This is a genomic window from Rhizobium sp. BK060 (genome assembly GCF_014193145.1).
Taxonomy (GTDB): domain Bacteria; phylum Pseudomonadota; class Alphaproteobacteria; order Rhizobiales; family Rhizobiaceae; genus Rhizobium.
The window spans coordinates 57,672-167,343 of the sequence record NZ_JACHYW010000015.1; the positions used below are offsets into that span (position 1 = coordinate 57,672).

Annotated in this window: 102 protein-coding genes and 5 pseudogenes (1 of these 107 running past the window's edge); 59 read left to right on the top strand and 48 right to left on the bottom strand. The window is 60.1% G+C overall.

Features of this window, described 5'->3' with window-relative positions:
- The 9 genes from FHT71_RS17640 to FHT71_RS31715 all read left to right on the top strand — a co-directional run.
- A protein-coding gene (locus FHT71_RS17640) for a DUF4331 family protein (RefSeq protein ID WP_132590458.1) crosses the window boundary here: on the top strand, positions 1-928 show its 3' portion. The gene continues 191 nt to the left of window position 1, outside the view; 928 of the gene's 1,119 nt are visible here — the last part of the coding sequence; its start codon lies beyond the left edge, outside the window; its stop codon occupies positions 926-928.
- A 2-nt stretch (positions 929-930) separates the two neighbouring features.
- Positions 931-1,713 carry an acetoacetate decarboxylase gene (locus FHT71_RS17645; protein ID WP_246718024.1) on the top strand — a complete coding sequence of 261 codons (783 nt, stop codon included), beginning with the start codon at positions 931-933 and terminating at the stop codon, positions 1,711-1,713.
- Positions 1,714-1,776: 63 nt separating this feature from the next.
- The gene (locus tag FHT71_RS17650; RefSeq protein ID WP_132590462.1) at positions 1,777-2,565 is read left to right on the top strand and encodes an SDR family NAD(P)-dependent oxidoreductase; all 789 of its coding nucleotides are present in this window, start codon (positions 1,777-1,779) and stop codon (positions 2,563-2,565) included.
- A complete protein-coding gene (locus FHT71_RS17655; RefSeq protein WP_132590464.1) occupies positions 2,562-3,593 on the top strand; it encodes a tetratricopeptide repeat protein in 1,032 nt (343 codons plus the stop codon). Before FHT71_RS17650 ends, FHT71_RS17655 begins: the two co-directional genes overlap by 4 nt.
- On the top strand, positions 3,590-4,951 hold the full coding sequence (locus FHT71_RS17660) for an NAD(P)/FAD-dependent oxidoreductase (RefSeq protein WP_183721208.1): 1,362 nt from the start codon (positions 3,590-3,592) through the stop codon (positions 4,949-4,951). The genes FHT71_RS17655 and FHT71_RS17660 overlap by 4 nt, the downstream gene beginning before the upstream one ends.
- Complete coding sequence (locus tag FHT71_RS17665) at positions 4,952-6,304, top strand: NAD(P)/FAD-dependent oxidoreductase (RefSeq protein ID WP_183721211.1); 1,353 nt, start codon at positions 4,952-4,954, stop codon at positions 6,302-6,304.
- Between the two features lie 9 nt (positions 6,305-6,313).
- Positions 6,314-7,039 carry a sulfite exporter TauE/SafE family protein gene (locus FHT71_RS17670; protein WP_348649311.1) on the top strand — a complete coding sequence of 242 codons (726 nt, stop codon included), beginning with the start codon at positions 6,314-6,316 and terminating at the stop codon, positions 7,037-7,039.
- A 114-nt stretch (positions 7,040-7,153) separates the two neighbouring features.
- Positions 7,154-8,047, top strand: a complete 894-nt coding sequence (locus tag FHT71_RS17675; protein ID WP_132590470.1) for a DUF2092 domain-containing protein — start codon at positions 7,154-7,156, stop codon at positions 8,045-8,047.
- Positions 8,047-9,102, top strand: a complete 1,056-nt coding sequence (locus FHT71_RS31715) for a hypothetical protein (protein WP_246718025.1) — start codon at positions 8,047-8,049, stop codon at positions 9,100-9,102. Before FHT71_RS17675 ends, FHT71_RS31715 begins: the two co-directional genes overlap by 1 nt.
- Positions 9,103-9,549: 447 nt before the next feature.
- Here the strand turns inward: FHT71_RS31715 and FHT71_RS31720 are convergent, their stop codons facing one another.
- Positions 9,550-9,849 (bottom strand): TetR family transcriptional regulator, encoded by a 300-nt coding sequence (locus tag FHT71_RS31720; RefSeq protein WP_348632823.1) that lies wholly within the window; start codon positions 9,847-9,849, stop codon positions 9,550-9,552.
- Positions 9,850-10,006: 157 nt separating this feature from the next.
- Between FHT71_RS31720 and FHT71_RS17690 the strand changes: the two genes are divergently transcribed.
- The 5 genes from FHT71_RS17690 (at position 10,007) to FHT71_RS17710 (ending at position 17,302) form a co-directional block, all read left to right on the top strand.
- Positions 10,007-11,071, top strand: a complete 1,065-nt coding sequence (locus tag FHT71_RS17690; RefSeq protein ID WP_132590472.1) for an efflux RND transporter periplasmic adaptor subunit — start codon at positions 10,007-10,009, stop codon at positions 11,069-11,071.
- A gap of 1 nt (position 11,072) precedes the next feature.
- A complete protein-coding gene (locus FHT71_RS17695) occupies positions 11,073-12,170 on the top strand; it encodes an efflux RND transporter periplasmic adaptor subunit (protein WP_165933110.1) in 1,098 nt (365 codons plus the stop codon).
- Entirely contained in the window at positions 12,167-15,220 is a 3,054-nt protein-coding gene (locus FHT71_RS17700) for an efflux RND transporter permease subunit (protein ID WP_132590474.1), read from the top strand. Before FHT71_RS17695 ends, FHT71_RS17700 begins: the two co-directional genes overlap by 4 nt.
- A 1-nt stretch (position 15,221) precedes the next feature.
- A complete protein-coding gene (locus tag FHT71_RS17705; protein ID WP_183721214.1) occupies positions 15,222-16,511 on the top strand; it encodes an alpha/beta hydrolase in 1,290 nt (429 codons plus the stop codon).
- 128 nt (positions 16,512-16,639) lie between these two features.
- Positions 16,640-17,302: a TetR family transcriptional regulator gene (locus tag FHT71_RS17710; protein WP_183721217.1), complete on the top strand. Its 663-nt coding sequence runs from the start codon at positions 16,640-16,642 to the stop codon at positions 17,300-17,302.
- 243 nt (positions 17,303-17,545) lie between these two features.
- Here FHT71_RS17710 and FHT71_RS17715 read toward each other — a convergent pair whose 3' ends face one another.
- Positions 17,546-19,612 (bottom strand): FUSC family protein, encoded by a 2,067-nt coding sequence (locus FHT71_RS17715; protein WP_132590480.1) that lies wholly within the window; start codon positions 19,610-19,612, stop codon positions 17,546-17,548.
- A 485-nt stretch (positions 19,613-20,097) separates the two neighbouring features.
- On the opposite strand from FHT71_RS17715, the gene FHT71_RS17720 reads away from it, so the two are divergent.
- From FHT71_RS17720 to FHT71_RS17730, 3 genes are all read left to right on the top strand, one after another.
- Positions 20,098-20,982 (top strand): LysR family transcriptional regulator, encoded by an 885-nt coding sequence (locus tag FHT71_RS17720; RefSeq protein WP_132590482.1) that lies wholly within the window; start codon positions 20,098-20,100, stop codon positions 20,980-20,982.
- 161 nt (positions 20,983-21,143) lie between these two features.
- A complete protein-coding gene (lldD, locus tag FHT71_RS17725) occupies positions 21,144-22,349 on the top strand; it encodes an FMN-dependent L-lactate dehydrogenase LldD (RefSeq protein ID WP_132590484.1) in 1,206 nt (401 codons plus the stop codon).
- Between the two features lie 148 nt (positions 22,350-22,497).
- Positions 22,498-22,983, top strand: coding sequence for an acetolactate decarboxylase (locus tag FHT71_RS17730; protein WP_132590486.1), 486 nt, complete (start codon positions 22,498-22,500; stop codon positions 22,981-22,983).
- A gap of 166 nt (positions 22,984-23,149) precedes the next feature.
- On the opposite strand, the gene FHT71_RS17735 is transcribed toward FHT71_RS17730, so the two are convergent.
- Positions 23,150-24,118 (bottom strand): GlxA family transcriptional regulator, encoded by a 969-nt coding sequence (locus FHT71_RS17735; protein ID WP_132590636.1) that lies wholly within the window; start codon positions 24,116-24,118, stop codon positions 23,150-23,152.
- Positions 24,119-24,252: 134 nt separating this feature from the next.
- On the opposite strand from FHT71_RS17735, the gene FHT71_RS17740 reads away from it, so the two are divergent.
- From FHT71_RS17740 to FHT71_RS17750, 3 genes are all read left to right on the top strand, one after another.
- Positions 24,253-24,666, top strand: coding sequence for an organic hydroperoxide resistance protein (locus tag FHT71_RS17740; protein ID WP_132590488.1), 414 nt, complete (start codon positions 24,253-24,255; stop codon positions 24,664-24,666).
- Between the two features lie 13 nt (positions 24,667-24,679).
- A complete protein-coding gene (locus FHT71_RS17745) occupies positions 24,680-25,963 on the top strand; it encodes an epoxide hydrolase family protein (protein WP_132590490.1) in 1,284 nt (427 codons plus the stop codon).
- Positions 25,964-26,440: 477 nt separating this feature from the next.
- Positions 26,441-26,743 carry a hypothetical protein gene (locus FHT71_RS17750; RefSeq protein WP_132590491.1) on the top strand — a complete coding sequence of 101 codons (303 nt, stop codon included), beginning with the start codon at positions 26,441-26,443 and terminating at the stop codon, positions 26,741-26,743.
- Positions 26,744-26,809: 66 nt separating this feature from the next.
- Here the strand turns inward: FHT71_RS17750 and FHT71_RS17755 are convergent, their stop codons facing one another.
- The 9 genes and pseudogenes from FHT71_RS17755 to iolG all read right to left on the bottom strand — a co-directional run bounded on the left by FHT71_RS17755 (position 26,810) and on the right by iolG (position 38,657).
- Positions 26,810-29,143, bottom strand: a complete 2,334-nt coding sequence (locus FHT71_RS17755; RefSeq protein ID WP_348649312.1) for a S8 family peptidase — start codon at positions 29,141-29,143, stop codon at positions 26,810-26,812.
- A gap of 7 nt (positions 29,144-29,150) precedes the next feature.
- Positions 29,151-30,125, bottom strand: coding sequence for an ATP-binding protein (locus FHT71_RS17760; protein WP_245505477.1), 975 nt, complete (start codon positions 30,123-30,125; stop codon positions 29,151-29,153).
- Positions 30,126-30,925: 800 nt separating this feature from the next.
- Positions 30,926-31,848 (bottom strand): annotated as a pseudogene (locus tag FHT71_RS17765) (IS256 family transposase); the annotation flags it as partial.
- A gap of 420 nt (positions 31,849-32,268) precedes the next feature.
- The gene (locus tag FHT71_RS17770) at positions 32,269-33,153 is read right to left on the bottom strand and encodes a MurR/RpiR family transcriptional regulator (RefSeq protein WP_132590496.1); all 885 of its coding nucleotides are present in this window, start codon (positions 33,151-33,153) and stop codon (positions 32,269-32,271) included.
- A gap of 161 nt (positions 33,154-33,314) precedes the next feature.
- Positions 33,315-34,439 (bottom strand): Gfo/Idh/MocA family oxidoreductase, encoded by a 1,125-nt coding sequence (locus tag FHT71_RS17775; protein WP_132590498.1) that lies wholly within the window; start codon positions 34,437-34,439, stop codon positions 33,315-33,317.
- Positions 34,432-35,400 carry a hydroxyacid dehydrogenase gene (locus FHT71_RS17780; protein ID WP_132590500.1) on the bottom strand — a complete coding sequence of 323 codons (969 nt, stop codon included), beginning with the start codon at positions 35,398-35,400 and terminating at the stop codon, positions 34,432-34,434. The genes FHT71_RS17775 and FHT71_RS17780 overlap by 8 nt, the downstream gene beginning before the upstream one ends.
- A complete protein-coding gene (locus FHT71_RS17785; protein WP_132590502.1) occupies positions 35,400-36,206 on the bottom strand; it encodes an aldolase/citrate lyase family protein in 807 nt (268 codons plus the stop codon). Before FHT71_RS17785 ends, FHT71_RS17780 begins: the two co-directional genes overlap by 1 nt.
- A gap of 9 nt (positions 36,207-36,215) precedes the next feature.
- The gene (locus FHT71_RS17790; RefSeq protein ID WP_132590504.1) at positions 36,216-37,646 is read right to left on the bottom strand and encodes an NAD-dependent succinate-semialdehyde dehydrogenase; all 1,431 of its coding nucleotides are present in this window, start codon (positions 37,644-37,646) and stop codon (positions 36,216-36,218) included.
- A gap of 3 nt (positions 37,647-37,649) precedes the next feature.
- The gene (gene iolG, locus FHT71_RS17795) at positions 37,650-38,657 is read right to left on the bottom strand and encodes an inositol 2-dehydrogenase (protein ID WP_183721220.1); all 1,008 of its coding nucleotides are present in this window, start codon (positions 38,655-38,657) and stop codon (positions 37,650-37,652) included.
- Between the two features lie 103 nt (positions 38,658-38,760).
- Between iolG and iolD the strand changes: the two genes are divergently transcribed.
- From iolD to FHT71_RS17820, 5 genes are read left to right on the top strand one after another with little or no spacing between them, the layout of a single operon-like run.
- Entirely contained in the window at positions 38,761-40,632 is a 1,872-nt protein-coding gene (gene iolD, locus FHT71_RS17800; RefSeq protein WP_183721223.1) for a 3D-(3,5/4)-trihydroxycyclohexane-1,2-dione acylhydrolase (decyclizing), read from the top strand.
- A 1-nt stretch (position 40,633) separates the two neighbouring features.
- Positions 40,634-41,527 carry a myo-inosose-2 dehydratase gene (gene iolE, locus FHT71_RS17805; protein ID WP_183721226.1) on the top strand — a complete coding sequence of 298 codons (894 nt, stop codon included), beginning with the start codon at positions 40,634-40,636 and terminating at the stop codon, positions 41,525-41,527.
- Complete coding sequence (locus FHT71_RS17810; protein WP_132590512.1) at positions 41,524-42,339, top strand: SDR family oxidoreductase; 816 nt, start codon at positions 41,524-41,526, stop codon at positions 42,337-42,339. The genes iolE and FHT71_RS17810 overlap by 4 nt, the downstream gene beginning before the upstream one ends.
- A 3-nt stretch (positions 42,340-42,342) precedes the next feature.
- Complete coding sequence (locus FHT71_RS17815) at positions 42,343-43,404, top strand: sugar phosphate isomerase/epimerase (protein WP_132590514.1); 1,062 nt, start codon at positions 42,343-42,345, stop codon at positions 43,402-43,404.
- A gap of 26 nt (positions 43,405-43,430) precedes the next feature.
- Positions 43,431-44,564, top strand: a complete 1,134-nt coding sequence (locus FHT71_RS17820; protein ID WP_183721280.1) for a Gfo/Idh/MocA family oxidoreductase — start codon at positions 43,431-43,433, stop codon at positions 44,562-44,564.
- Between the two features lie 61 nt (positions 44,565-44,625).
- Here FHT71_RS17820 and FHT71_RS17825 read toward each other — a convergent pair whose 3' ends face one another.
- On the bottom strand, positions 44,626-45,651 hold the full coding sequence (locus FHT71_RS17825) for a LacI family DNA-binding transcriptional regulator (RefSeq protein WP_183721229.1): 1,026 nt from the start codon (positions 45,649-45,651) through the stop codon (positions 44,626-44,628).
- 201 nt (positions 45,652-45,852) lie between these two features.
- Here FHT71_RS17825 and FHT71_RS17830 point away from each other — a divergent pair, with 201 nt between their 5' ends.
- From FHT71_RS17830 to FHT71_RS17855, 6 genes are all read left to right on the top strand, one after another.
- The gene (locus FHT71_RS17830; RefSeq protein ID WP_132590518.1) at positions 45,853-46,884 is read left to right on the top strand and encodes a sugar ABC transporter substrate-binding protein; all 1,032 of its coding nucleotides are present in this window, start codon (positions 45,853-45,855) and stop codon (positions 46,882-46,884) included.
- A 99-nt stretch (positions 46,885-46,983) separates the two neighbouring features.
- On the top strand, positions 46,984-47,940 hold the full coding sequence (locus FHT71_RS17835; protein ID WP_132590520.1) for an ABC transporter permease: 957 nt from the start codon (positions 46,984-46,986) through the stop codon (positions 47,938-47,940).
- Positions 47,941-47,957: 17 nt separating this feature from the next.
- On the top strand, positions 47,958-48,734 hold the full coding sequence (locus FHT71_RS17840) for an ATP-binding cassette domain-containing protein (RefSeq protein WP_183721231.1): 777 nt from the start codon (positions 47,958-47,960) through the stop codon (positions 48,732-48,734).
- Positions 48,734-49,708 (top strand): ABC transporter permease, encoded by a 975-nt coding sequence (locus FHT71_RS17845; protein WP_183721234.1) that lies wholly within the window; start codon positions 48,734-48,736, stop codon positions 49,706-49,708. Before FHT71_RS17840 ends, FHT71_RS17845 begins: the two co-directional genes overlap by 1 nt.
- Positions 49,709-49,718: 10 nt before the next feature.
- Positions 49,719-50,729, top strand: a complete 1,011-nt coding sequence (locus FHT71_RS17850; protein WP_183721236.1) for a Gfo/Idh/MocA family oxidoreductase — start codon at positions 49,719-49,721, stop codon at positions 50,727-50,729.
- Positions 50,730-50,742: 13 nt separating this feature from the next.
- Positions 50,743-51,702: a sugar phosphate isomerase/epimerase gene (locus tag FHT71_RS17855; protein WP_183721239.1), complete on the top strand. Its 960-nt coding sequence runs from the start codon at positions 50,743-50,745 to the stop codon at positions 51,700-51,702.
- Between the two features lie 525 nt (positions 51,703-52,227).
- Here the strand turns inward: FHT71_RS17855 and FHT71_RS31725 are convergent.
- The 4 genes from FHT71_RS31725 to FHT71_RS17875 all read right to left on the bottom strand — a co-directional run bounded on the left by FHT71_RS31725 (position 52,228) and on the right by FHT71_RS17875 (position 54,872).
- The gene (locus FHT71_RS31725) at positions 52,228-52,482 is read right to left on the bottom strand and encodes a nuclear transport factor 2 family protein (protein ID WP_245505479.1); all 255 of its coding nucleotides are present in this window, start codon (positions 52,480-52,482) and stop codon (positions 52,228-52,230) included.
- Positions 52,483-52,588: 106 nt separating this feature from the next.
- Entirely contained in the window at positions 52,589-53,365 is a 777-nt protein-coding gene (locus tag FHT71_RS17865) for an SDR family oxidoreductase (RefSeq protein WP_132590530.1), read from the bottom strand.
- A gap of 120 nt (positions 53,366-53,485) precedes the next feature.
- On the bottom strand, positions 53,486-54,379 hold the full coding sequence (locus FHT71_RS17870) for an NmrA family NAD(P)-binding protein (protein WP_132590532.1): 894 nt from the start codon (positions 54,377-54,379) through the stop codon (positions 53,486-53,488).
- Positions 54,380-54,446: 67 nt separating this feature from the next.
- Complete coding sequence (locus FHT71_RS17875) at positions 54,447-54,872, bottom strand: MarR family winged helix-turn-helix transcriptional regulator (RefSeq protein ID WP_132590534.1); 426 nt, start codon at positions 54,870-54,872, stop codon at positions 54,447-54,449.
- Positions 54,873-55,072: 200 nt separating this feature from the next.
- Between FHT71_RS17875 and FHT71_RS17880 the strand changes: the two genes are divergently transcribed.
- Positions 55,073-55,477: a hypothetical protein gene (locus tag FHT71_RS17880; protein ID WP_132590536.1), complete on the top strand. Its 405-nt coding sequence runs from the start codon at positions 55,073-55,075 to the stop codon at positions 55,475-55,477.
- Positions 55,478-55,553: 76 nt separating this feature from the next.
- On the opposite strand, the gene FHT71_RS17885 is transcribed toward FHT71_RS17880, so the two are convergent.
- Complete coding sequence (locus FHT71_RS17885; protein WP_132590538.1) at positions 55,554-56,519, bottom strand: alpha/beta hydrolase; 966 nt, start codon at positions 56,517-56,519, stop codon at positions 55,554-55,556.
- A 96-nt stretch (positions 56,520-56,615) separates the two neighbouring features.
- Positions 56,616-57,302, bottom strand: a complete 687-nt coding sequence (locus FHT71_RS17890; RefSeq protein ID WP_132590540.1) for a glutathione S-transferase — start codon at positions 57,300-57,302, stop codon at positions 56,616-56,618.
- Between the two features lie 104 nt (positions 57,303-57,406).
- Here FHT71_RS17890 and FHT71_RS17895 point away from each other — a divergent pair, with 104 nt between their 5' ends.
- Complete coding sequence (locus FHT71_RS17895) at positions 57,407-57,982, top strand: TetR/AcrR family transcriptional regulator (RefSeq protein ID WP_132590542.1); 576 nt, start codon at positions 57,407-57,409, stop codon at positions 57,980-57,982.
- A 149-nt stretch (positions 57,983-58,131) separates the two neighbouring features.
- Here FHT71_RS17895 and FHT71_RS31730 read toward each other — a convergent pair.
- The 7 genes and pseudogenes from FHT71_RS31730 to FHT71_RS17925 all read right to left on the bottom strand — a co-directional run.
- Positions 58,132-58,255 (bottom strand): annotated as a pseudogene (locus tag FHT71_RS31730) (ATP-dependent DNA ligase); the annotation flags it as partial.
- A 190-nt stretch (positions 58,256-58,445) separates the two neighbouring features.
- Positions 58,446-60,128, bottom strand: a complete 1,683-nt coding sequence (locus FHT71_RS17900; protein WP_132590544.1) for a glycoside hydrolase family 32 protein — start codon at positions 60,126-60,128, stop codon at positions 58,446-58,448.
- A 653-nt stretch (positions 60,129-60,781) separates the two neighbouring features.
- Complete coding sequence (locus FHT71_RS17905) at positions 60,782-62,137, bottom strand: NosD domain-containing protein (RefSeq protein WP_132590546.1); 1,356 nt, start codon at positions 62,135-62,137, stop codon at positions 60,782-60,784.
- Between the two features lie 51 nt (positions 62,138-62,188).
- Entirely contained in the window at positions 62,189-63,331 is a 1,143-nt protein-coding gene (ugpC, locus tag FHT71_RS17910; protein ID WP_132590548.1) for a sn-glycerol-3-phosphate ABC transporter ATP-binding protein UgpC, read from the bottom strand.
- Positions 63,332-63,344: 13 nt separating this feature from the next.
- Positions 63,345-64,181: a carbohydrate ABC transporter permease gene (locus tag FHT71_RS17915; protein WP_132590550.1), complete on the bottom strand. Its 837-nt coding sequence runs from the start codon at positions 64,179-64,181 to the stop codon at positions 63,345-63,347.
- Positions 64,174-65,055: a sugar ABC transporter permease gene (locus FHT71_RS17920; protein WP_132590552.1), complete on the bottom strand. Its 882-nt coding sequence runs from the start codon at positions 65,053-65,055 to the stop codon at positions 64,174-64,176. The genes FHT71_RS17915 and FHT71_RS17920 overlap by 8 nt, the downstream gene beginning before the upstream one ends.
- Before the next feature lie 68 nt (positions 65,056-65,123).
- Positions 65,124-66,383, bottom strand: coding sequence for a sugar ABC transporter substrate-binding protein (locus tag FHT71_RS17925; protein ID WP_132590554.1), 1,260 nt, complete (start codon positions 66,381-66,383; stop codon positions 65,124-65,126).
- Positions 66,384-66,553: 170 nt separating this feature from the next.
- Between FHT71_RS17925 and FHT71_RS17930 the strand changes: the two genes are divergently transcribed.
- Entirely contained in the window at positions 66,554-67,573 is a 1,020-nt protein-coding gene (locus FHT71_RS17930; protein WP_132590556.1) for a LacI family DNA-binding transcriptional regulator, read from the top strand.
- Positions 67,574-67,645: 72 nt separating this feature from the next.
- Positions 67,646-67,792, top strand: coding sequence for a hypothetical protein (locus FHT71_RS17935; RefSeq protein WP_165933111.1), 147 nt, complete (start codon positions 67,646-67,648; stop codon positions 67,790-67,792).
- Between the two features lie 343 nt (positions 67,793-68,135).
- On the opposite strand, the gene FHT71_RS17940 is transcribed toward FHT71_RS17935, so the two are convergent.
- Positions 68,136-68,750: a hypothetical protein gene (locus FHT71_RS17940; RefSeq protein ID WP_132590558.1), complete on the bottom strand. Its 615-nt coding sequence runs from the start codon at positions 68,748-68,750 to the stop codon at positions 68,136-68,138.
- On the opposite strand from FHT71_RS17940, the gene FHT71_RS17945 reads away from it, so the two are divergent.
- Entirely contained in the window at positions 68,740-68,946 is a 207-nt protein-coding gene (locus FHT71_RS17945) for a hypothetical protein (protein WP_132590560.1), read from the top strand. The genes FHT71_RS17940 and FHT71_RS17945 overlap by 11 nt on opposite strands.
- A 42-nt stretch (positions 68,947-68,988) precedes the next feature.
- Here FHT71_RS17945 and FHT71_RS31735 read toward each other — a convergent pair whose 3' ends face one another.
- Positions 68,989-69,216: a DUF736 family protein gene (locus FHT71_RS31735; RefSeq protein ID WP_245505480.1), complete on the bottom strand. Its 228-nt coding sequence runs from the start codon at positions 69,214-69,216 to the stop codon at positions 68,989-68,991.
- Between the two features lie 220 nt (positions 69,217-69,436).
- Between FHT71_RS31735 and FHT71_RS17955 the strand changes: the two genes are divergently transcribed.
- Together FHT71_RS17955 and FHT71_RS17960 are read left to right on the top strand one after the other, a co-directional pair.
- On the top strand, positions 69,437-69,709 hold the full coding sequence (locus FHT71_RS17955) for a CopG family ribbon-helix-helix protein (RefSeq protein WP_132590562.1): 273 nt from the start codon (positions 69,437-69,439) through the stop codon (positions 69,707-69,709).
- Entirely contained in the window at positions 69,697-69,990 is a 294-nt protein-coding gene (locus FHT71_RS17960) for a type II toxin-antitoxin system RelE/ParE family toxin (protein ID WP_132590564.1), read from the top strand. The genes FHT71_RS17955 and FHT71_RS17960 overlap by 13 nt, the downstream gene beginning before the upstream one ends.
- 507 nt (positions 69,991-70,497) lie before the next feature.
- Here the strand turns inward: FHT71_RS17960 and FHT71_RS17965 are convergent.
- Entirely contained in the window at positions 70,498-71,046 is a 549-nt protein-coding gene (locus FHT71_RS17965) for a sugar O-acetyltransferase (RefSeq protein WP_132590566.1), read from the bottom strand.
- 123 nt (positions 71,047-71,169) lie between these two features.
- On the opposite strand from FHT71_RS17965, the pseudogene FHT71_RS31740 reads away from it, so the two are divergent.
- Positions 71,170-71,277 (top strand): annotated as a pseudogene (locus tag FHT71_RS31740) (DNA mismatch repair protein MutT); the annotation flags it as partial.
- Positions 71,278-71,546: 269 nt separating this feature from the next.
- Here the strand turns inward: FHT71_RS31740 and FHT71_RS17970 are convergent.
- The 9 genes from FHT71_RS17970 to FHT71_RS18010 form a co-directional block, all read right to left on the bottom strand.
- Positions 71,547-72,728, bottom strand: coding sequence for an amino acid aminotransferase (locus FHT71_RS17970; RefSeq protein ID WP_183721242.1), 1,182 nt, complete (start codon positions 72,726-72,728; stop codon positions 71,547-71,549).
- A gap of 60 nt (positions 72,729-72,788) precedes the next feature.
- Entirely contained in the window at positions 72,789-73,571 is a 783-nt protein-coding gene (locus FHT71_RS17975) for an ABC transporter ATP-binding protein (RefSeq protein ID WP_007800684.1), read from the bottom strand.
- Complete coding sequence (locus FHT71_RS17980) at positions 73,568-74,434, bottom strand: ABC transporter permease (RefSeq protein ID WP_132590570.1); 867 nt, start codon at positions 74,432-74,434, stop codon at positions 73,568-73,570. Before FHT71_RS17980 ends, FHT71_RS17975 begins: the two co-directional genes overlap by 4 nt.
- A 24-nt stretch (positions 74,435-74,458) precedes the next feature.
- Complete coding sequence (locus FHT71_RS17985; protein ID WP_007800679.1) at positions 74,459-75,475, bottom strand: ABC transporter substrate-binding protein; 1,017 nt, start codon at positions 75,473-75,475, stop codon at positions 74,459-74,461.
- 132 nt (positions 75,476-75,607) lie between these two features.
- Complete coding sequence (locus tag FHT71_RS17990; RefSeq protein ID WP_245505481.1) at positions 75,608-76,141, bottom strand: alpha-hydroxy-acid oxidizing protein; 534 nt, start codon at positions 76,139-76,141, stop codon at positions 75,608-75,610.
- Entirely contained in the window at positions 76,089-76,820 is a 732-nt protein-coding gene (gene hutC / locus FHT71_RS17995; RefSeq protein ID WP_132590572.1) for a histidine utilization repressor, read from the bottom strand. The genes FHT71_RS17990 and hutC overlap by 53 nt, the downstream gene beginning before the upstream one ends.
- 36 nt (positions 76,821-76,856) lie before the next feature.
- On the bottom strand, positions 76,857-77,870 hold the full coding sequence (locus tag FHT71_RS18000; protein ID WP_132590574.1) for an alcohol dehydrogenase catalytic domain-containing protein: 1,014 nt from the start codon (positions 77,868-77,870) through the stop codon (positions 76,857-76,859).
- A gap of 4 nt (positions 77,871-77,874) precedes the next feature.
- Complete coding sequence (gene hisD / locus FHT71_RS18005; RefSeq protein WP_132590576.1) at positions 77,875-79,203, bottom strand: histidinol dehydrogenase; 1,329 nt, start codon at positions 79,201-79,203, stop codon at positions 77,875-77,877.
- A gap of 282 nt (positions 79,204-79,485) precedes the next feature.
- A complete protein-coding gene (locus FHT71_RS18010; protein WP_132590578.1) occupies positions 79,486-80,256 on the bottom strand; it encodes a glucose 1-dehydrogenase in 771 nt (256 codons plus the stop codon).
- 328 nt (positions 80,257-80,584) lie between these two features.
- Between FHT71_RS18010 and FHT71_RS18015 the strand changes: the two genes are divergently transcribed.
- The 3 genes from FHT71_RS18015 (at position 80,585) to FHT71_RS18025 (ending at position 82,471) form a co-directional block, all read left to right on the top strand.
- On the top strand, positions 80,585-81,763 hold the full coding sequence (locus tag FHT71_RS18015) for a Fic family protein (RefSeq protein WP_132590580.1): 1,179 nt from the start codon (positions 80,585-80,587) through the stop codon (positions 81,761-81,763).
- Positions 81,764-81,864: 101 nt separating this feature from the next.
- Positions 81,865-82,140, top strand: a complete 276-nt coding sequence (locus FHT71_RS18020) for a type II toxin-antitoxin system ParD family antitoxin (RefSeq protein WP_132590582.1) — start codon at positions 81,865-81,867, stop codon at positions 82,138-82,140.
- The gene (locus FHT71_RS18025; RefSeq protein WP_183721283.1) at positions 82,121-82,471 is read left to right on the top strand and encodes a type II toxin-antitoxin system RelE/ParE family toxin; all 351 of its coding nucleotides are present in this window, start codon (positions 82,121-82,123) and stop codon (positions 82,469-82,471) included. Before FHT71_RS18020 ends, FHT71_RS18025 begins: the two co-directional genes overlap by 20 nt.
- A 19-nt stretch (positions 82,472-82,490) precedes the next feature.
- Here FHT71_RS18025 and FHT71_RS31745 read toward each other — a convergent pair.
- Positions 82,491-83,399: pseudogene (locus FHT71_RS31745) on the bottom strand (tyrosine-type recombinase/integrase); the annotation flags it as partial.
- Positions 83,400-83,419: 20 nt separating this feature from the next.
- Entirely contained in the window at positions 83,420-84,319 is a 900-nt protein-coding gene (locus FHT71_RS18035) for a helix-turn-helix domain-containing protein (RefSeq protein ID WP_132590586.1), read from the bottom strand.
- Positions 84,320-84,505: 186 nt separating this feature from the next.
- Here FHT71_RS18035 and FHT71_RS18040 point away from each other — a divergent pair, with 186 nt between their 5' ends.
- From FHT71_RS18040 to FHT71_RS18080, 9 genes are all read left to right on the top strand, one after another.
- A complete protein-coding gene (locus FHT71_RS18040; RefSeq protein WP_132590588.1) occupies positions 84,506-85,735 on the top strand; it encodes an amino acid ABC transporter substrate-binding protein in 1,230 nt (409 codons plus the stop codon).
- Between the two features lie 67 nt (positions 85,736-85,802).
- Positions 85,803-86,675, top strand: coding sequence for a branched-chain amino acid ABC transporter permease (locus tag FHT71_RS18045; RefSeq protein ID WP_132590590.1), 873 nt, complete (start codon positions 85,803-85,805; stop codon positions 86,673-86,675).
- On the top strand, positions 86,672-87,625 hold the full coding sequence (locus FHT71_RS18050; protein WP_132590592.1) for a branched-chain amino acid ABC transporter permease: 954 nt from the start codon (positions 86,672-86,674) through the stop codon (positions 87,623-87,625). The genes FHT71_RS18045 and FHT71_RS18050 overlap by 4 nt, the downstream gene beginning before the upstream one ends.
- A complete protein-coding gene (locus FHT71_RS18055) occupies positions 87,622-88,350 on the top strand; it encodes an ATP-binding cassette domain-containing protein (RefSeq protein ID WP_132590594.1) in 729 nt (242 codons plus the stop codon). The genes FHT71_RS18050 and FHT71_RS18055 overlap by 4 nt, the downstream gene beginning before the upstream one ends.
- Positions 88,343-89,056 (top strand): ABC transporter ATP-binding protein, encoded by a 714-nt coding sequence (locus tag FHT71_RS18060; RefSeq protein ID WP_132590596.1) that lies wholly within the window; start codon positions 88,343-88,345, stop codon positions 89,054-89,056. The genes FHT71_RS18055 and FHT71_RS18060 overlap by 8 nt, the downstream gene beginning before the upstream one ends.
- Before the next feature lie 21 nt (positions 89,057-89,077).
- Complete coding sequence (locus tag FHT71_RS18065) at positions 89,078-90,529, top strand: aldehyde dehydrogenase (RefSeq protein WP_132590598.1); 1,452 nt, start codon at positions 89,078-89,080, stop codon at positions 90,527-90,529.
- 17 nt (positions 90,530-90,546) lie between these two features.
- Positions 90,547-91,299: an SDR family NAD(P)-dependent oxidoreductase gene (locus FHT71_RS18070; RefSeq protein WP_132590642.1), complete on the top strand. Its 753-nt coding sequence runs from the start codon at positions 90,547-90,549 to the stop codon at positions 91,297-91,299.
- Between the two features lie 17 nt (positions 91,300-91,316).
- On the top strand, positions 91,317-93,038 hold the full coding sequence (locus FHT71_RS18075) for a thiamine pyrophosphate-requiring protein (protein ID WP_132590600.1): 1,722 nt from the start codon (positions 91,317-91,319) through the stop codon (positions 93,036-93,038).
- 23 nt (positions 93,039-93,061) lie between these two features.
- On the top strand, positions 93,062-93,595 hold the full coding sequence (locus FHT71_RS18080; protein WP_132590602.1) for a 2,4'-dihydroxyacetophenone dioxygenase family protein: 534 nt from the start codon (positions 93,062-93,064) through the stop codon (positions 93,593-93,595).
- Positions 93,596-93,796: 201 nt separating this feature from the next.
- Here FHT71_RS18080 and FHT71_RS18085 read toward each other — a convergent pair whose 3' ends face one another.
- Complete coding sequence (locus tag FHT71_RS18085; protein ID WP_007800588.1) at positions 93,797-94,276, bottom strand: Lrp/AsnC family transcriptional regulator; 480 nt, start codon at positions 94,274-94,276, stop codon at positions 93,797-93,799.
- Between the two features lie 165 nt (positions 94,277-94,441).
- On the opposite strand from FHT71_RS18085, the gene FHT71_RS18090 reads away from it, so the two are divergent.
- From FHT71_RS18090 to FHT71_RS18110, 5 genes are all read left to right on the top strand, one after another.
- Positions 94,442-95,221, top strand: a complete 780-nt coding sequence (locus FHT71_RS18090) for an ATP-binding cassette domain-containing protein (protein ID WP_183721248.1) — start codon at positions 94,442-94,444, stop codon at positions 95,219-95,221.
- 45 nt (positions 95,222-95,266) lie between these two features.
- Entirely contained in the window at positions 95,267-96,040 is a 774-nt protein-coding gene (locus tag FHT71_RS18095) for a transporter substrate-binding domain-containing protein (protein WP_132590606.1), read from the top strand.
- A 12-nt stretch (positions 96,041-96,052) separates the two neighbouring features.
- Positions 96,053-96,775, top strand: coding sequence for an ABC transporter permease subunit (locus FHT71_RS18100; protein WP_007800583.1), 723 nt, complete (start codon positions 96,053-96,055; stop codon positions 96,773-96,775).
- Between the two features lie 12 nt (positions 96,776-96,787).
- Positions 96,788-97,477, top strand: a complete 690-nt coding sequence (locus tag FHT71_RS18105; RefSeq protein ID WP_007800581.1) for an ABC transporter permease — start codon at positions 96,788-96,790, stop codon at positions 97,475-97,477.
- 100 nt (positions 97,478-97,577) lie between these two features.
- Positions 97,578-98,486, top strand: coding sequence for a homocysteine S-methyltransferase family protein (locus FHT71_RS18110; RefSeq protein WP_183721257.1), 909 nt, complete (start codon positions 97,578-97,580; stop codon positions 98,484-98,486).
- Positions 98,487-98,760: 274 nt separating this feature from the next.
- Here the strand turns inward: FHT71_RS18110 and FHT71_RS18115 are convergent, their stop codons facing one another.
- The 7 genes from FHT71_RS18115 to FHT71_RS18145 form a co-directional block, all read right to left on the bottom strand.
- A complete protein-coding gene (locus FHT71_RS18115) occupies positions 98,761-99,759 on the bottom strand; it encodes an Ldh family oxidoreductase (RefSeq protein WP_183721260.1) in 999 nt (332 codons plus the stop codon).
- A gap of 1 nt (position 99,760) precedes the next feature.
- Positions 99,761-101,746: an FAD-dependent oxidoreductase gene (locus FHT71_RS18120; RefSeq protein ID WP_183721263.1), complete on the bottom strand. Its 1,986-nt coding sequence runs from the start codon at positions 101,744-101,746 to the stop codon at positions 99,761-99,763.
- 279 nt (positions 101,747-102,025) lie between these two features.
- Complete coding sequence (locus tag FHT71_RS18125; protein ID WP_132590614.1) at positions 102,026-103,102, bottom strand: glycine betaine/L-proline ABC transporter ATP-binding protein; 1,077 nt, start codon at positions 103,100-103,102, stop codon at positions 102,026-102,028.
- Positions 103,095-103,982 carry a proline/glycine betaine ABC transporter permease gene (locus FHT71_RS18130; protein ID WP_132590616.1) on the bottom strand — a complete coding sequence of 296 codons (888 nt, stop codon included), beginning with the start codon at positions 103,980-103,982 and terminating at the stop codon, positions 103,095-103,097. Before FHT71_RS18130 ends, FHT71_RS18125 begins: the two co-directional genes overlap by 8 nt.
- A gap of 96 nt (positions 103,983-104,078) precedes the next feature.
- Positions 104,079-105,080, bottom strand: a complete 1,002-nt coding sequence (locus FHT71_RS18135) for an ABC transporter substrate-binding protein (protein WP_132590618.1) — start codon at positions 105,078-105,080, stop codon at positions 104,079-104,081.
- A 69-nt stretch (positions 105,081-105,149) separates the two neighbouring features.
- Entirely contained in the window at positions 105,150-105,944 is a 795-nt protein-coding gene (locus FHT71_RS18140) for a pyrroline-5-carboxylate reductase dimerization domain-containing protein (RefSeq protein WP_183721266.1), read from the bottom strand.
- A gap of 12 nt (positions 105,945-105,956) precedes the next feature.
- A complete protein-coding gene (locus tag FHT71_RS18145; RefSeq protein WP_132590622.1) occupies positions 105,957-106,586 on the bottom strand; it encodes a TetR/AcrR family transcriptional regulator in 630 nt (209 codons plus the stop codon).
- Positions 106,587-106,730: 144 nt separating this feature from the next.
- On the opposite strand from FHT71_RS18145, the gene FHT71_RS18150 reads away from it, so the two are divergent.
- From FHT71_RS18150 to FHT71_RS18160, 3 genes and pseudogenes are all read left to right on the top strand, one after another.
- The gene (locus tag FHT71_RS18150; RefSeq protein WP_007800560.1) at positions 106,731-108,767 is read left to right on the top strand and encodes an NADH:flavin oxidoreductase; all 2,037 of its coding nucleotides are present in this window, start codon (positions 106,731-106,733) and stop codon (positions 108,765-108,767) included.
- Positions 108,768-108,807: 40 nt separating this feature from the next.
- Positions 108,808-109,443: a dimethylsulfonioproprionate lyase family protein gene (locus tag FHT71_RS18155; protein WP_132590624.1), complete on the top strand. Its 636-nt coding sequence runs from the start codon at positions 108,808-108,810 to the stop codon at positions 109,441-109,443.
- A pseudogene (locus tag FHT71_RS18160) lies at positions 109,440-109,672 on the top strand (electron transfer flavoprotein subunit beta/FixA family protein); the annotation flags it as partial. The gene FHT71_RS18155 and the pseudogene FHT71_RS18160, both read left to right, overlap by 4 nt.

Below are 109,672 nucleotides of genomic sequence, written 5' to 3' on the forward strand. Positions count from 1 at the left end.
CTCGGGCGGCAGCTTCATGCACGGCATGGCGCAACATACGATCGATGTCCGTTTCAATGACGTGGCGGACGGGATGTCGGTTCAGAAGGGCACCGTCGTCACATCGGACGGGTGCGAGACAGCCTTCGTTACCGGCGCGCCGTTGGAACTCGATGGCATGCGAGTCTATGCCGGACTGGTCAGCGACCCGTTCTTCATGGATGTCGAGGCAACTATCCGCACCGACATCTCCGGCAAGCTGTCCTTCGGAGCGACGGGCACGAATACCGTCCAGTTTCGCGACGTCTTGACGATCGTCGTCGAGGTGCCGTTCGCCCCAATCCTCGAACGCCTGGACGGTGTCACGCTGATCGCCGCCGTGGCGGAGACGCTGGTCGCGCGCCGCGGCAAGCCGATCCGGCTCGAACGCGTCGGCCGGCCGGAGATCAAGAACGTCATTCTGTCGAACGCGACACGCGATCCAAAGGGCGTCGAGCTGCGGGATCTTTACAACAGGGAGGACGCCTTCGCCCTCTCCAGGGAATATCGGCCGCTCTACGAGGCACGTGTCGACGCAACGCTTGCGTTCTTCGACGGTCTCGATGGCGAGATTGCCTGGCCGCCGGAAGCGGATGGACGGCATCCCATGCGCGATATGCTCATGGGCGACTACCTGGTCCTGGACCTCGCTCATCCCTTCGGAATAGGCAATTTCCTGGAGATCGAACGGGCAGTGCTCGAGGACCGTCCGCACACGAACGCGGGCGGTCGCTGGCTGGACGACGACATCCTGGACGAGATGCTCACGTTGCTGGTGAACGGCGGGCGTGGCGAGCGGCTGGGCGATGCGGTCGACGGTCCGACCCAGCCGGCCGCTCCTGTCTTTCCCTACGTGCGTCAAGCCAACCAGCGGACGGACCTTCCCGTGCCCGCATTTGTGGAGAAATGAACATGGACAACATGAAAGACAATGGAAGCGTCACTGACTGGTTCCTGGAATATCCGGTAATGTCGACGCTGAGGCCCAGCTACCCGCGCGGGCCGTGGCACTACAAGGACATGCACCAGCTCATCGTCACCTACGAGAGCACGGCAGAGGCCGTACGCGCGGTCGTCCCGCGACCTCTTCAACCCGCCGAGGGCAACCGCGTCACCATAGAGTGGCGGAACATGACAGAGGTCAGCGGATTCGGGCCGTACGTCGAGATCGGCCATTCGGTGGCCTGCACCTTCGAGGGCAAGCCAGTCATCTACGTGTTCCAGGCCTTCCTCAACAGCGAGTCGCCGACGCTCGCCGGGCGGGAGATCCTCGGCTTCCCGAAGCGACACGCCGAGCCCGAGCTTAAGGCCGTCCGGGAGGTGCTGACCGGCACGCTCTCCCATGGCGGCACCCAAGTCGCACTGGCGACCATGCCGTACCGCATGATCGACCTGTCTGATCGCCTGGCCGAGATCGAGCAGGAGCTGCAGACAACCCACCTCGTGCTGAAGCTGCTTCCCGATGTCGACGGTCGCACGCCGAAGGTCGCCCAGCTCGTGAAGGTCAATCTCTACAATGTCCGGCTGAAGGGCGCATGGGGCGGACCCGCGGAGCTGTTCATGGTCCCGCATGCCGGCTGCCCGGTCGCAGCACTTCCGGTCGTGCGGGTGCTCGAAGGCCGCCAGCACCTATGGGACATGACGCTGAGCGACGGAGAGGTTGTCTACGACTACCTGGAAGCCCAGCGGCGCTAGGATTGATCAGCCAAGCTTATGCGGCGGCCAAACCATCCCACCACCATCAAAGGAGAAGAGAGCATGAATGAACTGAAGGGCAAGGGCGCCGTCGTGACCGGTGCCGCATCCGGCATAGGCAGGGCGATCGCGACGGCGTTCATCGAAGCGGGCGCGAGCGTGCTGTTCTGCGATCTCAATGCGAAAGCGCTTGACGATGTCACCCGCGAACTGGGTGATCGCGCCATCGGCCGGATCACCGACGTTTCCGATGAGGCACAGGTCGAGGGCGCACTGCACGCCGCACGCGATGCTTTCGGATCGCTGGACATAGTGGTCAACTGTGCCGGGTTCGGTGCGATCACGCCAATCACCGAACTGACTGCCGAAAAATGGCATTCCGTCCAGGCCGTGACGCTCGGCGGGGTCTTTTTTGGCGTCAAGCATGGCGCCCGGATCATGATCGAGCAAGGCCGTCCGGGTGTGATCATCAACATCTCCTCGGTGAACGCACGGCAGGCCGGCGAAGGCCAGGCCGCCTACTGCGCGGCGAAGGCCGGAGTGGACATGATCACACGCTGCGGTGCCCTGGAGCTGGGCAGTCGCGGCATTCGGGTCGTCGGCATCGCTCCGGGTCTGGTGGAGACGCCATTGACCCGGAAGGAGCTGGAAAATCCTGCGATGCGCGATCTCTTCCTGGGCGTCATCCCGATGAAGCGCGCCGTTGCAGCGGAAGAGATCGGCGCGGCCGCCGTGTTTCTCGCGTCCGACAAGGCAAGATCGATCAATGGCGACACGATTGCGATCGACGGTGGTTCGCTGACGCGCGGCTATCCGGCACTGCTGACGGGCATCAAGGACGCCGCCGCATGATGATCGATCCCCGGCGCTATACGAGCGGGCGGATCGCCGTCGCCAACCTGTCGGCGTCAATCGACAGCCTTGAGCGCGACCGCCGCGACGGTGCAAATCCGGACAGCCTGCTGTCGCTCTCGAAGCTCCTGTTCCTTCGCGGCGACTTGTTGGGCCGCATCGCCGACCACGACCGCGCCGAGACAATCGCCGGCGAGGCCGTCACTGCGCCGGGGTCCGCAAGAGCACTCTATGTTCGCGCCCAGATCGCCGGTCGTTTCCACCTGTTCGAGAAAGCAAAAGGGCTTCTCGCTCAGGCGTTCCTGGCTGGATATTCAAAACAGGAAATCGACGCGGAACGGGTGGCGCTGCTGCAGGCGACGGGGCACTACAACGAAGCGCTGGTCCTGCGTGAAAGGCTGGCCAAGCGCGATCCGGGTATTAACACGTTGGGAAGCCTCGCGACGCTCTTGGCGGAAATGAATGAATGGAGCGCGGCGGAAACCTCCTATGCCGCCGCGCTTGATGCCGACGAAGGTGTCTCGCCTTTTCCGTGCGGCCAACTCCTCTTCGAATGGGGCGTGAGCGCGATGCGTCGCGGCGACCTGGATCGTGCGGAGGGGATCTTGGCAGAACTCGAGGCGATCCTGCCGGCACATGTTCCAGGACGCGGACATCGTGCCGAAGTAGCGTTGGCGCGCGGAGAGCCGGATCTTGCGGAAGCTCTCGTCGCACCGCTGGTCGAAACCTCCGACGATCCCGAGTATCGCGCGGTTCATGCGGAGATCCTCGCCGCCCGCGGCGACGGCGATGCCGTAAGGGAAGCGGTACTTGCAGGCGAGGCATATGAGCGGCTCCTGGCGCGTCGGCCGGAAGCCTATGCGGACCATGCTTCTGCTTTCTTCATGGGAATCGGCAATCGACCGAAAAGGGCCCTCGAACTTGCCTTGGCCAATTTCAAAATCCGCGACACGCCGAGGTCGCGTAAGCTCCTTGCCAAGGCGAGCGCTGCCAAACAAGCCAATCTGGCCCGAGAGGTCGCCGTATGAACGCTCGCCTCACCGTCGCGACAAACCAGACATCGGGGTGCAAGATCGTTGTCATCGGCGCAGGTTTCGCCGGCCTGGCAGCCGTCCGCGCCCTGCGCGACAGCAACGCCGACATCACGCTCGTCGACCGCAACAATCATCACCTGTTTCAACCGTTCCTCTTCCAGGTCGCCACCTCGATCCTGGAGCCGGCGGAAATTGCGACGCCAATCCGATCACTTCTGCAGGAGATGCCGAACGTCCGGGTGGAAATGCGCGAGGCGACGCGTATCGACCTGTCCAGCCGGGTTGTCGTCATGAACGAAGGCGACGATCTGGCCTATGACATCCTGGTGGTCGCGACGGGAGCGCAGACGAGCTATTTTGGTCACGAGGCGGAATGGGCGCCGCACGCGCTTGGATTGAAATCGCTTGGCGACGCCGTCACCGCCCGCAATCGACTTTTGAAGGCGTTTGAGCGAGCCGAATTGGAGCCCGACCCTCGGAAACAGGCGCGCGATATGACAGTGGTCGTCGTCGGCGGTGGGCCGACGGGCGTCGCGATCACAGGCACGATCAGCGAGTTTACCCGAAGGACGCTCGCATCCGACTTTCGAAATATAGACCTCGGCAAGGCGCGCGTCGTACTCGTCCAGTCGGGACCAAGATTGCTGCCGGCATTCAGCGAACGACATTCAGCCTACGCGGCCCGCGCGCTGGAAGGCCAAGGGGTCGAGGTAAGGCTGGGCGTTCCCGTAACTCACGTGGACGCGGCGGGCGTCGCCATCGGTGGCGAGCGCATCGCGGCTGCGACCGTATTGTGGTGCACCGGCGTCCAGGGTGTGCCGCTGGCGCGCACGCTCGGCGCGCATGTCAAACCAGACGGAACGGTAGCGGTCCTGAAGGATTTATCAGTGCCGGGACATCCCGAGTGTTTTGTTGTCGGCGATGCGGCCCATGTCATCGGGCCCGACGGCCGGGCGATGCCGGGATTGGCGTCGGTTGCACAGGATCAAGGCAGATACGTCGGCAGGCTTATCGCCGCCCGGCTTGCAAACACCATTCATCCCAAGCCTTACGTGTCCTTCACGCCGAGCAAGCTGGCAACCATTTCTCGGAATGTCGGCGTCGCGGAATTTCGCGGGCGTTCGATTATCGGCTTTCCCGCCTGGTTGTTGTGGGGGCTGCTGCATCTTCGAACCTTGTCCGGCGGCGGTCATGCAAGGCTGTCGATCCTGGCGAACTGGGTGCGCCTTCTAACCACCTACCGCCGCAGCGGACGGCTGATCGTCGAGCCGTGCGAGCTGGCAGCCGGTCGGGGCGGGCACGCTCCGCCAATCAGCCAAATTCCCGAAGACACTGCGATCTGGAGAAGATAGATGTCGAAACCATCCACACCGTCCGACAAGCCCCAGAGATACGATCGCGACCACGCAGGCACGCCTTCAAGGCCCCACCGGATCGTGGTCGTCGGTGGCGGAATCGCCGGGCTTGAAATTGCCTCCAAATTGCCGGGAAGCATACGCAGAACCTCCATCGCCGTGACGCTGGTCGACCGGGAGCCTGCCTATGTATGGAAGCCGATGCTGCATACGATCGCTGCCGGAACCACGGACGTCTCCCAGCAGGAAACCTCCTACATCTCCCAAGCCCGCAACCGACGTTTCGTGTTCGAGACGGGAGAACTCAAGGGCATCGACCGGAAAGAGCGGAAGGTCCATCTGAAGCCCTTGGAAATCGAGGGTCGCTCCATCTTGCCGGAGCGCGCGATCTCCTATGATACGCTAATCCTGGCGACGGGCAGCGAGGCGAACGACTTCGGAACGCCAGGCGTGCGCGATCACTGCCTGACGATCGACAGCCGTTCCCAGGCGATGAAATTCAATCGCGAGGTAATGGCGCACATGCTCGAAGCGCTCGCGGCCAACAGCACCTTGCACATCGCGGTGGTCGGAGGTGGTGCTACAGGAGTCGAACTCGCCGCAGAGCTTGTCCAGCTCGCCGATACCTCCGCCTGTTACGGCGCAGCAGGACTACGCGACCAGGTCAAGGTGACGCTGATCGAGAGCGGGCAAAATCTGTTGGGTGCGTTTCCCGACCGTGTGGCGATCGCCGCTCGCGAGCGTCTCGAGAGGCTTGGCGTCGCCGTCCTGACGGGCGCGCGGGTCGTCGCCGCCGAGGCAGATTGCCTTCGACTGGCGGACGGAAGACAGATCAACGCCAAGCTGAAGGTATGGGCGGCCGGTGTGAAGGCTTCGGACGCCTGTGCCTCGTTCGATGGCCTTGAGGTGACACGCAACAATCAGATCGTGGTGAGGCCCACTCTGCAGACGACGCTTGATCCCCGGATCTTTGCCGTCGGGGATTGTTCCAGTCTTTCTGTGGGAGACTCCGGCAAGCCGCTACCGCCGGCAGCACAGGTTGCTCATCAGCAGGCTTCGCATTTGATCCGCCATCTTCCTGGCTGGCTGGAAGGGAGAGCGCTGCCCTCGTTCTCCTACAGGGACTTCGGTTCGATCGTATCGCTAGGCGGCTATGGCGCCTATGGCTCGCTCGGACAATTCGGACTGTTCACGGGCGGCTTCATACGCGGACGCGTGGCTCAGCTCGGGCACGTTCTCCTCTACCGCAGCCATCAACAGCGGTTGCACGGGTTCTGGCGCGGCGGGTTGATATGGCTTGCGGACATGATCAATTCCCACGTCCGAGCCCGCATTCGATTGCCCGACTGATGATGCGCCGTGGCCGAACAAACGCTTCGTGCCACGCTGGATCGCGCTGCCCGACCGCTAGGCGAATTCCACCGCCCCAAAGGCTACGACATGACCCCCTCCTTTCTGATGACCCTTCTGGCCTCCGGGCTCCTCGCAGGCATTGTGCACGTGGTTTCGGGCCCGGATCACCTTGCCGCCATCGCACCATATGCCGTCGACGCCAAAGCTCGGGCCTGGCGGACAGGGATTCGATGGGGGGTCGGACACAGCGCCGGCGTCGTTGGCGTGGGGTTGCTCGCGCTATTGCTGCGGGGCGCTCTGTCCATCGACATCGTATCCGCCTGGGGCGAGCGTTTCGTGGGCGTCATGCTCTGCGGCATCGGCATCTGGGGACTACGGGCAGCAGTTGCCGACAGGGCCGAAACTCATTCCGACGGGTATCGTGGGCATTTGCATGGGCACCGGCACAAGCATCCGGCCTTTGCTGTTGGCACGGTGCACGGACTCGCCGGGAGTTCGCACTTGCTCGGCATCGTGCCGGCGCTGGCATTGCCCACCAATACCGAAGCGGCATCCTATCTCCTCGTGTTCGGTCTCGGCACCATCGCCGCGATGGCAACGTTTTCAACCTTCATCGGCTGGCTTGCGGGTCGGCCGGGCGCCCAAAGCGTCAAAGTGCAAAATGTCCTCATGGCCTCGTTTTCGATCCTCGCCATTGTCGTCGGAGGCGTGTGGTTCTGCCAGGGCATCTGAACATTCCAATCCTGGACGGCCGCAACGCTCCAGCACGCGAACGACATCTACTTGGCGGGAAGCCGCATTGGGCTGCCTGCCATCCATGAATCTATAATTGCAAAGGAAATGAAAATGGAAATGTGCACTGGCCCGAACCGGGGCCTATTGAAGGCCCTGCGCCGTTCGGTCGCCGGGAATCCCATTGTCGACGGCGCGAGCGGGGGAGGTTTGAATGCGATACTTCGGAATGCCGTCCATGCCGTCGCGCTTGTCGTGTGCGTAGGATTCGTCGCGCTGCCGACAGCGCGCGCGGATGAGCCGACCCCGCCGATCAAACCGGCGATTAGCGACGAGGCCGCCATCGCCGTTTCGCAGATGGGCAAGACGCTCATGGCCAGGGACCTATCGATTACGGCGAGAACGACCAGCGTTTACCTGGACCAGTCCGGACAACCGCTTCACATCTTCCATACGATGAAAATTGCCGTGCGCCGTCCCGATCGGATCGCCGTCGAGTTTATCGGCGATGACGGCAGGCACGATCTGTTCTATGACGGCAAGGCGGCCTCGGTCTTCTTTCCCGACAGCAAGAAATACGTGACGATCCCGGCATCGGGCGACATACCATCTGCTCTCAGCGAGGTCGCAACCAAGCTGGACGTCGATTTTCCGCTCGGCGCCCTTTTTGCAGACTTTCCGGACAAAGTGCTGCTAGGGGACGCCTTGGCCGCCTCGCAGGTAGGGACTGCCAATGTCGACGGTGTCGAGTGCCGGCATCTGCTTTTCTCTCAGAAGTCCGGCATCGATCTGGAATTGTGGGTCGAGAAGAATGATGAGGCGACGCCACATCGCCTGATCGTGACCTACCCGTTGCTGCAGGGCCAACCAAGTTTCGTTGCCGAATTCACGAGCTGGAAGACCCAGCCCCCTCTGTCGGATTCCGAATTCACCTTTGAACCTCCCGCCGGTGTGAAAAAGATCGTCCTGACACCCGCCGTCGCGCCGACAATGGAAGGGAGCAAGTGATGAACCGTCTGAAGCGCACCTGTCTTGCTTTTCTCGCGATAACGACCATTACATCGGACGCTGCCTTCGGTCAGTTTGCGCCGCCACCCGGCGGTCCACCGCCGCTGCCATCCGGAGGGCCGCCGCATCTCCCGTCGGGAGGGCCGGGAGGGCCGCCACGTCCGCAGATGGGCAGCATACGGCATCCGCCGACGGCCAGCCATGGCCGTCCGCCGATGAGCGTGCAGAACCGTCCGCCGGTGAACCCCCGTATGCCAAATGTCGGTGGCGCAAAGGGACGGTTGGCAGAAGGACCCGGCCGCGAAGGCAGCAACGTGTCCGGAAACATCCGCAACACGCTGAATTCGGGCGGTAACATCAACGGGAACCGCGCTTTCATGAACTCCGGAGGCAATATCGTCGCAAAGGACTCGGGCAACCTCACCGTCAACAACTCCGGTGATCTCAAGGTCTCGGGCAACGGTAACGGATACTTTGGCCGTGGATACTATCGTCGTGGAGACCACGGCGTCGGCGACTACGGTGACGGAGAGTATGGCGGTGGAGACTATGGGCGTGGATACTATCGCCGCGGAGCCTACGTTCTGGGCGGGTATGCGGCAGGCGTCGTCGTCGGTGCGGCAGCCGCCTCGAGCACCGGCGGAACAACATATTCTTCCTATGGAGATCAGTCTGGATCCGCTGCGGGCTCCTCTGGCGCAGCGTCCTCGGGTTCGTCCCACGGGGGCTCTTCAGGTTTGTCCCACGCCAGTTCTTCAGGCTCTTCTGGCGAGGTATATGCAAGCTCTTCCGATCAGAGCCGCTCCGGCCCGGCCGTTGCAGGCGGGATGAACCGGAGCGGCGGCAACAGCAGCTCCCAGTCTGTGAATCCTCTGATCGCCGGCCTGTTTGAGAGCCTTCCACCGGAAGGCACGGCATGGACGTCGGAAGAGGCGGTCGGCTGGCTTCAGGCCGCGGCCGCCAATTTACGGATCGTCTACAGGATCCAGGGAAACATCGTGGTCTCGGGCGAAACGCCGCCGTCGGATTACAATCGCGCACCTGGTGGGAACTAGATTGAGCTCAGCATGAGGAAAAGGTTCAGGCCGGACGTCGCACGACCCATCCGGCCTTTGCCATGCGCAGAAAACCACACGGCTCTGTCGGCTCTGACCTACCTGCTCAAATCGCGCGGCTCGTCCCGAATGCTGCAGACCGACCCATAACGAGGTCGATGTGCCCTCCATAAGCGCCTTGCCGTCGATCGGCTTTCGATCCGCAAACATCAGACGCCAGACGCCAGACGGCAACGTGAAAAATCGAAGTCGCGAGCACGTCCGGCGTGTCGGCCGCCGCATCCTGTATAAACTCTCGCGATGCCTTGCTCGACCAAGCCCGTAAGGGCTGCAAGCGTCGGTGCGATGAATTGCTCATGAAGGCAATCGACCATTTCGGGAAAACGAGTTCCTTCGGCGATGGACAAGCGCAGGAGTTCTCTCGTCTTTCCCTCGTTGGCCGTGTTTTCATAAGCGATCAGCAGCAGGTCGCGAATTCGGTCGGCGCGGGATCCCCGAAGGCTGCCGATGGCGGTCAACAGGTGCGGGATGAAGCCGACATGTGGCGAAACATCTCCTTGCGACGTCTTCTACTCGCGTTGCCGCGTAACCGTTTGCCGCAAACTCCTCGAACGCGGCCTCCAGTATTTGATGGGGACGCCGCGCCTTCAATTCCGCTCGCGATATTTTCTCACAGCTAAATTCATAACATCCCATTGAAATTGCTTGATATCCAGCGGCTGTCCGCATCTGGTCACCTGTCTCCATGTTGTATGTGTCAACATTTTTTGGCCAACCAAGTTGACATCGCCCACTTTAGACACTAAGTGGGCGATGTCAACATTAGGCGATCGCCTGGTCCAAGTAGAAGATCGAAGCTGGCCGCTCAACAACGCGTCTCTTCGCAACCATACCGGAGCAAAACATGCAGTCCTTTCGATTGCTGGGAATTGGTCTCGCCTGCGCAGTTCTGGCTGCCTGCGAGGAGAAAGCTGAAGTGGCGCCGCCGCCGCAGCAGGTTCGCGCCGTCTCGGCCGCGGAGGCGCAGTATCAACCCGGTGCGGAAATCACCGGCGAGGTGAAGGCAAGGGTCCAGACTGAACTTTCCTTTCGCGTCAGCGGTAGAGTTCTCGAGAGAAAGGTCGATGTCGGGTCGCATGTCCACGCCGGCGACGTCCTGGCCCAGCTCAACGACACGGAGCAACAGGCCGACGTCAGTGTCGCCCGCGCAGCACTGGAGTCGGCGCAGGCGGTCCTCGCGCAAAAGACGCTCGCCTTCAACCGGGCGACGTCACTCCTGCAGTCACAGGCGGTCCCGCGGGCGATCTTTGACGATGCCCAGAAAGAGCTTCTGAGTGCGCAGGCTTCCCTCGAGGCCGCCGAGGCCGCGCTCGCGACGGCGAAGGACGCGCTGTCCTACACCGAGTTGAGAGCGGCCGCGGACGGCATCATCACCGCGCGCAGCATTGAAGCCGGGCAGGTCGTCTCAGCGGCGCAATCGGCCTTCACGATCGCCCACGACGGTCCAAGAGATGCGGTGTTTGATGTCTTTGAAGCATTCTTTTTGGACGGCCGTCCTTTGAACGACGTCGTCGTCGCACCGGTTTCGGACCCCACGCGAGACGTCCACGCCAACATCCGCGAGGTCTCGCCGGTCATAGACGCAAAAGCAGGCACCATCCGGATCAAGGTGGGGCTCCAGGAGAGCACGCCGTGGCCGCTTGGAACGCCCGTCGTGGGCAAGCTGCGCGCCGCGCCGCGGGACGGTATCGTGCTGCCCTACACCGCGATCGCATCAGCCGACGGCGAACCCGCCGTCTGGCTCGTCAACACCCAAAACCGTTCCGTTTCGCTCCGCAAGATTTCGGTCGGCCGATACCGCCAGAGCGACTTCATCGTCACCAGCGGCGTCGCCCCACAAGACCTGGTTGTCACCGAAGGCGGAAAGTTTCTCAAGGAAGGCCAGGCAATCGCCTGGGAAGGCAAGTGAGATGACACTCGTGCGCATAGGTACCTCTCTTCCATTTCTCTTGTCGATTTCTCTGCTTGTTGGCTGCGATCAAAGGTCGGAGGCAGGAGAGCAGGCAACGCCCCGTCTGGTCAAAGTGGTCATGGCTGAGGTCGAACAGAACAAAGCGACAAGCTTGCCCGGCGTCGTGCGAGCCCGCATCGAGACCGATCTGGCGTTCCGGACTCTTGGGCGGATGGTGTCTCGCAAGGTCGATGTTGGCGATCTGGTGCACAAGGGCGATGTCCTAGCGGAGATCGATCCGCTCACGCTGCAGCTCGCCGTCAAGAGCGCCGAAGCCGATCTGCGCAACGCTCAGGCACAGTTGGAGAACGCCGCGACGACCGAGACGCGAAAGAGAAAGCTGATGCAGAGCAATGCGGCAAGCGTTGCCGATCACGATCTTGCCGAACAGCAGCTCAAATCGGCTACCGCCAATGCTGCCAAAGCAGCGGCCAGCCTTGCGAAGGCGCACGAGCAACTTGGCTACGCCGAACTGAGGGCCGAATTCGATGGCGTCGTCACGGCCACGTCCGCAGAAACGGGCCAGACCGTCTCGGCCGGCCAGCCGGTCTTGAGCCTCGCACGCCTCGAACAGCGCGACGTGGTCGTCGACGTTCCGGAGGCGCAGCTCAGCAACGTTCGCCAGGACGACCGCTTCAATGTGGCCCTCCAGCTCGACAGCAAAATTCAAGCCATTGGCGTCGTTCGTGAGATCGCGCCGCAGGCCGATCCGAATACCCGCACCTATCGACTGAAGATCGCCATCGATCAGGCGCCCGACATCTTCCGCCTCGGCGCCGTGGTCACCGCGACGCCGCTTGTCGGAGAAAGGAAGCAGGCGATCGCGCTGCCGCTCTCCGCCATCCGCCATGAAGGCGGTGCCAGCCAGGTCTGGGTGGTGGATCGCTCGACAGCCACGGTGGTTCCGAGAGCGGTTGAACTCGACGGCCCGGAATCTGGCGCCCGTTCCGTCAGGGTTCTATCGGGCCTGCGGGAAGGCGAAGCGATCGTCGTCGCCGGAATCGATGAACTCGTCGATGGACAGAAAGTGAAACTCGGACAGGAGCAACGCCCGTGAATAAATTCAACCTTTCGGACTGGGCACTCGAGCATCGCTCTCTCGTCTGGTATTTCATGATCATGTTTGCGCTAGCGGGCGCCTTTGCCTATCTCGGCTTAGGTCGCGAGGAGGATCCGTCCTTCACGATCAAGACGATGGTGATCCAGGCCCAGTGGCCTGGTGCATCCGCCGAGGAGGTGACGCAGCAGGTTACCGACCGCATCGAAAAGAAGCTGCAGGAACTCGACAACCTCGAACATACCCGCAGCATCACGACAGCCGGTCAGACGATCGTCTTCGTTGACCTGCTGCCGGATACAAATGCACGGGACGTGAAGCCCACCTGGTCGCGGGTCCGCAACCTGATCGACGACATCAGGCACGAGTTTCCACAGGGCGTTGTCGGACCCTTCTTCGACGACCAGTTCGGCGACGTCTATGGCAATATCTTTGCCTTTACGGGCGACAGCGGACTGAGCCAGAGGGAGCTGCGCGACTACGCCGAGACCGCCCGAACGCAGATCCTCAAGATCCCCGACGTCGGCAAGGTCGATATCGTCGGAGCGCAGGATGAGGTGATCTACCTCGAATTCTCCACCCGCAAGATCGCCGCCCTCGGCATCGACCGCTCCGCGATCATTGCCACGCTGCAGGCGCAAAACGCCGTCACTCAGTCCGGCTTCGTGGAAACCGGGCCCGAGCGCGTCGCTTTGCGGGTCGGCGGGCGCTTCATCTCCGAAGACACCTTGCGTGGGATCAATCTTCGGGTCAACGACCGCTTCTTCCCGCTGACGGACGTCGCAACGATCACCCGCGGCTACGTCGACCCGCCGACGTCGCTTTTCCGCTTCAACGGAAAGCCGGCCATCGGCCTCGCGATCGGCATGAAGACGGGCGGCAACCTGCTCGCGTTTGGGGAAACGCTCGAAAAGACGATGGGCAACATCGTCCAGGAGCTTCCGGTCGGCGTCTCCGTCGAAAAAGTCTCCGATCAGCCGAAAGTGGTCGACGAGGCGGTTGGGGGCTTCACCAAGGCCCTGTTCGAGGCGGTCGCGATCGTGCTCGCGATCAGCTTCATCAGCCTCGGGATGAGGGCCGGCCTGGTGGTGGCAATCGCGATCCCGCTGGTGCTCGCCATCACCTTCCTGGTGATGCTCTACACGGGCATCTCGCTGCAGCGCATCTCGCTCGGAGCGCTGATCATCGCGCTCGGCCTCCTCGTCGACGACGCCATGATCGCCGTCGAGATGATGGTCGCACGGCTGGAAGCGGGCGACAGTCTCACGAAGGCCGCCACCTACGTCTACACATCGACTGCGTTTCCGATGTTGACCGGCACGCTGGTAACGGTCGCGGGCTTCATCCCCGTCGCTTTCAACAAGAGCAACGCCGGCGAGTTCACCTTCACGCTCTTTGTCGTCATCGCGGTTTCGCTCGTCGTTTCATGGGTCGTCGCGGTCGTATTCACGCCGCTGATCGGGGTGACCATTCTACCGAAGACCATGAAGAAGCACGCCGAGCACAAGGGGCGCGTTGCCAGGGTGTTTTCAAGCCTGCTGCAGTTCTGCCTGCGCTGGCGCTGGATGACGATCGTCGCGACGGTTCTTCTCTTCGCCGGATCGATCGTCGGCCTGTCGATGGTGCAGCAGCAGTTCTTCCCGAGTTCCGATCGTCCGGAACTGATCGTCGACTGGAACCTGCCGCAGAACAGTTCGATCGCCGAAACAAGCCGCCAGATGGCCCAGTTCGAGCATGAGATGCTGGCCGACAATCCTGGCGTCGAGCATTGGTCGACATACGTCGGCAGGGGTGCGCCGCGCTTCGTCCTGTCCTTCGACGTGCAGCCGGCCGACGTGTCCTTTGGCCAGACTGTCATCGTCACCAAAGGCCTCGACGTCCGCGACAAGCTGAAGCAGCAGATGGAGGCCTACCTTCAGAAGACCTTTCCGGGAACGGACGCCTACGTGAAGCTTTTGGACATCGGACCCCCGGTTGGCAAGCCGATCCAGTACCGTGTGTCCGGCGAAAATCTGCAGAGGGTGCGCGACCTGGCACAGAAGCTGGGCTCGATCGTCGGCACCCATCCCTCGCTCAGAAACCTCGCCTTCAATTGGAACGAACCGGCCCGTGTCGTGAAGATAGACGTGCTGCAGGACAAGGCCAGGCAGCTCGGTGTCTCGTCGCAGGACATCGCAATGGCGCTCAACACCGTCGTACAAGGAAATGCCGTAACCCAGGTCCGGGACGACATCTATCTGGTCGATGTCATCGGCCGTGCCGCAGAAAAGGAGCGCGGCTCGATCGACACCCTGCTTGACCTGCAACTGCAGAGCAGCAGCGGCCAGTCCGTGCCGCTGTCATCGGTGGCAACCTTCCACTATGAGCTTGAACAGCCGACAATCTGGCGGCGCGACAGAATTCCGACCATCACGATCAAGGCCGGAATCGGCGATGCGACGCAGCCGGCGACGGTCGTGAAGGCGCTGTCCGACAAGGTCGCAGCCTTCGAAAAGACGCTGCCGGCCGGGTATACTGTCAAGGTCGGCGGCGCGGTCGAGGAAAGCGCCAAGTCGCAGGGTCCGATCGCGAAGGTGGCGCCGGCCATGTTCGTCATCATGGCGACGCTATTGATGATCCAGCTTCAGAGCTTCCACAGGCTGTTTCTGGTCTTCTCGGTGGCGCCGCTGGCGCTCATCGGCGTCGTCGTGGCGCTGCTCGCCAGCAACTCGCCGCTCGGGTTCGTCGCACTCCTGGGCGTCCTCGCGCTCGTCGGGATCCTCATCCGCAACTCCGTAATCCTGATCGTCCAGATCGAGGAGCTGCGTGCAGAGGGACTGTCGGCATGGAAGGCGGTGGTGGAGGCGACCGAGCACCGCATGCGGCCGATCATGCTCACTGCCGCGGCCGCAACGCTCGCCCTGATCCCGATCTCGCACGAGATTTTCTGGGGTCCCATGGCCTACGCGATGATGGGTGGGATCGTCGTCGGCACGGCGCTCACACTTCTCTTCCTGCCGGCGCTCTACGTCGCCTGGTTCCGGATCCCTCGCGAAGTCGAGCAGCACTGAGATGACCACATCGCTCTCGTTCCCTGGGCGAATTGCCCAGGGTCTCACCGGGTTTGGTTTTGGGTTCGCCAAGGCGATCGCCGCCCGCCTGGGCCGAGCCGTCCCGGTCCTTGTGGCCCTCGCTCTCGCTGTATCGGGTTGCGCCAACCGGGCGCAGGACGTCCTTCGGCCTCTCGCTGCGGCCCCGACCGGCACAAGCCGGGTCACCATGCTCGTCGCTACAACCCGCAAGCCATCGGACGATCCTGGCAGTCTCTTTTCCGGCGACCGCGGGACGGCGATTTCCCTTAACAGCATCGACATATCCATCCCGCCCGATCGGAACCGCAAGATCGGAGAGGTGCAGTGGCCGTCCCGCATGCCGCCCAACCCGCAAAAGGAGTTCGCGGTCACTGATGTCGCCAAGGTGCAATCCGAAGGCAAGGCCCTGGACTGGTACCGAAGGAACCGAAACAAGAGGCATCAGGTCATCATCTTCGTGCATGGCTTCAACAACACCTATGCCGACGCAGTCTTCCGCTTCGCGCAGATCGTCCATGATTCGGGAACCGACGCCGCGCCGATCCTCTTTACCTGGCCCTCAAGAGGCCGCGTCTTCGATTACCTCTATGACAAGGAGAGCGCCAACTATTCACGCCGTGCCCTCGAGGATCTGATCCTCCAGGCTGTGAAAAGCCCCGACGTCGACGACGTGACGATCCTGGCTCACTCCATGGGCGGCTGGCTTGCCGCAGAGGCCCTGCGCGGCGTCGCCATGCGCGAAAAATCGATTCCGGTAAAGGTCAAGAATGTGGTTCTGGCGTCGCCGGATATCGACATCGACGTATTTCGCCGTCAGTTCATGGAGATGGGACCCAAGCGCCCGCATTTCGCCATCCTGACATCGACCCGCGACAAGGCACTGGAGGTCTCCGGCTGGCTTTCGGGTGGCGTCAATCGAGTCGGCGGGTCCGATCTCAGGCCCTACGCGCCCCTCCTCAAAGAACTCGGTGTTTCCGTCATCGACACGAGCGCAATCGCGACCAATGATCCCCTCGGCCACAACACCTTCGCCGACAGTCCGGAGATCGTGCGCCTGCTTGGACAGCGGCTGGCGGGGCAAAGCCTTGAGGGAGGAACGACGAATGTTGCGGACCAAATCGGGATGACTGCGGCCGATTTCGCGGGTTCGGCGGCGCGCGTAGCTGTCGCGGCCCCGGTTGCTGTCATCAGCCCGGAGGCGCGTGATGTTCTCAAGCGAGAGCTCACGTCAGACAGCGGGCGGATGGTGAACGGTCAGATCTCTTACTGAAGAATGAGCACCTTCAGACCGCCATCTGATGAAGCCTGGCCCTCAATGCCATTCGGCTTTGGCCTTTATCAACGGATCTTCGAAGGCAGGGCAAAGGACATCGCTGGAGGAACTCGGCGGGATTGCAAATGGAAGTTGGCATGATTGCAAGGAACCAGCCACGACCGGAATTCACAATTCAGATCGTTGAAGCCGGCACGGCGGCGTGCCGGCTTTACGGCCCTGCAAAGACAAACGTCGCTGATATTGCCAAACTTCTCGGGAAGTCACCGGCGAGCATATATAAAATCTTTCCTTCGAAGGCGTCGATATGGGATGCGATTGCGGAGGATTTTTTCGAAAGCGATCTCTGCTTTACCGCCTGGGCCGACGGCGATTTGGCGAGTGTGGCGGACCGCCTGAAAGACACCGCGCTAGGATATCATCGGTTAATACTGAACGCCCTTCGCAACGACAGCCAGATGTTCAAACTTACTGTTCTTGCGGCAGAAGGCGATTGGCCGTCATTCCGGAATTATCTGAAGCGACTTCATAACGGCGTGGGAGAACTCATTCGCGCCGGCATCGCAGCGGAAGAGTTCCTTCCAACGAACGTCGATTTGGCAGCTGCCTGTTTTTGCGCCTCCATCGGCGTTCTACTGGATCCCAGAATTATCGGAGCACTGCCGTCGAGTCACTATGAGTTTTCCGCTGAGGAGCTTGTCTGCTATTCGGTATCAGCGTTGAAAGGCATACAGCCTAATCGCCGCGCTATACCGATTTCCCAAAGACCTGGCCAACGATCTCCTTGAGGGTAGCGCGGGTGACAGCGCGCCCCAGCTTCCAAGTTGCGAGAACCTCGTCCGACAGATCTATACAAGACTTGGCGATGAACGAACGCATGCGGAAGACTACGCGCGCTCACTCGGCCGCTTCGAAAAGCATTTGCGGCTTTGGCGCAGCGCTCGTTCGCGCTGAATGGTATCGTTCACCTTCATGGACGTCTTGCGCAAGGGATTGGACGCAGTTCCAATTCTGCAGCAAATGGCCACGCCTCACACCAAAGCCCTCAGGTAGACCGAAAGCTGTGCGCCGAGGCTATGCAGGCTCTCGGCGAGGTCATCGGTCGTGAATCCGTTAGTTGGTATCGACTGTTCAGGCACGAAAAACTTCGGCGTTGCGCTGCGCCAATGGCGAAGGCGATCGATCGCCTCAAGCAGCGTCTTGTTGCTGCCGCCAGGTCTGTCGGCTTCGAGCCATTCAGAGGTTGCGGCGCCGGCTAGATTGCGGAGTGCAGCGAGCACGTCGGCGGCTTCGTCAAGATGCGAGCTGTATCGCCGTCCCTCGAGCACGAGGCGTTGCCGGCAGGTTTCGGCAGCAGTGCTGGCGATGCCGGCGGCACGCCGAGCGTCGCGTATCGCGCTATCTGCCGAGCCAGCCTGACCGGCAACCAGTTCGGCATAAGCGAGATTGGCGTCAATGGCTTTCGACAAGGCGGCTTCCATCGCGTCCCGCACGCGTTCTGGCCAGAGCGAACTGATGCCGACGCCGATGAGCGCTCCGACGACGTTGTCGAACGCGCGCGTCCAGGCGAGGCTATGGCCGGGCTGGAGCAGCTCGGAAACGAAGATGAAGAGCGGGGTCAGAAACGCCACGAACAGAGTATAGCTGACCGACCGCAGCGCGATCGTCGCGGCGGCGACCGGGAAGATGACGAGAAGCAGCGCTCCTTGGGTCGAGAGAAGCTCTGCGCCCGCGGCCGCGATGACAGCGCCTGTGACGCTTCCGAGGATGCGCTCCAGGCTCCTGCGCCAGGTCGCGGACGCGCCTGGCTGCATGCAGACCACGGTTGCCATAGTCGCCCAGTAGGAATAGTCGAGGCGAAGGAACTGCGCGGCGGCATAGGCGACCATCACGGCGATCGCCGCGCGAACGGCATGCCTGACGATCGGCGGGGCGAACAGGCCGCTGCCTGACTGTGCCGGCTTGCACGATGCGATGGGATTACGCCTTGGCGCAAGCGCGACGGGCGGCCATTGCCGGATGAGCGAATCGAGCGCGGCCGCGCTTTGCGCGCTCAGCTTCGCGAACAAAGTTCCTTTGGCGAGCGGCTCGCTCTTCAGGCACTTGGCGATCGCGACCAGCGCACTGCCATCGGGCATGCGGCGCCCGGATTGATGGTTCAACTCGGCAAGCGCCTCGGCCAGAATGCCGATTGTCTCGCGATACGCGGCCCCATCCGATGGCGCAAAGCCGTTCCTCCCACGGTGCTCGATGGCGATCAGGGTAGCGAATAGTTGGTCGGCGACATCCAGACCCGCACGAATATAGTCGCGCTCGACGTCGCCCTCACATGGCAACCGGGCGAGAAGCGCGTGGCCATGTTCGATGGCATTGCGTACCGCGCGGCGGTGGTCGGCGGCCAGGGTGACGGATTTTTTTGAGCTGGACGTTCCAGACTCTCCAGGCAGCAGATCTGCGAGCATGTCCTGGAGGCGCGCATAGGCGGCGGCGACCGCACGGCGCGCGGGTCCATGAGGATGGATCCGCCAGATCAGCAGGCAGAGCGTCGTCGCCCAGATCGAGCCTGAGAAGAATGTAATCCCCAGTTCAGCGGCGGCGAGGGGCGGGCGCGGAAAGCTGATGGCCACCACCGCGACGACGCTTGCCATCAGGCCGGCAGGGGCGGCGGCTGGACCCCAGCCGCGGCTGAGCGAGTATAGGAACACGGTTGCCAAAAGGAAGAGCGCAGCGATCAGGGGGCCGAACTCGGCAAGCGTGGCGGCAAGCGGCGCGGTGATCGCTCCGGCGATCGCAAGACCGCCCATGGCAAGGAACCGCTCGCGGTCCGGGCCGCCGGGATCAGCCAGGCAGGTCCAGAAGGCGCCGAAAGCCGCCCAGCCAAGCGTCGGGGCGTCCAGCACCCACGCGATCGCCACCACCACCGCTACTGCCGTGGCGGCACGAAGGCCCTCCATGAATCCGATCTGTTCAGGGGTCAGCGCGACCGAATTCTTTTCGAGGAAGCGCACGAGGGCGCTCAGCAGCGGCGCGTGCCCGGCTCTGTGTCGCCGCGAAAGCAGGCACTTGGCGCTCTCATTCCTGGTGTCGATCGTCGCCATTCGGATTTACGCCTTCGTATGCCCCTGGCGGGGCCTGCCCACATTGTTTGAGATATCTGCATGATAACTTGGGTAGTTCTATTCGTTAAATGACTTATATGACTAACAATAAGTCCATTATGGAATGTTTGGCTTGCGCGCAGAACGCGATCGCACCGGTTCATCTCGCGGCTGGTTTTGGCGCGCGGCGGTGGAGGGCTACAGATGGCTTCGTAGTCGGGACCGACAGGTCAGCGTCTCCTCAAGGTAGAGTTCGACGCTGTTGGCATGGTGGCTCAGATAGTCGATCGAAACGTGCTGGCCACGGTGCGAAGACGATGGCATTCGCAGAAGATCTTGTCCGGTTCGAGGGCCATCAAGCCGCCGGCATCTCCGTGAATACATTCTCAAAACGACTTTCGTGACCTAATCGAATTCTGGTATTGAATGGCAGTCCGTTGGGACAGCTGCATCGCCACGAAACGCCGCCCAATGAGGAATGGAAGATGGAACTTCGGACCCTGCGCGCCTTTGTCGAAGTCATTCGCTGCGGCGGGTTCACCGAAGCCGGAAAGACGATCTTCGCCACGCAATCGACGGTGAGCAAGATGGTGAAGCAGCTCGAGGAGGATGTCGGCGTCCAGTTGATCGACCGGTCCGCACCACGCCCGCGCCCGACCGAGCCAGGCCTCCTGGTCTACCAGCGCGCGCTCGACATGCTCGCCATGCGGGACGAACTGCTGATGCAGATCGGCGAGCTACACAGCTTCAAGCGCGGTGTCCTGCGCGTCGGCGTGCCGACAGTGGGGGGCGACACGCTGTTCGCCCCCGTGATTGCAGAATATCGCCGGCGGTTTCCGCTCATACAGATTAATCTCATCGAGCATGGCAGCGCGCGTCTACATGAGTTGCTTCGGGGCGGCGATCTCGATGTCGCCGGCATCCTGCTCCCGGTCGAAAGCGATCTTGAATATCGCAAGGTCCGGCGCGAGCCCGTGGTCGTCCTCACCCCAGAAGGCGCATACCCGGCGCGAAAAACCTCGATCTCGTTGGCCGAATTGCAGGACCAGTCCTTCCTTCTGTTCCAGCAGGGCTTTGCGTTGAACGAGATGATCCTCGCCGCCTGCCGCCGTCAGGGCTTCGTGCCGAATGTCGCCATGCAGTCGGCCCAGACGCGGTTCATCGCCAAACTCGTCGAGGCGCGGCTGGGCGTGGCGTTCATGCCGCGCATGGTCGCGATGGCCGACCGGCCGGACAGCGTCGCCATCCTCGAGCTCGATAATCCGGACATTGTCTGGGATATGTCCCTCGCCTGGCGGCGCGATGGTTATCTGCCGAAAGCGGCGACCGCGTTCATTGATCTCGTCCAGGAAATCGTCGCGGATCAATAACCGGCCCTGCCAAAAAGGCAGCTTAAAAGGCGCGACGCATTCCAAATTCGACTGACATGAAGTCGAACGTTTCATTTTGCGAATGGCAAGATGCGCCATACCTTCCTCGTAGAAACTTCGAAGCAGCCAGCAACCGAAGTGAACCACGAAAGGAAAGTAAAATGATCGTCTCGGCTCCTACAGACTTTCGCGAAGCTGCCCGTCGTCGGCTGCCGCGTTTTCTCTTCGACTATATTGACGGTGGCGCTGTCACCGAAAACACGATGAAGTCCAATTCGGCTGAGCTCGCCTCCGTCGCGCTGCGTCAGCGTGTGCTCTGCGGCGTCGGCGAACCGACGCTCCATACCGAGATCCTCGGGTCGAAATGGTCGATGCCCGTGGCACTCGGCCCGGTCGGCGCGACCGGCATGTATGCGCGTCGCGGCGAGGTCCAGGCCGCGCGTGCCGCCTCGAAGGTCGGCATTCCGTATACGCTGTCGACCGTGTCGGTCTGCCCGATCGAGGAAGTGGCGCACGGCGCCGACGGCGAACTCTGGTCGCAGCTCTACGTGCTGAAGGACCGCGGCTATATGCGCAATGCGCTCGAACGCTCCTGGGCGGCTGGCATGAAGTCGCTGGTCTTCACCGTCGACATGCCGGTGCCGGGCTCGCGCTATCGCGACAACCGCTCGGGAATGTCAGGCCCGCGCGCTACGCTCCGCCAATATCTGCAGGCGATCACGCATCCACACTGGGCTTTGAATGTCGGCCTCCTGGGACGACCTTTGTCATTCGGCAACATTGACACCTATTCCGGCCGCAAGATGAGTATGAACGACTATATGGGCTTCATTGGCTCGAACTTCGATCCGTCGATTGGCTGGAGCGATCTTGAATGGATCCGCGAGAGCTGGAAGGGCAAGCTTATCATCAAGGGCTTGCTCGACCCCGAGGACGCTCGCGATGCCGTGCGGCTTGGCGCCGATGGCATCATCGTTTCCAATCATGGCGGCCGCCAGCTCGACGGCGCGATTCCGACCGCGCGGGCTCTCCCGCGGGTGGCCGAGGCGGTAGGCGACGAGCTGACGATCCTCGCGGACTCTGGCGTCCGCTCCGGCCTCGACGTCGTCCGCATGCTGGCGCTCGGCGCCAAGGGCGTCATGCTCGGACGCGCCTATATTTACGCACTCGCCGGTCAAGGCGAGGCCGGCGTCGCGCGTCTGCTCTCGCTGTTCGCCGCCGACATGAAGGTGACCATGACGCTGACTGGCGCCAAGTCGCCGAGCCAGATCGGCTCGGACTGCCTCGAGAAGATCGAACAGCACATCCGGGCGGAGCGGGAGCCGGTGAAGGCCACCGGCGCGCCTGCCTTGCCACACGCCGCCTGACAGCACCGAAGATGGGCGACGCATAACCGCGTCGCCCCTCGTTAGCACACACCACAGCTCATCAACTCCAGGGCCGCTCGCGAGACGCGCGAGCGGTAACGGCGAGGCTTTGCCCGTATGCGGATCCGCCGATCAGAAGGAAGCAGTCATGCCGAGTTATGTCGTCAATCTGCCCGCCTTGCTTCGAGATACGCTCGAACGCGAGGCGGCCCGGGTGAAGGACAGCCCGTCGAAAGTCGTCGCCGCGGCGATCGGCCAGTATCTCGGTACGCCGGCGCACACCGTGTTCCAGGTGTCGACCTCGGGCGCGTTGGTCGCTGGCGTCTATGCCGGCGTCGTGAGCGTCAGGACCATCCTCAATCACGGCGATTTCGGGCTCGGGACCTTCGCCAATCTCGACGGCGAGATGGTCGTGCTCGACGGCCTCGCCTATCAGGTCCGGGGCACCGGCCGCGTCAGCGTCGCCGACCGTGCGGCCCGGATCCGAACTGGTTGGGCGCGGCGCAATAGCGGATCCCCATTGGACGTGGAGCGGATGACGCCGGTACAGCTGTCCGGACAACCATCCTCGGCGCTGGTGACTAATGGCCGATGGATAAACCCGGAACAGGATCTCCGTCTTTCTGGGCAGTAAGACCAGGGCACCTGGGAGCTTTTGTCGATCTCCGTCATCATTGCGTTCATGCGCTTGGATACCCAGCGCTGCAGATCGGGACGCACGGGATGGTCCCTCGCCGCCAGAAACATGCCAGCGGGCTAGGCCTTCCAGGCGACTTGTTCCGCGAGGTGGTGAACAATAGCTACGCCTCGACGGCGCTCTCGGTGATATCGATCGGATCGCTTCGTCCGCTTCGTCTGATGGCCTGTGGCGGTTGCCCGAAAGCGCGCAGGAAGGCTCGTCGCATGCGGTCCCGATCGGCGAATCCCGTCTGGCGGGCGATGACGTCGATCGGGTGGCGGCTCTGTTCCATCAAGAGTCGCGCCGCCTCGACACGCAGGCGTTCAACGACTTTGGCGGGCGGCTGCCCCGTCTCCGCTAGAAATGCCCGGCTGAACTGGCGCGGACTGAGGCTTGCCACCTTGGCCAATTCGGTCACTGACAATTGCGTTTGCAGGTTCCGCCGTGCGTATGTCAACGCGCGCTGGATGCGATCCGATCTCGGTGCGAGGTCCAGAAGCTCCGAGAACTGCGACTGTCCCCCAGGTCGGCGATGATAGACCACCAGCTTGCGCGCGACCGCACGCGCGATTTCAACGCCATGATCCTGCTCCACGAGCGCGATCGCCAGATCGATCGCAGCGCTCGCGCCCGCGGACGTCCAGATTGGGCCGTCGGCAATGAAGATACGGTCCTGCTCGACTTTGACATTGGCAAAGCGGTCGGCCAGGTCGCGCGCGTAGAACCAGTGCGTCGTTGCCCGCTTGCCATCAAGGAGCCCTGCCTCGGCAAGGACAAAAGCTCCAGTGCAGGTCGAAACCACTCGGCGATGGCGGTCGGTCGCATCTCGCAGTTTCTCTATGAGCTCCGGCGGCGGCGGAACGATCGTCGGACCTCCGGCGATCATGAGCGTATCGAAGCGCTGCTCACGCAGTTCGACCGTGTCGATGCAGACACCGATCGAACTGCGCACGAGCCCGCCGGTCATTGATACGGTCACGACCTCGTAGGCCGGTTCCGGCAAAGAGCGGTTGGCAAATTCGAACGCCGACAGCGCACCCAGAGAAAGCATGTGGAAGCTTGGATAGACCAGGAAGCCGATGGTTTGCACCGTTCTCATCACGAATGTCCTAAATCGCCGTATATATGACATTTATGCCGCCGTACCGCAACCCCACATTCAATTCACTGACGTGCAATCCATCAAAACCGCAGGCACGTCCTCAAGCGAAAGGATTCGAAGTCATGTCTATGAAGACCCTCTACACCGCTCAGGTGCATACTGTCGGCGGCCGCGAAGGTGCGGCTCGCAGTTCCGACGGGCGGATCGACATCCAGCTCGCCACGCCAGGCTCCAAGCGCCCGGGCACCAATCCCGAACAACTGTTCGCCGCCGGATGGTCGGCCTGCTTCGAAGGCGCCTTGGCACGTGCGGCCGCAGAGAATGGCCTGGCGCTGCCATCCGATACGGCTGTCGATGCCGAGGTCAACCTCAACATCGACGAAATCGAAGGGTTCTCGATCAGCGCTCGGCTCGCCGTCAGTTTGCCTGGACTTGGAAGGGAAGCGGCGCAGGCGCTGATCGACCGCGCACACGCAATCTGCCCTTATTCAAAAATGGTGCGCGGCGGGATCGAAGCCGTTGTCGCCCTGGCTTGATTGGAGACAGACAATGTCTATCATCGAAACCACAATCGATCGCCGCAGCTTTCTTTCTTCCTCCCTGGTTGGCGCAGTCGCTCTGAGCGTTCCGTTTGCCGCGCAGGCGGGCGTCATAGCGGGCGATGGGGAAATTCGCCCCTTCATCTTCCGCGCATCGAACGAAGCGCTCGTCGACCTCAAGGGACGCATTCGCGCGACGAGATGGCCCGAACGCGAGACCGTTCGCGACGCGACCCAAGGCGTGAACCTCGCCACGATGCAGAAGCTTGCCGATCATTGGGCCAATCACCACGATTGGCGCAGAGCCGAGAAGGCGATCAATGCTCGACCGAACTTCATTACCGAGATCGATGGGCTCGATATCCACTTCATCCACGTGAAGTCGAAGCATCCCGGCGCACTTCCGATCATCATCACCCACGGCTGGCCGGGTTCGATCATCGAGCAGCTCAAGATCATCGAGCCGCTCACAGATCCGACCGCCTATGGCGGCACCGAGGCGGATGCGTTTCACGTCGTCATCCCGTCGCTCCCCGGTTACGGCTTCTCCGGCAAGCCGACCGGGACGGGCTGGGATCCCCAGCATGTCGCGCGGGCATGGGTGGAGCTGATGCGCCGCCTCGGCTATGACAGATATGTCGCCCAGGGTGGTGACTGGGGCAATGCGATTACTGAGCAGATGGCGCTCCTCAAGCCCAAGGGATTGATCGGTGTCCACACCAACATGCCCGCCACGATTCCCGACGAGATCGCCAAGACGCTCCCAGACGGTCCCGCACCGGTCAGTCTCTCGACCGACGAACGTTACGCATGGGACCAACTTTCGTTCTTCTACAAGCATGGCCTCGGCTACGCTCAGGAAATGGCAAACCGACCGCAAACGCTCTATGCGCTCGCGGATTCGCCAATTGGGTTGGCCGCTTGGATGCTCGATCATGACGACCGCAGCCGTGATCTCATCACCCGGGTCTTTGACGGCGCAAAGGAAGGGCTGACGCGGGATGATATCCTCGACAACATCAGCCTCTATTGGCTGACGAACACCGCCGTCTCCTCGGCCCGTCTCTATTGGGAGAGCAAGCTCGCCTTCTTTCAGCCGAAGGGCGTCGAGCTGCCGATGGGCGTCAGCGCCTTCCCCGATGAAATCTACACCGCGCCGGAGAGCTGGGCCCGCAAGGCCTATCCGAACCTCGTCCACTACAGTCGCCTGCCCAAGGGCGGCCATTTCGCCGCCTGGGAGCAGCCGCAGCTTCTGAGCGAGGAACTGCGGGCGACCTTCCAATCGCTGCGTTAACGCGGTGCATGCTCTCGCCCAACAGGATCTTATGAAGGCCTCACATGAGGTCTTCATGAATCAAATTGCACAAATTGCGAACGCGGGGCTTCTTTCGAAACTCGAGCTGATCTGCAAAGCGGCGAACAAATTGATCCAAACGGCAATACTAAATCTTGCCGTTTGGATGCGGTTCAGTCACCGGACGGCAGGGTCCTTCAAGAGTGCGGTTTCCCGAGCCGTTGATCCGAAAGAATGCTAGGACGACAGGATTTCCTTTGTTCAATGAGGTAGGTGTTCACTTCCAAAATCGCTTTGCATCGATGACCTCGCCCAGTGCGATCTGGGCGGCATCAATCAGTCTTGACTTGTCCGCATGCGAAACCACGCTGTCCCGAGCCGGATGATCGGAAAGACCGCGCTTGTCATCGAACAAAGCCCGGGGAGGTCTATCCCGGCGCGTCGGGCCTGGTAGTACGCGAAGAGGACGGCGCGCGCGTGATGCAGTCGACGAACGATCAGCTGCGGGTCCATGAGCTCTCGAATCTGGTGACCGCCGCCCGCGTGCCGACGGTCGTCACCAATGACGTGCTGTTTCATGTCCCCGAGCGGCGCATCCTGCAGGACGTCGTCACCTGTATTCGTCACAACGTCACCATCGATGACGCCGGCTTTACTCGCAACTCGGAAACCCGGAGTCGCTTGTGCTCAGTGATGACAGTGTTACCGACCGTATCCTGGCCGAGCGACGCCGCGCCAAAGATCCTGGGCAGTTCCCGGGCCAACATGCGTAGGCCGTAGCGGGCCTGATAAAGGAACATCTGGAAAAGAGGGTGCGACATCGCAGATCTCTGCGCTTTGCAACGACTAGGTTCGAATTCTCTGGCGAACCCTTTCATAAAGCCTGACGTCTGCGCGCTGCAAGAGCTCGACGACGATCGCAAAGTGCTGCCGGTCAACATAGCTCGCCCAACCGCTCTCGCATCGGACTACGAGGTAATAACTGTCCCCGTAGGCCTCTATACCGCGCTTGTACGTAACGCTGGCGCGCTGAACCGAGCTCCTCTCTCGCGCTTTGGGTCCCGGCTCCAGCTTGCAGTTGAAGCGATCGGCCAGTTCGGGAAAAGGGCCTTCTGCCTCGGCTCGTTTGCGGTAGTGTTCGAAGATGAAATCCGGCTTGCATCCCCGAACCAGTCGAAAGCTCATACCGACTCCGGCGTAGTCGTTGCGGGTGTGGCGAACCGGTGGATCGTAGGCGAGGGTGACGCGGATTGTCCGGTCGGAATTGCCTTCTTGAAATGCATCGGGGATCGGGATCCGATAGACTGCAAAATGATCGAGCTGAAGGGCGTCTTCTGCAAAGAGTGTCACTCGTGCATCGTCGGAGAATGCTGCCCGTTCCAGATCGATCACGCCGTGGCCGCAGATCGACCTGATGGCTTCGTGTCCGAGGGGACGGAGCCGCTCGCTGACAGCTTCAGGGATTTCTGCAGAGTTCAGCAAGAGCGCTCGAACCAAGTTGGCTGAAGCTTGCGGGAACCGAGCAAGAATTTGCCCTGCGCTGAACCCGACGCGAGGCGCTGAATATGATGTCCCGGAGCCGGCCGTGAAAAGACGATTCAGATAGTTGTGATTCAAGGTCAGAACGCCGGCGCTTGGGCGATCCTCACCGCCGCGAAGCCGTGCCACAACCGGATCGAAGATCAGCGTTCCACCCACGTCCACAAGGTCGGGTTTCGTCCCGCCTCCGAGGCCGGGGCCAACCCGCGAAAACGGCGACGGTTCGTTCGCGCGCGTGATGGGGCGCACCCGGACATCGTCCGCCATGTCGGCATCCAGGCCTTCCCCTTGCGCGATCGAGCCGACCGTAATCACGTTCATCGCGCCCGCGGGCTCGAGCAGCCGATTGGCTGCTTCGAGGAGATAGTTCGGATATTCGGTTACCCCCTGTTCGACGCGACTGCCGGTCCGCGGGCCACGGTTGCCGGCCGAGACGATGATGACGACATTCAGCTCGCGTGCCAGTTCGTCGAGAGTTGCCGCCCACGTCCCGACCTTGCTCCCATCGAACACGCGTTTCTTGTCTCCGAGAGAGATGACGAAGATCCGGCATCCGAATTCACGTTTGAGCCGCGTGATCGCTTCCCGCATTTGCGACGGGACCAGCCGGCGATCGTCAAAGCCGCCGGCGTCATTGGTGACCTTCGCACTGCAAATCCTCGATCCTCGCCGCAGCTCGCCCGTCGCGAGTTGGGCGCGCAGATCGCCAAAGGCTGCTATTCCCGCGACGCGCGTGCCATGCCCCCAGACGTCCGCCGTTCCGAGATTGTCAGGAACAGCAATGCTTCCCGCGACGATCCCCTCGAGGAAAGGGTGAGCATTGAGACCGCTATCGATGATGCCGATCACGGGTGCGTCGCCGTCGATGGCATTCAGGGGAGGAGCCTCAGCCAGCACCATGTCCATGGCTTCGGACGTGACCAGGTCCGGGGCCGGGGGAAGATCGACCGATGCGACATCCTCGATGGTCAGCAACGTCCGTACCAGCTCACCCGTCAGCCGGGCGCGAAGCATGGTGATGGATGGTCCGACGTATCGATCGAAGATCTCGCCGGCCCGAGCTTCCAGGTAGCGAACAATCTCCTCTAGCTTGCGCTCGCGAAGGCGCCGCTCACCCAGATCCCAGATCTCGATATCAACGAGGTAGACATGGCCATCCTGGAAGTCCGCTGTTTCGACCAGCCCCTCTTCTCGGAAGCGAATTCCAATCCTGTCCCTCGGCTCGATCGATCCGATCGTCTCGATACCGCCTATGAAATTGTTGTAGGGGGCATTTTTCTGACCAGCAGGTGCCCCGCGCTGATACGCGTCGAGCCTCGCCCTGAACTCGCCCATCTCGTCATTGGACGCAAACAGTACAAGCGTTCTATCCGCGTCACTGGACAAGACCGTCAGGCCGAGCTGCTCCCAATCTGCTTCTTGCAATGCGCCGGTCATCTGAACGCGCAGAATGAGTGACGGATCGACGAATTCCGGCTTGCGTCGGCGGCGTTGTTCTTCGCGCGCCGCGTCCAATTCGTCTCTCAGTTTGGCGCTATGTCGCGGGCCGTCGCGATCGGGTGGCGGTGCACCGCCGCCGTGCTTGCGCCGCTCGAGCTGCTCTGGAAGGCGGACAAGCTCGAGATGATCGTACTGGGCCACGGCGACCTCAGCTCATAGGCGCTAGGCGCGCCTGTCCGGCGCGACGGCGCGCCTCGTCCTGGAGGGCCCGGTTGAAGTCACGCTCCTGGACCTGCTTGCGGCGTTCAATGATCATGGCTTTGATTGCCTGAGTGCAGATCCGCTCGATTTCCGCAAAGGAATAGCCTTCCAGCGCTGCGGCGTGCCGCGCAGGATCGAAGGCCGTCGGGACGTTCTTGAATTTTAGCTTGAGAAACCGTCCGATCATCATCGACTCCGGCTTGTCCAACCAGAGGACTTCATCGAAGCGTCTCCAGATAGCAGGGTCCAAGGAGCGATCGAGATTTGTCGCCGCGATCAGGAATCCCTTCGGCTGCATATTGTCGATGAAGAGCAGGAGACTGTTGACGACGCGGCGAAGCTCATTGTGCTCACCACTGTCGTCACGGGTTCGAGCAAGCGCATCGAACTCGTCGAAGAACAGCACGCAGGGCTGTTTGCGGGCAAATTCGAACGTCTTTCTAATATTCGTCGCCGTCTCACCGAGATAGGAAGAGATCAACCGGTCCAACTTCACCCGAAACAACGGAAGGCCCAGTTCAGCTGCGAAAATCTCGGCGCAGAGGGTCTTTCCGCAGCCGGGTGGTCCGCAGAATAGCATTTTCGAGCGTACCTTCAGGCCATGCCGACGGATCTCGTCCGCGCGACGGAACTCCTTGACCAGTCCTAGGAGAACCCTGACGTTCGCGGCGCTCAGGACGATATCGTTGCGATTATGCTCCGGCTCGATACGCTCGACAAAGTCAGCGGCCGCTTCGGGGAACGGGATGAGAGGTGCAAGAGCTTTCGGAGCGGACTGCGGCCGTTGAGGTCCGGCCTCGAGGGTTTTTCTCAAGGTTCGAGCCAAGGCACGGTTGTTCTTTTTCTCCTCCTCGTCGATGATCTGCTCGGCCACAGCGCGAAAATCGTCATCGCGCCCGTAACTCGCCAGCAATTTCTTCATCAACTCGCCGCGTGCCATTTGTCGCCCGTCTTATCCCCTGCGCTCGAATCACAGCCCAGTATCATTTTTTCAAGGTGAAGTTACCATCCGATTTAGACAATAACCTTCGTACGGATTTAGTTTCAGCACAGCGAATTTGAAGAGAGGTGAGGCATTGTCCACTTCCTACAGCGGCCAGCTCGAGTGATTCTGACGAATTTCCTCGTCGTCGACGACTTGACCGGCGGAGCGCAAGGCAGGGGAGCAGTCGGTCCCGCATGTCATTCGGATCATTGTGTTGGTGCACCTGCGGCTGCTCTGACCCCAACCCGAGCGTGGCGCGAATTCCCGCTTTCCCGCGCGGGCGCATCGCTATACTGAAAGCTCCGATATGTTTCGTCGTTTCTGTGATGCGTGCGCCCGTCGCACGCGGGCGATCTTTGCCGTATTCGCCGTCATGACGATTTCCAGTTTAGGATCCGACTTTCTACCTCGATGGTCATCCAGTCATAGATTGGATCGGCGCTATCGCCCTCAAGGTGCGGGGGAGGCCGGCCGCCCGCTAAAGTCAGCTTGTTATACGTCAGGTGCGCGAGGTCGGTCGCATCTTTTCTGGGCCACCATTCCCGCAGGGTGGTTTCGATATCGACATGCGGGCCGCTTTGTTCTCCGACGAGGGAAAAGAGGACGCGAGCGATATTGGCCAGACGCCCATCGCCGGAAGCAAACAGGTACCGACGTGAGGGTTCCTGCACAATGGCATCCTGCACCCTCCTCGTAAAATCGCTGAGATGCGTTTCGTTTTTCGCCGGCAGTTGTTTGGTTTCGTCGACCCAATCGGTAAGCCTGGGATACTTGCCCTGCCATTTTCCCAGCCACTGGGCGAGATCGGCACGTGCCTCGGCGAGATCCCGGCGATCGTAGATCCAGCGTAGTTCCTGCAGGCAGTCGTCGTCGGCCTTGCACGGCAGATCATCGAGCGCATTCCTGAGGAAATGCACGTAGCAGCGCTGATGGGCAGCTGCGTTGAGCACTTCGCGAATGGCGGCGCGCAAGCCGGCATGATCGTCGGCGACAACAGACTCAACGCCGTGAAGGCCTCGCGTCGTCAGGCCAAGCAGGAAGTCCTTCCATGACGAGCTGCTCTCGCGATTGGCCATCTCGACAGCCAGGACCTGACAGCGGCCGTCCCAGTCGATCCCGATCGCAATCAGCACCGCTTGGCTCCTGACTACGCCAGCTTCGCGCACCTTCTCATAGCGGGCATCGTGGATGAGGTAAGGGAAAGGCTCGGGAAGCAGTCGCTTGGCAAAAGCCTTGAGGCTTTCGTCCAGCCGCTTGCTGATCGCCGAAATCGCCGAAGCGGAGAAGGCATGCCCACACAGTTCTTCCGTGATCGCCTTCACCTTCCGTGTCGAGACACCCTGGACGTACATCTCCACCAAGGTCGAAACGAGGGCCTGTTCAGAACGCTGATAGCGCTCGAACAGCTCGGTGGAAAAGCGGCCCGAACGATCCTGCGGCACGCGCAGTTCCAGCTTGCCGACGCGGGTGATCAGCGTGCGGCCATAGCCCCCGAACGGTAGCCCAGCCGCTCCGAGGTGCGTACGCTCTTCGAAGCGCCCAAAGCCTGCTCCATCTCGGCTTCCAGCACTACCTGCATCATCACGCGGATGATCTCCCGCGGGCCATCGGGATTGGAAGGAATGTCTTTGACTGCGGCGCTGACTGTCGTCTTGGTCATGGCGACGTTCCTCATCAGGGAATCAGGTGGCTTGAACATCACCAGCTTGCCATGACCGCCCTCATTTCGGAATTTGCAGAACTTTCAGCACACTACCTGACCCTCGCCCTCGCGAACCGGCTACAGCGGACCACCATAAGTGCGGGGCGGTTTGGGGGCGGCGGCTTATTTTATGGGGTCGTAAGTTCTGATCCCTTCAAGATCATCACGGCAACGCGCATACCTAATTGTGAAACCATCACCTAAAGGTCACAGAAAACCTCTTTGTGAGCTGAGCAGAACCGCGCGTTCGCGGCCGAGATGCCGTTAGTGGATCGACATTCTTCTACAATTGGTGGTGCACTCAATTGTCGAATTTTTTCCGGAGCATTTACGAACGGCCTGATCAACCAGCCGGGCCAGCCGAAGCGAGCTTCCTGCTCAGGTTCCAGTAACGGTTGGAATGCGCGGCGCTGTTTCGTTCTGCTGGACGCGAGCGGCCACAGCAACCGTCAGCGCCTGCGCCAAACACATAGGCGCCGCGAGCGAACGCGAGAAGGTATAATCGTGCTCGGGTACGGCAAACAGGATCTTCGCCGATTTGGCGAGCGGGGAGAGCGTGCTGTCGGAGATGGCGACAATCGGCACACCAGTCTTTGCCGCCTCCTCGACGATGTTGACGACTTCAGTCGCGTAAAAGCGGAAAGAAACGGCGATGAGGACATCCTCCGTCCGCATCGTGCGCGCCATGTGAGTGGCCAGCCCGCCGCCCGGATCGAGCAGGATGCAGCGCTTGCCGAGCATGGTCAGGATATAACGCAGAAGATCGACCACCGGGGAAGACCGCAGCTGGCCTATCATATAAACCGTCTCGGCCCCTTCGATCGCATCTGCAGCAATCGCAAGATCCTCAGCGCTGATGCGCGCCAGCAATTCTTGCAGGGAGGCGATGTCGCGCACCACAAGGTCGTGCAGGAAACCATATTCGGACCGGTCCTCGCGGTTCTGCAACTCGTCTCCGAGCGCGCGAACCCTGGCTTCGAAGCCCGGCGCGGCTGTCGTCAGGCGCTTCTGGAACAGAAGCTGCAGTTCCTTGAAACCCTTGTAGCCGAGCGCCTGTGCGAAACGCACGAAACTCGATGCGTGCATGCCGCAACGCTCGGCGATCGTGTTGACCGATTGCACCGCGACTTCATTCGGGTTCTGTGTCAGGTAGACGGAAATCGCTTGGTATGTCTTGCTCATCTGAGCATGACGTTCATGGATCAGACGTATCAGCTCTTCATAATCTTTGGGGGCGTCGTCTGGCTGCGTCTGGTGCTTCATGGCCGGATCTTGCAATAATTGTTGCAAAACGCAAACAAAATGAATGGACGCATCGGATTGCCGAGGCTGGCGACGAGGATTTTCCGAGACATCAAGGTCCTCATGAGCGGGTAGACGTCCGGGAGAAAGCCGGACGCCCCGACGGCAGGGCGGCGGCACAGTCAGGCGAGAACGCTCGTCCACTGACGCATGGATGACGAACGCTGGATCGTCTCGACCAGTTGCTGGATGCGCAGGCCGGCGCCAAAGCCGAAGGGTTCGGGGATCTCGCCGGCGATGGCGCGCATATATCCCTCGATCTCGATTGCCTTCAGGTCGTTGAAGCCGAGCTGATGCCCGGAGGCGACGCAGAAACGGCCATAGGGCGGATGGTCGGGCGAGGCTTCGATCCTGCGGAAGCCACGACGGCCCGACGGGTCGGCGTTCGAATAGAAATGCAGCTCGTTGAAGCGTTCCTGTGTAAAGGCCAGCGCCCCCTTCGTGCCGTAGACCTCGAAATCATGCTGCATCTTGCGGCCGGTAGCGATCCAGTTGCCCTCGATGGAGCCTTGTGCGCCGTTGGCAAAGCGCAGGAAGGCACGGCCGACGTCATCGACTTCCACCGTGCGTGTGCCGCCCCTGCCGTCGGGCCGCTCGCTGATCATGGTGACGCAGTCGCCCATGACTTCGCTGATCGGGCCGAGCAGGAATTCAGCAGTTGCAAGCGCATGGCTGCCGATGTCGGCCAGCGCTCCGCCGCCTGCAGGATCGTGGCGGAAGGTGAAAGCGCCGGACGCATCCGCCATATAGTCTTCAGCATGAAGCCCGCGATAGCCACGGATGTCGCCCAGTTCGCCGGTGGCGATCATTTCACGGGCAAGGCGCAGCATCGGATTGCACAAATAGTTGAAGCCGACCTGCGTCTTGACGCCTTTCGCTTTCGCCGCCGCGGCCATCTCGCGTGCGTCGGCAGAAAGCGGCGCCAGCGGCTTTTCGCAATAGACATGCTTGCCGGCGGCAATGGCGGCGAGCGCCATCTCCTTGTGCAGCGCATTCGGCGCGGTGATGTCGATGATATCGATCTCGGGGTTGGACACCAGCGTTCGCCAGTCGGCGCTGGCATGAACGAAGCCGAAATCGGCCGCCGCGCGGGCGGCCGCCTCTTCGGTGATATCGGCGACGGTGTGCATCTCCAGCCGGTAAGGCAGGTCGAAGACCTTTTGCGCCGAAGCAAAGCCGAAGACGTGGGCCTTGCCCATGAAGCCGGTGCCGATCAGGCCGATACGGAGGAGGGGTTTTTCAGACACGTGCGAAATCCGGATTGACGACAAGCTGCGGGTCGATGGTGCCCGCAAGAAAATTGACAGCGTTCTCGATCGCAGCGATGGCCATGCGTTCGCCGCATTCGGCTGTCAGCCCGGCGATATGCGGCGACAGGATTGCGTTAGGATGGGCAAAAAGCGGAGAGCCGTTCACGGGCGGCTCGTCGTCAAACACGTCCACGCCGGCAGCACCCACCTGGCCGGAGGCGAGCGCGTCGGCAAGCGCCTGTTCGCTAACGACGCCGCCGCGCGCGGTGTTGACGAGGACGACCCCCCGCTTCATGCGGGCGATCTCGGCTGCGCCGATGGCGGGCTTGTCTGCTTTCGGGATATGGACCGAGATGCAGTCAGCCCAGGCCATTCCCTCGTCGAGCGGAACGGGCCTGACCATTCCGTCCGGCCAGCCGGCCTTTTCCAGGAAGGGATCATAGGCGCGGATCTGCATCCCGAACCCCGATGCCATGCGGGCAAGATGACGCCCGATCCGGCCATAGCCGATGATCAGCAGGTTCTTGCCCGAGATTTCCTGCTGCTCCAGTCTGTTTCGCCAGCCCCATTGGCCCGGCTCGCGCACGGCCCGGTCGGCGAGTAGCACGCGTTTTGCTCCGGCCAGCAGCTGCATCATGGCGTGCTCGGCGACCGACACGGAGTTCACGTCGCCGACAATTGTCAAAGCGATCCCGCGCCTGTTGAGGGCGGGAAGGTCGACCGAGTCGTAGCCGACGCCATGACGTGAAACGACCTTCAGCCGCTCCGCCTGGGCAATCGTCGCCACCGACAGCGGCTGCGTGCGGATCACCAGCGCGTCCGCCTTGGCGATCAGCGGCGCATAGGACGGTTCGGAGACCTCCTCGATATAATCCACGGAGAAGCCTCGCGTCTTAAGGTCGCTCAGCAGGGCCTCGCCAGAGGGATGGAGTTTCCCGGCGGCCAGAAGGTGCGGCATCAATAGGCTCCTTTCGTGGCCTCGGCAGGAGTGGAACCAGTCAAGTCGCGCCATGTTTTGACCGAGGCGGCCGCCGCGGCGGCCAGAAGGCGGCTGTCGCCCGAAACGGTGGTGAGGTCGAAGCCCCAGCCGATGGCGCGGGCCGCATAGTCCGGCGTACCGCAATGCAGACAGGCGCGGATGCTGTTCGCCTTGCAGGCCGCAAGAATGCGCTTGATGAGGTCGATCATCTCCGGTTCCTCGCGGTCGAAGCCGGGCGGCAGCCTGCCTTCCTGCGTGCCGAGGGTGAGATCGGCGGGGCCGACATAGATGCCGTCGAGGCCGGGCGTCGCCGCGATGGAGTCCAGATTGTCGACGCCCTGCTGCGTCTCGATCATCGCAAGCGCCAAGACCTCGCCGTTTGCGGCAGGCCCGTAGCTGCCATAAGCGAAGGCCGCGCGCGTCGGGCCGAAGCTGCGTTGTCCCTGCGGCGGGTACCGCAGGTAGCTGACGAACTCCGCGGCCTCTTCTGCAGAGTTCACCATCGGGCAGATGATCCCCTGCGCGCCGGCGTCCAATGCCTTCATGATGATGCCCGGCTCGCGCCACGGCACACGCGCCATCGGCGTGACGCCAGAGGCCCGCATGGCCTGAAACATCGGCAGTACGGACGAATAATCCAGAGCGCCGTGCTGGATATCGATGGTCACGGCATCATAGCCCTGCGCGGCCATGATCTCTGCGGTGAAAGGGTTGCCGATCGACAGCCAGCCGTTGATGGCTGGCCGGCCTTCGGACCATTGCTGCTTCAGCCTGTTGGTGAACATGTCAGATCCTCAGAAGACCATCTGGGCGAGCTTGGTGTCGAGGTAATCATCGATCCCCTCGATGCCGCCCTCTCTGCCCATGCCCGAATGGTTGGTACCGCCGAACGGCGCCTCGGAGGCGGCCAAGGCAAAGCTGTTGATGCCGACCATGCCCGATTTCAGCGCCGCCACCGTGCGCCTGGCGCGATCGGGCGAGCGGGTGAAGGCATAAGCGGAAAGCCCCATGTCGGAGGCGTTGGCGCGTGTCAGCGCCTCGTCCTCACTGGAAAACCGGGTAATCGCCGCGATCGGTCCGAAATTCTCCTCGGCGAAGACCTTCATGTCGTCAGTGACGCCGACGAGAATGGTGGGCTCGAAGAAGAAGCCGCTGTTGAGATGGGCGGGACGATTGCCGCCGTGGACGATCGTAGCACCAGCGCGAACCGCGTCTTGAACGATGCCGTCGATCTCCTGAAGCCGGCCGGCGTTGATCAGCGGCCCCATGCCGGTCTCGGGATCGAGCCCGTCGCCGAGTTTGATTTTCGCTGTGCGGGCGACGAAACCATCGACGAACGCGTCATGCAGGCTATCATGGACGAAGATCCGGTCGGGCGTGACGCAGACCTGGCCACAATTGGCGAATTTTGTCGGCACGGTCAGGTCCAGCGCCGTCTCCAGGTCCGCGTCGTCATAGACGATCAGCGGCGCATTGCCTCCGAGCTCCATCGAGACTTTCTTGACCGTATCGGCGGCATCGCGGATCATCTGCTGGCCGACGCGGGTCGAGCCGGTCAGCGACACCTTACGCACGCGGGTGTCGGCCATGATCGGTGCATAGGTGTTGCCGGTCGAGCCAACGACGAGGTTAACGGCCCCATCCGGCAGGTTGGCGGCCCTGAGGCAATCGACCATCACCATCGCCACGCCCGGCGTCTGCGAGGAGGGCCTCAGCACAACCGGGCAGCCTGCCGCAAGGGCGGGGGCCAACTTGCGCGCCGGCAGGGCTGCAGGGAAATTCCAAGCGGTAAAGGCGCCGACGATGCCGATCGGCTCGCGGCTGACCTCGAACCGTCCCCCAGGCACGCGGCTGTCGATGATACGGCCATAGATGCGGCGCGCCTCCTCGGCGAACCAGCGAAACTGATCGCAGGCCAGCCCCCATTCCCGGCCCGCCTGGGCGAGCGGCTTGCCGGTCTCGGCGGAGATCATCCTTGCCGCCTCGTCGGCCCGACGGACCATCTCGTCGGAGGCCTTGTGCAACGCGTCGGCCCGCGCAAAACCGCCCATGGCGCGCAATTTCGGCAGGGCAGTCGCGGCGGCGTCGAGCGCGGTGCGAGTTTCTTCAGTGGTGGCCAAGGGCACGGTGCCCAATGCCTTTTCAGTAACAGGAGAGATGACTGCTCCCGTTGCGGTGCCGGGCATCCAGCGACCGTTTATGAAAAGTCCGAATTGCGCGTACATGGTTCACCCGATTTCGCTGGTGTTTACGGTCCGCCCTTCAGCAATGGAGCGCAGTGCCGCTTCGGCAAGGATCAGCGCCTGACGGCCGTCCTCGAAACTGACCGCAGGCGGCGTTTTCTGTTCGACCGCATCGACGAAGGCGCCGATTTCGGCAGCAAATGCTGCGCCGTATCGCTCGATGAAGAAATTCATCAGCGGCGCGCCTTGATCGGTTTGGCTGTCGGTATAAAGGCGCAGATTGTTGAGCGTGTGGTTTTCCGAAATCGCCATGCCGCCGCTGCCAAATGCCTCCACGCGCTGGTCATAGCCGTAGACTGCGCGCCGCGAGTTGTTGATGATCGCTTGCTTTCCCGATGTGGTTTTCAGCACCACGGTTACCGTGTCGTAATCATTGCAACGCTCCATCAGCGCCGGATCGACCAGACGCGAACCGGTCGCGGAGACCTCGGTCACTTTTTCGTCGAGAATGAACCGCGCCAGATCGAAGTCGTGGATCGTCATGTCGCGGAAGATGCCACCCGAGACTTCGATATAGGCGTCCGGCGCCATGCCGGGATCGCGGGAGGTGATGATGACTTGATGCAGATGGCCGAGCTTGCCAGTCTTGACGGCCTGGCGCAATGCGCTGTGTCCGGCGTCGAAGCGGCGTACGAAGCCGAGCATGACCGGCACATTGCTCCCCGCAATTCTTGTTGCGCAGGCATGGACGCGATCGAGCGACAGGTCGATCGGCTTTTCGCACAAAACGGGTTTTCCGGCCGCCACGGCCTGTTCGATCAGATCGGCATGCGTTGCGGTCGAGGTGGCGATCAGCACTGCATCGACGTCGGCCGACGCGAATATCGCATCGGCCGAATCGAAGCGGGGAACGCCCAGTTTTTCCGATATTTCCACGGCCGCCGGCACATGCACATCGAAGACGCCGGCAAGCGCTGCGCGCGGATGAGCGGCGATATTTTCCGCATGCATGCGACCGATGCGGCCCACGCCAAGCACTGCAATTTTCAGCATTCAATTTCCTCCCGAGGTGTTGTGCAATAATCATTGCAAACTGTTATATTTGTCAATATGTATTCCGGAACAACATAACATTCCATCCGCAGGAGGAGGCGAGATGACCCGCAAGACTGTGCGCCTGACCATGGCTCAGGCCCTTGTCCGTTACCTTTGCAATCAGTTCACCGATATCGAGGGCGAGCGCGTACCGCTTTTTGCCGGCGTCTTTGCGATCTTTGGCCATGGTAACGTCACCTGCCTGTCCGAGGCGCTGGAAACCGTGCAGGACAGGCTGCCGACGTGGCGCGGCCAGAACGAACAGTCGATGGCGCTCGCCGCCATCGGCTTTGCCAAGGCGAAACGTCGCCGACAGATCATGGTCGCGGCAACCTCGATTGGACCGGGTGCGCTCAACATGGTGACCGCGGCCGGCGTCGCCATGGCCAACCGTCTGCCGGTGCTGTTGCTTGCTGGCGATACCTTCGCCAGCCGCCTGCCCGATCCCGTGCTGCAGCAGGTCGAACACTTCGGCGACCCGACGATCACCGCCAACGATGCCTTCAAGTCGGTCGTGCGCTATTGGGACCGGATCGTGTTGCCGGAACAGATCCTGCAATCGCTGCCGCAGGCGGTCGCAACGATGCTCGACCCAGCCGATTGCGGCCCTGCCTTCATCGGTCTGGCGCAGGACACCCAGGAAGTTGCCTTCGACTATCCGGAAGTGTTTTTCGAGCCGAAGGTCTGGAAGATCCCACGCCCGCGACCCGACCGCGATACGGTCATCGCGGCGGCCGAACTGCTGAAGACCGCGAACCGTCCGCTGATCATCTCGGGCGGCGGCGTGCGCTATTCGCTTGCTGAGGAAAAGGTCGCCGAATTCGCCGCGAAACGGGGAATCCCCGTGGTCGAGACGATCGCCGGCAAGGGCGCGCTGACTCATGACCATCCGGTGCATGCCGGGCCGATCGGCATCGTGGGCTCGACCTGCGCTAACGCGCTTGCGAAAGACGCGGATGTGATCCTGGCGATCGGCACGCGCCTGCAGGACTTCACCACCGGTTCGTGGACGGCCTTTTCGCAAGAAGCGCAGTTCATCTCGATCAATGCGGCGCGCTTCGATGCGGTCAAGCATCGGTCGCTGTCAGTGGTCGGCGATGCGTTGGAAACCGTGGCCGAGCTCGACGTCGCACTCGGCGACTATAAGGCCGCGGCGGACCTGATGCCGCGCGCCAAGGCATTGTTTGCCGAATGGGACAAGCTCCTCGATGAGCATCAATTCCCGACCAATGCGCCGGTTCCCTCCTATGCGCAGGTGGTTGGTGTGCTGAACAAGGTGGCCCGCCCGGAGGATACGCTGATCGCCGCCGCCGGCGGCACGCCGGGCGAAGTGGTCAAGGGCTGGCGGGTCAAGAACCCGAACACCTTCGATTGCGAGTTCGGCTTCTCCTGCATGGGTTATGAAATCCCTGCAGGCTGGGGCTCAGCCATGGCCCAGGAAGGGCCTGGTGGCACTGGCGGCACACCGATCGTCATGATCGGCGACGGCACGTACATGATGATGAACTCGGACATCTATTCGGCGGCGCTGACGGGACACAAGCTGATCGTCGTCGTCTGCGACAATGGCGGCTTTGCGGTCATCAATCGTCTGCAGCAGGCCAAAGGCGTTCCGGGTTTCAACAATCTGCTCACCGATTCCCGTGTCCAAAACCGGGAAAACCCGCTCCACGTCGATTTCGTCAAGCATGCGGAGGCCATGGGCGCAAAGGCCCGCAAGGCCGAAAGCCTCGCCGACCTCGAGGACGCAATGAAGTGGGCGCAGGGCAATGACGGCATCACCGTGATCTCGATCGTTTCGGACGCTCGGAAATGGGTGCCGGGCGACGCCGACTGGGACGTCGGCGTTCCCGCCGTATCAAGCTTTGAAACCGTCCGCGCTGCCCGCGCGGCACAAGAGAAAATCCGCGAAGCGCAGCGTTTGGGTGTCTGAGATGAAGGCAAGATTGGGAATTGCGCCGATTGCATGGTGGAACGACGACCTCGCGGAACTCTCCGATGACGTCAGCCTCGAGGAATGCCTGCGGCAGGCTTCCGAAGCCGGCTTCACCGGCATGGAGACCGGCCGCCGGTTTCCGATGGACATGGAGGAACTGGGGCCGATCCTGTCCCGCTATGGAATATCCGTCTGCGGCGGCTGGTTCTCCGGCCTGCTGCTCGACGGCGACATCGAGGCCGAGAAGGAGCGCATCGCGCAGCAGATGGCCTTCTTCATCGCCGCGGGCGCGCCCTGCATCGTCTATGGCGAGACCGCGCGCTCCATCCAGGGCATCCGCTCCGCGCCGCTTGCGACGAAGCCAAAGCTTTCCGAGACGGAGATGGCGGCCTATGGCCGCAAGATTTCGGACTTCGCCAACTGGTGCGCCAGGCAGGGCATGCCGATTTGCTACCATCACCATATGGCGGCGGCGGTCGAGACGGAGGCGGAACTCGATCTGTTGATGAGGCACTCTTCAGTGCCGCTTTTGTTCGACGCCGGGCACATGGCCTTTGCCGGCGGCGATGTCATGCGGGTCATCGACAACCACCACGCCCGGATCACCCATGTCCACACCAAGGACATCCGCCGCGCGGTCGTGGATGGGCTGGATCGCAGCAAGGAGAGCTTCCTCGATGCGGTCATCAAGGGTGCCTTCACAGTGCCGGGCGACGGCAGCCTCGATTTCGAGGCAATCGTCAAGGCGCTGGCCGCCAAGGGCTACGAGGGCTGGTTCGTGGTCGAGGCCGAACAGGATCCGGTCAAGAACCCGCCGCTCGCGATGGCTCGCAAGGGCCACAAGGAATTGCTGCGCGTCATGGACGCCGCCGGTTATGAGGTCGTGAAATGAACCGTATCGATGGAAAGATCGCCGTCATCACCGGCGGCACGCAGGGGCTGGGTGCTGCGATCGCCCGAATTTTCGCGCAAGCCGGTGCCGCCGGCCTGGTGATCGTTGGACGCGACGGCGCCAAGGGCGCCAAGGTGGCGGACCAGATCGCCGCCGAGCACGGAATACCCGTGCTGGTCGTGGCGGCCGATCTGGGTGACATCCCAGACGTCCGGCGCGTGCTGGCCGAAACCGACGAACGGTTCGGCCGGGTGGATATCCTGGTCAATGCCGCCGCGCTGACCGACCGGGGCAATCTGCTGAACACTACGCCTGACCTTTTCGACCGGATCTTCGCCGTGAACGTGCGCGCGCCGTTCTTCCTGATGCAGGACGCTGTGCAGATCATGATCCGGGAAGGGATCGAGGGAACGATCGTCAACATCGGCTCGGCGTCGGAACACGCCGGCCAGCCGTTCATCGCACCCTATTGCGCTTCGAAAGGTGCGCTTGCGACGCTGACGCGCAATTCCGGCTTTGCGCTGATGCGCAACCGCATCCGGGTCAACCAGCTCGACATCGGCTGGATGAACTCCGACCACGAGCGCGCGCTGCAGGCGGCGGAAACCGGAGATCCGCAAGCGATCGACCGGGCCGCAGCGGAACTGCCTTTCGGACGCCTGCTCGATCCGGCCGAGGTTGCACTTGCTGTCCTCTGGGCGGCTTCCGGCGACAGCGGGATGATGACGGGATCGGTGATCCACTACGACCAGTCCGTCTGGGGCGGCTATGACGGCCAGGCTCCGGCACCTGCCAAGCGGCTCGGGGAGTAAGCGATGCGCACGATCAAGGGACCAGGCGTTTTTCTCGCTCAGTTCGCGGCCGACGACGCGCCCTACAACTCCTTGCCGAGCCTTGCGAAATGGGCAGCGGACAAGGGCTTCAAGGGCGTGCAGATCCCGACCTGGGATACCCGTCTCATCGACATGAAAAAGGCTGCGACAAGCGACGCCTATTGCGACGAACTGAAGGGCATGCTGGCCGACTACGGGCTCGAGATCACCGAATTCGCCTCGCATATCACCGGGCAACTGGTGGCGGTGCATCCAGCTCATGACACGATCATGGACAGTTTCGCACCTGAGCATGTGCGCGGCAATCCGGCCGGACGGCGGGCCTGGGCCGAGGAGCAGCTTGGATATGCCGCCCGCGCCTCGAAGCGGCTCGGGATCGACCGGCACGTGACGTTTTCCGGCGCTCTTCTGTGGCCCTATCTCTATCCCTATCCGCAATGGCCGGAGGGACTGGTCGAGGAGGGGTTCGAAGAGCTTGCGAAGCGCTGGACGCCGATTCTCAACGACTTCGACGCACATGGCGTCGATGTCTGCTACGAGATCCACCCCTGCGAAGACCTGCACGACGGCCATAGCTGGGAAATGTTCCTCGACAAGGTGAAGGAGCACCCACGCGCCAGCCTGATGTATGATCCGTCGCATTTCGTGCTGCAGGCGCTCGACTATCTCGCCTTCATCGACCACTACCATGAACGTATCAGGGCCTTCCATGTGAAGGACGCCGAGTTTCGCCCTGACGGCAAGTCGGGCGCCTACGGCGGATATCAGCCATGGTCGAAGCGGGCCGGGCGCTTTCGCAGTCCCGGTGACGGACAGGTCGATTTCGGTGCGATCTTCACCAAGCTCACCACCTACGGCTTCGATGGCTGGGCAGTGCTCGAATGGGAGTGCTTCGTGAAGAACCCCGAGGACGGTGCCGCCGAGGGCGCGCGCTTCATCGCCGATCATATCATCCGCGTCTCGGACCGGGCTTTTGATGATTTCGTCAAATCCGGCGCCAATCGCAATGCCAACCGGGCGATGCTCGGGCTGGAGGCGAAATGAGTACCCAACAACCCTTGCGGCTCGGCATGGTGGGTGGCGGGCAGGGCGCCTATATCGGCAACATCCATCGGCTCGCATCGCGGCTCGACGGACAATGGCAACTTGTGGCCGGTGCTTTTGACGTGGATCCGCGGCGAAGCCGCGAATTCGCGATCGGGCAGGGCCTCGATCCCTCGCGCAGTTATGGCTCTTATCAGGATCTCATCTCAGGCGAGGTCGGGCGCGCGGACCGCGTGGATGCGGTGGCGATCTGCACGCCGAATTACACCCACTATCCAATCGCCAGGGCGCTGATCGAGGCAGGCTTCGACGTGATCTGCGAGAAGCCGCTGACGGCAACGCTTGAAGACGCTGTGGCACTTGAAAAACTCGCCCGCGCATCCGGCCGGTTTGTCGGTGTGACCTACACCTACTCGGGCTATCCGATGGTCCATGAGGCGCGCGTGCGCGTTGCACGGGGCGAGATCGGGACGATCCGCTCCGTACAGGTCGAGTATCCGCTCGAATGGATGGCGACGGCGATCGAGCAGAAGGGCAACGCCCAAGCGGCATGGCGCACCGACCCGAAGAAGAACGGCCGGGGCGGTTCGATAGGCGATATCGGCACCCATGCCTATCATCTGGCGGGTTTTGTGACGGGATTGAAGTTGGATGCTCTCACTGCCGACCTTGCGACCTTCGTTGAGGGCCGGGCTCTCGACGACAATGCGCATGTGATGATGCGCTATCAGGGCGGGGCGCGAGGCCTGTTGTGGTCTTCTCAGGTCGCTTTGGGGAACTCGAACGGCGTGCGGCTGCGCGTCTTCGGCTCCAGCGGATCGTTTCAATGGTTCCAGGAGCAGCCGAACGAATTGATCTATGCGCCCCTGGAAGGCCGCGTCCAGATCATCAAGCGCGGCGCCGACGACTTGTCGGAAGACGCGAAGGTCCGCAGCCGGACCCCGCCCGGTCATCCGGAAGGTTATCTGGAAGCCTTCGCGAACTTGTATGCAGGCTTCGCCGAAGCGATCCGCGCACAGAAGGAAAATCGCGAGCCAGGTGCGGTCGGTCGGAATGTGCCGCTCGCCTATGACGGCTTGAAGGGCGTCGCCTTCGTTGAGGCCGTGGTCGACAGCGCGGAAGCAACGATCCAACCGTGGATTCGACCGGTCGTGGTCTGACAGACACCGTCGCCGCCGGCGACGATGCCCTTGGAGGGCGATCCATTGAAGGGTCGCCTTTTCAAAGACCGCAATTATAGCGCGTATGAAGAAGGATTTGCGAATGAGGCGGTTCAGTCGATACCCCGTTCAGATTGTCTCTTATCCATCGCGCCGCCGAGGTCAGCTCACCGGCAAAGTCGTGCGATATGACGTAATCCATGCTGCCCGATTCCAGCAACGCGCGGGAATGGTTGGAGAGTTCGTGCCCGACGAACACGGTCTCCTGAGCCTTGCCTATGTGTTCGAGAGCCTTGGCAACGCCGCGATTGGCGCCGGCAACATTGTAGATCGCGGCCGGATGGCCGTTCGCCTCGAAATAGCGAAGCAACTGCTCACATGTGTTCTCGGGCCGCTCGTCGGAGATCACACGCTCCTCAATCTTGAGATGCGGGAAGTCGGAGCGGAGGACCCTGCGGAACCCCATTTCACGCTCCTGTTGGCAGCGGAAGGGAACGCTCATCACGATCAGGATGCTGTTGCGCTCTTTCGGCAGGGCGTTGCCGATCAAAAGCGCAGCGACGCTTCCGGCCGCATACTGGTCGTTGCCGACGAAGGCGCTCCGGCGCGAACTCGGCAAATCGGTCGTCAGGCAAACCACAGGAATCCCGGCTGTTCGCAGTTTGCGTATGGCACGGTTGACGGCGGGATGTTCTCGCGAAATGACCACGACGCCGTCGGCGTCGCCGCCCTCCTGCTCGATGCCGCGTGCAAAAGCGACAGGGTCGAGTTCGCTCGTCGCCACATAGAGGCCCTCGATCTTGATGCCCGGAAGCGTCCGGTTCACGTCGGTCACGGCGCCCGCCATCGCCGCGTTGAAGGTCTCGCCGGACTCGCAGAAGAGACGGATCTGCAGCGGCATATCCTTGTCCGTATTTTCGTTTCTGAGCTTTTCCAGGGCAGCGAGTATGCGCGCTCTGGTTTTATCGCGAACGCCGCTGCGGTTGTTGAGAACTCTGTCCACTGTCGCCACGCCGACGCCTGCGAGACGAGCAATTTCGTGGACTGTCGGACCTTTCCAGGCGCCGTTCGAGGAACGCTTGCTCATGACTACCTCCATTCGTGATGTAATTGCCATCATATCGTAGAAGAATTAGGCATATAAGCCTTTAGATTCCAGTAAATTAAGATTTATCTGTGCAGTGCAGCATAATTGATGTTTATACCATCATAAAACAGCCATCGTAAAGCTTGAATGATGGAAAATCAATCCGGATAATCGCACCGTCCAACTGAGGAGGAGGAACCTATGAAACTGAAAAAATTGATGATGCTTTCGAGCTTATTGGTTGCAACCGCATTGAGCAGCGCAAGCAACGCTCAGGAGAGCGGGAAGCAATATCGTTTCGTCATGGTCTCTCATATCGGATCAAACGATCCGAATATGAACTGGCTGACGACATCGCTGAAGGAGTTCGAGAAGAGGTATCCGAACGTCAAGACCGAGTATATTTCAACCAACAACTATTCGGTCCAGGAGCACGTTCGTCTTCTCGAGCAGGCGATCGCCACCCACCCCGATGGCATTGCCGTGCCGATCGTCAGCTCCGACGCCTTCGAAGGCCCTCTGCGCAAAGCAATCGAGGAAGGCATCCCGGTCGTCGCCTTCAACATTCCTGACAGCCGGCCGGCCGGGGAGCGCATTCCCTATCTGACCTATGTCGGCGGTGACGAATACCTGACGGGCAAGAAACTCGGCGAATACGCGATCGAGCAGGCCAAGGAAGGCAAGATCCCGACGCCGAAGCATGTGGTTTGCGCCAGCCACGATTCGGCTCACCAAGGTCTGAAAGCACGCTGCAAGGGCATGCAGGACGCCATGGCGACGGTTGGTGCCAAGTTCGATGAGTTGTTCATCGGCGCGGAGCCGGCAACGGCGCGCAACACATTGCAATCCTTCCTGCAGGCCAATCCGGACACCAACTACATCTTTACGGTTGCCGGCTGGTCGTCACCCTGGGCCTGGGGCGTCGCCAACGACATGAAGCTCGATCCCGATGTCGACGACAAAGGCATGACGATCCTCACGGTTGACGAGGGTCCGGTCTCGATCGAAGGCGTGCGCGCGGGACATATACTCGCGACCAATAGCCAGGGCTTCTGGCTGCAGGGCTACGCACCTATGGAATGGCTCCTGTGGAACAAGGAGTTCGGATACGCGCCCCAGAGCGATATCCTGACCGGCCCGATCATCATCGACAAGGACAACGCCGATCAATGGGCCAAGCAGGTTGGCGGCGTGTTCGGTGACAAGGCCTACAACGAGCAGAACACCTGGTAGGAGTTCCTCCCGAAGCCGGGCAGCCGAGCCTATTGAAGGTTCGGCTGCCCTCATTCGATTGCGCCTCAAGCGCAGTTCTAATCAGCGAGTCCAAGCCTCATGAAGCATCTTCTGCGAAACCAGGGCCTCGGCGCAATTGTCGGTGTCGTCGTCATGTTTGCCGCCTTCACGGTGATCGATTTCTCGGGTTGGTGGACCGTTCAGACGATATCGAACGTCACCCAATTCACAGCGATTCTTGCCTTCGTGGCCATGGGCCAGGCGCTGATCATCATGACCAGGGAGATCGACCTTTCGGTCGGTTCCGTCTATGGCCTCACCGGGGTCGCCTTCATCACCATGGAGCCGGCGCTCGGCGTTCCCGGCTCCCTTGTCCTGGCGCTGGTCATTGCGGTGGTGGCGGGCCTCATCCAGGGTATCGCGGTCGTCAAGGGACAGTTGCCATCGATGATCGTCACGCTCGGCGGTCTCTTCACGGCGCGCGGTATCATCTATGTGTGGACCGGCGGCTCGGTCCATAATTTCTCGCCTGATGCGCGCAGCCATGCGCTGACGCTGCTTCTGGGCGGCAGCCTCTTCGGCGTCGAAGCTGCGATCTACTGGCTGATCCTGGTCGCTGCGGTTCTTGCCTTTGTGTTGTGGGCGACGCCGTTCGGTAACCGTCTTCTGGCGACGGGCGGCAGCCGGGAGAGCGCGGAATCGCGCGGCGTCCAGACCGATCGCATCAAGATCGCAACGTTCATCCTCTGCTCCCTGCTGGCGGGCTTCGCCGGCATCTTGACCCTGTGCAACCAACCGCAGACCCACGTAACGCTCGGCGAAAACATGGAGCTCGAGGCGATCGCCGCCGCGGTCATCGGCGGCTGCCTGTTGACCGGCGGACGCGGCTCGATCCTTGGCGCCATACTCGGGGCGCTCATCGTCGTCAGCCTGCGCTACGAACTGATCGCGCTCGGCGCGCCATCGTCCTGGTACATCACCTTCGTCGGCGCCGTGCTCATCATCGCAATCATCTTCAACCAGAAACTGGCCCGCTTCCTCGGGCACAGCGTTTGATGCGGGAGGACGCTCAAATGACAAACAATCACCCGCTCATTCAGGTCAAGAACCTCGACCTCTATTTCGGCGCCTTCCATGCCCTGAAGAATGTCTCGGTCGATTTTCACGCCGGCGAGCTGGTCGGTCTGGTCGGCGACAACGGCGCCGGCAAGACGACGCTGATCCGCGTTCTGTGCGGGATTCATGCTCCGACATCCGGAGAGGTCTTCTTCGACGGCAAGAAAGTCGAGAGGTTTCACCCGAAGCTTGCCATCGACCAGGGGATCGAGACGATCCAGCAATCCGTCGGACTTTGCGACAACCTCTCGATTGCACGCAATTTCTACCTTGGACGGGAACCCGTCAAACGCATCCTCGGCATCCCCATTCTCGATTTCGGCAAGATGCGCGAAAAGTCCACCCGGGTCATCCGGCAGTTCGGCCTTCGCGAGAATGTGTCGGCCGACGACGAGGTGGAGCGCCTCTCCGGCGGCGAGCGCCAGTCGGTCAAGATCGGTCGTGCCGTCGAGTTTAAAAACCGGGTCATCATCATGGACGAGCCGACCAACCATCTGTCGGTGCGCGAGCGCGAGCATGTCAACGAGATTGCCGTGCAGCTCAAGGAGCAGGGGTTGCTCGTCATCTATATCACCCATGACATCTTCCAGGTCCACAAGCTGGCGGACCGTATCGTCATCATGGAAAACGGCGAGAAAGTCGCTGATGCGTCAACCGACGCCATGACCGCCGAAGCGCTTGAGGACGTCATCCGCCAGGGCGGTCGCGTCGTCGAAAAGAAGGAGACGGTCTGATGGCACTATCGTCTGCAAAACCGCTCATTCGGCGTCACGCGGAGATCGGCATTTTGCTGATCGGCGTCGTTTTGGTCGCCATATTCGCCGCGACCTCGAACGGTAACTGGGCCAATCTCTACAATATCGGGACGATCCTGCAGGTGACCGCAACTTTGGGCTTGATGAGCCTTGGCGTCGCGCTGGTGATCGGAACCGGGGAGATCGATATTTCGGTCGGGTCGACCTTCGGGATGGGGGCGCTGGCTTATCTCTGGCTTGCGGCGCGGGTCGATCCATCGGTCGCCGTCATCGCCGCGATGCTGGTCGGCGCAGCGATCGGCCTGATCAACGGTCTGCTCGTCACGCGCAGTGGTACGCCGTCCCTCATCATCACGCTCGGCACTCTGATGATCTTTCGTGGCATTGCCATCGCGCTGACGGAAGGTTTCTCGTTCTCCATTCCCTATGCGGCCCGCAAGGGTTGGACCTACGTCGTGCTCGGCGGGGGTGACTTCGTCAACTTCAACACGGCGCTCTGCTGGCTCATCGCAGTGTTCATTGTTCTCTGGGTAATCCTGAAGGCAATGCCGTTTGGCAACCGGCTTCTCGCTGTCGGCGGCTCCGCCGAGAGCGCCCATTCCCGCGGCGTCCGGGTGGGCCGCATCAAACTGTCCGCCTTCGTCATCTGCGGCATGCTCGCCGCCTTCGGCGGAGCACTGGAAGCCGGCAAGCTTGGCTTTGCGGATGGCTCGATGGGGCGGCTCATGGAACTCCAGGCGATCGCCTCCTGTGTGCTGGGCGGCTGTTTGCTTGCCGGCGGACGCATTTCCTTGATCGGCGCGCTGATGGGCGCATTCGTGCTGTCTTCCATCCAATCCTATCTCGTCGTCATGGGTGTGCAGCCGCAGTGGTTCATCCTGATATTGGGGGTGATCGTAGTGCTCGCGGCCTATGGCGACCGGTCCCTCCGCCAATGGGCTCTCAAGAAATAAGGATATCGGAATGTCAGTCAGAATAGCGATCATCGGTGCCGGCATCATGGGGGCGGACCATGCCCGGATCGTCGCCGAAGATCTGCCGGGAGCAACCTTGCAGGTGGTGTGCGATGCCGCCCCGGAGCGCGCCCGAAAGATAGCGGAAGAATGCGGCGCTGCCGATGTCGCTGCCGATCCGGTCGAGACCATAAGGCGAAGCGACGTCGATGCCATCCTGATCGCGAGCCCCGATGAAACGCATGCGCCACTGTCGCTTGCCGCGATCGAGGCTGGGAAGCCGGCTCTGTGCGAGAAGCCACTGTCACAGAGCGCGAAGGAGTGCCTGGACGTGATCGACGCCGAAGTGTCGCGCGGTCGTCAATTCGTTCAGCTCGGTTTCATGCGTCGCTTCGATCCCGCCTATCGCAATATGAAAGCGATGCTTGACGATGGCGCGCTTGGTCGCGCGCTCATGATGCACAACTTCCACCGCAACGTCGAAGCGCCGCCGAACTTCACCGGACAGATGGCGATTACCAACTCCGCGCCCCACGAATTCGATGTCGCGCGCTTTGTGCTGGGCGCCGACTTCACGGCAATTTCAGTCTTCCAGCCGGCGGGCGTCGACGCCTCAAGGACCGGAGCACCGGTATTCATGGTGCTCGAGACTGACAAAGGTCAGCTTGTGAACATCGAAATCAACAACAATGCGGCCTATGGCTACGACGTACGGGGTGAGCTCGTCGGCGAGAAGGGATCGATCCTTCTCAATTCTCCTACCCCCACGCGCCAGAACGGCCAAATGATGGCCTATGAGCGCTATGCGCCCGATTGGCGTTCTCGCTTCGCGGAAGCGTACCGGTTGCAGAACAAGGCGTTCTTGAACTTCGTTCGCACCGGCGTGTTCCCGGCCATCGCTTCCAATGCCTGGGACGGCTATTGCGCCGCCCTTATCGCGGAAGCCGGCGTCGAGGCGCTCCGGGCGGGTGAGCGCGCCACAATAGCGAAGACGAACAAACCGCCTCTCTATAACCGATAAAAGGGATCCACTCATGAAACTCGGCTTCGTCTCCGACAGCCTCGGCGGCATGTCCTTTGAAGCGCTTCTCGACAACGCGGCTCGACTTGGTGTCTCGGGGGTCGAGGTCAATACGGGCGGCTGGTCGACCGCGCCGCATTTCGATCTGCAATCTATGAAGGCGAGCGCTGATGCGCGTCGCGACTTCGCGAAGGCGTTCGAAAATCGTGGTCTGGAGATCATCGCCCTCAAGGCCAACGGCAACCCCTTGCATCCGGCCCAGCCGGAACAGGCTGAATGCCTCAAGGATACGATCCGTATCGCCGGCGACATGGGAATCAAGACGGTGTGCGCCATGTCCGGCCTGCCCGCCGGCCGTGAAGGCGATCTCATGCCGAACTGGGTCATTTCCTCTTGGCCACCGGAAACGCAGGCTATCCTCCGTTACCAGTGGCAGGAAAAGCTTTTGCCGTTTTGGACGGAGATCGCTGCTCTCGCGAAAGAGAACGGCGTCGAGCGCATCGCACTGGAATTGCATGGCAACCAGTATGTCTACAATGTGCCGTCGCTCCTGAAACTGCGCGCGGCGGTCGGTCCCGTCATTGGCGCTAATCTCGATCCATCGCACCTGTTCTGGATGGGGGCCGACCCGCTGATGGCTGCCGAAGCACTGGGCGAGGCGATCCATCATGTGCATGCGAAGGATACGATGCTCAACGGCCCGGTTCAGGCCACGACATCCCTGCTTGAAAATGGCTCGTTGATGAACCTTCCAGCGCGCAGCTGGTCCTATATCACTCTTGGCTTCGGCCATGGCGAGGAATGGTGGAGGCAGTTCTGCTACCGGTTGAAGATGGCGGGCTATGACGGTTGGCTGTCGGTCGAGCACGAGGATGTGGTACTCAATAGTGTCGAAGGGTTGGAAAAGTCTATCGCACTCCTCAAGGGCGTGATGCCCGTAGCCGCGAGCGACTTCAAGCCTCAAGCGATATGATCAGCGACAGACGATACCGTGTCGACACAAGATTTGGGGTCGCGCCAAAAAGAGAACATGTCTACTTAAACGCAATAAAATCGTTTAAATGAAGCGCTTTGTAACATGCTCTTATCAAAAGCATGGAGATCGCGGGTCCCTGGTTCGAGTCTCTTCAAGGCGGGGTTCCGCATCCCCTTTTGGGGTCCGAACTTTTTTGAATCCTTGCTTGCCTCGTGACGATGCCCATCGTCGAGCGCTTGTCCCGCGCGCCTGAGGATCGGTAGGTCGGAGATCCATCACGCTTCTAGAAATGAAACGCTTTGTCTTCGGCAACGTTCTCGACCCGCTTGTGGCGCACGCGCCAGTCGCCAGCTTCCGTCCTGGTGAGCCATGGCGTAGGAGATCAGCTTTGGCAGATGCTCGTCATATTCCATGATTTCCATAGGCGCGCGGACTTGAGTTTGCTTGCCTCGCTCGACGGAGCGATGCGCATAAGCAGGATGTAGTAGGTGACGATGATGTCATCGCCCGGTCCGGCGTCGATTACGTGGTTGCAGTTGTGCAGCCGATGGTGATGGGCTCGTAGCCCTTCAGGAACGCCACCAATTCGTCCTTGCCGGCGCTTCGGCCAAGCGGATGATCAACGACCACGTCGTCCGAGAACGCCGCAAGCAGTTCCTCCGGTTGCCAGCGGTCGAACAGGAAATTGACCCGGTTCACAAAATCGATAGCCTCGAACCGGGTGACGGCGTGGATGCGCCGCTTCGGTTGGGCGAGCGGCATGGCACTGGTGCTCATGGAAAATTCCTTTCGCAGAGGTTGGAGGGCAATACGTCGCCGCGGCCTAGAGAGGTGAGGGGTTTAAGGAGCTGGAGAACTGACGGACGAGCCTTTGGAGGGAGCGCTAGACGAGCGAATCCACGACGCCACCGTCGACTCTCAGCGCCGCACCGGTCGTTGCGGAGGCGAGGGGGGAGGCGACATAGACCACCATGTTCGCGACTTCCTCGACCGTTGCCGGCCGCTCGATGATGGAGGTCGGACGATGCGTCTTGACGAAGTCGATGCCGACTTGCTCGATGGACCGCTCGGCCGTGACGTGCTCTTTGAGCATCTCGGCGGCGCCTTCGGACATGGTCGGGCCCGGCAGCACCGAATTCACCGTCACTCCCGTGCCAGCCATGCGCTTGGCGAGACCGCGCGCAACCGCCACGTCTGCGGTCTTGCTGACGCCGTAGTGGATCATCTCGACAGGAATATTGAAGGCGGATTCTGATCCGAGGAAGATGAAGCGCCCCCACGATTTGGCAGCCATTTTCGGGAGGTAGGCGCGCGCCAGGCGCACGCCGGCCATGACGTTGACCTGCCAGTGGCGGTCCCAGATCGCATTGTCGGTCTCGAAGAAATCCAGCGGCTGAAAAATCCCGAGGTTGCTGACGACGATGTCCGGCTCGGGTTCGGCCCGGATCATGGCCTCACATCCCTCGGCGCTGGCGAGGTCGAGCGCATGACCGCGCGCACGGCCGCCGAGGCGCGCCACCGCCACATCGACCTTTTGCCGGGTGCGGCCGTTGATAATGACTGCTGCGCCCGCCTCATGGAGTCCACGGGCGATCGCAAATCCGATGCCTTCGGTGGATCCTGTAACGAGGGCGACTTTACCTGAAAGGTCGATGTTCACTTGCTTCTCCTGAAAGATCGGCCGGGCGGCGCGATCATCGCGCCGCCACCAGCGTCTTGGTCAGAGCCGGCGCTTCCGACCCGGTGATTCCGATGTTCCGTGGGTCCGCGCCGGAGCGGCTTACGCCGCCGCGTCCAGCGTATTGAAGGCGGCCCGGTGCGACGTGACGAAGTCCTGAACGGTCATCGGCGGCACGCCCGTCACTTCGGCGATGATCGTGTCGGCGCCCGAGAAGATGCCGTTCTGGTAATCGAGGGCGATCGCGCAGAAATGCTGGATCAAAAATTCCGGCAGGCCGAGTTTTTCCAGGCGATCACGATAGGCGGGGATGGTTAGCGGCTGGTATCTGATCTTGCGGCCGAGCACCTCGCTGATGGCTGCGGCGATGCCCGGCTGGTCGAGCTCGGTCGGTCCATGAAGCGTGTAGGTCTTGCCGATATGCGCGGCCGGCTCGACCAGCAGCGCTGCAATCAGGCGGGCCTGGTCCTCGGCAGCGATGGGAGCATGACGGCCAGCGCCATAGGGCAGGTCGATGATGCTCTGTTCGACGATCGTCTTGCGCGCAAACGGGTAGAGCAGCCATTGCGAGAAGAAGGTTGGCCGCAGGTGGATGGTGGGAACGCCCGACCAGTCGAAGACCCGCTCGGCGATCCAGTGATCGCGCGCCGCATGACTTTTGGAGTCCTCGCGCGCGGAGATCTGCGACATGTTGATTACGGCCTTGAGGCCGGCCCGCCTGGCCGCATCGGCGAAATATGCTGTGGTCTGGATGATGCCGGGACGGACGGGATAGCAGAAATAGGCGGCAGTGGTGCCGGCGGCGGCGCGGATCACGTCGTCATGCTCGAAGAGGTCGCCGACCACGACCTCGGCGCCTGCGCTGCGAAGCGCTTCGGCTCGCTCGTCTTCCCTGTGGACCATCGCGCGGACAGCGTGGCCCTTCTCGATCAGCCGCTGGACGGTGTAGCGGCCGGTCTCACCGGTCGCGCCGGTAACGAGGAACTTGTCAGTCATTTTTATCTCCTTGTGTTCGGTTGCGTCAGCATGTGTGTAATTGCACACTTCCGGGTAAAAAAGGGAGCTACTCGCCGAGGTTCAGCTCCAGGATTTCGTCTCGCATGCGCACGGCACGGTCCTGTCCGACCTCCCGCTCAAACGCGGCCTGGGCGTTTTCCCAGAGAGGAATGGCCTCTGTTACCTTTGCAACTCCCGAAGGGGAGAGCGTGACATCGAAAGCACGGCCGCTATCGGATCTCTCGGCGACAACCCATCCGGCTGCCTGCAGCGGCTTCAGCGCGCGGACCAGAGTGGTGCGCTCCATGCTCAGCATTTCGGCCAGACGGGTAATCTTGAGGCTCTGGTAGGCTTCCAGCAGCGACAGGATGGAGAACTGCGAAACCGACAGTCCGGCAGGCGCCAGATGACTGTCGTAAAGACGGCTCAGATGCCGCGCGTTCTGGCGGGCGGCAAGGGCGTAACAGAGATGGGGACCGGTGGGTGTCAGCATGGGGTATATCTAAATGTGCAATTGCACAGTGTCAAGTCCGAACCTTGGCGCTCGACCTGCAAAGACCAGACTCGGCACAATCCGGCTCCTAGGCTCATTGCTTGAAGTGCAATTACACACTAGGTTTCAGGAACGTCGCAATTGAGTCTGGATCGCGCTCACGCGGCCACCCCAGAAATCACGCCATCCGGAGAAACGACATGTCGAGCAGCAACGGAGAAAAGCACCCATTCCTCGATGATCTTGCCGGTGACGCCGAACTGAGAGGGACGGTCCTGCGCCGCCCGGTTTCGGGCCGTGACAATATCAAGCATCTGGTCGAGGCCGTCGGCACGCTGTACGCGTCGCAGACGCCCACCTTCTATGGGGCGATCGACCAGCGCCATTTCCTGCAATACAAGGCAACACTTCGCACCGGCCTCGAGCTGGAAGCGGTTGGTGTCATCGAGCGTGACGAGACCGGGCTCGTTCGGCGCGTGACGATGACGTTTGCGCCTCTGGACGCTGCACTGTCACTGTCGGCAGGACTGGGCGGTATCGTCGGGGAGGAGTTTGGTGGCGATCTCTTTTACGCCGCGTCGGTGAACGAGATCGCGGCGTCCTGATTGCCAGACTGGCATACGATCGCACGCAAAGGTGCGGGGGGCGGGCTACGGCCAGCCCCCGGCCTTTCGCACGCCATCAGCCGCGAAGGAACGCCAGCAGGTCGGCGTTCAAGCGGTCCTTGTCGACATGCAGCAGCCCATGGGAGCCGCCTTCGTAGACAATGAGCTTGGCATGCGGAACGAGCCCGGCGGTCAACTTCGCGGAGATTTCCAGCGGGACGATCTGGTCATCGCTGCCGTGGACCACCAGCGCGGGAACGGTGATCTTCTTGAGGTCGTCGCGGAAATCGGTTTCCGAGAAGGCGCCAAGCGCGTGATAGGCGGCAAGAAACCCGGTTGCCTGTCCCTGACGCCAGTAACTCTCCCGCAGACCTTCCGACACATGCGCGCCCGGACGGTTGAAGCTGTAGTACGCCATGGTGACGTCGAGATTCCACTGCGACCGGTTTGCCTGCACGGCGGCGCGGAACGTATCGAACAGCTCCTTCGGCGCGCCGTTTGGATTGGTCGCGGTCTTCAGCAGGAAGGGCGTCACCGAAGAAACGAAGGCGACCTTGGCGACGCGGCTCTGGCCATGGCGCGCGATATAGCGTGCGACCTCGCCACCGCCCATCGAATGACCGACGAAGGTCGCATCGCGCAGATCGAGTGCCTCGACCAGGTGCGCCAGATCATCGGCGAAGGTGTCGTAGTCGTAACCACCGGACGGCTGGGCCGACCGGCCAAAACCCCGACGGTCATGGGCGATGACGCGATAGCCATTCTGCAACAGGAAGAACATCTGGTCCTCCCAGGCGTCGGACGAGAGCGGATAGCCATGGCTGAACACCACGGCCGGGCCGGTGCCCCAGTCCTTGAAGTAGAGGCTGGTGCCATCTTTCGTGACGAGGCGATCGCCTTTGGGCTTGCCGGCTCGGGCTGACGCGGGGGTCTTTGCATAGGCGGGGGATGCGCCGGCGGCTGCAAGTCCGACGCCGGCGATGGCGGCCCCTTTCAGCAGGTTGCGCCGCGAAGCGCTGTCGGGTGTTGAGATCGTAGACATGAGGAAACTCCGTGAGAATTGTGCCGCCTGGGCGGCGCGATTGGCGACTGTGGTTGGGCGTCGGTGCGGTGTTCGCGCCGCGTTCGCGCGGAGGGATCAGAAGCCGAGCCTGCGCAGATCCTCCGCGACGAACATCTGGCCACTGCGATTCTTGACGCTCGGCAGCTCAAAGAGCTTCGCGCGCCAGGACTTTAGCGCGGAATGATCGTCAGGGATGGCAATGCCGGCGGCGTCCGCGAACATTAGCCCGGCAAACACGGTGATGTCGGCCATTGAGAATGCATCGCCGGCGACGAACGAGCGATCCCGCAGCACCGTGTCGAAGTACCCCATGCCGGCGACCGCCTTATCGCGCTGGCGATTGCCCCAATCCTGACGGCCAGCCCATTCCGGGCTCTTGAACACTTGCAACTCGGCGCCCAGACCCGGCGTCGCGTGGTGGAAATAGTTGCCGACCGCATCGAGCAGCTCGGTCTCGGCCCGCTTCTGCATCATGTGGATGACGGCCTTTTCCTTCGGCGTCTTGCCGGTGAGCCGCGGATCGCTGTCGAGGTTATCGAGGTATTCGGTGATGGCGGTGGCCTCCGCGATGTAGGTGCCGTCCTCGAGCTGGAGGACCGGCAGCACGCCCGAGGGGTTCTTTTCGAGGAAGGCGGGTTGCTTGTGTTCGGCACCGATAAGATCGACGGAAACAAACTCGATCTGCGGTTCGAGACCCTTCTCGGCGAGCACGATGCGGATGCGGGCCGGATTGGGAAACCCGGGGCGATCGAAGATTTTCATAAGAGACTCCTTTGCCTGTCTATCGATAGATAGATTACAGCCGTCGTTTACCCCTTCCCTTTTCCGGCGTCAATAACTATCTATCGGGTGATAGGTAAGGATCGATGATGGCCAAAACCAAAACGGATATGCGCGAGGCGGTCATGATTGCCGCAAAAGCGACGGTGCAGTCGCATGGCTACAACGCGCTCAGCTTTCGCGAACTCGCGAAAGAGGTGGGTATCAAAAGCGCCAGCGTGCATTACCATTTCCCCACCAAGGGCGACCTCGGCGCCGCCTTGGCGCGTCGCTATACGCAGGAGGGGGCAGACTTTCTGGCGGAGCTCCTTGCAACGTCCGACGACGCGACCTGGTGCATGGACCGATACACGGAGATCTTCCGTTCGGCGCTCGCCAACGACAATCGCATGTGCCTGTGCGGCATCATGAGCGCGGAACTTGACGATCTTCCCACGGAGGTTCGGATTGAGGTCGACAACTTCGCCGCCATGAACGTCGGTTGGCTATCCCAGGTGCTATCGCGGGCCAAGCCTTCCGCAAGCGACCAAGACCTGCAGGAGCACGCCATGGCGATCTTCGCAGCCATCGAGGGGGCCCAGCTGGTCGCGCGTGGCTGCCGGGACATCGGCATCTATGACCGGACGATCCGAGCCTACCGAGCGACAGGCCTCATTCCCTAACGGCCGACGATGGGCCAATTGGTCGGTGCTGCGCCCGAGCTTTCGGCGTCGCTCTTTCCGGCAAAACAGGGGTGACCGCTTTAGATGCCGCTAAAGAGCGAGATGCCGGGTTCGATAGGCCGGTCGCTCCTGAAAAAAGGCCGAGTGCTCTAGTCGCTTGGCGCCGTCCGATCGGCGATATCAAAGACGGTGGCATTGGCTTGGACTTCCCGCAAGCCTTTGTATGAAGCATGACGAGCCGCGGAATTTGATTTCGGCAATCTGCGTCGGCTGGCAAAGATGCGCGCATTGCGACACGCACAGCACGCGACAACACCGACAAAGGCCCGACCTTTACTCCCAGTCGACCTAAGGCGATCGCGGTGTTAAAGACCGATCTCAGCATGTGGAACGAACCCCGTCCCCCGTCTGTCGTTGAGGTGGAAACATATCGATCAGCGCTTCGCCGCAGCAGAGGATCATTTCAATGCCTTTCAAACACCTGCACAAAAGCAGAGGATGAGATTTCCAGATGATCGGGTTCGATATTCACGTAGCCGCGGCGGGTGCCACAAATCGCTCCATCCTCGGCGAAAATCTCGACGATGCCGCGGTCATGGAACAGACGAAGGTTCGCCCCGCCGCCAAGGTCCGCAACATACCGGATTGAGCCATCATCCTGCGCGAGCCGGATCGAAAAGATACCGTTCATGACGCGCACCTCGAAGGCAAGGTCACCATCCTGCGTCGCGACAAGCTTGCTGCCCTCAAGTAGTCCCGAAAGCCGGATCTCGATCGGCGCGCTTGGCAACGAATAATCACCGCTTTGGCCTTGGGCGACAGGGAGGGCGGCATAGTGCTCGTCGACCTCAATCGCCGGCAGCATGCATATTTTCTTCTTGTCTTCGCTGAGACGTAGAACACGGGGCAGAGACATTTCTCCGGAATAGGCTGAACCAGCCGGCTTGCGGTACTCCCAGTTGAAAAGCCACGCAAAGGCGATCTGACGCCCTTCTGCTTCAAAACTCTGCATCGCATAATAATCAGTCCCGAAATCCAGCAATTGCAGCTCGGGCGTATCAGGCACGAAGCGATCGTCAGTGAACTCGCCGATCAGGGCGTAGAGGAGATTGTGGCGCCGTGTCGTTGGTTCGATATGGCCCACAAAGCCCATGACCAGAATCCACTTGTCCTCCAGTCGGAAAAAGTCGGGGCATTCCACTGCACGGGCGCCTTCCTCGCGGAAATTGGCGGGTGCGCGGTAGAGCGGCCCCAGATATTGCCACTCTAGTCCATCGTCGGAGGCGTAAAGCAGCACGGCTGGATCGCCGTGAATTGATGCGCCAAGGATCATGCGATAGACGTTTGCTGCTTCGTCCCACCAAACTTTCGGATCTCGGAAATCATGCTTCACGCCTTCCGGACGGATCTCCAGCACGGTCGTGATCCGCTCGGCCTTGATGAGGTCGCGGTCGGGTTCGGCGATCTTCTGGAGTTCGCGGTAGCCGGCAAAGAGGTCGTAGGCTGGCAGCCGCTCCGTATAGTAGAACTTTACCTTCCCGTCCCGATCCCGGAACGCGCTCCCCGAAAACGCGCCGCCCGTCGCGCCAAGCCGGGCGAGGTTCTGCTCCGGCAGCAGGAAAACCGGCATGTGAAGCCACGTACAGAGGTCGCGGCTCGTCGCGTGGCCCCAATGCATGGGTGCCCAATCCGTGCCGCCTGGATGGAACTGGTAAAACAGATGCCAGATGTCGCCAATCTTGCACAACCCGTTGGGATCATTCATCCAGTTCTTCACTGGGGAGAAGTGCAGGCGTGGCCGTTGCGGGTCGGCCGCACACCAAGCGTCAATCTCGGCTCCGGTGCGCTCGACCAGTTGCTCTTCGAACTCCAAGATAGTGATTCCTGTCTTGGAGACCGACTGTGGATCGTAACAATAGGCCCAGGTGAATTCTGTTACGCATTCATCCCATTCGAACTCCACCTCGCACGTTTCACGATGATGGTAGCTATAATACTCCGGAAATTCCGAGAAGCGTTTCACTGCCCACAGGACCTGCCCGCCCTGCAGTATCCGGAACGGGAATTCGTCCGCATTGTTGTCGATCGATCTCGCCCAAAACTCAATGCGCGCTCCTAACTCAAGAATCTTTCTTTGTCTTCGCATACAATCTTTCCCTCTACGCGAACTTTTTCTAGCTCATTGGCTTTATTGGAACTTGTTGTTCGCTTCGCCGTGACGAGTAAGCGGATATAGACATAAGGTTGGATACGGACTCGTCGGCCAGGAATTACCTGGTTGAACACTTGGCCGAAGGCGACCCCGTTTTTTCTTCGGCTTCGGTCAGGGATTCGGCACGATGGCGTTCAAGTTGCCGAGGTCGGAGATCTGGGCGCTGGAGCCGCTATAAATTACTTTGTTCTGGGTAGCCGCTGGGCCGAGGCGGACTGCTATATACTCAAGATCCGGAATGGCCGCCAAAACAAAGCTGTTATCGCTAATCCAGCGTCTATGAAGACGCGGGCATGTTCCACCGCGAGCGGAACTCTTGGAGAAAAATTGCGGGCTGATAGTCGGCGAGTGCGTCGGTAGCGCTCGGATATCCGGCGTACACCCTACGCAGCGGTTGACAATTGCACCATGTATTCCGAGCTCTCGTTCCCTATCTGGATCGCAAAAGCCGTCGGCCACGGCGCAAGCCCAAGCGGTATCGCGAAGGTAGGTTGATCGACGAGCTATCACCCGTTTCCTTTGGTTTGGCATCAACAAAATCCCCCGATAGTGGCTGAGTTTGCAGAGATGAGTTCGGAGCGTCCGGCTTATTGCCGAGGAACCGGAGTGGCCCTAAAGGCATTCAGTGTTCGGTCCATGAGAACCTGTGCATCGCCGCCGGAATCCAGGACCGTATTCAGCTCTGATCCGTCTTGAACCAGCACCGCTGTTACATCGAGCGGCTTGAGATTGCTGGTTGAAAGCAATGCGCCTACTTGTGTTGAGAAACAGGCACTGTTTGGTGCGTCATTGATTTTCGATGCTTCGGTTGTAGCCACGATATGGTTGTTGGCTATGTAATTGGCGGTACCGGAAGCCACCCTAATTACCACAGGCTTTGCAGTCGGAGGCTTGATGTATTGAGTATCTATCGTTTCCGAAATGTGGTTGGCGATGATTGAATTATTGCTGCCGTCAATTCGCAGGAGTCCGAACAGATCATCCAGGCCGTTATCGTACTTCTGCATCGGCGCCCATGGCTCGCGGTCTCGCAGAAAGTGATTTGAGGAGACCAAATTCTCGCAGCAGCTTGCAGCAAAAACCAACATTCCGGGATAGAAGGAATGGAATCTGTTTCCTGTGACCAAGGAACGCACCACGCCGGAAAAATAGAGGCTGCTGGCTCCTCGAGGGAATACGTTGTTTGAGGATATTAGAATGCCCGCATAATTTTCGGCATAAATGGAGTGGCCCTTATATCCGGCTCCGACAAAATTATTTGCTATTCTTGAGGCCTGCCCCATACCTTTCAATTCGATACAGTTGCCGCACTCTGCGATGAAATTGTTGTCTATCGCGAGCGCGTCTGCATCGTGAACGGTAACTCCATGCTCCAGATAGATCAAACCCATTCCCGTTATTCGAAATGAGTCATTGGCGCTGCCTACATAGATGCCCGTCTTGCCATTCTTGTATGAATTTTCTGCCTCGGTTTGCCCCGAACCATCATCAATGAAATGCAGGCCGTCGATGCAAAAGTCGGCAAACTCCACGGAGCTTATACGAGGATTTCCGCTCCGCTTGACGTAGAACGCAGCCCCAGCAGCCTCGCCATCGGCTTCATTTGGACAAATGTCCACAAGTATGCGGCTTCCGCCCGGCCATATTTCGTGCCAGTGCGCCAGCTCGCTTGCCGGTGTGTTGAAACGGATGCTTGAAGACGTGAACCCATGTCCAGAGCCGACAATTTTCAGGTAGCTGACGTCTATGACGACTTGAGTGACAAGACGATAATCGCCTGGGGGGATATAGATAACCGCGCCGGGTTTTCCGCCGTCCTTTAGATCGGGAAACCGCTGCCTGTTTTTTATATCCGCAATGATGCCATTTATAACGACGCCAATATCCTCATGGGGGTTCCCTACGGGATAGCTCGTCACGTCGTAATAGTTTTCACCAACCACTGTATATCTCCTCGGAAAGCGAGAGCCTTCCCGTTATCGCCTGACAACCCATCACCAGATGCTGGCGCGGGTGTCCGGCTCAAAGAAGTGAAGTTCTTCGGCATCAACGGCGATGCGGGCAATGTCACCGGAGCGCACAGTGCTCTTTGGTGAGAAGCGGGCTACAGCGGCTCTTTCGTTGCCGATGTCTACGACGGCGTCGGGGTCGCCAGCGTCCACCCACCGCGCGTCGATATTCAGATGCACCATGGACTCGGAACCAAGCGCTTCAACAAGACTGACTGGAGCCAAAATCTCGGCCGAAGAAGGCCGGATTGCAGCGTCATTCATGTGCTCGGGCCGGATACCGACAATGACTTGACGGTGAAACGCCCCGTTGAGCGACGGGCGGTGTTCGAAAACCCGGTCAGGGATTTCGAAACTGTTGCTGCCAAGCGTCAGCGTCCTCCCATTCAGAAGGCCCTCGTATAAATTCATCGAGGGCGATCCGATAAAGGCGGCGACAAATACATTGTCAGGGCGATCGTACAGGTTTTGCGGCGTGTCGACCTGTTGAAGGATGCCCGCCTTCATGACAGCTACGCGGTCACCCATCGTCATCGCCTCCACTTGGTCGTGGGTCACGTAGATCGTAGTGACATTCAGTTTCCTTTGCAGGCTGGCGATCTCGGCGCGCATCTGCACGCGCAGCTTGGCATCGAGGTTCGACAGTGGTTCATCCATCAGGAAGGCCGCTGGCTTGCGGACGATCGCTCGTCCCATGGCGACGCGCTGGCGCTGGCCCCCTGAAAGAAGTGCCGGCCTGCGGTCGAGCAAAGTCGTCAGTTCGAGGATGCGTGCGGCTTCGTCTACGCGGCTGGCAATCTCCGTCTTCGGCAGGCCTGCCATTAGCAAGGGAAAGGCAATGTTTTCGCGTACTGTCTTGTGCGGGTAGAGTGCATAGGACTGGAAGACCATGGCGATGTCGCGATCCTTGGGATCGACATCATTGACCAACTTGTCACCAATTCTGAGTTCACCGCTTGTAATACTCTCCAGGCCAGCGATCATTCTGAGCGCGGTTGATTTCCCACATCCCGACGGGCCAACGAACACCATGAACTCACCATCCATGATGTCGAAGCTCATATCGTGCAGAGCGTGAAAGCTGTTTCCGTAGACCTTGTTGATATTGCGCAGTTGTATGCCGGCCATGCCTTTGCCTCCCTCATCCCTTTACAGCGCCGAAAGTCAGGCCGCCGACGATCTTCTTTTGAAGTGCAAGCGTTACGATGATGACGGGCAGCGAATAGAGCACCGCCGCCGCGGTCATCGCGCCCCACGCAAGCCCGTAGACTGAATTGTATTCGGCGATGACGATCGGTGCCGTTTTGGTCGCCTCCGACGTCAGCAGCAGCGCATAGAGGAACTCGTTCCAGCTTGTGATGAACGTAAAGAGCGCGGTGACCGCTATCCCCCCTGTCATGACCGGAAGGACAATCTTTCCAAAGGCCTGGAATCGTGTGCAACCATCCATCCGCGCCGCTTCTTCGAGCTCCTTCGGCACTCCCTCGAAGAAGGCGGACATGAGCAGCAGCGCCAGTGGTACCGCGGCCGATGTGTGAGCGAGGACCAGACCAGGGATCGTGTCGAGCAGACCCATGGATTTTAGAAGCTGAAACAGCGGCACACCCAGCGACACCGAAGGCACCATGCGCGTGATCAGTGCGAAGAGAAGGAAAAGTGTCGTAATGCGGCGCCGGTATTGCGTCGCGACATATGCTGCCGGCACGGCCACCGAAAGCGAGAGGGCAGTCGTCAGAACCGCGACGGTGAGGGAATTGACGAAGGCCCTCGGCAAAGTGGAGGATTGCAGGACTTCTCGAAAATTTTCGAACGACAGAGCGGCTGGAAAGAAGCTCGGCGGGATCTGCTGCACATCGGCCGCCGGCTTCATGGAAGTCATGAGCAGATAGATGTAGGGCAGCGCGTATGACAGCACGAGCACGAGGGCTGCGGCTTTGACCAGCACACCACTGATATCGAGGCGATGACCTTTACGCATGGACCGGCCTCCAGATTTTCCAATAGGCGAGGGCGGCCAAAAGCATCATGACGATGAGGAACAGGGTGCCGGATGCCGATGCCTCGCCGAGATCGCCGAAACGAACCATGCGTTGATAGATGTTCATCGAGAACACTTCCGAGGCGTGGCTCGGTCCACCCTGTGTCTGAATCCAGATCAGGTCGAAGGTTTTGGCGGCGTCCACGCCACGCACGATCACCACGACGGCGATCACCGGCCGCATCATAGGCAGAGTGACGTGCCAGAACCGCTTGAGCGCGTTTGCCCCGTCGATCCTTGCGGCTTCCAGCAGATCCTTTGGGATATTCGTCAACCCGGCATAGGACACAAGGGCGACGAACGAAGTGGTAAGCCAGATGTCGGCAAAGGAAACAGAATAAATGACGATATCTTCACTGGACAGCCATGCAATCGCGTCGGGATCGCTGATGAGCCCTAGCCGGACGAGCCCGTAGTTCAGGATGCCGATATTGCCGACGAGCAGGAACCGCCACAGTAGGCCCGCGACGATGGGCGGAACCATCAACGGCAGAGCGAAGATCGTACGGTGCCACCGCGAGCCCCCTGCCATCGCCGAAAACAGCAGTGCCGCACCAAAACCGAAGATGAATTCAAAGAACAACGCGAAGACCGAATATTGGACGGTCCGCAGAGCGCTCTCCGCGACGCGTTTCGATGTCAACGCGTCGACATAGTTCTGTAGTCCGACCCACTCGCGTATGTGGGGTGTGATCGTATCGACCTTGAAAAAGGAATCGAATACCAGGAGTCCCACCGGGTAAGCGACCAGCAATCCGAGGATCGCCACCGCGGGCGCAAGCATGTAGAGCACAAATCGGTCTTCACCCGACATGTCCGTCTCCAAGAAATGATCTTGCGGGCGGCATCTCATCTTCCCGCAATGTTGAAGAAAATGTCGGATTAGTTGAGGATGTCCTCAATCGTCTCTTTGGCTTCCTTCAGCACGTCGCCGACATCCGTTTTGCAAGTCAGTGCCTGCTGCACAGCAGGCAAGACAGCCTCGTCGACGATTTCCTGATATTTCTCGTTGATCGGCCGGCCTTGTGTCGCGGGCGCGCTCAGCGTCTCGAGAAGTGGGGCGAAGTGTTCATAACCTGACTTCCCGGAATAGCTGCGATAGGCGGAATTCGTTGCGGCAAGGCCGAGCGGGGCCTCAATGCCCAACGCATTGTTAGCGATCGCGAAAGCGATGAATTTCTTCGCCGCTTCCTTGTGCTGAGAAGTCGATGGGACAACGTTGTACCATGGGCCAGGAATAGCAGCGATTCCGGCGTCGTCGCTCAGCATCGGTGCGACGCCGACCTTGCCGCTGACCTTTGAATCTGCAGGCGTCATCTTATACGCGTGCGCCCAGAACTTCATCATGGCCGTTTTGCCCTGGTAGAACAGGTTCTGTGCCTCACCCCAACCGATTTCGTTGACGTTTTCTGGAACGGAATGATCGACGCAGTGCGGTGCGATATAGAATTCGAGCGCTTTCTGGTGCGCCTCATTGTCAATGATGACCTGCCCGTCCTTATCGAGTATTACACCGGCCGAACCCGCTTGCAGCACATGGGCCATCCATTCCTCAGAGAAGGTGCCGATGGTGTCGGTGCCCCAGAAGTCAATCTTGCCATCACCATCGGTGTCGCGCGTGAAGAATTTCGCGACGTCTCGCCACTGCTGCCATGTCTTGGGAGGAGCCAGCGGGTAGCCATACTTCGCCTGAAATGCTTCCTTCTCCTCTGACTTATCGAAGAGATCCTTGCGATAGAAGACGATCTCGGCATTCGCCCAGGCTGGCATGCCAATCACTTTGTCACCGACCTTCGCGTCTGCCAGCAAGGCTGGCGGCAGGTCCGCCCGAATTGCATCGGTATAAAGGGATGAGATGTCTTCGACGTGGCTCGCGAATTTTGCATTCCAAACGACATCGATAGTAACGACATCGAAAGCCGAAGAGCCGGAGGCGATTTCGGCTGAGAACTTATCAAAGACGCCCTGGTAGGGAACGACGGTGAAGTTCACCTCGATGCCGGTTTCGGCGGTGAATTTCTCAGCCGCAGCCTTCTGCAGCATTTCGCCGCCGCCTTCCACCAAGATATTGATGATCTCGGCTCTGGCAGGAGCCACCATGAGAATGAGCGCAAGCGCGCTGACACCAGCAAATTTCTTCATTGATTCCTCCCTTAGATGCCAGGACGTTTGCTTAGGCGTCCTTGCTTGGATCCGACCATAATCGCGTTATGACGACGTTGTCAACGCGCGTTGTCGACGTTGTCAGAAATAAATGTCGACGTTGTCATATAATTTATTTACAACATCGCGGAGCAAGGAGTTGACGGGTCATGGTCAGTATTATCAGCGTCGCGAAAGCGGCCGGAGTTTCCAACAAAACCGTTTCGCGGGTTATCAATGGTGAGCCCTATGTGACCGAGGAAACCCGGGAGAGAGTGGAAAAGGCGATCCGCGACCTCGGCTATATTCCAAACATGGCGGCGCGCCTCATACGTTCGAGCCGTTCCAACACCTTCGGCATCATCACGGATTATGTGTCTACCACGCCCTATTCGGTCGACATTGTTCGAGGGATACAGGATTGGGCAAATGCGCATGGGAAAACCATCCTCATGGCAAATACCGGCGGCTCGTCCGAGCGAGAGGCTGAAATCTGGAAAATGTTCCAGTCCCATCGAATTGACGGGGTTCTTTATGTAACGATGTACCGTCGCACGGTGGATCCTGTGGCAGGCGACGTCCAGATTCCGACGGTGATGATCAATTGCAGACCTGAGACGAACGAACTGTTGCCTTCCATTGAACCAGATGACTACCAGGGCGCCCAAGACCTGACCCGCTATCTGTTTGACAAAGGTCATCGAAAGATCGGCTACATCCGGCTCAATCCGATCTTGCTGGGTGCGCAACTTCGCCTTGAGGCGTTCCGTAAAACCACCGCGGATTTTGGCATTGCTGAGAGCGACCTGAGTATCCGTCTGGGCATGGAAGGGCCGGTTGGAGCGGAGAAGAACTACGTTTTTGCCGTTGCGACGGAGATGCTGCAACAAAAGGAACGACCGACCGCGATCATGAGCGGCAATGACGAAATGACGATCCAAGTCTACATCGCGGCGATGGCGTTGGGTCTCCGCATCCCTGAGGATGTCAGTATCGTCGGTTTTGACGATTTTCGCACGGTTTCCCTCGCACTGAAGCCGGAACTGACCACCGCGGCCTTGCCTTATTACGATTTGGGTCTGGAAGGCGCGGAATTGCTGAATAGCGTTGTCGCAGGAAACAACGTAAGTCCGAGTACTCGCGTTTTGCCGTGCAAACTGGTCGAACGAAGCTCGGTGCAATCCTTGTAGTCTGACCTCACGAAGCAGGAGCGCTTAGGTCAGCGATCAACTCAGCGAGTTTCAACGCGTGGGGATTTGGTGGTGACGACCTCGCTGCCCACCAACGAGGTGGAGGACTTCGGGGCTGCCTTGGACGTCGCCGACGACGCAGTTGTTCGCCGGCTGAACCGGCATCTCGACAAACTGCAGGACACGCTCGGCGAGCCGGTAGTGCTCACAGAGGAATGACTGCCAGCGTTCGTGACCCGCATAGGCGAAGACTTCAAGCTTGGGGCGGAGCCCAGAGCGCGACCGGCCGCAGCGCGGGGCAGCCAGGTCCTATAGGATCATAGGAAGGACACGGCCAGGGGAAGGAAGGGAGGGCCCCCAAACATGCGGTACCCTAAAAATGACCAAAGGCGCAGTCGGTGAAGACCACGCCCAGTCAAATTCCGTTTAGACTCTCCAAGTGCCATGGTAACGCCATGGGCTCGCAACACCATTGTGCCACCACTCAGCGAGTGGCTACGTTGTAGGGCGAAGTGACTCGCATTGCAAGGGGGGACCGGGTGTCCAGCATCCCCAAGCGGCATCAACCGACATCACAGCTCCTGGGTGAATACCTGACCTTCGTTCCCCTCAGCAGGTGGATCACTTCAAGGCGGACATGCGCACTCTCAACCAGACCCTCTTGCGCGACGGTATCCGCGAAGGGGTCCAGGTCCAGGCCCTCCAGCAGATACCCATACACGAGCAGAGGCTGGTGATCCACAGGATCGACACCCGCAGGGTCAAGGAGTTCTCCTCGATCTATCCCCTCGTCTTCGCGGTCGAGAATGCCTTGAGGTCGGTACTGGCCGACTACCTTGAGGAACGCTTCGGCCGGATGGACCGGTGGGTCCTGATCCGCAATGCCCGGGACAACGGGCAGGCATACACGGCTTTTCCTCACATCCTCGGCACTGCGGTCAATCCGGGTTTCGTCAAGGCGGTCTGGCGGGTGTTCGACAACATGATCAACCCCCAGCATATCGGAAGCGTTATCGGCAACAACAAGACCGACGAGTTTTACTACTGCCTGACAATGGGAGAGCTGTGGACGATCATTGCAGGCGGACTGGGTGCTGATCCGCGGTATGTTCGCCCCGGACGCCGAACTTGGTTTCACATTCACGAAAACCCTTTTCAACGACACGATGCGGGTCATCAAGGAAACCCGCAACGAACTCTTCCACAGCAATCCGATCAAGGACCGCAAGAAGATCATCGAGGCGTGCGAGCGCATCTTGAGCGGCCTGCAGTTCCATCTCGGCGACTACGACCACGATCTTGGCGCCGCGCAATATGTCCGAGTGCCTGGGACTGTCGCACGCGCCCCGCGCCACGTCATTCCGGCGCGGTGAGGGCGGGATGCGGATCCGCCTTGGCGGATCCGCAAAGCCGCTTCAGTGAACCGGCCGGTTCCAGATGATGGCAAAGACGTCTTGGTCGTCCTGGCCGGCGGCACTCCCGAGGTTGGCGTAGATCTTGCGGGTCAGCTCGGGCGTGTCGGTGAGCGAGACGTCGTCGTCGCCGGTTTCCCTGTTCTGCCTGATCCAGCCGGCCCCGACTTCGGCGCCTTCGCTCATGATGCGGAAGGTGGGTGCGTTGGGCTTTGAGGCGGTGATGGGCACAATCCGGATGGGGCCTTGATGGAGAGAGTGACCAGGCGGCCTTCATATGCGCCGTTTGCGAGTTTGGTGACGATACCGATAGTTTCCAATGTCGCCTCGCTTCATCTCGGCTGGGCCGAGATGAAGCGGAAGCTCGCCGCGCAACGCTTTGCGCATGGACAGGACGAGATGGGTTTCTTATATTATCACAAGGTATCACCTTCGAATAAAGGCTGCAGACATGGCGACCTCGATCAAGATCGATGACGGCCTCAAGGGCCGTATCCAACATTTGGCTGAAACCAGACAGCGTTCCGCACATTGGATCATGCGCGAAGCCCTCAAGCAATATGTAGAGCGCGAGGAGGCGCGGGAGAGCTTCAAGCAGGAAGCTTTGGCATCATGGGAGGCTTATCAGGAAAACGGACGGCATCTCACGGGAGCGGAAGCCCGCTCCTGGCTTTCGACCTGGGGCACTGATACTGAGACGGAAGCGCCGAAGTGCCACGAGTAGTCCTAACGGAAGGCGCGGTTGTCGGCCTTGACCGCTGCCGCACCTTCCTAACAGCTAAAAATCCCAACGCGGCCCGCAAAGCCGCCGAAGCGATTGCCCATCATTTCCTTTTGTTGGAAACGTCGCCCGAAATGGGGCGCCCCTTCGGTGACGATCCCGAGTTGCGTGAATTGATCATTGAGTTTGGTGCTGCTGGTTACGCTGCGCTTTATCGGTATATTCCGGTGAAGAACGAGGTTTTCGTATTGGCGTTCCGCCATGTGCGTGAAGCGGGATATTAACGGCGGACGCTTGCATTCGATCGTTTGCCCGAACTCAAAAAGCTTGCTCAACAAACGTTTCAAATGTTTGCAGGGTTTTGACGACAGCACGTTCGGAACCGTGACGGTGCGCTTCTTCTCACCCTAAAAACCGGGCGGTGAAATCGCTCTTTCCAACATGTGGGAATCGTGTCGCTCATTTCGAAACGAGCGGATGGAGTGAGAAGGGCGTATGAGCGGCAATGCTGAAGGTCTTTAGGATCTTCGTTCGATTCTCTTGAAGCCGGTCATTGTGAAAACTGACCGAGCAGCTCGGCCGCATCAGCAGCGGCTCGCGGATATCCGAAGCAGCGGGTGGGCGCTGGGTGGTTGGCCGGTCACGGAACTGGAAGCTGGCCGAACCCGGACCAGTTCTCCGGTGAAGGGGGAGGCGGCTAAGACTTGCATCCCTTCGCCGGAGGGTAGCTGATTGGTCGGATCAATCTGACGCGACCTTCGAGCTCACCATCGAAGTGGCGGCTTTGTCCGTCAGACCTCCCGCGCGGGGTTTCCAACCACCGTTGCGCCTTCCGCGATGTCGCGGGTGACGACTGAACCGGCGCCGACGATGGCGCCGTCGCCGATCATCACACCGCCAAGGATGATAGCGCCCCCGCCGATCCAGACGTTAGTACCGATCGCCACGGGCCGGTCAATCTGCAGCCCGCTGCGCCTAAGAGCCGGATCCCTATGATGGTCGGCACAGTAGATGTGGACGCCAGGCCCCAGCATGGACCCTTCGCCGATCCGCACGCTCGCCGTGTCCAGGATGGTGCAGCCGGCATTGAGATAGACACCGTGGCCGAGTGCAATGTTCATGCCGTACGCGCAATGGAACGGCGCCTCAATGAAAGCATCGTCCGGTGCCTCAGCAAAAAGCGCCCTTAGCGCTGGCGCAATGTTGCCCCGGTTTTCGGGATCCAGTGTGTTGTGCTGATGCACTGCCTTGCGCGCAAGCACGCGCAGAGCGTCGAGCTCCGGGTCGAAGCAGCAATACCATTCTCCAGCGGCCATCTTTTGTCGTTCACTGTCACTCACGAGACCCTCCTCAGTTGTTCACATACCGCTGGCACGATGATGGACGAAGGTGTAGCGTCGCCGCAAGAGTTGCAATCGCGCCGCTCGGCTTGGGCAGATATTTGCGTCAGGGTTCATGCCACCTTGTGCTTCCGCCACAAGGATGACCGAACCTCGATTGAAATACCGGTCATCACCTCGCGCGACAGTGGACGCTGGTCCATTCCCAAGGGATGGCCCATGGAGCGCAAAGCAATCTCGGCAGTGGCAACGATAAGTCGCTGGTCGATCGAAAGGAATCGTTTCCGGGCTTCGGCGCCGATTAATTGCGAATGTGCGGCTGGGTTCCTTTCGAGAGCATGGAGAGCCCGAACTTCAAATCTACTTGAGACGATCCTCCGTCTCAGAACGCGTTGCCACGATAGCGAATGGCGTTGACGCTTCAATTTGCAGATTTACCCGTTCAAGTTAGCAGAATGCGCCGGCAGCTTCGCCCACTGAGCTGACAAAGGTTCTTGGGCTTAGAGCACCGAGACAACGGCCTTGGCGAGGTCGTCGAGCCGGTCTTTCCTGAGGCCTGCGACATTGAAGCGGGAATCACCAACCATATAGATGCCGAACTCATCTCGCAGGCGGTCGACCTGCGCTTCGGTCAGGCCGAGCCGCGAGAACATACCCCGGTGGTCGGCAATAAAGTCGAAGCGCGAGGAGTTGGACTGGCGACGGAGCGCCTCGGCAAAGCCCTTGCGCAGGTTGAGCATACGAAGCCGCATAGCTTCGAGTTCGGACTTCCAGTCGGCGCGCAGTGTATCGTCCTCGAGGATAAGGCGGACGGCGGCGGCGGCATGGTCCGGCGGCATGGAATACAGCACGCGAGTAGTAGCGAGCGCCTGACTGCCTGCGATCTTTACGCTTTCTGCGTTCTTGCCCATCAGGATAACGGCGCCGACGCGGTCGCGGTAGACCGAAAAATTCTTCGAGCAAGAGGTGGCGACAGCCATTTCCGGCACCCTGCTTGCGAGTAGGCGAACGGCGGCAGCGTCTTCCTCCAAACCGTCGCCGAAGCCTTGATAGGCAAGATCGACGAAGGGGAAAAGATCACGTTCGACGAGAAGATCCACGACCCGACCCCACTGCTCGATCGTCAAGTTGGCGCCGGTCGGGTTGTGGCAGCAGCCATGCAGTAGGATGATGTCGTTGGCCTTCGCCTGCTTCAATCCCTCGAGCATGGCATCGGCCTTCACCGTGCCGCTGACTGGATCGAAATAGGGATAGGTCGCGGTTTTGAAGCCTGCAGCCTTCAGGATCGGTACATGATTCACCCAGGTCGGATCGGAGAGCCAGACGGTGGCGTCAGGCCGGGCCTTTGCAAGCAGGTCGGCGATCGTGCGGAGCGCGCCCGAGCCGCCCGCTGTCTGGCAGGCGAACATACGCGAGAGATCGGCCTTCTCGCCAAAGACCAGCTTCAGCATGGCCTTGTTGAAACCTTCATCGCCTGCCATGCCGATATAGGTCTTGGTCGTCTGGCTTTCATAAAGGCGCTTCTCGGCGTCACGCACGGCCCGCATGATGACGGTCGCACCCTGCGAATCCTTGTAGACGCCGACGCCGAGATCCATTTTCGTCGGCCGTGCGTCATTTTTGTACAGAACCGAGAGGCTGAGGATCTTGTCTGGCGGCGCGGCAGTGAGGGTTTCGAACATGGCTTTTCCTTTGAATTGAGGTCAAATGCGAGCTGCTTCAGCCGCCCCGCATTGGCGGAATCAATGTTCCAATTCGCTTTGCGATCCGGCGCGGATTGCCGCAAGCACCTGCTTTTGAAGAGCAACGAATTCCGACGTCGAAATCATGTCCTGGCTCCGTGGACGGGCGAGCCCGACGTGGAAGGTCGCGTTGATGCGTCCCGGATTGATACTCATCGCGACGATCCGGTCGGACAGATAGACGGCCTCTTCCACGTCGTGGGTGACGAAGAGAACGGTCAGCCGATGCTCCTCCCAGATCTGCGTCAGGAGTTCCTGCATCTGGTGTCGGGTCAACGCGTCAAGTGCGCCGAACGGCTCATCCATCAATAGCATTTTCGGGCGATAGGAAAGGGCCCGTGCAATGGCGACGCGCTGCTTCATCCCGCCCGACAGTTGCGACGGAAATGCATCGGCGAACTTGGTGAGCTTCACCAGTTCAATGTGCTGACGGGCGACATCTCTGCACTCGGCTGCCGGCCGCCCGGCCGCCTGCAGGGCAAATTCCACATTCTGTTGTGCAGTCAGCCACGGCAGCAGTGTGTAGGATTGGAAGACAACGCCGCGATCGAGCCCTGGGCCGACGATCGGCGCACCGTCCGTCAGAAGAACGCCATTGTCGAAGCCCTGAAGTCCAGCCACGATAGACAGCAACGTACTCTTGCCGCAGCCGGATGCGCCGACCAGGGAGACGAACTCGTTGTCGGCAAGTTCCAGGTCGATACTGCTGAGCGCATGAACGCGGTTCTTCCTGCCACCATACCACTTGTCGAGACCCTCAATCTTAAGTTTGGATTCGCTCATCTCAAATGCCTCGAAGCGTAACGGAAGAAGACACGCTCGAGGGCCTTCATGCTCTGGTCTGTGATCAGACCGAGCAAGCCAAGGAGCAAGATGTAACCAATGATCGTCTGCGTCTGGAAATATCGCTGAGAGACGACGATGCGATAGCCGAGGCCGGATGTCGCCGCGACAAGCTCTGCCAGCACAAGCCAGGTCCAGGCCCAGCCAAGACTGATGCGCAGCGTGTCCCAGATGCCGGGGAGGGCGGACGGCAGGACGATGCGGCGCAGGATCTTGGTCTCCGACATGCCGAGTGTACGGCCCAGTCCGACGAAGTCGGTTGGCACACGCTTGACGCTGTCCATGACCATCAGCACCTGCTGGAAGAAGGTTCCGATAAAGATGATGACAAACTTCTGGATATCGCTTGTTCCGGCCCACAAAATGGTCAGCGGGACAAAGGCGACGACTGGCATATAGCGGACGAAGTCCACGAAGGGCTCGATGGCCGCTTCCCAGGTCTTGAAACAGCCGATCATGATCCCGATCGGGATCGCCAGGGCCGATGCAATCAGAAAACCGACGAGCATTCGATAGATGCTGATCCCGGCATCGGCCCACAGCGTGCCATCCATCGCCAGTTCCACCATCTTGGCCCACACCGCTCCGGGCGAGGGCAAGAAGATGGGCTTTACCCATCCGGTGACGGTAGCAACCCACCACACGGCAAAGAGCAGCGCAAAAACGGCAACCGCAATCAGAAAAAACGACCGGCCGCTGATCGGATCCCCGATCCGAAAGGCACTGGGTGGTCTACCGACGCCCGCGCGCGATTGCGCGCGGGGCCTTTCCTTCGTTGTCGACGACAATTCTGAGCTAGACATTACGGTCCCGTTGGTGGCCAGAGGTCACTTGTTCGCTGCATCGACAAACGATGTGTCGATCATGGCGTCGGCGGAAACGTCCTGGGTCACGAGGCCGGCTGTTTTGGCCGCCCTTAGAACGTCGGCGAAGGTCTTGGTCTTGAAGTCACCGGCAAAGGCCTTGGCTGCTTCAGCAGAGGTATAGTACTGGACGCCGTCGAAAGCCGTTTTCAGATCATCCGGGGAGGCGCCCACGGCCTTCGAGATGATGGTGCGGTCCTCCTCGGTATTGGCCTTGTAGTCGGCCAGAGCCGCATCCCAGGCCTTGATCATGGCCAGAACCTGCCCAGGCTTCTGCTTCAGTACCTCCTCGCGAACGACGAGGACGTCGGAGACAAGGCCCGGATCCTTGCCGGCTTCAAAAAGCAGCTTGATATTCTTGTCCTGGGCCAGCGCCGTTGAAATGTAAGGCTCGTAGGTGACAGCGACGGGAACACGGCCAGCAATCAATGCCGTTCCGGCATCAGCTGCAGGCATTGGCACGCGCACGATATCGTCGATCGTCATGCCGTTGCTGGCAAGCGCGTAGTTCAGCAGGATGTCGCTTGTCGTGCCTTCCTCGAAGGCGATGTTCTTACCCTTGAGGTCAGCGACGCTCTTGATGTCGCTTCCGGCAAGGATTGCGTCCGCCTTCAGGCTGAAATCGAGAAGCGAGACGATCTTCACAGGCAGGCCGGCGGCGACCATGCCCATGGCCGTGTGCGTGGCGATATTGGCAGCGTCGAGCTGACCGCTGGCAAGTGCCGCGTTGATGTCCTTGTCTTCGCTGAAGTTGACAAGCTCGACATCCTCAAGGCCGGCTTTCTTGAACAGGTCTTTGCTGGCGGCGACGTGCCACTGACCGTAACCGAGCCATGGCTCGATGCCGATCTTGAAGGTGCCCGGCTCCGGCTTGGATGGGATTTGATCCTGGGCGTTTGCCTGCGCACTGGCAAGAACGCCGACGATCCCGAGCGCGATCGCTGCGCGGGCAAACTGCTTGCTGATGGATTTGTAGTTCATTGGGAACCCCTCTTTTGATGATTTTAACGGATCATACAGCTTTCATCTTCTGAAGTCTGATGCCCACCCATCAAAGTCATGACGGGCGAATATCGTATGCAAGTGTTTGTCTCCTTTCGCCGGCGTTCGCGGTCACTGTTTGAGTATCAGATGCGAGCCACGTTTCTTTAGGTCGGCGATCGAGCTCACACCCATCAAAGCCGAGGTAATCGAGAACACGCGACGCAATGTCTCGATCGCACGGTCGACGCGGGCCTGGCCTGCAGCTGCAAGAGCGTAAGCATAGGCTCGACCCAGGAGACCGACCGGTCCCAGCATAAAGGGAAGAGGATGTCGCCGTCCGAGGTATTCGGTCGACAGATCAGGCTCGGCATAGTCGACGAGAACGTGCTGACGCAGCCCCAAAAGCGAGAAATCGTCCTTGTTTCGACGATAGGTTTCCTCCGCAAAGGATGCACCGTCGATGTAGCTTCGATCCCAAACAGATCTCGCAACAGGTCGGCAAGAAGAGCTTCGGCACTGCCGTCGCGCTTGTTGGCTTTTTCCCGGATGGCTGCGGTCCGACTGTTGGGCTGCCCCATGATCTCTCACTCCTGGAATGACGCGAAGGCTTTCATTTTTTGGGCGGCAAGTATCTGCTGCCGAGCGAGTAGCGGCTGCCGACATAGGTGAAGGTATTGACCGTTGCGATCGCCTGCCCCGTCCACGTTTTTCGGTTGAGAACCAGGCAGCTGTCCCGCTCACGAATATGCAGGAGGCGTGCATGTCTCTCCGTCGCCGGGATCGCGCTGATGAGATGCTCGACCTCGGTTAGCGGCGTGCTGTGCTGCAGGTAGTCGTAGGTGCCGATGGACGTAAAATCCTGATCGAGATAGTTCTTCACGAGCTCTGTATTGACGTAGCGCTCCTCCAGTTGAACAGGGACGCCATTCTCGTAGTGAACGACCATCGAGTGATCGACGGGGCAAAGCTTTCTGAACTCGAACGCGTCCAATAGCATTTGATCCGGCCGCTCGATCCGCTCGAGCAGGATCACCTCCGCGCGGTGTTGGCTTCCGCGCGCTTTGATCTCGGTGATGATATTGCTGATCTCGATGAGCGTCGACTGCGCCTTGGGAGGCGAGACGAACGTCCCGACGCCCTGGACCCTGCGCAGATAGCCTTCGGCAGTCAGTTCGCGAAGCGCGCGATGGACCGTCATGCGAGAAACCCCGAGCGAAGACGTCAATTCATGCTCGGACGGAAGCTTCTCGTTCTGTGGCCAACTGCCGTTTCCGATATTGTCGAGGACGAAGTCCTTGACCTTTTCGTAGAGCGGCAGCGCGGTGTTTGAAAGGCCGGGCAATTTCTATCTCCGTCTCACGCCGAGGCGTGTGCTCGATCAATCGGCTATTCGAATGATCGTCTTTAATTTGGTTGAGCGACCATCGATCAGTCGGTGGTACGCGTCAGGAATTTCGTCGAGTGAGTTCAGGATCTCGCTGAATTGCAGAAGTGAGGGCTGCAGCTTTGGCAACAGCGCGATGGCGTCGGCGAGTTCGTCTTCAAAGGCATGGCAGCCAACGAGGGAAATCTCACGCTCGACGAGGACATTGGGATCCAGATCCAGTTTCCCATGACTAATGCCCACAAGAGCGAAGGCGCCGCCCCCGTCCAGAAGTTCGATGCCTTGCGCGATGGCCTTTGTGCTCCCCGTTGCATCCACCGCATAACGCAGTCGCGCGTTGCCGAGAGCAGTCCTTGCTTGCGACTTATCCAGCAAGACCACCGAGCCTCCGCAGAGGCCGGCCACCATCTCGGCACGACTGCCATTCAAATCCGCAAACAACAGCTTCCCATCGTGGAGATGTGAAAGCAGCAAACCGCAGAGACCGCCGATTGTCCCGCAACCGATAAGAATAATCGCTTCGCCTTGGGGCGGATTGAGCCGTCGTACCGCGTGAAGGGCGACTGCCAAAGGTTCGGCCATGGCCGCCACTGCAGGATCAAGTGACGGCTCGTGCTTGAAAACCAGACGAGCCGGTAGTTGGGCCTGCTCCGCAAATCCTCCGTCGCATACCTCGCCGACGAAACCGAGATGTTCGCAGATATTGGTGCGGCCTGATCTGCATGCTTCACATTGGCCACAGTAAAAGCGGGAGTCAGCTGCGACGAGGTCACCGATCGCGAGACCTTCGACGCCCTCACCAATTGCGGAGACGCGACCGCAGAACTCGTGTCCAGCGGTGGATGGACGCCTGCTGATCCACTGGCCGGTTCTGTAGTTGTGAAGGTCCGAGCCGCAGATGCCCACGGCGCGAACATCAATCGTCACGTAACCTGCCGGGGGCGACAGAGGTCTGTCGACTTCCTCGACCCTAAGATCAAGCGCGTCGTAAAGCCGGACCGCCTTCATCCAATCAGCCCCGCTTTGGCAGATAGTTGTCGCGGACCGCCGAGACCGCATACGCGTGAGATGAGAAGCCTTCATACTCCGCAAGCGTATGGGCACGCTTCGCAAACTCGGGATAGGCCGACGCTGTCACGTAGCCGATCGAACTGCGCTTCACAAAATCGGTCACCGACAGCGGGCCGAACGTGCGCGCCCAGCGGCTCGTTGGCAGCACGGCATTTGGACCGAGGCAGAAATTGGCGATGCTGACAGGGGTATGCGGACCCATGAGGATTTCTGCAGCCTCCGTGATCTGTCCGAGATGGGCGAAGGGATCCTGCGAGAGGATTTCGAGATGCTCCGGCGCGTAGGCGTTGACGAAGTCGTAGCTTTCCTCGATCGAGGAGGTGAGGATGATTCCACCGCATTTGCCCGAAAGGACGGCACTCGAGAACTGGACGCGCTGTTCGGTCATACGTGCCCAATGCTCAGGCAGTGCGGCGAGGGCCTCCTCGGCCACGCGGCGGCTATGGGTCACGAGATAGGCGGAAGAGTCGGGACCATGCTCGGCCTCGATCAGGAGATCGAGCGCGGCAAGGCCGCCATGGATCGTGTCGTCCGCGAAAATGATCGCTTCCGAAGGGCCAGCAGGCAGGCCGGTGTCGATGATGCCTGACAGGCTCCGCTTGGCTGCGACCACCCAAGGGCTTCCCGGCCCAACGATCTTCAGAGCCGGCTTGATCGATTCCGTCCCGTAGGCAACCGCTGCGACTGCCTGAGCGCCGCCTACTTTGTAGACAGTTTCCACGCCGGCCAGACGCGCTGCCACGAGCGTTGCGGCGTCCACGCTACCGTCCGGGGCAGGCGGAGTGACGATCGCCAGATTCGGAACACCTGCCACGACGGCCGGGACGGAGGTCATCATCGTGACCGACGGAAACGAACCTTTGCCGCGCGGAACGTAGAGGGCGGCGGACTTGATCGGCGTGAAGCGGTCGCCGGCAAAGGCGCCTGGCTTGATCTCCTTCAGCCACATGGCCTCGGGCTTCTGCTCTTCATGAAAATGACGAATATTCTCGATGCCGAAGGTGATGGCCTCGATCACATCTTCGCTGACGAGCTTGAAGGCGGCGTCGAATTCCGCGTCCGTTGCCTTGATCGTTGCTTCTGTAATATTTGCCTTGTCGAGGTCGCGGCCGAAGCGGGCAACGGCGCGGTCACCCTCGGTGCGCACGGCCTCTAGGATTGGTGCCACTTTCTCGATGAAGCCCGAGATGTCTGTTTCAGACCGTCGCAAGAGCGCGGCCTGCTCATCCGGTCCAAGATTTGAATATTCATGAAAAGTGACGTCGGTCATTGCTCATACCCTTGTTGGCGCACAGAGGCGCAGACAGCCGCTGTCGTCCGCGCCCTGACGGCGCGACGATGTATCGTCCCTACAGGTCATGCTGAAACGCACCGCAAGTCGGTGGCCACCGGCGCAATACCCTGCAAGCTGTTCATGCGAGGACGCCGGATGGCTATCCGGCAAATTCCCAGGAAGTCGAAGACTTCGTTCCCGTTTTTATTGTCTAGGGTTGTCTATACATCTATAGACAAATATGATCGTTCATGTGCTGTCAAGCGTCAATTTCCGTTTCTATATCGACGCCAGAAAGCCGCCGTCGACAGGAATACATTGGCCAGTGATGTAGGCCGATGCGCCACTCGCAAGGAAGACGACGGCGCCGCCGATGTCGGAACCATCACCGAACCGCTTCTGTGGAATCTTGTCGAGCATTTTCGCAGACCAGCCCTCATCCTGATAAAACCCTTCGGTCATCGCTGTTCGGAAATAGCCCGGAGCCACCGCATTCACGCGGATGCCCAGCGGCGCCCATTCCGCCGACAGCGCGCGCGTCATGCCGAGCAGTCCCGACTTCGAGGAGCCATAGGGCACAGCGGTCGGGATGCCGACGTAGGACGTGAGGGAGCAGAGATTGATTATGCTTCCACCGTGGGCTCGGCGGGACATCCGGCGTGCTGCGGCTTGCGACCAGAAGAACGCGCCCTTGAGGTTGGTGCCGATGATCTTGTCCCAGATCTGTTCATCGACGTCGAGCGAGGGAGATATCTGTTCGTAGCCGGCATTGTTGACAAGGATATCGACAGCGCCAGTGATGTTTTCGAACTTGCTTAGCGTTTCATCGATGGACGAGATGTCTGTCACATCCTGGGCGCTCGTGATGCAGGTCCTGTTAAGCGCCTCAATCTTCCCTTTGGTTTCGCTTAGCGAATTTTGATCGCGCGCCGTAACGCCAACATCGGCACCCGCTTCGGCAAGCGCCAGCGCAATCCATTGGCCCAGGCCGCGGCTCGCACCGGTCACAACTGCCACTCTTCCTGCCAGATCGAACATCGTATTGGCCATGATGATCCCCTTACTTTTGCAGGATAGAACCACCGTTCAACAATAATGTCTATACATGTATTGACAAAGAGTGGCATTCCGATTTGTGCCTGAAAGACGCGCCATGGCAAAAGTTGCCACAGGACATTACGTTCAGAAATCCCGATCCGCAGCCGCAAGGACTATCATTAGGTTTGAACCGTGGTCTCATGGAGCTGGCCTGGAATCCGTCGCCTGCGCTTGACGCAGTGACAACGGACTACGTTAATTAAGCGCGCTTACCTAAGCTTGATGCTTATTTAAATAGAAGGGCGCTTGCTTAAATAACGGTCGGAATTCATATTAGGCCATGTCTAATTCCGAACCTAATTTGCGCCTGGGTCGTTTTGTCGAAACAACAGCAGCGAGCGAAACAGTACGGGCGTTCGTGCCTCCGCCATTGCCGCCCGAGCCATCCATCGATGTCCTTTCGCTATTGGAGCGCCTCAGTCTGGCAGAGCGTGCGCTAGGTCGCCTGGATGGCATCACAATGCTGCTCCCGCGCCAGGAGCTGTTCCTTTACATGTATGTGAGAAAAGAGGCAGTTCTTTCCTCACAGATTGAAGGTACACAGTCGACTCTTTCCGATCTTTTGCGGTTTGAGACCGAGGCTCAAGCGGGGCAACCGGTCGATGATATTCGTGAGGTTTCCAATTACGTTGATGCGATGATGTACGGTTTGGAGCGTTTGGAAACGCTGCCAATGTCATTGCGACTGATCCGAGAGATGCACGCACGACTGCTGCAAAGCGGGCGCGGAGGCACTAAGGATCCAGGAGAGTTTCGGCGCTCGCAGAATTGGATTGGAGGCACCCGACCCGGTAACGCACTCTTCGTGCCACCACCTGTGACGGAGTTGGGTGGCTGCCTAGATGCGTTCGAGCGCTTCATGCATGACGCTCAATCACGATTACCGGCACTGATCAAAGCCGGCCTCCTGCATGTCCAGTTCGAAACGATCCATCCATTTCTCGATGGCAATGGCCGTATAGGTCGTCTGCTTGTCACTCTTTACCTGTGTGTGAACGGCGTTCTACGCAAACCATTGCTCTACCTCAGTCTTTACCTCAAGGCTCATCGAAGGGAATATTATCGATTACTGCAAGAGGTCCGTGAACATGGAAACTGGGAAGGTTGGTTAGACTTCTTCCTGACAGGTGTAGCCGACACCGCCAACCACGCATTTGAAGCTGCCACTCGGATTGTCGATCTTTTCAAGGAGGACAGGGAGAAAATCACAACCGAGAGCGACAGAGCTGGATCGGCCCTTCGTATTCACGAACTCTTTCAGCAAAACCCCTTTCATACGGCAAATCAAATCGTTCAAATGACAGGCCTTTCCGCACCGACTGTCAATGCAGCGCTCGCTGACTTGGAGCGCTTGGGGATTGTCGACGAGGTGACAGGTCGCAAGCGTGGCCGTGTTTTCAGCTACCGTAGATATCTCGCAATCCTAAGCGAAGGCACTGATCCCCTGCCGGCTACGTGATTAAATCAACCGACGTCGTTGACTTTGTCGCCTGACGGACATCTCGTCAGATTGACAAATATGCTACTGAGTAGCAAATTAGGCTCAAAGGAGTTGAACCGATGAGTGTCAAATCGTCGATCTCGCTAACTGACCAGCAGGATGCGTTTGCCCGTTCGCTGGTGGAGAGCGGCCGGTACTCCAGCATGAGTTCCGTTCTTCAGCAGGGCCTAGAACTGCTTCGGCAAAAGACTGAAGCTGAGACCGTTGAAACGGCAGCGCTTCGCGAATTGGTCCAGCGGCGATTGAACGGACCGATGATTTCTGCGACGGAAATGGAAAGCCGAGTCGCGGCAATGATTGAGCGGAAGCGACGGGTTGTTCGTGTGGACTCTTGATTATTCTGAGGATGCCGAACGCGATTTCGAGTTGATCTTCGATCATCTGTTCGACGCCTATGTCGAACTCGGGGACTCGCCTGGCGAGGCTGTGGAGCGTACCGCTGAGCGGATTCGCAAATTGCGTGTCGAAATCGATCGCCTCGTCAATACGCCTTATATCGGGACTCTGCGGCCTGATATTCATCCCGGGATTCGGTTTCTTCGGCGGGACAAGGCGGCTATTTGGTTTTTACCGGTGGAACATAGCCGCACAATCATTGTCGCGGCAATTTTCTACGGCGCGCAGGACCACATCCGAAATATGCTCGCACGTATGCTGGCGCGATAAGGTCCCTACAGCCCCGAGGCCTCGTCAGATTGACCCTAAATAGATCGCGTCGGCGCTGGTATTTGCGGGTCATTTCGGCCCTCGCATGGCCGAGCTGCTTTTGCACATGACGCTCATCGACCTCGGCCGAGGAGGCCAGACCGACGCGCAGCGAAATGACCGGAGAATTTTGCCGCCCGCTCTTCCTCACCGAGGTCGCCATATAGACGGGCGGCAAGGGCCGCGGACTTGACGAGGTGGGCGACCGCCTTGTCATTGAGACGGTCCGGCCCAACGTCTTTGCCGCGTCCGGTGACGCGGCGGTAGAGGGGGCCTTTGGCGAGCTTGGCGAACCTGATCCAGGTCTCGACGGCGACGGGCGGACAGGGGGTGTCGGCGGAACCGCGGCCGATCTCGACCTCGCGTCAGCCGGTCTTGCAGCGCAACGTCAGCAACGAGGATCTCGATCCAGCCGCACCCGTCCTCGGTCTGATCGCGTCCGAGGTCGAGGCCGGTGATTTCCTTGCGACGCAGGCCGCCCGCAAGAGTGCCCGGTCCCGCAGGCCCCGAAGCGTGCCGCGTTCCGGGGTCTCGAGCATGGCGATCAGGTCTTCCGGCAGGATCGCCTCCTTTTGCCGCGGCAGGGCGGTGTGGCGATTGCGTCCCCCCGCCATGACGGTGGCGATGGCGCGGTCCTTGCGGTCGAGCAGCATGCCCCGTTGGGTGCAATTCCAGGCGATCGCCGAGAGGCGCCGCTCGATCGTGGAGACGGAATTGGCCTTCACGCCCCGCCGGCGGTCCCGGAGGCGCAAGCGGTGATGTAGAGGCCGACGACGTGCGGATCCGGGGGAAGGGGAGCGAGGTTCTGCCGCCGGCACCAGGCGGAAAAATGCTTCCAGTCCGAGGCATGGGTCTTGCGGGTGTTGGCGGAACTCGTCGCCTCGACATAAGCGGAAGCTACTCCGGGACTCAGGGCCAGGCAGCGTAGCTCGTTTCTACGCTCGGCCTTTTCAGGACGACGCCGGCGCGATGGGCACGCGGGGAGACGCCGGTAAGGCGTTTGAAGAAGCGGCTGAAGTATGCCGGGTCGGAAAAACCGAGCGCTTCGGCAACTGCGGCGATCTGCAGTCCCGAGCCGTCCAGCATGGTTGATGCCTCCGAGATCAGGCGTGAATGTATCAGTTCCAGCGGGGTTCGGCCTGTCGCGCGGCGGATTGCACTGTTTAAACGGTCGGCAGTGACGCCAAGTGCGTTGGCGTAGTCGTTGATTGTCCAATGATCGCGGATATGCAGCTCGACCAGATGCACAAAGCCGCGAACGACGGCGCGCGGCGAAGGTTGCTGTCGTTCGTCCGCCGGACTGGTCAGGCGCCATATTGCAAGAAGAAGGAGTGCCAGGTGATGGCGAATGACTTCCTGCGCGCCAGGGACGTCTGCTTTCAATTCCTGTTCAATGATGCTGTGTGCTGCCGAGAGGCGGCGCGCTTCCTGCGTGCTTAGACGAGCGCCAAGGATCGGGCGCGAGATTGCTTCGCGAACCTGTGCGAAGACCGCGCCTGACGGCATCGCGGAGCCAAGGACGATGTCTGGGACGGCGAGCGAGGCGCCTTCCGCGCCGGCGTCGAAGGTGATCAAGCCGGTCTCTCCCGACGGCGCCCATACGATGGTAGGGCCGTTGATCGGCACTTCATGCGTGCCGAGCCGGATGTGTCCGCTGCCGGAAACAAGGACGAAGGCACGATTGCGGGTCCCGCGGAAGGTCCACGTCGAGTGCGCGAGCGCGCCGTGGAAAATGCGGGCCTCGACGGCTTCGGGCGCTCGGGGCAAAGGGTGCGCTGCAGGATTGGTAGGCATGATGACGGGAGACATGGCCGCCCTTTTCGCGTTTCCGTGAAAAGTACAAGTATCTCTTGTAAAAGTCTATCACGCTTCGACTGGACGGCGCGTAAATTGAACATGTCAATGGACGCAGCCCCGCCCCAGGAGGAGAAACGGGTCGTGGTTGGCACGTTGGCCTGAACAGCCTGTGGGAGCAGGCTTATGGGAGGAAAATCGATGAAAACCTTTCAACGCAGGCAAGTCCTGCGAAGTGCTGCGCTTGTCGCAGCGGTTGCTGCAACGGGCGTCGGACGGGCCGCCTTTGGGGAAGAGCGCAAGTCCGTTCGTATCGGCTATGCCATTTCAAAGACCGGGCCGAATGCCGGCGGTGCCGGGATTACCACGCTTCCAAACTACCTGCTCTGGGTCAAGGACGTGAATGATGCCGGCGGCCTGGAACTGCCGGACGGCAAGAAGCTGCCGATTGAGGTCATCGAATATGATGACCGTTCGTCGTCGGAAGAAGTTGTGCGGGCGACGGAGCGCCTGGCGACGGACGATCAGGTCGATTTCATTCTTGCGCCATGGGGTACGGGCTTCAATCTTGCTGTTGCGCCACTTTTTGACCGGTACGGCTATCCGCAACTCGCTGTTTCGGCTGTGACGGACAAGGCTCCTCAATTCGTTCAACGTTGGAAGAAAAGCTTCTGGATGCTGGGCGGCGGCCATGATTACGCCAAGGCACTGGCCAGTATCCTCGTCGAAGCCAACAAGGCCGGTACGATCAACAACAAGGTTGCCATGGTCTCCGTTGCCGATGGTTTTGGCATCGACCTTGTCAGCGCGGCCCGTCCGGCCTTCAAGGAGGCTGGTATCGAGGTAGTCTACGACCAGACCTATCCGCTGGCGACATCCGACTTTTCACCGGTCATCAATGAGGCAATGGCGAGTGGCGCTGACAGCTTTGTGGCCTTTTCCTATCCGCCGGATACGTTCGCATTGACGCAACAGGCACAGGTCGCGAGCTTCAATCCCAAGGTGCTCTATCTCGGCGTCGGAACGGGCTTTCCGGTCTACGGCAAGAACAACGGGGAGAATGCGACAGGCATCATGAGTCTTGGTGGTATCGATCCTGCCAACAAGGCCAATGAGGAATATCGCAAGCGACATGAGGCGCACACCGGGATTGCGCCGGACTACTGGGGTAGCGTGATCACATATGCCAGCCTTCAGATGCTGCAGGAGGCAATCAAGCGCAAGGGACTCGATCGGGAAGCAGTATCGGCCGAGCTTGCCAGTGGCACCTTTGAAACTGTCCTGGGCGATACGAAGCTCGAGGAGAACCAGCTTCGCAAGCTCTGGTGGACCGGCCAGTGGCAAAACGGCCAGTTCGTCGGCGTCGCTCCATCCGACCGTCAAGGGGTGAGCAAAGTGGTGCTGCCCAGGCAGGAATGGAAGAAGGCCTGACACCAAAGGCGGTGCGCGTCCAGGAATGCGCACCGCCCTTTCGCATCTCGATTGAAGGAGGGGGCTGATGCTCGGCACAGCCATACTATCCGGGTTGGTGCTCGGCGGGACCTACGCGCTCGTCGCCATGGGGTTGACGCTCCAATACGGCATTGCGCGGATCATGAACCTTGCCTATGGCGAGACAATCATCGCTGCCGCATTCCTGGCGTACGTGATGTTTTCCCAATGGGGCGTCAGTCCGGTACTCGGCCTTCTCATTGCCATACCGGCGGGCTTTTTCCTCGGCTACATCGTCTATGGCCTGCTGATGCGCCCGCTTGTTGCCCGCGCCCGTGACAAGGCGGGCCTCGAGATCGACTCGATCCTGGCGACGTTCGGTTTGCTCTTCGTGATCCAGGGCCTGCTGTTGGTGGTGTTTGGGGCGAATTTCACAAACTACAGCTACCTCAACATTCCCGTGAAGGTGCTTGGCACAACGGTCGCCGCAAATCGGTTGCTGGCGCTTGTGATGGCCGTTGTCTCCGGCCTTGGCATCTATCTCGTTCTAACCCGAACTCTATGGGGCACTGCACTGCGCGCCGTTGCGGTTTCGCCATCGTCTGCCGCCCTCGTCGGCATAGATGTCGACAAGGCCGCACGCACGGCGTTTGCGATCGGGGGAGCTCTTGCGGCCGCCGGCGGTGTCGTCATCTCGATGTATCAGACGTTTACGGCAACCTCTGGCGTCGTCTTCACCATGAAGGCGCTGATCGTGGTCATCATGGGCGGCGTTGGCAATATTCTCGGCGCTCTTTCGGCAGGCTTGATACTTGGTCTGGTGGAGACCTTCGTGGCGACCTTTGTGTCACCGGGGCTCACGCTCGCGGCGACCTATCTCATCTTCCTTGGTGTTTTGCTGTGGCGTCCGGCCGGTATGTTCGGAAGGACCACAAGATGAGCCGCAATTCTCTTTTACAGGCCGCGATCATCACCGTTGTTGTTGGCGCGTTGGCCTGCCTGCCGTTCTATGCCAATCCCTATACCGTCACACTGATGATCGGGATGCTCGGTTATGTCACCCTGGCAACAGCCTGGGCGCTGTTTTCCGGTCCAACGCGCTACGTGTCGCTCGCAACCGTCGCTTTTTTCGGCATCGGCGCCTATACCTGCGCAGTCTTCAGCGAGAGCGTTCCTTATGTTCTGCTCCTTCCGATTGCCGGCGTTATCGGCCTCGCAGTCGCACTCATTGTCGGCTTGTCGACCCTGAGGCTTGCCGGCGTCTATTTCGTCATCTTCACCTTTGGTCTTGCCGAACTGGTACGCCAGCTCGTGACCTGGTACGAGGTCAATATGACGGGAACGCTCGGTCGCTATATCTTCCTACCGGTGACGCCGGAAGGGATATACTGGCAGCTTCTGGCGCTGGCGACGGCCACTTTGCTCATCTGCTGGGGTGTGGGCCGCAGCCGTATCGGTTTGGCCCTGAAGGTGATCGGTGACGACGAGGTCGTTGCTGCCCATTGCGGCATTAACATTGCCGGCGTGAAGCTTGCGCTATTTGCCATAAGTTCCGTTATCATCACGCTCGTCGGTGCCATCCAAGCGCCGCGCTGGACGTATGTGGAGCCGGCGATTGCCTTCAATCCCACGCTTTCCTTCCTGACGCTGATCATGGCCTTGCTTGGGGGCGCCAACAGGCTTTGGGGACCGCTCTTGGGTGCCGTGCCACTCTTCCTGCTATTTGAATGGTTGTCGGCCAACTTCCCGAACCATTATTCGATCATCCTCGGCCTGCTATTCATCGCGATCGTCTTCGTGTTGCCGCGTGGCGTGCTGGCCTTCATCGAAGAGAACTGGAAGCGCCGGCACAATGGCAAGATCAAAGCAGTTCCGGGAGTTGCCGAATGAGCGAGCTTTTGACGATTTCCGGCCTGACCAAGCGTTTCGGCGGCCTAACGGCGGTAAATGCGGTGTCATTCTCGATGGAGCGTGGCGAGGTCGTCGGTCTGCTTGGCCCAAACGGTTCCGGCAAGACCACGGTTCTCAACATGATCTCCGGGCATCTGAGGCCGACGGGGGGAACGATTGCGCTCAGCGATCATATCATCTCCGGACTGGCGCCGCACCGGGTGGCTTTGAAGGGAGTGTCACGCACCTTCCAGTTGGTGCGCGCGCTGCCGTCGCTGAGCGTCATGGAAAATGTTGTGGTCGCGCTTGCCTTCGGCCGTGGCAAGCTATGGGGACGTGCGGCTGAGGAAGCGGCGCTCGCCAAGCTTGATGAGGTCGGCCTGGCCCATCGCGCGCACCAGGCGGCACAGGACCTGACCTATATCGACCTGAAGCGCATGGAACTTGCCCGCGCACTTGCAGCCGAACCGGAACTGCTGTTGCTGGACGAGTGGCTGGCGGGGCTCAATCCGACGGAACTTAGAACGGGGATCGATCTGATCCTCTCGTTGAAAAATCGCGGTATCACCATTCTTCTCGTGGAGCACGTGATGGATGCCATCCGCGCGGTCTGCAGCCGCTGCGTCGTCATGAACGCCGGCCGCAAGATCGCCGACGCATCAACAGCTGAAGCGCTCGCCAATGCTGACGTCGTCACCGCCTATCTCGGAGAGCGCCATGCTTGAGGTTGCTCATCTTTCGCTGCACTACGGCCGCCACAATGCGCTTGATCGCGTATCGATCAAGGTCAACAAAGGCGAGACCGTGGTCATTTTAGGCGCCAACGGCGCGGGTAAGTCGTCGCTGCTGAAGTCGATCGCCGGGATCACCCGGCCAGACCCTGGTGCCGTGGTGAGTTTTGCCGGGAACACGATATCGGGCGTGCCTGCGCATGAAATCGTCGAGGCCGGCATCGCCCTCGTGCCGGAGGGAAGAGGAGTGTTCGGCGATCTCACCGTGGAAGAAAATCTTCTCCTCGGGGCCTACTCCAGGCGCGCTCGCAAGTACGCGGCCGAGAGCCGCCAATTCATCTTTGAGCTTTTTCCCAAGCTACGCGACCGCGGCGGGCAGTTCGTCAATACGATGTCAGGCGGCGAGCAGCAGATGGTGGCACTTGGCCGCGCACTGATGTCGAAGCCGGATCTCTTGATGCTGGACGAGCCGAGCCTTGGCCTAGCGCCCCTTGTCGTCGGCGAGCTGTTCGAGAGCCTGGCTCGCATTCGAAAAAGAGGACTTGCACTTCTGATCGTCGAGCAGAACGTCAAGAAGAGCCTTGCCATCGCCGACCGTGGCTATCTTGCCGAGGCCGGTCGGATCACTGGCGAGGGACCCGCCGGCGAGCTGATAAACGATCCCGCAGTGCAGCGCGCTTTTCTCGGCGCGATGGTTTGATTTGGTGACACGGAGATCCCCATGAACATGCTTGGCCTGAAGATCAACAATGCCGAAGTGGAAGCGACCGACGGTCGCAGTTTCGAGCGGCTGAACCCGATTTCCGGAGAAGTCGCCTCGACCGTTGCCGCAGCGTCGGTGGAAGATGCCCGCCAAGCCGCAAATGCTGCCGCCAAGGCGTTTCCTGCCTGGGCCGCGACCGGCCCCGGCCAGCGCCGCAAGCTGTTGCTCGCTGCCGCCGACCGGCTGCAGGAAAAGGCGCCCGAGTTCGTGGCGGCCATGGCTGCGGAAACGGGTGCAACCGCTGGATGGGCGATGTTCAACGTTGGCCTTGCTGCGGATATGCTTCGGGAGGCGGCATCTCTGACGACCCAGATTTCAGGCGAGGTCATCCCGTCTGACCGGCCCGGGAGCCTCGCCATGGCGATCCGCCAGCCGGCAGGCGTGGTGCTTTCCATCGCGCCGTGGAATGCGCCGGTTATTCTAGGCGTCCGCTCTTTGGCAACGCCGCTTGCCTGCGGCAATACCGTCGTGATGAAGACCTCGGAGATCTGCCCGCGAACCCACCGACTGATCGTCGATGCGCTGCACGAGGCCGGTCTACCCGAGGGAGTGCTGAACGCAGTGTCGAACGCACCCGAAGATGCGGGCGAGATCGTCGAGACGCTCATTGCCCACCCTGCGGTGCGCCGCGTAAATTTCACCGGCTCCACGCGTGTCGGCCGCATCATCGCCGAAACCGCTGGCCGGCATTTGAAGCCTGTGCTGCTGGAGCTTGGCGGCAAAGCGCCGTTCGTCGTTCTGGACGATGCCGACATCGAGCAGGCCGTCGCCGCTGCAGCGTTCGGGGCCTATATGAACCAGGGACAGATCTGCATGTCCACCGAGCGGATCGTCGTCGACGACAAGATCGCTGACACCTTCGTTGAGGCATTGGCTGCCAAGGTCAAGACGCTCAAGGCGGGCGACCCGCGCAAGGCAAACACGCCGCTTGGTTCTGTCGTTGATTCCAGGGCAGCGCAACGCATCGACGCACTGGTGCGCGACGCGGTTTCCAAGGGGGCGGTGCTTGCCGGGGGTGGCGACGTCAATGGCACAATCGTCGATGCAACGCTGCTTGACCGTGTAACGCCTGCCATGCGGATCTATGCAGAGGAGAGCTTCGGGCCAGTAGTCTCGGTGGTGCGTGTCGGCTCGATCGATGAGGCCGTCCGCGTTGCCAACGACACGGAGTACGGGCTTTCCTCGGCGGTCTTCGGCAAGGACGTGAACCGCGCCATGGCCGTTGCAAGAAGGATCGAATCCGGCATTTGCCACATCAATGGTCCAACCGTGCATGACGAGGCACAGATGCCGTTCGGCGGTGTCAAGGATTCCGGTTATGGCCGCTTTGGCGGCAAAGCCGGAATTGCCGAGTTTACCGAACTGCGCTGGATCACCATTCAGGATGGCCCGATCCACTATCCGATCTGATGGAGAGCGCCTTGGGTATGCTTGATGGGAAAACCTGCATCGTCACGGGTGGCGCAGGAAGTCTCGGCCTGGCGGCCGCCAGGTTGTTTCTCGCAGAAGGAGCAAACGTTGCCCTCGTCGATCTCGCGCGACAGGCACTTGCGCAGGCAGCAGCGGATTTGCCGGCGGATCGGGTGGAACTGGTTGCGGCGGATGTGTCGAATGCGAAAGACACAGCGCGCTACGTCAAGCGCACGGTTGATCGGTTCGGCTCGATTGATGTGCTGTTTTCCAATGCGGGCAACTTCGGTACGGTGTCGCCGATCGAGGACTATCCGGAAGATGTCTTCGATGCCGTACAGGCGGTCCATGTGAAGGGGGCCTTCCTTGCCGCGAAGTTCGTTGTGCCTGCCATGCGCGACGGTGGCAGCATCGTGATTACCTCGTCTGTCGCCGGTGTCCGCGGTGATGCCGGCGTCTATGCCTACATCACCGCCAAGCATGCACAGGTCGGTCTCATGCGTTGTCTTGCCAAGGAGTTGGCGCCGCGTGGTATCCGCGTCAATACCATTCATCCCGGTCCGATCGACAACAGCTTCCAGCTCGCCGTTGAACAGGGGCTGGGTGCTGCGATTGGTGCTGATGGCACTGAATTCTTCAACCAAATCATTCCGCTCGGACGACATGGAACCGCCGGCGAGGTTGCGAGATCGGTGCTCTACCTTGCCTCGGACCAGTCGAGCTTCGTCACTGGAGCGACGCTCATGGTCGACGGCGGCATGAGCGTCTAGACAACGGGGAACGATACATGGACAGCAACATCGAGCGCCAAGCCAGGGGGGAGACGATGACCGCTGGCGGGGCGTTACTGGCACGGCTCAAGGCGATCGGCATCGACTATATTTTCGCCAATTCGGGAACCGATTTTCCTCCCATCATCGAAGGGTTGGCTGAGGCTGATGCCAAGGGCATCCCCCTGCCAGAGGCGATCGTCATCCCACATGAGAGCGCGGCAATGGGGATGGCCCACGGCTATTACCTGGCAACGGGGCGTCCGCAGGCGGTCATGGCGCACACAAATGTCGGCCTTGCAAATTGTGCGATCGGGGCGATCAATGCCGCGACCGAGCATATTCCCCTACTGCTTTTTTCGGGCAAGACGCCGGCTTCGGAGATGGGTCATCTTGGGTCGCGCACGGTGCCGATCGGCTGGGGGCAGGAGATGCGCGACCAGGCGGCATTGGTGCGCGAGGCCGTGAAATGGGACGACGAACTCCGCTTTCCGGAACATGTGCCACAGATGGTCGACCGCGCACATGCCATTGCAATGTCGACGCCGCGCGGGCCAGTTTACATGAGCCTGCCACGCGAGGTTCTGTGTCAGCCTTGTCCGACAGAAGGTTTGGGGGCTTCCCTGCAGATGGAAGCCTTTATCCACGCGCCAGATCCAAGGGCAATTGAAGAGGCGGCGCGGCTCCTCGCATGCGCACGCCAGCCGGTGATTTTTGCGCAGCGCGGTGCTGGATCAAAACACGGGTTTGCAGAGCTTCGTGCCCTTGTCGAGGAATGGGCAATTCCGGTTTGCCAGTATTGGGCCGTGCAGCTTGCGCTCCCGAGTGACCATCCGATGGCCGCGCAGGCCGACCCCGAACCCTTGTTGGCGCAGGCCGATGTTGTGCTCGTTATCGATGCACTCGCTCCATGGTCGCCCGACATTCATTCGTTGAACGATGGGTGCAAGGTCATCCAGCTCGGGCAGGATCCGTTGTTCCAGCGCTTTCCGGTCCGCTATTTCCCTTCGCACGTGACAATCGCCTGCGACGTGGCCGATGGATTGGCAGCGTTGCGTGCGGCGATGTCGCGATTGTCTCCGGCAACGGACATTGAGCGTAGATCCGCAACCTTGACCAAGCGCAATGGTGAGGCACGGGCGGCGGTGCTGGCGCGAGCAGAGGCCGGATGCGCTGAGCCAATGACCAAGGAGTGGGTGAGCCTTGCGCTATCCAAGACAATCGGCGGCCGTCCGGCGACGGTTTTGTCGGAGCTTGGATGTCCGCTTGCCCCGATGCAAATTGCTGACCATCATGGCTGGTATCAGGAGCCGCATTCAGGTGGTCTTGGCTGGGCCTTCCCTGCCGCGCTCGGGATGCAGCTTGCAGATCGCGACCGCCTCGTCGTGGCGACGATGGGCGACGGCTCCTACATCTTTTCCAATCCGGTTGCCTGCCACCAGATCGCCGAGGCACTGGCGCTTCCGATCCTTTTGATCATCGTCAACAATGCGGAATGGGGGGCCGTGCGCCAATCCGTGGTTGGCATCTATCCGGACGGCTATGCCGCCAAAGCAAACCGGATGCCGCTGACGTCGCTTTCGCCAATCCCGGACTTTACCAAGATTGCGCAGGCGAGCCGGGCATACGCCGAAAGAGTTGAGCGTGGGGGCGATCTTGAGGCCGCGCTTGCGGGCGCCATCCGCCACATCGACGAAAACCGGAGCATGGCGCTGCTCGACGTGCGTGTGCGCGCCTGAGACTATGAAAATGGGAGGAAAGCATGCCTGAACTCGCGACCACAGAATTCTGGAAAGACTTGCAGCCGATCAGCAAGGTCTTTCAGCCAGACGCGCTGCCCGAGGTCTACCTTCAAGATGCGCCGACAGAGGATGAACGCTATTATGTTCCGTTCACGGATACTGTCTCTTCGCGTCCGCTCTGGATTTCGCCGACGCAGAACAAGTGGTGCGACATCCTCATGGCCAAGAAGGCAGGCCTTGTAAACCGGCACTATCATCCGCACGAGGTTTTCGCCTATACGATCTCGGGCAAGTGGGGATACCTCGAGCATGAGTGGACGGCAACGGCTGGCGATTTTGTCTACGAGACGCCGGGCGAGGGCCATACGCTGGTCGCCTACGAGCACGAACAGCCAATGAAGGTGTTCTTCCAGGTCAAGGGGCCACTGATCTGGCTCGACGGGACCGGCGAGCCGGACGGGTTCTTCGATGTACACAACTACATTGCGCTTTGTCGTGACCACTACGAGAAGGTCGGACTCGGGCGCAATTATGTCGAACGGCTCTTCCGGTAACCTTAAGCTGTGCGTCCTGCTCCGGTGGCGTGCCGATCCGCTTGAAGCCGGCCGGGTATTGTTACTTCGCCTTGATCGCGCGTAGTTCCGGTATCCGTCCGGCCAGGGTCGCGGACTGTGACGAGCACCGCCGGCGCTGTCGCAGCCGCTGGCTTGTAAAGACAATACCGGCGTCGAATGCGACGTGCGTGCAGTTCCCTATCAGTCGTCGGCTCCAGCTGCCAGCGGGACGAAGAGCCCAAGCTTTACGTCGCGAAGTACTACATTGGTGTGCATGCGCCGGATCTGAGGGTTTTCCGCCATGATCAAGGCTGCAATATCGTCATAGTGCTCGACGTCACGGGCGGTGACGATGGCAATGAGATCCACGGCTCCCGTGACATAGTAGACCTGCTGGATATGATCCTGTTTTTCCGCCCAAAGCCGGAATTTCGCCAGTGCATCGTAATTGTCCCGCTCAATTTCCATGCCGACGATAAACACCATAGGTGTGCCGGTTGCCTTGCGCTCGACGACCGCCACCTCCGCCTTGATGATCCCATCTTCGCGCAGGCGCTTCAGACGCCGTTGAACGGCCGACGTTGAGAGGCCGACGTCGTCGGCGATGCTCTCGGCGGTTCGCTGGCAATTGCGCTGAACGAGCTGGAGAATGTCGCGGTCAAAGTGATCCAGTTTTTCCATTTTGTCTCCTTTGGCCATCGCGCCGTAAGCTGCTTCGTTCGTTCTATCCGAAAACAAGCAATGGGAAGAGATTTTTGCACATATTATTCATTTTAGTTTAGCTTTGCGCGCAAAATTAGCGCACATCCGCGATATTCTGCTCAAATTGCTTTTACGGAATTGTGAATGCCAGAACCAACTTCTCAGGCACTATGTGTCGATGATCTACACAAGAGCTTCGGCTCGCACGAAGTCCTCAAGGGCGTTTCGGCAAGGGCCCGTCAGGGTGACGTGATTTCGATCATCGGATCGTCCGGGTCTGGAAAGAGCACCTTTCTGCGCTGCATCAATCTGTTAGACGTTCCCGACCGCGGTCGTATCATCGTGAATGGTGAGGAAGTCGCCTGGAAGCGGACGCATCGGGGGCAATTGCAGCCAAAGAGCTGGCGGCAGATCGAGCGGATGCGCGCCGGCCTCGGCATGGTCTTCCAGAGTTTCAATCTGTGGGCACACAAGACAGTGCTCGAAAACATTATCGAGGCCCCGGTTCACGTCCTGCGCATTCCGCGCCGCGAGGCAATCGAGAAGGCAGAAGCGCTCCTGGCCAAGGTAGGCCTTTACGACAAGCGCGATGCCTACCCAGCTTTTCTCTCCGGCGGCCAGCAGCAAAGAGCGGCGATCGCCCGCGCACTTTGCATCGAGCCGTCAGTGATGCTCTTCGACGAGCCGACGTCGGCACTCGACCCGGAGCTGGTAAGCGAGGTGCTCAAGGTCATACGCGACCTCGCCGAGGAGGGGCGAACCATGCTCATCGTTACCCACGAGATGCGTTTTGCGCGCGATGTCTCGAGCCACATCCTCTTCCTGCACCAGGGGCGGATCGAGGAAGAGGGGCGCCCCGAACAGATCTTCGACGCTCCCCTTAGCGCGCGCTGCCGCGAATTCACCGGCATGCTCACGCGCTGATCCTTGGCGCTTTCACATACGACAACATCAGGAGAATATTGAAAAATGAAACTACTCCCCATGCTTCTTGCCGGCGCTACGCTGGCTTTTTCGGCCATCACCGCTCAGGCTGAGGTTCGTTTCGGTATTATGAACGAATCTTATCCGCCGTTCTTCGCCAAGGATGCCTCCGGTCAATGGCAGGGCTGGGAAATCGATCTGATGAACGCCGTCTGCGGAGAGATGAAAGAGCAATGCTCAATCGTGGAGCTGTCCTGGGATGGCCTCATTCCTGCCCTGCAGAGCAAGAAGTTCGACGTCATTTGGTCGTCCATGTCGAATACCCCTGAGCGTTCGAAGGTCATCGATTTCACCGACAAATATTACAACACCCCCAGCACGCTGATCGGGCCGAAGGGTGAGAAGGTCGGCGCAAGTGCAGAGGATGTGAAGGGCAAGACCATCGGCATCCAGGTCTCCACCATCCAGTCGGACTACTTCAAGAAGTATTTTGCCGGGGTCGCGGACGAGAAGACCTATCAGACGCTCGATGAGGCGTTCCAGGACCTCGCTGCCGGACGCATCGACTACGTATTCGGGGATTCGCTTGCTCTGGATGCCTTTCTGAAAAGCGATAGCGGCAAGGATTGCTGCGCCAAGGCCGGTGATGTTGCAGATGACAAGGAGATTCTCGGGGCAGGAGTGTCCGGCGGCCTGCGCCAGGAAGATACCGAACTGAAGGCAAAGCTCAACGCCGCGATCGCTGCGGTACGCGCCAGCGGCAAGTATGACGAAATCACCAAGACGTACTTCGACTTCGACATTTACGGCGCAAAGTAAACGGTCCGGACGATGGCGGCCACCCAAGGAATCCTCGAGCTTCTTTCACCCTATCCACCTGGATGGGGTGGGACGTTGCTCGTGGGTGCCGTCTCCACGATTGCGATTTCTGCCGGCGCCTTCCTGATCGGCCTTCTGCTCGGGACGGGAGGCGCTCTTGGCAAGCTTTCCGGCAACCGGCCGCTTCGTCTGGTACTCGATCTCTATACGACGGCTATTCGAGCCATTCCGGAACTGATCTTGATCGTCGGGCTCTATTATGCCGGCATGGACGGCCTCAATCGGCTGCTGGCAACGTTTCGTCTGCCGGAGATCGAGGTGAATGGCTTCGTCGTCGCCGTCGCTGTGCTCGGCTTCGTACAGGGTGCCTACATGACGGAAGTGCTGAGGGGAGCGATCCTCGCCATTCCCGCTGGCGAAATCGAGGCGGCGAAGGCCTTCGGCATGGGGCCACAATTGCGTTTTCGTCGTGTCATCCTGCCGGCACTATTGCCGAACGCGTTGCCGGGCCTTGCCAATCTCTGGATGTCGATCACCAAGGACAGCGCGCTGGTTGCCGTCGTCGGTTACCAGGAACTCGCGCTCGCCACTCGCCTGGCCGGCGCAAGTACCAAGCATTACTTCATCTTCTTCCTGGCCGCAGCGCTTCTTTACCTCGCCATCACGCTCGTCTCCAACGTCGTCTTCAGTCTGATCGAGCGTCATGTGCGGCGCGGCCAACCGAAGCCCGTCTGAGGAGTGGGCAGCATGACCTTCACATGGATGGCCTCTTACTGGCCGCTTCTACTGGCAGGCGCCGCACAGACCGTTCTGCTCCTGGTGATCTCGGTCGTCTTCGGCTTCGCAATTGCGATCGGTCTTGCCTTTGCGCAGGTAAGCGGCGGCCCCCTCGTCAGGTATTTCGCTAGGGGCTATTGCACCTTCTTCCGCGGCACGCCTCTGCTCATCCAGCTTTGGCTTCTCTACTATGGTGTTGGTTCGCTACTGCCGATGATTCCCGGTATCCGCCAGAGCCTGTTCTGGCCCATGCTGCGCGAGGGTTTCTTCTTTGCGGCCGTGAGTTTCACCCTGAACTACGCCGCCTACGAAGCGGAAGTGTTGCGCGGCGCGCTGCTTGCCGTACCGAAAGGTGAGTTGGAAGCAGGCCGCGCATTCGGCATGTCGCGCTTCACGCTAATCCGGCGCATCTGGCTGCCGCGGGCCATCCGCATAGCATTACCAACGATTGGTGGTGAAATCGTCATGCAGCTGAAAGCGACCCCACTCGCCTTCACTGTCACCGTGATGGATCTCTATGCGGTCGCAAGCAAGGTGCGCCAGGACACATTGCTCGTCTACGAGCCGCTGATCGTGGTGACGGTGTTCTATCTCATTCTCACCGCCACTATTGCCCGCGTCTTCCGCCAGCTTGAGGCGGAGGTGCCGGTGCGACGGTAACAAGAGGAACGATCATGTCTTCTCGACTTCCAGCGGCTCCAACGATGATTGCGGCTCTCTGGCTCCTGATAACCCCCTGATCCAAGTTCGGAATCCTTCCATGAATGAAGTCTGCATCCTCGACGGCGGCATGAGCCGCGAACTCTTACGGCTTGGCGCCGAGCTGAAGCAGCCGGAATGGTCGGCTCTCGCGCTTATCAATTCGCCAGACATTGTTCGCAAGGTCCACGACGAATTCGTTGCCGCGGGCTCCGACGTCACTACGACCAACAGCTATGCTGTCGTGCCGTTTCACATCGGCGAGGACCGATTTTGGGAGGAAGGCGCCGCATTGATCGCGCGCTCAGGCAAGCTTGCCCGCGACGCCGCGGATGCCTGCAGGGACCGCAAGGTCCTGGTTGCCGGTTCGCTACCGCCCGTTTTCGGTTCCTACGAGCCGCAGAATTTTGATCCTCTGCGGGTACAGAAGTATCTTGCGGTACTCGTGCAAAATCTCGCTCCTTATGTCGATGTCTGGCTAGGCGAAACGCTGAGCCTCATCGCCGAAGGGGATGCCGTTCGCGAGGCGGTTGCGCAAACCGGAAAACCATTCTGGATCTCATTCACCCTGGCCGACGATGCAGTGCAGACAAGCGGCGCACCACCAAAGCTCCGCTCGGGCGAGTTGGTAGAGCAGGCTGCGTCATGGGCGGCGCAATCGGGTACGGAGGCGCTCCTGTTCAACTGCAGCAAGCCGGAAGTCATGCGTGCGGCCGTCGGCGCGGCGGCCCAGATTTTCAAGGATCGTGCCTCGCCCCTCAAAATCGGCGTATATGCGAATGCCTTTGAGGGCGAGCAAGGAGATGCTGCTGCCAACCAAGGCCTTCACGAGACTCGGAGCGACCTAGATGATGACATCTATTCGCGCTTTGCCTGTTCGTGGGCGGAGGCCGGTGCAACGATGGTCGGCGGTTGCTGCGGGATCGGTGCTGGACACATTCACCGCCTCCGTAGAGTGCTTAAGGGTTAACGGCCACAGCTGAACGGTGGTGATCTCGCGGATGGTGTTATCGTGAACGAAGGAGCATGGCCTGGCCGTGGGGCTTTCGTGTCTTTTGACAGGAAAGTTGTTGAATCTCGACAGGCTGGCAAGGCCAACCGGCGCGTTTTCATGACGCCAATGATGAGTGGCATGACAATGCCCATTCCGGTGGGGCCGTGAGGCTCCCCATCCGTTGTCGTACCAGCCGGATACGCGCAGCAGTCTTCCCGTGAAGAGTTTGAGAAGGGCTTCCAAGCCTCGCCTATTTGGTCGTGATGGCGACGATCTTTTCATAGACGCTGCGGGGGATGGATAGTTCCCCTGATGTCTGAGCGGACTCTATTCCACTAACGCCTGGAACGAACACGCCTTTGTCCTGCAGGCGACGTACTTGGCGGAGTGCTCGATCAATCCGCCCGTCAGCTCCTTGCCCAGGCACGATTGCGACGACACTCAGCCCGACGGCGGGCGATGCCGTACCCGACCTGAAATCCGGCGCATCGAGAGACCAGGGGCCACCGGAAAGGCCAGCCGACAGCATTTCCACAAGGAGCGCGATATTTGCGCCTTTGCGGCCGCCGAAGGGCAACAAGGCTCCCGTCAGCGCCGTTTTTGCATCTTGGGTTGCGTTACCGTCTGCGTCCACCGCCCAACCTTCAGGGATCGCCGTTCCTTCTTCCGCTGCCCTCACGATGTTTACGTAAGCGGTTGCGCTCGACGCCTGATCAATGATCATTGGGGGCGTGCACTCGCCGAGCGGAAATCCGAACGCCATCGGATTTGTGCTGTAGACGACAGGTCCTCCGGCTTTAGCCACCATCATGGCATTTGCATTCGTCGCTGCCAGTCCAACCACACCTTCATTGCAAAGTCTGCGGACGTAATATCCGAGCTCTCCGGTCGTATAGCTGTTGGTCTGCGTGAAGACAGCAACACCAAAATTGCGAACGGCTGCGAGCAGATCAGCAAAGGCAAGATCGAAACCCAGCTGGGCGATGCCGCGATCTGCGTCGGAAACGAGAAATGCAGGAAGGGCACGCTCCAACCGCGGGTTTGGATCGCGATTTATCCGTCCCTTGCGGAAGCCATCGAGATAGTCCACGAGGTGCGGAAATCCTAGGGTAGGTGGCCCGTAGATTGCCGCCGACAACGTAGCATCCACGAGAGAACGTGCGCTCGATACGGCCGTACCGCAAGCCAGGCACGCTTTCATTGCAAGTTCCTCGGCGTCCTTTCTACTGAGTACGACCGCGTCGGACATGTCAGATCTCCAACCCTGCTTTTCTGCCTTCGTAGAACGCGTAAGGAGCCTGGCGCGGTGCCGCGCAATCTCCGATCTGTCGCGTGGCAACGCCCAATTCAAGAAGGCTTGGCATCAGCCAGTCCATCGGATGATTGGTCGTTGCGGTGACCAACCCCTCCGCCTCGATGAAGCGGCGCTCACCGGTGTTGTGATCCAAAATCGTTGCACCGTTGCCGTGCCATTCGACGACACTGACCTCCGTGATCCATTGAACACCCAGCCTTTTCAAAGCCTGTCGCATCGGCACATCGGCGGCCGTTCTTTGAAGTTCCTTTCCGACGAACGGGTCGGGCGTAAGAATTGTGACATGATGGCCATCTTCCGCCAGCTTCCAAGCCGTCCCGCATCCACGCCAGCCACCTCCCTCATCCAGGAGAAGGACACGCTTGCCTGGTCTTGCCTGCCTTGCCATTACCGCTTCGACGGTGAAAACGCTGCGCTTGTCGATGCCGGGCATCGCCTCAACGGTTGGCAAAGCTTTCTGAAAGCCGGTCTCAGGGGAATGGGAACCAGTGGCCACCACAACGACATCCACCTCCGATAGGTCGATCTCGTCGGATTCAACGTAGGTGTTCAGCCTGACGTCAACGCCGAGCTTGTCCAGTTGGCGTTCGTACCAGCCAAGCAGATCAAGGATCTGGGCGCGCCTGGGCTGCAGACCAGCGAGCAGAAAATTGCCGCCGAGGCGCATGCCGGCTTCCGAGAGGACGACGCTATGACCGCGTTGCGCCGCTACCCTTGCCGCCTCGAGCCCTGCTGGGCCGCCACCGATGACAAATACTCGCTTTGGATCAGAGGTCTTGGTGAATCGATCGCCGTTCCATTCGAACTCACGCCCCGCCGAAGGATTGATCAGACAGCTTATCCAGTAGTCCCTAGAGCGTCGCCCCCAGCACATCTGGTTGCAGGAGATGCACCCACGAATGTCTTCAGGACGTCCTTCGCTGGCCTTTTGCGCCAGATGAGGGTCGGCGATCTGTCCGCGAACGATGGACACAAGGTCGCACGCGCCTTCGCCGAGGACCGTCTCGGCATTCTCAGGTGTTCGGATGTGACTTTCGGCGATGACGACGGCGTTCTTCACGACCTTCTTCAGACATGCGGCAAGATCGGCGCCGAGTTTTTCTGGATAGATAAACGTCGGCATCAGCTTGTAGAAGTCGAGATAGCCTCCCGACCCGCACGTTACGTAGTCGACAAGACCGAGCGCATCGTGAAGCTTCACGATCTCGGCAAGTTCTTCCCGCTGGAGAGCTGCCTTCACGTCCGGCTCGTCACTAACCGCAAGACCTATAATGAAATTCGATCCACAGGCTTCTCGTATCCGGGAAAGAATCTCGCGAGACATACGTGTACGGTTTTCGAGCGACCCTCCCCATTGATCTTCACGTCGATTGCTCCATGGCGTCCAGAATTGGTCGACCATGCCCAGATACGCTGCCCAGACTTCCACGCCGTCGAAGCCGGCCTCGCAACATCGCCGCGCCGCTTGAACAAACCCGTCGATCGTTTCCCAGATCTCGGCTTCGGTCATCGGATGCGATCCGTCGCTGTCGTGGTAGCTCGGCAGACCGGACGGCGACCAGTGAGGATGGAAGGAATTGTCGGAGTCGCCGTGCGCTCCAACGTGATAGAGCTGCTGGATCGCGACGGCCCCGTTCTCCTTGATGGCCCGAACAACCTTGGCAAAGTGGGGGACGACGGTATCGTCGCAGTGACGGAAGTTTCTCTGTGTCAGGACCGCAGCAGCATGGACCGGCATCGGTTCGACGACGATCATCGCGGCGCCGCCGATCGCGCGCTCGGCGTAATAGGCGACATGGCGCTCGGTTGGCAGTCCATCGACGGCCATGTTTGCTGTATGAGCGCCAAATACGATGCGGTTGCGAAGGGTGTGCCCACGGATCAGGAGCGGAGTGAACAGGCGGGGAAACTTTTCGGGCATGATCGCTTCCGGATTGCAGGTCTTTGCTAGATTCTGGCTACGATGGTCTTTCGGATGTCATCGACTTGAGAGCAGGGGGCAATTGCCGCGCCGGAGAAAAGGAGTGCTTGCCCGAGCGCGTCGTCGACGCCCTATCGTCGGGACAGAACATGCTTCCGAGGATCTCGACGGGCAAACCTGTATCCTGGCAGGCAGTCGTGCATGGAACTCGCGAGAAATCCCATGCACAAGGGGATCCGTTCCAACAGGCACCGTGGTCGAACCTTTGTGCGAAAAGCCTCACCGCACGAGGGCAACAGCATCGTTGCTCATTTGAGCGACGTCCGAGTTGACCATCGCGGCCGCAAGCTGGCGGAAAGTGACGACACCGACAGGACGAGATCCTTGCCCGACGACTGTTACATCGCCATCGGGCGCCAACGCGAGCAGACGAACGGCCTCCTCGACAGTCGTCGAAGCGTCGACGGTGAAATGGCTAACGGCGGCTCCAGGCCGCAAAGGGCTCATGACGGCGCTTACCTGAACCACGCGACCGCGGTTGACCTCCTTTACGAAGTTGGCGACATACTCATCTGCCGGCCGCAACACGATGTCCTGGCTGCTGCCTTGCTGAATGATTTCGCCATCGCGCAGGATAGCGATCTGATCTCCCAATCTCAGCGCCTCATCGAGATCGTGTGTGATGAAGACGATCGTCTTCTTGATCTCCTGCTGGATGTCGAGCAGCACTGTCTGCATATCCGTTCGGATCAGCGGGTCGAGCGCAGAATAGGCTTCATCCATCAGAAGGACCGGGGCGTCGTTCGAGAGTGCGCGCGCCAGGCCGACGCGCTGCTGCATGCCGCCTGAAAGCTGGTTCGGGTATTTCTCCTCAAAGCCCTTCAAGCCGACGCGCTCAAGCCATCGCATTGCGACGTCGACGGCCTTCGAACGCTCCACACCCTGGACTTCAAGGCCGAAGAGCGTGTTATCGAGCACGTTGCGATGCGGCAGGAGCGCGAACTTCTGAAACACCATCGCCGTCTGGTGCCTGCGGAACGTGCGAAGCTCAGTCTCGTCCATCTTGACGACGTCTTTGCCGTTGACCAGCACTTCGCCGGCCGTCGGGTCGATCAATCGGTTGATGTGACGAATGAGCGTCGACTTTCCCGAACCGGACAGGCCCATGATGACCTGGATGTAGCCCGACGGCATTTCGATGTTGATATCGCGCAGTCCAAGGACGTGGCCGTGCTTTCGGTTCAATTCAGACTTGGTCAGCCCGTTCTGGACCGCCTCGATATAGGAACTGGCATTCGGACCGAAGATCTTGAAGAGGTGGCGGATCCTGATGCCGCCGAAATCATGATCAGCCATGGACGATCTCCCGATGCTTCTGGAGCCGCTTGCCGTATGCCTGGCTGACTCGATCGAAGATGATGGCGATGCCGACGATGGCAAGGCCGTTGAAAATGCCCAGCGTGAAGTACTGATTGGCAATCGCTTTCAGAACAGGCTGTCCAAGCCCCTGGACGCCGATCATCGATGCCACCACGACCATCGCCAGTGCCATCATGATCGTCTGGTTGATCCCAGCCATGATGGTTGGCAATGCAAGCGGCATCTGTACCTTGAAAAGCTTCTGGGAATTCGAAACTCCGAAGGCATCGGCTGCCTCAAGCACGTCCTTGTCGACCAGTCGAATGCCGAGGTCGGTCAGTCGGATCATCGGCGGAATTGCATAGATCACGACGGCGATGAGGCCGGGAACACGGCCAATCCCGAGCAGCATGACGACAGGGATCAGGTAGACGAAGCTCGGCATTGTCTGCATGACGTCGAGGATCGGATGGACGACGCGCTGGAACCGGTCGGAACGCGCCATCAGAATGCCGATGGGCAAGCCGATCGCGATAGACAAGACCGTGCAGACGAAGATCATCGAGACAGTCCGCATGGTGTCGTCCCACATGCCGAAGTAACCGATGAGCAACAATGTCACGAGACAGCTCAACACAATCTTCAGGCTGCGGCTGGCTAGCCACGCAACAACGAGGACCATAAGGGTTATGATCGGCCACGGCGTCTGAGTCATGAACCGGTCGACAGCGATCAGGAAGTGTTGCAACGGAGAAAAGAAGCTCTCGATCGCATCGCCATAGGCGCGCGTGAAACTTCGAAATCCGTCGTCGATCATCTTCTTGAGATCGCGAAGACTGTCGTCGTTCATATGCGGAAATTTATAAAACCATTCCATTCGGTTCCCCTTTCTCTGAAAGAGCCGTGACAAGTCTTTTGATTATTTCCGGCTTTTGAGGTGGCGGCGCGTCAGCACGCGCCGCCCACTCAACTATCAAAGCGAGGCTTCGACTTTCTTTGCTGCGTCTTCCGACACCCATTTGGTCCAGATGTCCTTGTTTTCCTTGAGGAAGTGCTTTGCAGCATCTTCGCCGCTTGCCTGGTTGTCGGTCATCCACGCCATGACCTTGTTGACCGTGTCGTTGCTCCAGGAGCGCTTCTGCAGGTAGGACATGACATCCGGGCCAGCCTTTTCGGCGAATGGCTTCGCCACCAGTGTGACAATCGTGTCGACAGGCCATGCGTTCGGCTTGGGATCTGCGCAATCCGCCACCGTGTTGCAGCGTTTCCATTCAGCGGCATCAGCAGGGACGCCGGCTTCCAGCTTCACCATTTCATACTTGCCGAGCAAAGCGGTCGGGGCCCAATAGTAGCCGACCCAGCCCTGCTTGCGCTCGTATGCTTTCGCAATCGAGCCATCGAGACCGGCCGCGGAGCCCGTGTCCACAAGCTTGAAGCCCGCCTTCTCTGCATCGAAAGCCTTATAGAGCTGAGAGGTGACGACCGTTCCGCCCCAACCTTGCGGTCCGTTGAAAATTGCCCCCTTGGAGGAATCCTCCGGGTCAGGGAACAGTTCCGGGTGCTTGAGCATGTCCGGAATCGTCTTCACATCAGGGTGGGCGTCCGCGAGATATTTGGGGATCCACCAACCTTGGATACCGCCATCGGGAAGGGGCGAACCAACTTTGATGATGCGTCCTTCATCAGTGCCTTTCTTCACGACGTCCGGAAGAAGATCAATCCAAGCCTCCGGCGCGATGTCGGGTTCGCCCTTCTCGGCCATTGAGGTGATCGTCGGGACGGTGTCGCCGACGGTAATTTCCGCCTGGCAGCCGTATCCCTCGTTCAAGATAATCTTATCGAGATTCGAAAGAACCTCGGCGCTCTGCCAGTTCATACTGGCGATCGTCAGGGAGCCACAATCGGCGGCGTTCGCATATGAGGCCACTCCCAGCAGCCCGAACATCATGCATGTGGATGCCAATAGTTTTTTCATTCCCGTTCCCTCTTTTATGGCGGCGCATGTTTTGAGAGTAGGATGCCGCGTAGTCCCACCCCACGGTCATCATGAGGTATCTCCCATGCTCTCCGATCTCTTGAACGCGACGGTCAGTCCCCTGGAGACGGCCTCGTTGAGGCCTGCTGCACGCATTTCCTCGATCGCCGCCGCGGTCACCCCGCGGTAGTCGACAAAGGCGCGCACGATGTCGTTCGGACATTCCTGGCGTTTTTCCAGAAGGCGACCCGTCCCCTCAAGAAGCGTGACCACCGCGCGACGTGCCACGTCGACGGAAAGTCCATGGCCGACCGCGTGCTCCATCATTGCCGAGGCCAGCAACGACGGAAAGGCAGGCCCAGTGCCCGAGAAGCCGGTTAGATAGTCGATGTCGCGTTCGCTCTTAACCTCGTCCTGGATTCCGCAGGCACTAAAGATGGCTTTGACGATATCTCGGTCGTGTTCCTGCACAGCTTTCGATGCGATCCATGGAGTATAGGACATCGAAACTTCGGCCGCAGCATTGGGAAGCGTTCGCACCACCCGTTCGGTCTTATGCCTTTCGCGCAGCGCGGAAATACGAATGCCCGCCATCACCGAGATGAGCAGCTTCTGCTTGGCGTCGATCGAGACCGCCTCCCAGTCCTGCGGTCGAACTGAGATGATCACGACATCGGACCTGTCCACCAGCTCCTGGTTATCCTTCGTCCAAAAGGCGCTGGGGAAGCGTTCCGGTTTCGCGCTGCGATAAGAAAGCGAAAGGTGCTGTGACCTGACGATGCCGGCATTGAGCATGGAGTTGGCAATTGCGCCTCCGAGCCATCCGGCTCCGCCAATCACTCCGATCCTCAACGAGACGTTCATCGTCCTTTCCTCCTAGCCGGGCCTGTATCCGTGTCTTGCGTAAAAGCGATCGAGCTCTCGCTGCTGCGGTATCTCGCCAGTGTAGATCGCGATGTATTGCGGGATTCTCTTCATCCTTACCGCCACGTCTTCCTTGGCCTGCATGGAGATGTAGCCGATCTGCACGAGGTAAGTCGTTCGTGCGCGAACGTCGGCCGTGTTCTCGGCGTGACCGAACCGCATGAACATGCGCGTGAGCGCCTCCATTCTGGTCCGATCTGCCTCGCGGACCTCTGCGAGGATCTCGTCTGACTGGAGCGCCCAACTTCTGACGGCAAATTCGAACTTGCTGTCAAAAAGCCTGAAATCGAGCCAGCAGTCGAACACGTTTAGCATCGCCTCGGCCAGAGTCTCGGCATAGGCTTCCGATTGCTTGACGATGCTGCCGGTGTTCTTTTCGCGCCAACGCGACACCAGTCCCGCCAGCAGTTCTTCTCGATCCTTGAAGAACCAGTAAAAGCTTGTGCGCGAGAGATTGAGCTTCTTCGCCAGAGGCAAGATCTTCACGGAATCGACCCCAGACTCCAGCAGGGAGTCGTAGGCCGCCTCCAGCCATCCCTCCTGCGATCCACGCCAGCCACTGTCGCTTAAACTCTGGTCCATAACCAACTCCTAGCAAATCGTTAAGGTCGACGCAATCAAAATGTACATCACTGTCCATTTAATTCGACTACAGTGTTTTCATGATTGACACATATGTACATTGTGCTTAGCGTCCGAACCAATTCCTAATTCGGAGCACGACCGATGTCGAATGATCCCCTCCTGCAGCCGTATCAACTCAAGCATCTGACGCTACGCAACCGCATCATCGTGACATCCCATGAGCCGGCCTATCCTGAGGACGGCATGCCCAAGGAACGCTACCGGGCCTACACGGTCGAACGGGCCAAAGGCGGTGTTGCCATGACGATGACTGCGGGGTCGGCAGCCGTGTCCAAGGACAGTCCGCCCGTCTTCAACAATCTGCTCGCCTACAAGGACGAGATCGTCCCGTGGATCCGGGAGATGACCGATGCAGTGCACGAGCAGGGCGCGGCAATCATGATCCAACTCACCCATCTCGGTCGGCGTACGCGCTGGGACAAAGGCGACTGGCTTCCGGTCGTCGCCCCGTCGCATCATCGTGAAGCGGCCCACCGCGCGTTTCCGAAGAAGCTGGAAGATTGGGATATCGAGCGCATCATCAAGGACTTTGCCGACGCCGCCGAGCGCATGAAGGCCGGCGGCATGGACGGCGTGGAACTGGAAGCCTATGGACACCTGATCGACCAGTTTGCCTCTCCGCTGACCAACGAGCTCGAAGGTCCGTACGGCGGACCGCTCGAAAACCGCATGCGCTTCTGTCTGGACGTGTTCAAGGCGATGCGCCAGAGGGTCGGCGACGATTTCATCCTCGGCATCCGTTACACCGCCGACGAGTGCCTTCCAGGTGGTACAGGCAAGGCCGAAGGGATCGAAATTTCGAAGCGATTGCGTGACAGCGGTCTAGTCGACTACCTGAACGTCATTCGTGGTCACATCGACACGGATCCGGGCCTGACCGACGTCATTCCGATCCAAGGCATGGCCAACTCGCCCCACCTCGATTTTGCCGGCGAGATCCGCGCTGCAACGAATTTCCCGACGTTCCATGCCGCGAAGATTCCGGATGTTGCTACTGCCCGTCACGCTATCGCCGCGGGCAAGGTCGATATGGTTGGCATGACGCGTGCGCATATGACGGATCCTCACATCGTCCGGAAGATCATCGAGAAGCGCGAGGACGACATCCGCCCCTGTGTCGGCGCCAACTACTGTCTTGATCGCATCTACCAAGGTGGCATGGCGTTCTGCATTCACAACGCCGCCACCGGCCGCGAGCAGACCATGCCTCATGTCGTTCCCAAGGCCGAGACTCGCAAGAAGGTCGTCGTCGTTGGCGCTGGCCCGGCGGGCCTCGAAGCGGCCCGCGTCGCTGCCGAGCGCGGCCACGAGGTCATCGTCTTCGAAGCCGCGAGCAACCCGGGCGGACAGATCCGCCTGACTGCCCAGAGTGAACGTCGCCGAGAGATGATCAGCATCATCGACTGGCGGATGGCCCAGTGCGAGAAATACGGTGTCGTCTTCCATTTCAATAGGTGGGCAGAAGCAGACACGATCACCGCGGAAAGGCCCGACGTCGTCATCATCGCGACAGGAGGCCTTCCTCACACGGAGGTTCTGACCAAGGGCAACGATCTTGTCGTGTCGTCGTGGGATATCATTTCCGGCGACGTAAAACCGGGATCGAATGTCCTCGTCTTTGACGATGCCGGAGATCATGCAGGCCTGCAGGCAGCCGAGTTCCTTGCCAAGGCAGGCGCAAAGGTCGAGATCATGACGCCCGACCGCTCCTTTGCGCCCGAAGTCATGGCCATGAACCTTGTCCCCTATATGCGGTCTCTCCAGAAGCTGGATGTCACCTTCACAGTCACCTTCCGCCTTGAGTCCGCCGAAAGGAACGGAAACCAGCTCGTTGCCAGCGTCGGAAGCGATTATGGCGGCGTGTCGAAACAGCGGGTGGTGGACCAAATTGTCGTCAACCACGGCACGATCCCGCTCGATGAGCTCTACTTTGACCTCAAGCCTCTTTCGAGCAATCTCGGCGAGACCTCCTACGACCAGCTGTTGGCAGGCGAGCGCCAATCGGTGGTCCGCAACGCTGAAGGAAAATTCCAGCTATTCCGGATCGGCGATGCGGTCGCGGCGCGCAATACCCATGCGGCCATATACGATGGTCTGCGCATCGCGAAGGACCTCTAGACCGCGCAAGAACGCGTTTTGAACGAACGGAGATCTGTCAGTGGCAGAACGTCGTGATCAGCTGCAGCTTGTAATCGACGCCGCATATCTGGCGTTCGACAGCCATGCCCAAGATCCCGAAAGCCGGCGATCGCTCAGCCAGGTCTTTTCGACCCTCCAGATGTCAGGCGAACAACGCCCGGGGAAAGGAAGCCGACTACCAGCGTGCCAGTTCTTGTCGATGATTTCGGTCGATGCCGGTTCGCAGCTGTTGCGGGACCTTTATGCTCGCTTCCAGGCAATTGAGCCACTTCTTGCCTGGCGCCGCCGCCAGGACGCCTCCGGTACTGCAAGCGACAACTTTCAGGATGGGCATGCAAATGCGATGATCATCGGACCGGGAGGCTTGGAGGAGCGCAATGACGTCTGGTTTGGCGCCACCTTGGTGGCGCCGAACGTGCGATACCCCGATCACGACCATGCCCCCGAAGAAGTTTATCTCGTGATGTCCGAGGGAGAGTTCCAGCACGGGGATTCTGCCTGGTTTTCACCCGGTATCGGCGGGTCGTTCTACAACCCGCCGGGAATAAGACATGCCATGCGATCGACGGATAAGCCGCTTTTTGCGTTCTGGGTGCTCCTGCCCGGTCGAAGCGATGACCCGGCTCTGAACTCCAACGAACAGGTGCAGTCATGAAAATTCTCGTCCCCGTAAAGCGGGTGGTTGATTACAACGTGAAGATCCGCGTGAAGGGCGATGGCACAGGCGTCGAGCTTGCGAATGTGAAGATGTCGATGAACCCGTTCGACGAGATCTCGGTGGAGGAGGCGCTCAGGCTGAAGGAAGCCGGCAAGGCCGAGGAGGTGATCGTCGTGTCGATCGGCCCTGCCAAGGCCGAAGAGACGCTGCGCACCGCACTTGCCAT

Bases quoted from the DNA above. Each gene is read 5' to 3' on its own strand.
- FHT71_RS17645 (WP_246718024.1), top strand. From the start codon at position 931: ATGGACAACATGAAAGACAATGGAAGCGTCACTGACTGGTTCCTGGAA.
- FHT71_RS17650 (WP_132590462.1), top strand. From the start codon at position 1,777: ATGAATGAACTGAAGGGCAAGGGCGCCGTCGTGACCGGTGCCGCATCC.
- FHT71_RS17655 (WP_132590464.1), top strand. From the start codon at position 2,562: ATGATGATCGATCCCCGGCGCTATACGAGCGGGCGGATCGCCGTCGCC.
- FHT71_RS17660 (WP_183721208.1), top strand. From the start codon at position 3,590: ATGAACGCTCGCCTCACCGTCGCGACAAACCAGACATCGGGGTGCAAG.
- FHT71_RS17665 (WP_183721211.1), top strand. From the start codon at position 4,952: ATGTCGAAACCATCCACACCGTCCGACAAGCCCCAGAGATACGATCGC.
- FHT71_RS17675 (WP_132590470.1), top strand. From the start codon at position 7,154: ATGGAAATGTGCACTGGCCCGAACCGGGGCCTATTGAAGGCCCTGCGC.
- FHT71_RS31715 (WP_246718025.1), top strand. From the start codon at position 8,047: ATGAACCGTCTGAAGCGCACCTGTCTTGCTTTTCTCGCGATAACGACC.
- FHT71_RS31720 (WP_348632823.1), bottom strand. From the start codon at position 9,849: ATGGAGACAGGTGACCAGATGCGGACAGCCGCTGGATATCAAGCAATT.
- FHT71_RS17690 (WP_132590472.1), top strand. From the start codon at position 10,007: ATGCAGTCCTTTCGATTGCTGGGAATTGGTCTCGCCTGCGCAGTTCTG.
- FHT71_RS17695 (WP_165933110.1), top strand. From the start codon at position 11,073: ATGACACTCGTGCGCATAGGTACCTCTCTTCCATTTCTCTTGTCGATT.
- FHT71_RS17705 (WP_183721214.1), top strand. From the start codon at position 15,222: ATGACCACATCGCTCTCGTTCCCTGGGCGAATTGCCCAGGGTCTCACC.
- FHT71_RS17710 (WP_183721217.1), top strand. From the start codon at position 16,640: ATGGAAGTTGGCATGATTGCAAGGAACCAGCCACGACCGGAATTCACA.
- FHT71_RS17715 (WP_132590480.1), bottom strand. From the start codon at position 19,612: ATGGCGACGATCGACACCAGGAATGAGAGCGCCAAGTGCCTGCTTTCG.
- FHT71_RS17720 (WP_132590482.1), top strand. From the start codon at position 20,098: ATGGAACTTCGGACCCTGCGCGCCTTTGTCGAAGTCATTCGCTGCGGC.
- lldD (WP_132590484.1), top strand. From the start codon at position 21,144: ATGATCGTCTCGGCTCCTACAGACTTTCGCGAAGCTGCCCGTCGTCGG.
- FHT71_RS17730 (WP_132590486.1), top strand. From the start codon at position 22,498: ATGCCGAGTTATGTCGTCAATCTGCCCGCCTTGCTTCGAGATACGCTC.
- FHT71_RS17740 (WP_132590488.1), top strand. From the start codon at position 24,253: ATGTCTATGAAGACCCTCTACACCGCTCAGGTGCATACTGTCGGCGGC.
- FHT71_RS17745 (WP_132590490.1), top strand. From the start codon at position 24,680: ATGTCTATCATCGAAACCACAATCGATCGCCGCAGCTTTCTTTCTTCC.
- FHT71_RS17760 (WP_245505477.1), bottom strand. From the start codon at position 30,125: ATGAAGAAATTGCTGGCGAGTTACGGGCGCGATGACGATTTTCGCGCT.
- FHT71_RS17770 (WP_132590496.1), bottom strand. From the start codon at position 33,153: ATGAAGCACCAGACGCAGCCAGACGACGCCCCCAAAGATTATGAAGAG.
- FHT71_RS17780 (WP_132590500.1), bottom strand. From the start codon at position 35,400: ATGCCGCACCTTCTGGCCGCCGGGAAACTCCATCCCTCTGGCGAGGCC.
- FHT71_RS17785 (WP_132590502.1), bottom strand. From the start codon at position 36,206: ATGTTCACCAACAGGCTGAAGCAGCAATGGTCCGAAGGCCGGCCAGCC.
- FHT71_RS17790 (WP_132590504.1), bottom strand. From the start codon at position 37,646: ATGTACGCGCAATTCGGACTTTTCATAAACGGTCGCTGGATGCCCGGC.
- iolG (WP_183721220.1), bottom strand. From the start codon at position 38,657: ATGCTGAAAATTGCAGTGCTTGGCGTGGGCCGCATCGGTCGCATGCAT.
- iolD (WP_183721223.1), top strand. From the start codon at position 38,761: ATGACCCGCAAGACTGTGCGCCTGACCATGGCTCAGGCCCTTGTCCGT.
- iolE (WP_183721226.1), top strand. From the start codon at position 40,634: ATGAAGGCAAGATTGGGAATTGCGCCGATTGCATGGTGGAACGACGAC.
- FHT71_RS17810 (WP_132590512.1), top strand. From the start codon at position 41,524: ATGAACCGTATCGATGGAAAGATCGCCGTCATCACCGGCGGCACGCAG.
- FHT71_RS17815 (WP_132590514.1), top strand. From the start codon at position 42,343: ATGCGCACGATCAAGGGACCAGGCGTTTTTCTCGCTCAGTTCGCGGCC.
- FHT71_RS17820 (WP_183721280.1), top strand. From the start codon at position 43,431: ATGGTGGGTGGCGGGCAGGGCGCCTATATCGGCAACATCCATCGGCTC.
- FHT71_RS17825 (WP_183721229.1), bottom strand. From the start codon at position 45,651: ATGAGCAAGCGTTCCTCGAACGGCGCCTGGAAAGGTCCGACAGTCCAC.
- FHT71_RS17830 (WP_132590518.1), top strand. From the start codon at position 45,853: ATGAAACTGAAAAAATTGATGATGCTTTCGAGCTTATTGGTTGCAACC.
- FHT71_RS17835 (WP_132590520.1), top strand. From the start codon at position 46,984: ATGAAGCATCTTCTGCGAAACCAGGGCCTCGGCGCAATTGTCGGTGTC.
- FHT71_RS17840 (WP_183721231.1), top strand. From the start codon at position 47,958: ATGACAAACAATCACCCGCTCATTCAGGTCAAGAACCTCGACCTCTAT.
- FHT71_RS17845 (WP_183721234.1), top strand. From the start codon at position 48,734: ATGGCACTATCGTCTGCAAAACCGCTCATTCGGCGTCACGCGGAGATC.
- FHT71_RS17850 (WP_183721236.1), top strand. From the start codon at position 49,719: ATGTCAGTCAGAATAGCGATCATCGGTGCCGGCATCATGGGGGCGGAC.
- FHT71_RS17855 (WP_183721239.1), top strand. From the start codon at position 50,743: ATGAAACTCGGCTTCGTCTCCGACAGCCTCGGCGGCATGTCCTTTGAA.
- FHT71_RS31725 (WP_245505479.1), bottom strand. From the start codon at position 52,482: ATGAGCACCAGTGCCATGCCGCTCGCCCAACCGAAGCGGCGCATCCAC.
- FHT71_RS17870 (WP_132590532.1), bottom strand. From the start codon at position 54,379: ATGACTGACAAGTTCCTCGTTACCGGCGCGACCGGTGAGACCGGCCGC.
- FHT71_RS17875 (WP_132590534.1), bottom strand. From the start codon at position 54,872: ATGCTGACACCCACCGGTCCCCATCTCTGTTACGCCCTTGCCGCCCGC.
- FHT71_RS17880 (WP_132590536.1), top strand. From the start codon at position 55,073: ATGTCGAGCAGCAACGGAGAAAAGCACCCATTCCTCGATGATCTTGCC.
- FHT71_RS17885 (WP_132590538.1), bottom strand. From the start codon at position 56,519: ATGTCTACGATCTCAACACCCGACAGCGCTTCGCGGCGCAACCTGCTG.
- FHT71_RS17890 (WP_132590540.1), bottom strand. From the start codon at position 57,302: ATGAAAATCTTCGATCGCCCCGGGTTTCCCAATCCGGCCCGCATCCGC.
- FHT71_RS17895 (WP_132590542.1), top strand. From the start codon at position 57,407: ATGATGGCCAAAACCAAAACGGATATGCGCGAGGCGGTCATGATTGCC.
- FHT71_RS17900 (WP_132590544.1), bottom strand. From the start codon at position 60,128: ATGCGAAGACAAAGAAAGATTCTTGAGTTAGGAGCGCGCATTGAGTTT.
- ugpC (WP_132590548.1), bottom strand. From the start codon at position 63,331: ATGGCCGGCATACAACTGCGCAATATCAACAAGGTCTACGGAAACAGC.
- FHT71_RS17915 (WP_132590550.1), bottom strand. From the start codon at position 64,181: ATGCGTAAAGGTCATCGCCTCGATATCAGTGGTGTGCTGGTCAAAGCC.
- FHT71_RS17920 (WP_132590552.1), bottom strand. From the start codon at position 65,055: ATGTCGGGTGAAGACCGATTTGTGCTCTACATGCTTGCGCCCGCGGTG.
- FHT71_RS17925 (WP_132590554.1), bottom strand. From the start codon at position 66,383: ATGAAGAAATTTGCTGGTGTCAGCGCGCTTGCGCTCATTCTCATGGTG.
- FHT71_RS17930 (WP_132590556.1), top strand. From the start codon at position 66,554: ATGGTCAGTATTATCAGCGTCGCGAAAGCGGCCGGAGTTTCCAACAAA.
- FHT71_RS17945 (WP_132590560.1), top strand. From the start codon at position 68,740: ATGCGGGTCATCAAGGAAACCCGCAACGAACTCTTCCACAGCAATCCG.
- FHT71_RS17940 (WP_132590558.1), bottom strand. From the start codon at position 68,750: ATGACCCGCATCGTGTCGTTGAAAAGGGTTTTCGTGAATGTGAAACCA.
- FHT71_RS17955 (WP_132590562.1), top strand. From the start codon at position 69,437: ATGGCGACCTCGATCAAGATCGATGACGGCCTCAAGGGCCGTATCCAA.
- FHT71_RS17970 (WP_183721242.1), bottom strand. From the start codon at position 72,728: ATGTTCGAAACCCTCACTGCCGCGCCGCCAGACAAGATCCTCAGCCTC.
- FHT71_RS17975 (WP_007800684.1), bottom strand. From the start codon at position 73,571: ATGAGCGAATCCAAACTTAAGATTGAGGGTCTCGACAAGTGGTATGGT.
- FHT71_RS17980 (WP_132590570.1), bottom strand. From the start codon at position 74,434: ATGTCTAGCTCAGAATTGTCGTCGACAACGAAGGAAAGGCCCCGCGCG.
- FHT71_RS17985 (WP_007800679.1), bottom strand. From the start codon at position 75,475: ATGAACTACAAATCCATCAGCAAGCAGTTTGCCCGCGCAGCGATCGCG.
- FHT71_RS17990 (WP_245505481.1), bottom strand. From the start codon at position 76,141: ATGTCGGCAGCCGCTACTCGCTCGGCAGCAGATACTTGCCGCCCAAAA.
- FHT71_RS18000 (WP_132590574.1), bottom strand. From the start codon at position 77,870: ATGAAGGCGGTCCGGCTTTACGACGCGCTTGATCTTAGGGTCGAGGAA.
- hisD (WP_132590576.1), bottom strand. From the start codon at position 79,203: ATGACCGACGTCACTTTTCATGAATATTCAAATCTTGGACCGGATGAG.
- FHT71_RS18010 (WP_132590578.1), bottom strand. From the start codon at position 80,256: ATGGCCAATACGATGTTCGATCTGGCAGGAAGAGTGGCAGTTGTGACC.
- FHT71_RS18015 (WP_132590580.1), top strand. From the start codon at position 80,585: ATGTCTAATTCCGAACCTAATTTGCGCCTGGGTCGTTTTGTCGAAACA.
- FHT71_RS18020 (WP_132590582.1), top strand. From the start codon at position 81,865: ATGAGTGTCAAATCGTCGATCTCGCTAACTGACCAGCAGGATGCGTTT.
- FHT71_RS18035 (WP_132590586.1), bottom strand. From the start codon at position 84,319: ATGTCTCCCGTCATCATGCCTACCAATCCTGCAGCGCACCCTTTGCCC.
- FHT71_RS18040 (WP_132590588.1), top strand. From the start codon at position 84,506: ATGAAAACCTTTCAACGCAGGCAAGTCCTGCGAAGTGCTGCGCTTGTC.
- FHT71_RS18045 (WP_132590590.1), top strand. From the start codon at position 85,803: ATGCTCGGCACAGCCATACTATCCGGGTTGGTGCTCGGCGGGACCTAC.
- FHT71_RS18050 (WP_132590592.1), top strand. From the start codon at position 86,672: ATGAGCCGCAATTCTCTTTTACAGGCCGCGATCATCACCGTTGTTGTT.
- FHT71_RS18055 (WP_132590594.1), top strand. From the start codon at position 87,622: ATGAGCGAGCTTTTGACGATTTCCGGCCTGACCAAGCGTTTCGGCGGC.
- FHT71_RS18060 (WP_132590596.1), top strand. From the start codon at position 88,343: ATGCTTGAGGTTGCTCATCTTTCGCTGCACTACGGCCGCCACAATGCG.
- FHT71_RS18065 (WP_132590598.1), top strand. From the start codon at position 89,078: ATGAACATGCTTGGCCTGAAGATCAACAATGCCGAAGTGGAAGCGACC.
- FHT71_RS18070 (WP_132590642.1), top strand. From the start codon at position 90,547: ATGCTTGATGGGAAAACCTGCATCGTCACGGGTGGCGCAGGAAGTCTC.
- FHT71_RS18075 (WP_132590600.1), top strand. From the start codon at position 91,317: ATGGACAGCAACATCGAGCGCCAAGCCAGGGGGGAGACGATGACCGCT.
- FHT71_RS18080 (WP_132590602.1), top strand. From the start codon at position 93,062: ATGCCTGAACTCGCGACCACAGAATTCTGGAAAGACTTGCAGCCGATC.
- FHT71_RS18085 (WP_007800588.1), bottom strand. From the start codon at position 94,276: ATGGAAAAACTGGATCACTTTGACCGCGACATTCTCCAGCTCGTTCAG.
- FHT71_RS18090 (WP_183721248.1), top strand. From the start codon at position 94,442: ATGCCAGAACCAACTTCTCAGGCACTATGTGTCGATGATCTACACAAG.
- FHT71_RS18095 (WP_132590606.1), top strand. From the start codon at position 95,267: ATGAAACTACTCCCCATGCTTCTTGCCGGCGCTACGCTGGCTTTTTCG.
- FHT71_RS18100 (WP_007800583.1), top strand. From the start codon at position 96,053: ATGGCGGCCACCCAAGGAATCCTCGAGCTTCTTTCACCCTATCCACCT.
- FHT71_RS18105 (WP_007800581.1), top strand. From the start codon at position 96,788: ATGACCTTCACATGGATGGCCTCTTACTGGCCGCTTCTACTGGCAGGC.
- FHT71_RS18110 (WP_183721257.1), top strand. From the start codon at position 97,578: ATGAATGAAGTCTGCATCCTCGACGGCGGCATGAGCCGCGAACTCTTA.
- FHT71_RS18115 (WP_183721260.1), bottom strand. From the start codon at position 99,759: ATGTCCGACGCGGTCGTACTCAGTAGAAAGGACGCCGAGGAACTTGCA.
- FHT71_RS18120 (WP_183721263.1), bottom strand. From the start codon at position 101,746: ATGCCCGAAAAGTTTCCCCGCCTGTTCACTCCGCTCCTGATCCGTGGG.
- FHT71_RS18125 (WP_132590614.1), bottom strand. From the start codon at position 103,102: ATGGCTGATCATGATTTCGGCGGCATCAGGATCCGCCACCTCTTCAAG.
- FHT71_RS18130 (WP_132590616.1), bottom strand. From the start codon at position 103,982: ATGGAATGGTTTTATAAATTTCCGCATATGAACGACGACAGTCTTCGC.
- FHT71_RS18135 (WP_132590618.1), bottom strand. From the start codon at position 105,080: ATGAAAAAACTATTGGCATCCACATGCATGATGTTCGGGCTGCTGGGA.
- FHT71_RS18140 (WP_183721266.1), bottom strand. From the start codon at position 105,944: ATGAACGTCTCGTTGAGGATCGGAGTGATTGGCGGAGCCGGATGGCTC.
- FHT71_RS18145 (WP_132590622.1), bottom strand. From the start codon at position 106,586: ATGGACCAGAGTTTAAGCGACAGTGGCTGGCGTGGATCGCAGGAGGGA.
- FHT71_RS18150 (WP_007800560.1), top strand. From the start codon at position 106,731: ATGTCGAATGATCCCCTCCTGCAGCCGTATCAACTCAAGCATCTGACG.